Annotated in this window: 97 protein-coding genes, 2 tRNA genes and 4 pseudogenes (2 of these 103 cut by a window edge); 51 read left to right on the forward strand and 52 right to left on the reverse strand. The window is 70.6% G+C overall.

The annotated features are described in order from the left end of the window. The 3 genes from AB0C59_RS08900 to AB0C59_RS08910 all read right to left on the reverse strand — a co-directional run. Positions 1–1,043, reverse strand: partial view of a DUF4041 domain-containing protein gene (locus tag AB0C59_RS08900; RefSeq protein WP_363002114.1) — the 5' portion only. Its footprint begins 331 nt before the window's first position; 1,043 of the gene's 1,374 nt are visible here — the first part of the coding sequence; it begins with the start codon at positions 1,041–1,043; the stop codon falls past the left edge of the window. A 1,072-nt stretch (positions 1,044–2,115) separates the two neighbouring features. Continuing rightward, positions 2,116–2,682, reverse strand: a complete 567-nt coding sequence (locus tag AB0C59_RS08905) for a hypothetical protein (protein ID WP_363002116.1) — start codon at positions 2,680–2,682, stop codon at positions 2,116–2,118. Positions 2,683–2,738: 56 nt separating this feature from the next. Next, positions 2,739–4,397, reverse strand: a complete 1,659-nt coding sequence (locus AB0C59_RS08910) for a DEAD/DEAH box helicase family protein (protein WP_351243825.1) — start codon at positions 4,395–4,397, stop codon at positions 2,739–2,741. Positions 4,398–5,871: 1,474 nt separating this feature from the next. Between AB0C59_RS08910 and AB0C59_RS08915 the strand changes: the two are divergent. Then, a pseudogene (locus tag AB0C59_RS08915) lies at positions 5,872–6,042 on the forward strand (hypothetical protein); the annotation flags it as partial. A 223-nt stretch (positions 6,043–6,265) separates the two neighbouring features. Here the strand turns inward: AB0C59_RS08915 and AB0C59_RS08920 are convergent. From AB0C59_RS08920 to aspS, 5 genes and pseudogenes are all read right to left on the reverse strand, one after another. Beyond that, positions 6,266–6,745 (reverse strand): annotated as a pseudogene (locus tag AB0C59_RS08920) (ATP-binding protein); the annotation flags it as partial. Between the two features lie 296 nt (positions 6,746–7,041). Then, complete coding sequence (locus AB0C59_RS08925) at positions 7,042–7,827, reverse strand: very short patch repair endonuclease (RefSeq protein WP_363002118.1); 786 nt, start codon at positions 7,825–7,827, stop codon at positions 7,042–7,044. A 143-nt stretch (positions 7,828–7,970) separates the two neighbouring features. Next, positions 7,971–9,278: a DNA cytosine methyltransferase gene (locus AB0C59_RS08930; RefSeq protein WP_363002120.1), complete on the reverse strand. Its 1,308-nt coding sequence runs from the start codon at positions 9,276–9,278 to the stop codon at positions 7,971–7,973. 201 nt (positions 9,279–9,479) lie between these two features. Beyond that, positions 9,480–10,046: an amino acid transporter gene (locus AB0C59_RS08935; protein WP_351890812.1), complete on the reverse strand. Its 567-nt coding sequence runs from the start codon at positions 10,044–10,046 to the stop codon at positions 9,480–9,482. A 124-nt stretch (positions 10,047–10,170) separates the two neighbouring features. Beyond that, complete coding sequence (gene aspS / locus AB0C59_RS08940) at positions 10,171–11,481, reverse strand: aspartate--tRNA(Asn) ligase (protein ID WP_363002122.1); 1,311 nt, start codon at positions 11,479–11,481, stop codon at positions 10,171–10,173. A 605-nt stretch (positions 11,482–12,086) separates the two neighbouring features. On the opposite strand from aspS, the gene gltX reads away from it, so the two are divergent. Further along, positions 12,087–13,460: a glutamate--tRNA ligase gene (gene gltX, locus AB0C59_RS08945; RefSeq protein ID WP_363002402.1), complete on the forward strand. Its 1,374-nt coding sequence runs from the start codon at positions 12,087–12,089 to the stop codon at positions 13,458–13,460. Positions 13,461–13,467: 7 nt separating this feature from the next. Here gltX and AB0C59_RS08950 read toward each other — a convergent pair whose 3' ends face one another. From AB0C59_RS08950 to AB0C59_RS08990, 9 genes are read right to left on the reverse strand one after another with little or no spacing between them, the layout of a single operon-like run. Then, positions 13,468–14,454 carry a glycosyltransferase gene (locus AB0C59_RS08950; RefSeq protein WP_363002124.1) on the reverse strand — a complete coding sequence of 329 codons (987 nt, stop codon included), beginning with the start codon at positions 14,452–14,454 and terminating at the stop codon, positions 13,468–13,470. Beyond that, the gene (locus AB0C59_RS08955; RefSeq protein ID WP_363002126.1) at positions 14,451–15,065 is read right to left on the reverse strand and encodes an HD domain-containing protein; all 615 of its coding nucleotides are present in this window, start codon (positions 15,063–15,065) and stop codon (positions 14,451–14,453) included. The genes AB0C59_RS08950 and AB0C59_RS08955 overlap by 4 nt, the downstream gene beginning before the upstream one ends. 5 nt (positions 15,066–15,070) lie before the next feature. Then, positions 15,071–16,786, reverse strand: a complete 1,716-nt coding sequence (locus AB0C59_RS08960; RefSeq protein ID WP_363002128.1) for a carbamoyltransferase C-terminal domain-containing protein — start codon at positions 16,784–16,786, stop codon at positions 15,071–15,073. Positions 16,787–16,803: 17 nt separating this feature from the next. Then, a complete protein-coding gene (locus AB0C59_RS08965; RefSeq protein WP_363002130.1) occupies positions 16,804–17,595 on the reverse strand; it encodes a radical SAM protein in 792 nt (263 codons plus the stop codon). Between the two features lie 16 nt (positions 17,596–17,611). Continuing rightward, positions 17,612–18,730 (reverse strand): hypothetical protein, encoded by a 1,119-nt coding sequence (locus AB0C59_RS08970; protein ID WP_363002132.1) that lies wholly within the window; start codon positions 18,728–18,730, stop codon positions 17,612–17,614. Beyond that, positions 18,730–19,839: a GTP 3',8-cyclase MoaA gene (locus tag AB0C59_RS08975; RefSeq protein ID WP_363002134.1), complete on the reverse strand. Its 1,110-nt coding sequence runs from the start codon at positions 19,837–19,839 to the stop codon at positions 18,730–18,732. The genes AB0C59_RS08970 and AB0C59_RS08975 overlap by 1 nt, the downstream gene beginning before the upstream one ends. 3 nt (positions 19,840–19,842) lie before the next feature. Then, a complete protein-coding gene (locus tag AB0C59_RS08980; RefSeq protein WP_363002136.1) occupies positions 19,843–20,841 on the reverse strand; it encodes a D-2-hydroxyacid dehydrogenase in 999 nt (332 codons plus the stop codon). Beyond that, positions 20,838–22,148, reverse strand: coding sequence for a glycosyltransferase family 4 protein (locus tag AB0C59_RS08985; protein ID WP_363002138.1), 1,311 nt, complete (start codon positions 22,146–22,148; stop codon positions 20,838–20,840). The genes AB0C59_RS08980 and AB0C59_RS08985 overlap by 4 nt, the downstream gene beginning before the upstream one ends. A gap of 44 nt (positions 22,149–22,192) precedes the next feature. Continuing rightward, complete coding sequence (locus AB0C59_RS08990; RefSeq protein WP_363002140.1) at positions 22,193–22,717, reverse strand: ATP-binding protein; 525 nt, start codon at positions 22,715–22,717, stop codon at positions 22,193–22,195. A 203-nt stretch (positions 22,718–22,920) separates the two neighbouring features. Here AB0C59_RS08990 and AB0C59_RS08995 point away from each other — a divergent pair, with 203 nt between their 5' ends. Together AB0C59_RS08995 and AB0C59_RS09000 are read left to right on the forward strand one after the other, a co-directional pair. Then, entirely contained in the window at positions 22,921–24,366 is a 1,446-nt protein-coding gene (locus AB0C59_RS08995; protein ID WP_127432674.1) for a carph-isopro domain-containing protein, read from the forward strand. A 10-nt stretch (positions 24,367–24,376) separates the two neighbouring features. Continuing rightward, positions 24,377–25,330 carry an FAD-dependent oxidoreductase gene (locus AB0C59_RS09000; RefSeq protein WP_363002142.1) on the forward strand — a complete coding sequence of 318 codons (954 nt, stop codon included), beginning with the start codon at positions 24,377–24,379 and terminating at the stop codon, positions 25,328–25,330. Between the two features lie 48 nt (positions 25,331–25,378). Here AB0C59_RS09000 and AB0C59_RS09005 read toward each other — a convergent pair whose 3' ends face one another. Next, positions 25,379–26,083, reverse strand: coding sequence for a nucleotidyltransferase domain-containing protein (locus tag AB0C59_RS09005; RefSeq protein WP_363002144.1), 705 nt, complete (start codon positions 26,081–26,083; stop codon positions 25,379–25,381). A gap of 193 nt (positions 26,084–26,276) precedes the next feature. On the opposite strand from AB0C59_RS09005, the gene AB0C59_RS09010 reads away from it, so the two are divergent. Continuing rightward, a complete protein-coding gene (locus AB0C59_RS09010) occupies positions 26,277–26,630 on the forward strand; it encodes a DUF317 domain-containing protein (protein WP_363002146.1) in 354 nt (117 codons plus the stop codon). Positions 26,631–26,800: 170 nt separating this feature from the next. Then, entirely contained in the window at positions 26,801–27,622 is an 822-nt protein-coding gene (locus tag AB0C59_RS09015; protein WP_363002148.1) for a DUF317 domain-containing protein, read from the forward strand. A gap of 91 nt (positions 27,623–27,713) precedes the next feature. Here the strand turns inward: AB0C59_RS09015 and AB0C59_RS09020 are convergent, their stop codons facing one another. The 6 genes from AB0C59_RS09020 to AB0C59_RS09045 all read right to left on the reverse strand — a co-directional run bounded on the left by AB0C59_RS09020 (position 27,714) and on the right by AB0C59_RS09045 (position 33,969). Then, a complete protein-coding gene (locus AB0C59_RS09020) occupies positions 27,714–28,100 on the reverse strand; it encodes a hypothetical protein (protein ID WP_363002150.1) in 387 nt (128 codons plus the stop codon). A 310-nt stretch (positions 28,101–28,410) separates the two neighbouring features. Next, a complete protein-coding gene (locus AB0C59_RS09025) occupies positions 28,411–30,147 on the reverse strand; it encodes a relaxase/mobilization nuclease domain-containing protein (protein ID WP_363002152.1) in 1,737 nt (578 codons plus the stop codon). Beyond that, a complete protein-coding gene (gene mobC / locus AB0C59_RS09030) occupies positions 30,144–30,635 on the reverse strand; it encodes a plasmid mobilization relaxosome protein MobC (RefSeq protein WP_363002404.1) in 492 nt (163 codons plus the stop codon). The genes AB0C59_RS09025 and mobC overlap by 4 nt, the downstream gene beginning before the upstream one ends. A 182-nt stretch (positions 30,636–30,817) precedes the next feature. Continuing rightward, positions 30,818–32,149: a hypothetical protein gene (locus AB0C59_RS09035; RefSeq protein ID WP_363002154.1), complete on the reverse strand. Its 1,332-nt coding sequence runs from the start codon at positions 32,147–32,149 to the stop codon at positions 30,818–30,820. A gap of 189 nt (positions 32,150–32,338) precedes the next feature. Further along, positions 32,339–33,040, reverse strand: a complete 702-nt coding sequence (locus AB0C59_RS09040; protein ID WP_363002406.1) for an ATP-binding protein — start codon at positions 33,038–33,040, stop codon at positions 32,339–32,341. Next, on the reverse strand, positions 33,037–33,969 hold the full coding sequence (locus AB0C59_RS09045; RefSeq protein WP_363002156.1) for a hypothetical protein: 933 nt from the start codon (positions 33,967–33,969) through the stop codon (positions 33,037–33,039). Before AB0C59_RS09045 ends, AB0C59_RS09040 begins: the two co-directional genes overlap by 4 nt. Positions 33,970–34,482: 513 nt before the next feature. On the opposite strand from AB0C59_RS09045, the gene AB0C59_RS09050 reads away from it, so the two are divergent. From AB0C59_RS09050 to AB0C59_RS09065, 4 genes are all read left to right on the forward strand, one after another. Beyond that, positions 34,483–34,740, forward strand: a complete 258-nt coding sequence (locus AB0C59_RS09050) for a helix-turn-helix transcriptional regulator (RefSeq protein ID WP_142218651.1) — start codon at positions 34,483–34,485, stop codon at positions 34,738–34,740. Between the two features lie 46 nt (positions 34,741–34,786). Beyond that, positions 34,787–35,167: a helix-turn-helix domain-containing protein gene (locus AB0C59_RS09055; RefSeq protein WP_363002158.1), complete on the forward strand. Its 381-nt coding sequence runs from the start codon at positions 34,787–34,789 to the stop codon at positions 35,165–35,167. Positions 35,168–35,218: 51 nt separating this feature from the next. After that, a complete protein-coding gene (locus AB0C59_RS09060) occupies positions 35,219–36,748 on the forward strand; it encodes a LacI family DNA-binding transcriptional regulator (protein WP_363002160.1) in 1,530 nt (509 codons plus the stop codon). A 156-nt stretch (positions 36,749–36,904) separates the two neighbouring features. Beyond that, the gene (locus AB0C59_RS09065) at positions 36,905–37,747 is read left to right on the forward strand and encodes a PE-PGRS family protein (protein WP_363002162.1); all 843 of its coding nucleotides are present in this window, start codon (positions 36,905–36,907) and stop codon (positions 37,745–37,747) included. On the opposite strand, the gene AB0C59_RS09070 is transcribed toward AB0C59_RS09065, so the two are convergent. From AB0C59_RS09070 to AB0C59_RS09085, 4 genes are all read right to left on the reverse strand, one after another. Then, entirely contained in the window at positions 37,677–38,939 is a 1,263-nt protein-coding gene (locus AB0C59_RS09070; RefSeq protein ID WP_363002164.1) for a hypothetical protein, read from the reverse strand. The genes AB0C59_RS09065 and AB0C59_RS09070 overlap by 71 nt on opposite strands. A gap of 609 nt (positions 38,940–39,548) precedes the next feature. Next, positions 39,549–39,622 (reverse strand) — tRNA-Pro (locus AB0C59_RS09075). A 47-nt stretch (positions 39,623–39,669) separates the two neighbouring features. Continuing rightward, positions 39,670–40,440, reverse strand: a complete 771-nt coding sequence (locus tag AB0C59_RS09080; protein WP_363002166.1) for a Pr6Pr family membrane protein — start codon at positions 40,438–40,440, stop codon at positions 39,670–39,672. Positions 40,441–40,561: 121 nt separating this feature from the next. After that, positions 40,562–41,491, reverse strand: a complete 930-nt coding sequence (locus AB0C59_RS09085) for a metallophosphoesterase (RefSeq protein ID WP_363002168.1) — start codon at positions 41,489–41,491, stop codon at positions 40,562–40,564. A gap of 110 nt (positions 41,492–41,601) precedes the next feature. On the opposite strand from AB0C59_RS09085, the gene AB0C59_RS09090 reads away from it, so the two are divergent. Further along, positions 41,602–42,069 carry a GatB/YqeY domain-containing protein gene (locus AB0C59_RS09090; protein WP_363002170.1) on the forward strand — a complete coding sequence of 156 codons (468 nt, stop codon included), beginning with the start codon at positions 41,602–41,604 and terminating at the stop codon, positions 42,067–42,069. Between the two features lie 122 nt (positions 42,070–42,191). On the opposite strand, the gene AB0C59_RS09095 is transcribed toward AB0C59_RS09090, so the two are convergent. Then, positions 42,192–44,501 carry a transglycosylase domain-containing protein gene (locus tag AB0C59_RS09095; RefSeq protein WP_363002172.1) on the reverse strand — a complete coding sequence of 770 codons (2,310 nt, stop codon included), beginning with the start codon at positions 44,499–44,501 and terminating at the stop codon, positions 42,192–42,194. 509 nt (positions 44,502–45,010) lie between these two features. Between AB0C59_RS09095 and AB0C59_RS09100 the strand changes: the two genes are divergently transcribed. Further along, positions 45,011–45,349, forward strand: a complete 339-nt coding sequence (locus AB0C59_RS09100; RefSeq protein ID WP_363002174.1) for a WhiB family transcriptional regulator — start codon at positions 45,011–45,013, stop codon at positions 45,347–45,349. Positions 45,350–45,524: 175 nt separating this feature from the next. Here AB0C59_RS09100 and AB0C59_RS09105 read toward each other — a convergent pair whose 3' ends face one another. Beyond that, entirely contained in the window at positions 45,525–46,976 is a 1,452-nt protein-coding gene (locus tag AB0C59_RS09105) for an ArsA family ATPase (RefSeq protein ID WP_363002176.1), read from the reverse strand. Then, a complete protein-coding gene (locus AB0C59_RS09110; protein WP_363002178.1) occupies positions 46,973–47,950 on the reverse strand; it encodes an ArsA-related P-loop ATPase in 978 nt (325 codons plus the stop codon). The genes AB0C59_RS09105 and AB0C59_RS09110 overlap by 4 nt, the downstream gene beginning before the upstream one ends. A gap of 138 nt (positions 47,951–48,088) precedes the next feature. On the opposite strand from AB0C59_RS09110, the gene AB0C59_RS09115 reads away from it, so the two are divergent. From AB0C59_RS09115 to AB0C59_RS09130, 4 genes are all read left to right on the forward strand, one after another. Continuing rightward, positions 48,089–48,250 carry a DUF4177 domain-containing protein gene (locus AB0C59_RS09115; protein WP_010986011.1) on the forward strand — a complete coding sequence of 54 codons (162 nt, stop codon included), beginning with the start codon at positions 48,089–48,091 and terminating at the stop codon, positions 48,248–48,250. Beyond that, positions 48,247–48,714 carry a RidA family protein gene (locus AB0C59_RS09120; RefSeq protein WP_363002180.1) on the forward strand — a complete coding sequence of 156 codons (468 nt, stop codon included), beginning with the start codon at positions 48,247–48,249 and terminating at the stop codon, positions 48,712–48,714. Before AB0C59_RS09115 ends, AB0C59_RS09120 begins: the two co-directional genes overlap by 4 nt. A 331-nt stretch (positions 48,715–49,045) precedes the next feature. Further along, positions 49,046–49,915, forward strand: a complete 870-nt coding sequence (locus tag AB0C59_RS09125; protein ID WP_363002182.1) for an NUDIX hydrolase — start codon at positions 49,046–49,048, stop codon at positions 49,913–49,915. Further along, positions 49,912–50,742, forward strand: coding sequence for an MBL fold metallo-hydrolase (locus AB0C59_RS09130; protein ID WP_363002184.1), 831 nt, complete (start codon positions 49,912–49,914; stop codon positions 50,740–50,742). Before AB0C59_RS09125 ends, AB0C59_RS09130 begins: the two co-directional genes overlap by 4 nt. Before the next feature lie 305 nt (positions 50,743–51,047). Here AB0C59_RS09130 and AB0C59_RS09135 read toward each other — a convergent pair whose 3' ends face one another. After that, the gene (locus tag AB0C59_RS09135; protein ID WP_359401992.1) at positions 51,048–51,722 is read right to left on the reverse strand and encodes a Crp/Fnr family transcriptional regulator; all 675 of its coding nucleotides are present in this window, start codon (positions 51,720–51,722) and stop codon (positions 51,048–51,050) included. 251 nt (positions 51,723–51,973) lie between these two features. On the opposite strand from AB0C59_RS09135, the gene nth reads away from it, so the two are divergent. The 3 genes from nth (at position 51,974) to AB0C59_RS09150 (ending at position 55,328) form a co-directional block, all read left to right on the forward strand. Continuing rightward, positions 51,974–53,050: an endonuclease III gene (gene nth / locus AB0C59_RS09140; RefSeq protein WP_363002408.1), complete on the forward strand. Its 1,077-nt coding sequence runs from the start codon at positions 51,974–51,976 to the stop codon at positions 53,048–53,050. A 193-nt stretch (positions 53,051–53,243) separates the two neighbouring features. Next, positions 53,244–53,936, forward strand: coding sequence for a CoA pyrophosphatase (locus tag AB0C59_RS09145; protein WP_363002186.1), 693 nt, complete (start codon positions 53,244–53,246; stop codon positions 53,934–53,936). A 180-nt stretch (positions 53,937–54,116) separates the two neighbouring features. Beyond that, entirely contained in the window at positions 54,117–55,328 is a 1,212-nt protein-coding gene (locus AB0C59_RS09150) for a MarP family serine protease (protein WP_363002188.1), read from the forward strand. A 27-nt stretch (positions 55,329–55,355) separates the two neighbouring features. Here the strand turns inward: AB0C59_RS09150 and AB0C59_RS09155 are convergent, their stop codons facing one another. The 6 genes from AB0C59_RS09155 to AB0C59_RS09180 form a co-directional block, all read right to left on the reverse strand. Beyond that, on the reverse strand, positions 55,356–55,535 hold the full coding sequence (locus AB0C59_RS09155) for a hypothetical protein (RefSeq protein ID WP_363002190.1): 180 nt from the start codon (positions 55,533–55,535) through the stop codon (positions 55,356–55,358). Between the two features lie 169 nt (positions 55,536–55,704). After that, positions 55,705–56,643: an alpha/beta hydrolase gene (locus AB0C59_RS09160; RefSeq protein WP_363002192.1), complete on the reverse strand. Its 939-nt coding sequence runs from the start codon at positions 56,641–56,643 to the stop codon at positions 55,705–55,707. Then, positions 56,640–57,119 carry a phage holin family protein gene (locus AB0C59_RS09165; protein ID WP_363002193.1) on the reverse strand — a complete coding sequence of 160 codons (480 nt, stop codon included), beginning with the start codon at positions 57,117–57,119 and terminating at the stop codon, positions 56,640–56,642. Before AB0C59_RS09165 ends, AB0C59_RS09160 begins: the two co-directional genes overlap by 4 nt. 96 nt (positions 57,120–57,215) lie before the next feature. Continuing rightward, on the reverse strand, positions 57,216–58,673 hold the full coding sequence (gene nhaA, locus AB0C59_RS09170) for a Na+/H+ antiporter NhaA (protein ID WP_363002195.1): 1,458 nt from the start codon (positions 58,671–58,673) through the stop codon (positions 57,216–57,218). A gap of 256 nt (positions 58,674–58,929) precedes the next feature. Then, positions 58,930–60,927, reverse strand: coding sequence for an acetate--CoA ligase (acs, locus tag AB0C59_RS09175; RefSeq protein WP_363002197.1), 1,998 nt, complete (start codon positions 60,925–60,927; stop codon positions 58,930–58,932). A 189-nt stretch (positions 60,928–61,116) separates the two neighbouring features. Then, complete coding sequence (locus AB0C59_RS09180; RefSeq protein ID WP_363002199.1) at positions 61,117–63,498, reverse strand: SulP family inorganic anion transporter; 2,382 nt, start codon at positions 63,496–63,498, stop codon at positions 61,117–61,119. A gap of 339 nt (positions 63,499–63,837) precedes the next feature. Between AB0C59_RS09180 and AB0C59_RS09185 the strand changes: the two genes are divergently transcribed. After that, positions 63,838–65,115: a hypothetical protein gene (locus tag AB0C59_RS09185; RefSeq protein WP_363002201.1), complete on the forward strand. Its 1,278-nt coding sequence runs from the start codon at positions 63,838–63,840 to the stop codon at positions 65,113–65,115. A gap of 100 nt (positions 65,116–65,215) precedes the next feature. Here AB0C59_RS09185 and AB0C59_RS09190 read toward each other — a convergent pair whose 3' ends face one another. Next, on the reverse strand, positions 65,216–66,196 hold the full coding sequence (locus tag AB0C59_RS09190; protein ID WP_363002203.1) for an ATP-binding protein: 981 nt from the start codon (positions 66,194–66,196) through the stop codon (positions 65,216–65,218). 101 nt (positions 66,197–66,297) lie between these two features. On the opposite strand from AB0C59_RS09190, the gene AB0C59_RS09195 reads away from it, so the two are divergent. Next, positions 66,298–67,122: an oxidoreductase gene (locus AB0C59_RS09195; protein WP_363002205.1), complete on the forward strand. Its 825-nt coding sequence runs from the start codon at positions 66,298–66,300 to the stop codon at positions 67,120–67,122. 428 nt (positions 67,123–67,550) lie between these two features. Here the strand turns inward: AB0C59_RS09195 and AB0C59_RS09200 are convergent, their stop codons facing one another. Beyond that, entirely contained in the window at positions 67,551–68,375 is an 825-nt protein-coding gene (locus AB0C59_RS09200; protein WP_363002207.1) for an HAD family hydrolase, read from the reverse strand. A gap of 600 nt (positions 68,376–68,975) precedes the next feature. Between AB0C59_RS09200 and ssd the strand changes: the two genes are divergently transcribed. The 7 genes and pseudogenes from ssd to AB0C59_RS09235 form a co-directional block, all read left to right on the forward strand. Then, a complete protein-coding gene (ssd, locus tag AB0C59_RS09205; protein WP_363002209.1) occupies positions 68,976–70,067 on the forward strand; it encodes a septum site-determining protein Ssd in 1,092 nt (363 codons plus the stop codon). A gap of 225 nt (positions 70,068–70,292) precedes the next feature. Further along, entirely contained in the window at positions 70,293–71,456 is a 1,164-nt protein-coding gene (locus AB0C59_RS09210) for a TadA family conjugal transfer-associated ATPase (protein WP_363002410.1), read from the forward strand. A 14-nt stretch (positions 71,457–71,470) separates the two neighbouring features. After that, entirely contained in the window at positions 71,471–72,322 is an 852-nt protein-coding gene (locus AB0C59_RS09215) for a type II secretion system F family protein (RefSeq protein WP_363002412.1), read from the forward strand. Then, complete coding sequence (locus AB0C59_RS09220) at positions 72,319–73,155, forward strand: type II secretion system F family protein (protein ID WP_363002211.1); 837 nt, start codon at positions 72,319–72,321, stop codon at positions 73,153–73,155. Before AB0C59_RS09215 ends, AB0C59_RS09220 begins: the two co-directional genes overlap by 4 nt. Positions 73,156–73,389: 234 nt before the next feature. Continuing rightward, complete coding sequence (locus tag AB0C59_RS09225) at positions 73,390–73,581, forward strand: DUF4244 domain-containing protein (protein WP_363002414.1); 192 nt, start codon at positions 73,390–73,392, stop codon at positions 73,579–73,581. Between the two features lie 76 nt (positions 73,582–73,657). Further along, positions 73,658–73,987, forward strand: coding sequence for a TadE family type IV pilus minor pilin (locus AB0C59_RS09230; protein ID WP_363002213.1), 330 nt, complete (start codon positions 73,658–73,660; stop codon positions 73,985–73,987). Further along, positions 73,984–74,259: pseudogene (locus tag AB0C59_RS09235) on the forward strand (Rv3654c family TadE-like protein); the annotation flags it as partial. The gene AB0C59_RS09230 and the pseudogene AB0C59_RS09235, both read left to right, overlap by 4 nt. A gap of 132 nt (positions 74,260–74,391) precedes the next feature. On the opposite strand, the gene AB0C59_RS09240 reads toward AB0C59_RS09235, so the two are convergent. Continuing rightward, positions 74,392–76,887: a DEAD/DEAH box helicase gene (locus tag AB0C59_RS09240; protein WP_363002215.1), complete on the reverse strand. Its 2,496-nt coding sequence runs from the start codon at positions 76,885–76,887 to the stop codon at positions 74,392–74,394. 77 nt (positions 76,888–76,964) lie between these two features. Here AB0C59_RS09240 and bldG point away from each other — a divergent pair, with 77 nt between their 5' ends. The 11 genes and pseudogenes from bldG (at position 76,965) to AB0C59_RS09295 (ending at position 94,958) form a co-directional block, all read left to right on the forward strand. After that, the gene (gene bldG / locus AB0C59_RS09245; protein WP_363002217.1) at positions 76,965–77,306 is read left to right on the forward strand and encodes an anti-sigma factor antagonist BldG; all 342 of its coding nucleotides are present in this window, start codon (positions 76,965–76,967) and stop codon (positions 77,304–77,306) included. A 103-nt stretch (positions 77,307–77,409) separates the two neighbouring features. Then, a complete protein-coding gene (locus AB0C59_RS09250; protein WP_363002219.1) occupies positions 77,410–77,850 on the forward strand; it encodes an ATP-binding protein in 441 nt (146 codons plus the stop codon). A gap of 429 nt (positions 77,851–78,279) precedes the next feature. Further along, positions 78,280–80,682 carry a sodium-translocating pyrophosphatase gene (locus AB0C59_RS09255; protein WP_363002221.1) on the forward strand — a complete coding sequence of 801 codons (2,403 nt, stop codon included), beginning with the start codon at positions 78,280–78,282 and terminating at the stop codon, positions 80,680–80,682. A 230-nt stretch (positions 80,683–80,912) separates the two neighbouring features. Further along, positions 80,913–81,569: a small secreted protein gene (locus tag AB0C59_RS09260; protein WP_363002223.1), complete on the forward strand. Its 657-nt coding sequence runs from the start codon at positions 80,913–80,915 to the stop codon at positions 81,567–81,569. 195 nt (positions 81,570–81,764) lie between these two features. Beyond that, positions 81,765–83,309 (forward strand): class I SAM-dependent methyltransferase, encoded by a 1,545-nt coding sequence (locus tag AB0C59_RS09265; protein WP_363002225.1) that lies wholly within the window; start codon positions 81,765–81,767, stop codon positions 83,307–83,309. A gap of 723 nt (positions 83,310–84,032) precedes the next feature. Then, entirely contained in the window at positions 84,033–86,876 is a 2,844-nt protein-coding gene (gene topA / locus AB0C59_RS09270) for a type I DNA topoisomerase (RefSeq protein ID WP_363002227.1), read from the forward strand. Positions 86,877–87,142: 266 nt separating this feature from the next. Further along, on the forward strand, positions 87,143–90,484 hold the full coding sequence (gene tmk / locus AB0C59_RS09275) for a dTMP kinase (RefSeq protein ID WP_363002229.1): 3,342 nt from the start codon (positions 87,143–87,145) through the stop codon (positions 90,482–90,484). A gap of 202 nt (positions 90,485–90,686) precedes the next feature. Next, entirely contained in the window at positions 90,687–91,892 is a 1,206-nt protein-coding gene (locus tag AB0C59_RS09280) for a DNA polymerase III subunit delta' (RefSeq protein ID WP_363002231.1), read from the forward strand. 117 nt (positions 91,893–92,009) lie between these two features. Then, entirely contained in the window at positions 92,010–93,608 is a 1,599-nt protein-coding gene (locus AB0C59_RS09285) for an alpha/beta hydrolase (RefSeq protein ID WP_363002233.1), read from the forward strand. A gap of 95 nt (positions 93,609–93,703) precedes the next feature. After that, positions 93,704–93,777 (forward strand) — tRNA-Thr (locus tag AB0C59_RS09290). Between the two features lie 290 nt (positions 93,778–94,067). After that, a pseudogene (locus AB0C59_RS09295) lies at positions 94,068–94,958 on the forward strand (hypothetical protein). A gap of 71 nt (positions 94,959–95,029) precedes the next feature. Here the strand turns inward: AB0C59_RS09295 and AB0C59_RS09300 are convergent. After that, entirely contained in the window at positions 95,030–95,443 is a 414-nt protein-coding gene (locus AB0C59_RS09300; protein ID WP_363002235.1) for an NUDIX hydrolase, read from the reverse strand. Positions 95,444–95,641: 198 nt separating this feature from the next. Between AB0C59_RS09300 and AB0C59_RS09305 the strand changes: the two genes are divergently transcribed. Further along, positions 95,642–96,172, forward strand: coding sequence for a TetR family transcriptional regulator (locus tag AB0C59_RS09305; protein ID WP_363002237.1), 531 nt, complete (start codon positions 95,642–95,644; stop codon positions 96,170–96,172). 94 nt (positions 96,173–96,266) lie between these two features. Here the strand turns inward: AB0C59_RS09305 and AB0C59_RS09310 are convergent, their stop codons facing one another. Next, positions 96,267–96,407 (reverse strand): hypothetical protein, encoded by a 141-nt coding sequence (locus AB0C59_RS09310; RefSeq protein ID WP_363002239.1) that lies wholly within the window; start codon positions 96,405–96,407, stop codon positions 96,267–96,269. Positions 96,408–96,441: 34 nt separating this feature from the next. On the opposite strand from AB0C59_RS09310, the gene AB0C59_RS09315 reads away from it, so the two are divergent. Further along, positions 96,442–97,197, forward strand: a complete 756-nt coding sequence (locus AB0C59_RS09315) for an alpha/beta hydrolase (protein WP_363002241.1) — start codon at positions 96,442–96,444, stop codon at positions 97,195–97,197. 83 nt (positions 97,198–97,280) lie between these two features. Here AB0C59_RS09315 and AB0C59_RS09320 read toward each other — a convergent pair whose 3' ends face one another. Continuing rightward, positions 97,281–97,868, reverse strand: coding sequence for a class IV adenylate cyclase (locus AB0C59_RS09320; protein WP_363002243.1), 588 nt, complete (start codon positions 97,866–97,868; stop codon positions 97,281–97,283). Positions 97,869–98,224: 356 nt separating this feature from the next. Here AB0C59_RS09320 and AB0C59_RS09325 point away from each other — a divergent pair, with 356 nt between their 5' ends. From AB0C59_RS09325 to AB0C59_RS09340, 4 genes are all read left to right on the forward strand, one after another. Then, positions 98,225–98,740 (forward strand): hypothetical protein, encoded by a 516-nt coding sequence (locus AB0C59_RS09325; protein WP_363002245.1) that lies wholly within the window; start codon positions 98,225–98,227, stop codon positions 98,738–98,740. 4 nt (positions 98,741–98,744) lie between these two features. Further along, positions 98,745–99,767, forward strand: a complete 1,023-nt coding sequence (locus AB0C59_RS09330; RefSeq protein WP_363002247.1) for a peptidase — start codon at positions 98,745–98,747, stop codon at positions 99,765–99,767. A 232-nt stretch (positions 99,768–99,999) separates the two neighbouring features. Next, a complete protein-coding gene (locus AB0C59_RS09335) occupies positions 100,000–100,659 on the forward strand; it encodes a hypothetical protein (RefSeq protein ID WP_363002249.1) in 660 nt (219 codons plus the stop codon). Between the two features lie 105 nt (positions 100,660–100,764). Next, positions 100,765–101,169, forward strand: a complete 405-nt coding sequence (locus AB0C59_RS09340; RefSeq protein WP_363002251.1) for a VOC family protein — start codon at positions 100,765–100,767, stop codon at positions 101,167–101,169. A 47-nt stretch (positions 101,170–101,216) separates the two neighbouring features. On the opposite strand, the gene AB0C59_RS09345 is transcribed toward AB0C59_RS09340, so the two are convergent. Then, entirely contained in the window at positions 101,217–101,993 is a 777-nt protein-coding gene (locus AB0C59_RS09345) for an RNA methyltransferase (RefSeq protein WP_363002253.1), read from the reverse strand. A 320-nt stretch (positions 101,994–102,313) separates the two neighbouring features. On the opposite strand from AB0C59_RS09345, the gene AB0C59_RS09350 reads away from it, so the two are divergent. Next, on the forward strand, positions 102,314–103,237 hold the full coding sequence (locus tag AB0C59_RS09350; protein WP_363002255.1) for a glycosyltransferase: 924 nt from the start codon (positions 102,314–102,316) through the stop codon (positions 103,235–103,237). A gap of 398 nt (positions 103,238–103,635) precedes the next feature. Here the strand turns inward: AB0C59_RS09350 and AB0C59_RS09355 are convergent, their stop codons facing one another. After that, on the reverse strand, positions 103,636–105,357 hold the full coding sequence (locus AB0C59_RS09355) for a bifunctional 3'-5' exonuclease/DNA polymerase (protein WP_363002257.1): 1,722 nt from the start codon (positions 105,355–105,357) through the stop codon (positions 103,636–103,638). 73 nt (positions 105,358–105,430) lie between these two features. Next, positions 105,431–106,177, reverse strand: a complete 747-nt coding sequence (locus AB0C59_RS09360) for a Clp protease N-terminal domain-containing protein (protein ID WP_363002259.1) — start codon at positions 106,175–106,177, stop codon at positions 105,431–105,433. An 87-nt stretch (positions 106,178–106,264) separates the two neighbouring features. Between AB0C59_RS09360 and AB0C59_RS09365 the strand changes: the two genes are divergently transcribed. After that, a complete protein-coding gene (locus AB0C59_RS09365; protein ID WP_363002261.1) occupies positions 106,265–107,398 on the forward strand; it encodes a DUF2786 domain-containing protein in 1,134 nt (377 codons plus the stop codon). Between the two features lie 37 nt (positions 107,399–107,435). Here the strand turns inward: AB0C59_RS09365 and AB0C59_RS09370 are convergent, their stop codons facing one another. Together AB0C59_RS09370 and AB0C59_RS09375 are read right to left on the reverse strand one after the other, a co-directional pair. Continuing rightward, the gene (locus AB0C59_RS09370; protein WP_363002263.1) at positions 107,436–107,969 is read right to left on the reverse strand and encodes a DUF4232 domain-containing protein; all 534 of its coding nucleotides are present in this window, start codon (positions 107,967–107,969) and stop codon (positions 107,436–107,438) included. Between the two features lie 190 nt (positions 107,970–108,159). Then, entirely contained in the window at positions 108,160–108,693 is a 534-nt protein-coding gene (locus AB0C59_RS09375; protein WP_363002265.1) for a hypothetical protein, read from the reverse strand. A 455-nt stretch (positions 108,694–109,148) separates the two neighbouring features. On the opposite strand from AB0C59_RS09375, the gene AB0C59_RS09380 reads away from it, so the two are divergent. Continuing rightward, positions 109,149–109,406 carry a DUF397 domain-containing protein gene (locus AB0C59_RS09380; protein WP_363002267.1) on the forward strand — a complete coding sequence of 86 codons (258 nt, stop codon included), beginning with the start codon at positions 109,149–109,151 and terminating at the stop codon, positions 109,404–109,406. A 105-nt stretch (positions 109,407–109,511) separates the two neighbouring features. Here the strand turns inward: AB0C59_RS09380 and AB0C59_RS09385 are convergent, their stop codons facing one another. Continuing rightward, complete coding sequence (locus tag AB0C59_RS09385; RefSeq protein WP_363002269.1) at positions 109,512–110,003, reverse strand: ATP-binding protein; 492 nt, start codon at positions 110,001–110,003, stop codon at positions 109,512–109,514. Positions 110,004–110,324: 321 nt separating this feature from the next. Here AB0C59_RS09385 and AB0C59_RS09390 point away from each other — a divergent pair, with 321 nt between their 5' ends. From AB0C59_RS09390 to AB0C59_RS09400, 3 genes are all read left to right on the forward strand, one after another. Then, positions 110,325–111,161: a helix-turn-helix transcriptional regulator gene (locus tag AB0C59_RS09390; protein WP_363002416.1), complete on the forward strand. Its 837-nt coding sequence runs from the start codon at positions 110,325–110,327 to the stop codon at positions 111,159–111,161. A gap of 163 nt (positions 111,162–111,324) precedes the next feature. Then, positions 111,325–112,785: an aldehyde dehydrogenase family protein gene (locus AB0C59_RS09395; protein ID WP_363002271.1), complete on the forward strand. Its 1,461-nt coding sequence runs from the start codon at positions 111,325–111,327 to the stop codon at positions 112,783–112,785. 161 nt (positions 112,786–112,946) lie between these two features. Next, complete coding sequence (locus tag AB0C59_RS09400; protein ID WP_363002273.1) at positions 112,947–113,495, forward strand: DinB family protein; 549 nt, start codon at positions 112,947–112,949, stop codon at positions 113,493–113,495. A gap of 94 nt (positions 113,496–113,589) precedes the next feature. Here the strand turns inward: AB0C59_RS09400 and AB0C59_RS09405 are convergent, their stop codons facing one another. Together AB0C59_RS09405 and AB0C59_RS09410 are read right to left on the reverse strand one after the other, a co-directional pair. Continuing rightward, a complete protein-coding gene (locus AB0C59_RS09405; RefSeq protein ID WP_363002275.1) occupies positions 113,590–115,002 on the reverse strand; it encodes a glutamate decarboxylase in 1,413 nt (470 codons plus the stop codon). 51 nt (positions 115,003–115,053) lie between these two features. Continuing rightward, positions 115,054–115,343 carry the 3' portion of an ion channel protein gene (locus tag AB0C59_RS09410; protein ID WP_363002277.1) on the reverse strand. It continues 997 nt past the right edge of the window, so 290 of the gene's 1,287 nt are visible here — the last part of the coding sequence; its start codon lies off the right edge, out of view; it ends in the stop codon at positions 115,054–115,056.

The raw sequence follows: 115,343 nt of genomic DNA on the forward strand, positions 1-115,343 counted from the left end.
TCGAGCCTACGCGTCATGCCGATCTTCACGATACGATCGCCAAAGGCGCCGATGTTCGAGATGACGTACACATAGCCGGCGCGGACGTTCGCCGCGCGGGACTCGACATCCTGCAGAGCATTCTCGATCTCGGCCAGTTTGGCCTCCATCTCCGCCACACCCGCCTCGTCACCGCGTTCGCGCAGGCGGTCAAGTGCTGACTGGTAGTGACCGAGTTCCTTGTTCAGCTTCTCGCGCTGCCGGTCGAGTTCCCGCTGGACCGCTGCCTCCTCACGCTCCCGGGCGCGTACCTCGCGCTGGGCCTCCTTTTCCTCTTCCTTCTTCTGCAGGAAGTCGGCGGTGAGTTCCAACTCCCGCACCCGTGCGCTGTGATATTCGTCGGCGATCCGAATGCGCATCGTGGCACCCAGCTTGGCGATCGTCTCGCGGCTCTTATAGAGCCTGTCCACGAGGGAACTCAGCCGATGCGGCCGCATGGACCGTACGGCGTAGTCGGCTTCGGCGTTGTAGGCGCGCAGCATGAGCTTGGAGAAGTCGCGGACCATTTTCTGGCCCTCGCGTTTGGAACCGTTGACCGTCCAGTCCGTGGCTGCCTGGACGGCGCGGCCAGCACGGGCGAGCGCCTTGATCTCGTTCTGCAGTGTGTCGAGCTTGCTGCGGTAGGCGATCGCGTCGTGCAGCGCATGCCGGTAGGCATAGATTCCGGCCTCCTGCAGCATGGCGGTCTCGTCGGCGTTGACGATCCGGCCGTGCAGTTCAGCAAGCCGTCGCTCGGCGTCGAAGACATCCTTGCGGTGCCGGTCGGCTTCCTTGCGGACCCGCTCGGTCTCCTTTGCCGTACGGCGCGCGTCGCCGAGAATCTCTTTTGCCGTCTCACGCGCGTCCTTGAGGATCGCCTCGGCCTCCTCGACAGCTTCGGCGGATGCCTTCTCACGTAGTGCGGCCGCCTCCGCCTCGACCTGCCGTACGAGGCCCGCGACTCGCGCGGCATCCAGCCCTTGTGTCCTTTCGATCCACGCCCGCAACTCTTCGGCCTCGGGCACAGTGGCCGGACGCCGACGCCCGAACAGCCCGCCCTTCCGAGGGGCCGGCACCGCCGTTGCGCTCCCGGGAGCAGCCGCAGTTGGCACCGTAGAGCCTGTGGCAGGACCGGCGGCGAGCGCGGCGGCGGCAGAGTCGGCCTCAGGAACCCACAACTGCCATCCCTTCGGCATTCGGGGCCACGAAGGGTCGGGCCGCCAGTCCGGCGGCGGCATCCATCCTGCGGGTGGCACAGGCCAACCCGGCGGCGGATTGAAACGGTAAGTGCTCATTCCCCACCCCTCGCCCCTGTGGCTCCCCAGCACAGGACGCCGGATAATTCCGGCAAACATAGAGCGGCATTTTCTCGCTGATCAGCCACCAGATCAGCCGCACACTCCACCTCGTGATCATATTGTGACTATGCGTGATGGCCTGCTGGGGGAGAGGGCCGAGTTCCGGGTGGTACGCGACGAGGAATCCGACCGGTGAACTTGTCGACGAGTTACTGAGCCTCGTGCGAGGAGGGAGCGCCGTCGGGACTGATGCGGGCTTGGGGGACAGGTTGACCTGCCCCATGTCCTGGGCTCCAGTTCTGGTAGCTGGCTGACGCTCCTTCACGGAGGGCTGGCAGTCAGGCCTCCTCTCTGTCCAGCGGACTTCCGAGCGCGTGCCATCGCGCTTGTCCAGGCCGGAAAGCAGGCCAAGCAGATCGCGGTCGAGTTCGGCATCCATTCCGATCCAGACCGGCGCCGTGGTCATGGACGGGATCTTCGGCGCTGAGCGACGGCGGTCGTAGTCACTCGGGAATCGATAGTCACGCACTTAGACACACAGCAACGTCAGAGGGCCCTCACCTTGCCGGTGAGGGCCCTCTGACCTGCTACTTAGCTGTCGGGGTGGCGGGATTTGAACCCACGACCTCTTCGTCCCGAATGAGGTTCGGTTGCGTAGCCTGCCAGCTTCGATGGTGTTTCCGCAGGTCGGAGGGGTGGGCTCGGTTGGCGTCGCATGGCCTGGAACGGGCTCGGGGAGCGGATCGGCTCCCAGATGGCTCCCAGGTCGGGCACCTGTTGTGGGGCGACGAGGAGCTGGTTACCGATCGGGAAGCAGGTCGGGGTTATCGATCATGCTGCGGTGTAGGTGGTCCAGGTCGACACCGCAGTGGTTCGCCAGCCGCACGTGACGTTCACGCGCGCGCTGAGGGATCGTCTCGCCGTCCCTGGTGGTGATCACGATGCCGGGACGGGTGGGTGAGTCGATGGCCTCGTTCAGCACGGCCCAGATGAGGTCCTTCAAGACCCCCGCCTTGCCCCAGCAGATGTAACGCTTGACGTTGCCGTCTGTGGCAAGGCAGTGATTGGGCTTGCCCTCCACCGAGTCCGGCACCACTGACCAACCGGGTCCGCAGAAGAAGTGGACAATCTCGTCCGCCCCGCGAAAACGACGGCGGACGTACGGGACGAAGTTGCCGATACCCTCCTGAGCTCGGGCGTACTCCTTCATCGGTACGTCCTTGATCCACACACGGACGTCCTGGTCGCTGGCGAACTTCCGGAGCTCCCCGCCAATTCCCGGGTCATCGAACCAGCGGCGGTACTGAGCGGTCTTCCCGGGATTGCTCAGGAACTCCCAATCCAGCTCGTCGGCGGTGCGGTACATGCTGAGGAGGATGCGACGGCGAAGAGCTTCCGGAAGGTTGAGCTGGGGCAAGGCGGCTACTCCAAGGTGGCGAGGGCGGACGGGAACTGCAGGCGGTGCTCGTCGTACGCGGTTTCGAGACTGGCCGCGTCCTTGATCCACTCTTCCATAAGGGTCGCAACCCGTTGGTCGTTGAACTCAATCTGTGATGGGGCGACTTGGTCCAGGACTTCGAGCTCGCCACCCTCCAGACTCCGCTTGATGTTGAGGGCCGCCGCGATCCGGCGTAGATCGCTGACGAAGTCGAGTACCGTCACGCGCTCCTTGCCCTCCCGGAGTCGGAGCCCCCTCCCCAGCTGCTGGACGAAGATCCGCCGAGAGTGAGTCACTCGGGCGAAGCAGAGGATGTTGACGTCGGGGACGTCCACACCCTCATTGAGGATGTCCACTGAGGTGAGGATGGGGACCTCGCCGCTACGGAAGGCTAGGAGCCGGCTCTGCCTCTCGCGTTTGGCCAGGCCGGCGTGCAGGGCCAAAGCGCCGGACCACAACGGGGTGCGACGCAGTAGTTCGGCCAGTCGCTCGGCGTGCTCGACCGTGCGGCAGAACACGATGGCTCGAGGATTGGCGGTGGCCGCCCATGCGGCAGCCAGCTCGTCTCGGATGGACTCGTCCCGCTGTGGCAGGAAGAGGCGAGCGTTGAGGTCGGCCAGGCCGTACTCGTGCTCGCTCGCCGCTTTGACGACATCCCAGTCGACGTTGTCGACGAACAACCGATAGTCCACTTGGGCCAGGTAACCCCGACGCATTCCCTCCTCGATGCCGAGCGTGAAGCTCGCGGGCCCGAAATGGTGGCTGATGTCATGCGAGTCCCCTCGCCACGGAGTGGCCGTGACCCCGAACTGCCTCGCGGTAGAGAGCACTTCGAGCAGCTCGTCGTACTGTCCGTCCTCGCCGACGTGGTGGGCTTCGTCAACCATGACAAGTGCCGGCCGGTAACCGAAGCGGGCAGCCGGCAGAGCGGAGCCCACTGTGGCGCAGGTCACTCCGGATAGGTCGTCCGGGCGGGTGTCCCCAGTAAGGAGACGGGTGGGGATTTCTTTGGGCAGGTGTCGCCAGAGGGCGCGCTCCAATTGATGGACAAGATCCTTGGCGTGAGCGACAACGAGAACCTGATCCGTGGGGTGGCGGCGGAGGTGCGCCGCGATGACCTCGCCGCCGACCACGGTCTTGCCGAGACCCGTCGCCAGGATGAGCAGGGCGCGTCCGTGTGAGTCCAGGTCCTTGTCCAGGGCCCAAAGCGCTTCGGCCTGGTAGGGGCGAGGCGTCACCTCTCCGAAGCGGGGCGGGATCCCCTTGAAACTGCGGGCGAGGTGACCGCCCTCCCAGAGATGGATGCTGGGACGGATGCGCGATAGAACGTCGACCCGGCGCCGGGCCTCTGAGCTGAAGCGGCTGTTGGTCACGACGACGGCCTGATGCGCACTGTAGTGGTCACGCGCGTTGTCGACCTCGTCCACGGCGTCAGCGCCGACGACCCCTCGTCGCTTCCACTTGCACTGGAAGACCCATAGTTCTCCCCGTCGACGAGCGAGGACATCGCCACCCTCGTCACCGGAGCCATCGATAACGGCTACGTCCGTGAAACCCAGATGCCACAGGAGCCGCTCGACACGCCTAGGGAACTGCAGCGGTCCGGCGTCGAGAAGGGGGGCCGGGTCCAGGAAGCTGTGCATCGCCTCTCCGATCCTCAGCTGTCGTCCGCGAGATCGCGGGCGATCAGGCGGCAGCTGACGCGAATGCGCCCCAGCTCCTCAGGAGTGACCTTCGGCCGGTGCTGCGCGAGGAGCGCCAGATCACTCAGGGGGTTCATCAAGCGTTCCACCATCAAGTCGCGCGCGTCCGAAGCCGACAGCGCGGCATAGGAGCGCCGGAAGACCTTCCCGTCCATAAAGGGGGCTGGCGACTCGCTGATGACACGTAGGACGGCGCTGGCGGGGGCGAACCGGATGAAGTCCCCATTGTTGACAGCCTCGTTCCAGTCGAGCCCGGGCTCCGACTCCAAGGCGAAACGCTCCTCAGCGGCTTCCCTCTCGTCCGCGCGTAGTTGCAGCCAGTGAACTGCCGGCGTCTCCGCGATCACCGGGACCATCAGGGTGCGGATCCGCTCCAGCAGCCGCTCGGCCTCGTCGGCCATCGCTGTCGGTGTGAGGCGAGGGCTGGAAGAGCGCTCCTTGAACAGGAGCAGCAACTGCGACAGCGGCGTCGAGTTGTCGTTCTGCCGGACACGCATGTACTCGGCTGCCTCCAGCAGCGCAATGTCACGCATGTCCGCTCCATGCTCACGATAGAGCGGGTGATCGGAGTCGACGAAGACCTCCAGCTGCGGGGAGCGCAGCATGATGGCGAAGGCCGGGGTCTCCTGCTCCTTGGCATTGGTGAGTCGATGGTCCCGCACAGCCCAGACTCTCAGCTCGATCCGACCCATCTCGGGAATCAGGTACTCGCCCGCGAGGTCGGGGAACTGGTCCGCGCTGTCGCGATAACGCTGCAGCCGTTGTTCGAAGGTCTCTACTGGTGCCGGATCGTCGGCCGGCGGGACGTCCTCAGTCTTGGGGACTTCCTGGTCATCGTCCTCCTCGCCAGGCGATACGGGCCCGAGGCCGGGCAGGAGTTCGTCGGTGCCGCTGTCCGAGTCGGCCCCGGGGTCGTCCTTGTGCGGGTGATCGTGGCTGTAGGCCGCCTCGTACCAGATCTCGTCGCTCTGGTAGTCGGGGTGGTCATCGCGATACAGCTTCGCCCACTGGACGGTCTTCTCGTGAATGGCTTCCTTGCCGTTTCCGGGTACCAAGTAGTTCAGGCCGGGGTCCTGGCGGCGGAAGCCCGAGTACAGGAGCGCCAGCGGACTCTCGTTCTCCGGGAGCTGGCGTCGCTTGGCGATCTCCGGACGCAGCGGGCTCTCCCCACGAATGGCCCGCAGCACCTGGTGCCACTCGGCAGTCTCGAACTCGAAAGCAGTCTTCTGGTAGTTCGGGGTGACGTGGTCGCAGTGAATCTCACCGACGATGCGCCCTGTCGCCGCTTTGGAGTCGATGGGGTACTCAAGTTCCGGCTCGCCGAGGCCGTCCTCGTCGTTCCAGTAGAAGACCCGCTTGTCCTTGAGGAGAATCTTCCGGCCGTTGCGCAGGAAGTCGATGCCATAGTCCGTGCGGTGCACGTAGCGCTGGATTCCGAGCCAGCCCCAGATACGGCGGGAACGAACCTCAAGCCGGTCCTGCTCACACTCGCGGCAGCGATCAACGTCGAGCGGGTTCCAGTACCCGCAGGCCATGCATGCCTTCTTGTCCGAGAGGGGGACGTCTATGCGCTGAACGGCGCTGATCTCTACGCCTCGCCGTGTGACGGTGCGCTTCTCGTCCCAGATACAGGGCTTCCTGGGCGGCAGCTTCTTGCCATTGATCGTCAGCCGGAAGCCCCGTGCCGTCAGGAGGTAGCTGTACACGTCACCCAGCTTCTCCCTGATCACCTTGAGGGCGTTGGGACGACGAAGCGCCTCGAACTGCTCACCCTTGAGGTCGCTGATGGTGATGACAGTCCCGTGCTCAGAGGGGTTGGCCTTGGGCACCTGGCGGTACGGAGCTTGGTACGCGGCCGACGCCTCGATCTGCGGAAGATCAAGCGTGACCTCGGTCCAGAAGGAGTCTCCGGAACGCCCCGTGCGGACGACGGTCTTGCGACCGAGGCGGGCGGTCGCGATGTTGAAGCCCATGCCGAACAGGCCGAGCGCGCCGTGCCGACCGTTTCCGCTCCAGCCAGCGCTGATCGCTTTACGCACCTCGTCGAGACTCATGCCTCGGCCGTTGTCCTGGACGGCCACCTCAGCCGCAGACCGGGAGTCCTGCGCGGTCGGCAGAGAGATGCTCACGGTGGGCCTCTCGCCTCCCGTCTCGGGCGAGGACTGGAACACGTCGAAGGCGTTGTCCACGAGTTCGGCCAGGCACTGCCAGGCCGCGAACTCGATGTCGCCCAGGACGCCGAGGATGCGGGGATGCGGCATCACGTTGATGTACTGGCCTTCAGACATGCGTCGTCGCTCCCCGGGTGCCGTGTACCGCGTCGTGCTTGGTGAAGTGCGTTTGACCGGCGGGGTTTGAGGTTCGCGTTGCCCGCGACTCGCCCCCCGAGATACCTCGCGTCAGCATGCGTTTACTCTACTGACGCCCACTGACAATCAGTTCGGGATCCGCAGGATCGGCCCTCACACCAGCGGCGATGCATCGCCGACGATCCTTCCTGACGCATGCCAGACTGGTTCTCATGATCCGAGAGCCCGCCGAGGTAGTCATCGATGAGAACGGTCGGGTCGAGCTGCCCATGGGGCTACTGGCTGAGGCCGGCCTTGGTTGCGGCAGCCGTCTGCTCGCCTATAGCGCGGGCGACGGCCGCATCATGCTGCGTCGCGCTGAGGACGCCATCGCCGACCTCCTGGGAGAGGGAGACCTGTGAGGCGCGCGTCTTGGGAGCCCTGACGCGTCGCCGGGCTCTCACAAGAGCGATGATCTTGTCGGCCGCCTCCGACGGATCCTCGTGTTCCCAGACTCGCACAGGCAGCCACCCCGACTGCTCCAACAGACGGTTGGTCTCGGAATCCCTCGCGCGGTTCCCCTCGATCTTCTCTCGCCAGAACTCCTCGTTCGTGCCTGGCCACCGGCAATGATCCGGGCATCCGTGCCAAAAGCATCCATCCACAAACACGGCCACCCTCACGCCGGGGAAGGCGACGTCAGCGGTTCGCCGCACGCTAGGCATAGGGCGATGCGACACGCGGTATCGCACTCCCCGCTCGTGCAGGTGTTTGCGTAGGAGCTTCTCCGGAGTCGTGTCACGCGAGCGATTACCCCGCATGGAGGCGCGAACCGAGCGGCTCGCCGCCCAGGAGGACGCCGGCGTTTCTTCCTGGGGCAGTACGTGACCGCGCTCGATGGCCCTGCGCCAAGCCTCGGCGAGGTTCTCGCGACGGGTCTCGTTCTCGACCTCCCCGAGGTAGATCGGCTTGCGGGTAGACCCCTTGTCGGACCAGCGCAAATAGGCGCGGATGCGTCGGGTCTTGGTCAACACTTTCAGCTCGACGGAGGCGCGCGCCCGGCGCCCGTCACCCAGGTCCACCCAGCGTCGGTCAGGTCCGCCAGCGGCTTTGTCCTGCTCCGCCGTGGCTTGGGCCCTTGTCCTGCCGGGTCGCCCTTTCCATGCCCTCGCGGGTGGTTGCTTGTCTTTCCAACGACCCTGGTGGGGGGGTGCCTTCACGGAGGTCACCTCGTGCTCCGCGCGTTGTCCAGGGCGTTGGCCACCGCCTTCGCGAAGAACTCGCCCAACAGGACGGGAACGGCGTTCCCGAGCTGCCGCATCTGCTCTCCCCGCGGGCCCTCCAGTACCCAACTGTCAGGGAAGGTCATCACGCGAGCCGTCTCTCGTACGGTCATGTACCGATGCTTGTACCTCCATCCACCCGGAACGGAAGCGTCGCGAACGCGATCATCGGTCAGCATCACCGATTCCCCGCCCGGTACTCCGTGGACACCCGCCTTCACCGTCTTCGCCGGGCGGTCCAGCTCGTTCGGAGTGTGCCCCTTGTAGATACGCGCCCCAGGCCAACCGATGTGGTTCGTCACGCCGCCCAGGCGGTGCTCCTTGCGGTCCAGGTAGCTCCAAAGGTCCTGAGGGAGCGGCGGCTCGCCCTCCAGTCCGGCGAGGGCGTCACGGAAAGTCCGCCACGGGAGGCGGGAAGCCTCCTCCGTGTCGAACGCGACCTGCTTGGGGAGACCGGCCATGACGCGCTCACGCACGTGGTCGGGAACCGCGTGGCCGCGAATCTCACGGTGCCGCTCCCAGTAATCGCCCTTCCGCATGGAGTGGACCAGAGCCGCGTAGGAGTGCGTGGGCCTCACGCTCCGTTTGAACTCCTCGACGTCCACGCCGAGATCTCGACGAAACGCGACGATGATCACCCGGTTCCTGATCTGCGGTACGCCATAGTCGGCCGCGTTGACGGTCGTGGCCACCACGTCGTAGAGCTCGTGGCCCCCGGACGGATCGGAGGAGCGGCCGTCTCTCAAACCAGCGTCGTAGGAGCGCAGGAGAGCGTCGTGCTCCTGCCACGTGCTGTCCGGGTCGCGCTTCAGGTAGGGGTAAGACAACTCCCGCAGGATGTACTGGAAGTAGGGCTCGAAGGACTTACGTCGAAGCCCGACGACGTTCTCGCAGATGACGGCCTTCGGCTGAATCTCGCGGACGGCCCGGAACATCTCCGGGAACATGTTTCGCTTGTCCTCGTCCCCCTTGGCGATGCCCCCCAAGCTGAACGGCTGACATGGCGGCCCGCCGGCCAAGACATCCACCTTGCCGCACAGGTAGTTCATGTCGAGCGTGCGGACGTCGCCCTTGACGAGGGGCACGGGCCCACCTGGATCGGGGATCCACTCCTCATCTCCCCGCTCCTTGGCGCCGTTGGCCTCAAGCGTCTCGCAGGCGCGTGTGGCGACCTCGCTGTAGAGGAGCGGCCTAAACCCCGCTCGCCCGACGGCCATGGCCAGGCCGCCACCGCCGGCGAACAGCTCCACCGCCGTACGGTCAGGAGATCGTTCTTCTTGCTGCTCAGACATTGTAAAACCATACCGCGGAGTAGGTCCCTCTGGGAAGCCAAGTGCACTGATTCACCATGCGAGTCAAGAGCGCATGGACGTGTACGAGGCAACCTGGACGGTGCGTCGGAGCGAGCCTGGCTCAGGCAGTTAGGGCATTGGCGCAGGACGGCTGGCCTTTCACGTTCGGTCTGCGGACAAGAGGCGCTTCCTCCAGGGATGGGCTGGGACGGTCATCGCGATCGAATCCGCCAGCCAGACGCGTTGCGACTCGTCCAGTAGTGGCAATACCGCTTCGAAGTCAGTCTCGTCCTTGGCCCGCGTGGCCTTGGCCTTGTAAAAGAGCTGGACCTCGGGCGCAAGGTACGGGATTCCGGTCGGGCTCCTCCGCCCCACTCGGCCGAGCGGAAGTCGGACCCCTGGGTTGCGCCGCGAGACCCAATGGGCGCCCTCGGCCTCGTCCAGCATGAGTTGCACCGACCAGGGTGCGTTACGTGTACGTCTACACCAGATGTCGTGGAGGGGATGTTCAAGCGTCTCTCCTAGACGCCAGGGACGTAGGTGCCCCGCGCCAGGCGGGTCCGCAACGTACATGTCCCAGTTGCTCAGCACGTCTCGCACGAGCGCTTGATCGCGACGAAGGACAAGGACGTCGAGGTCACCGTGCGGGCGTAGCTCGCGACCTACGGCGAGCTCGATCGCGTACCCGCCGGCGATCCACCACGGGAAGTCGGCTTCGGCGAACATCACGGCCAGGTCCTCCGGACGAGCCGGCACCCAGCGCCCCAGTTCATGAACACTCACCCGTCCATGCTTTCAGCGAACGAGGCGCTGGGCGGAACATCGCAGGTCGGCAGAATGCGGCGGTTGGCTACGGGGTGAGCCGGTTCGGCCCGCGGAAGAGGAAGGTGGCCTCGCGGATCGACTCCAGGCCGAGCATGACCATCAGTACGCGTCCGAGGCCCATGCCCAGCCCGCCATGCGGCGGGCACCCGTACCGGAACGCGTTCAGGTAGTCCTGCATCGGCTCCCGGCTCATGCCCTTCTCGGCTGCCTGCTTCAGCAACACGTCGTAGCGGTGCTCACGCTGCGCGCCGGTGGTGATCTCCAGCCCCTTCCAGAGCAGGTCGAAGCTCAGGGTCACGCTCGGGTCGTCGGCCGGCCGCATGTGGTAGAAGGGCCGGATGCCCACCGGGTAGTGCGTGACGAACACGAACTCGTGCCCGGTGACCTGCCGGATGTGGGCGCTGATACTCCGCTCGCCCTCCGGGTCCAGGTCCTCCTTGATCCCTTCCGGGTCCCAGCCGCCCTTGCGCAGGATCTCGTGCGCCTCGGCCATGGTGATGCGGGGGAAGGGCGTCGTGGGGACCGTGATCTCCACACCGAACCGCTCGCGGACGGCCTCGCCGTGGGCGTCGGCGACTTTGGCGATGGCGTGGGTGAGCATCTGCTCCTCGAACGCCATGACGTCCTCGACGCCGTCGATCCAGGCGAGCTCGACGTCGACGCCGGTGAACTCGGTGGCGTGCCGGGAGGTGAACGACGGCTCGGCACGGAAGACGGGCCCGATCTCAAAGACCTTCTCGATGCCGGCCGAGATCGCCATCTGCTTGTAGAACTGGGGCGACTGGGCCAGGTAGGCGCTGCGGCCGAAGTAGCCGAGCTCGAAGACCTCCGCTCCGGACTCCGAGGCGGTGCCCATGAGCTTGGGGGTGTGCATCTCCGTGGCGCCCTGCGCGTAGGCGTACTCGCGCAGCCCCTGTTCCAGGGTGGTCTGCACGGCGAACATCAGCTGGGCGGCGGGACGGCGGCGCACGTCCAGGAAGCGCCAGTCCAGCCGGTGCTCGACGCCCGTCTGCTCGTCGATCGGCAGCGGGGTGGCGGCCGGGTTCAGGACCTCGACGGCCTCCGGAACGATCTCCAGGCCGCCTAGCTTGACCTGGGCGGCGTCCGCGACCCGTCCGGTGATCTTGACGGCGGATTCGGGAGTGAGGGCTTGGAGCCGGGCCTCCAGCGGCCCGTCGTCACGCTTGTGGGTCACCTGCACCATGCCGGTTCCGTCGCGTACGACGACGAATTGCATCTTGCTCTGCAGGCGCAGGGTGTTCACCCAGCCGAAGACGGTGACGGTACGGCCGACGTGTTCTCGCAGGTCGGAGACGTGTACGCGGCTTTGGATCATTGCGGTCCTCCGAAGGACATCGTCATGATCCCTTGGGAGTGCGGGCGAGAAGGGCAACTCGCGGTACCACCGCACTTTCACCGCCACCAAGTGGCGGCCTCGTTCTGGCCCGGTGACGGGGGCCGGCCGGCGGGGCATTGGGCCATAAGAGGGGCCGTTCCTCCCCGCGCTCGGGAGGGTCTTCGCCTCGGGGCGCGAGACCGCCTTCCCAGCTGCCGGCGGCTCTCTCTGCTCGCGTGGTCCCTGGCTACTCGTCTCCGTCAACGCGTTGCCCGGAAGAATACGAACACCACGATCGCGTCCGCAATCGAGAATGCGAGGGCAGCGTCGCGGGGCTTTGTATCCGGTGCGACGTCGCACATCTATGCGAGCGTGGAGCGTGGAGTGGCTGCGGTCGAGGTCGGCTGGAGCCGTGGCGAGCGGTCAGCCGACGTAGGGGTACGCACCTGCGGGGGAAGGGGACGGGCGAGGGAAGTACGGGGTCGGCCGAAAAACGTCGGTGCGGAGGTAGGGCGAGTGGTCCGGGGCGTAGGTCCGGCGTCGGTACCCTGGAGCGCATGTCTACTGCCCCGGTTCGCGTTCGTTTCGCCCCGTCCCCGACCGGCATGTTCCATGTCGGTGGTGCACGGTCCGCTCTCTACAACTGGGCGGTGGCGCGACAGTCCGGCGGCAGGTTCGTCCTGCGGATCGAGGACACCGACGCGGCCCGGAACAAGCCGGAGTGGACCGAGGGCATCATCAGCGCGCTCGCGGCGATCGGTATCCATGGCGAGGATGCGGCTTTCGAGGGGCCGTACTTCCAGTCACACAACGCCGACCGGCACCGGGAAGCGGCTCAGCAGCTCTTCGCAGCCGGCCGGGCGTACTACTGCGACTGCACCCGGGAGCAGCTGAAGGAGCGCACGGGGTCGGAGCACCTCGGGTACGACGGGTTCTGCCGGGACCGGGGGCTGGCCTTCGAGGAGGGGCGGGCGCTGCGGTTCCGGACGCCGGACGAGGGGGAGACCGTCGTGGTCGACCTGGTCCGCGGGGAGCCGGCGTTCCCGAACAGCGCGATCGAGGACTTCGTGATCGCCCGTGGTGACGGGTCCCCGGTTTTTCTCATCGCTAACGTCGTGGACGACCTGGACGAGGGAATCACGCAGGTCATCCGAGGCGAGGAGCACCTGTCGAACACGCCGAAGCAGCAGCTGCTGTGGGAGGCGCTCGGTGCCAAGCCGCCTGTGTGGGCGCATCTGCCGGTGATCGTGAACGAGAAGCGGCAGAAGCTGTCCAAGCGCCGGGACAAGGTGGCGCTGGAGGACTACCTCGCCGAGGGCTTCCTGCCCGAGGCGATGGTGAACTACCTCATGCTTCTCGGCTGGGGCCCGGGTGACGACCGGGAGATCAGGCCGTACGAGGAGCTGGAGCAGCTCTTCCGGATTGAGGACGTCAACACCGCGCCGGCCTACTTCGACGTGAAGAAGCTGACGGCGTTCAACGGCGAGTACATCCGCGCCCTGTCACCGGAGCAGTTCGCCGCCGCCTGCGCGCCGTGGCTCGTCGCCCCGTACGCGCCGTGGCGGCCGGAGGCGTTCGACAAGGACGTCTTCGAGGCGGCGGCTTCCCTGGCCCAGACCCGGCTGGCGCTGCTTTCCGAGATCACCAGCTATGTGGACTTCCTGTTCCTCGACGAGCCGGTCGAGGACGAGGCGTCGTGGAACAAGGCGATGAAGGCAGGCGCCAGCGACATCCTGTCGGACGCCCGCGCCGAGCTGGCCGACGTCGCGGACTGGAAGGCGGACGACCTGAAGGCCGTCCTGCTCGCCGTCGGGGAGAAGCACGGGCTGAAGCTGGGCAAGGCCCAGGCGCCCATCCGGGTCGCGGTCACCGGCCGGACGATCGGACTCCCGCTGTTCGAGTCCATGGAGCTGCTCGGCCGGGACCGCGTGCTGGCCCGTCTGGAAGCTGCCAGCAAGAAGCTGGTCGCGCAGGCTTAGCCGCTGGTCAGGCGACCTGCGTCAGGAGGTTGCCCCAGGCGTCGCCGAAGTAGTTCAGGTCGAACCGGGCCAGGGCCTCGTACGCGGCCTTGGCCTCGGTGTGGCGTGTCGCCGCGCGCTGCCGGACCTGTGCCGGGAGGCGGCGGAGGTCCGGGGCCGGCTGGCCAGCCAGCGCGGCGAGGTCGCCCAGGCCGGCCACCGGGCGGATGAGGCAGGGCAGGCCGAGGAGTAAAGCCTCGGCGGCGCAGCGGCTCCAACCCTCCCGCATCTGGGGGAGGAAGACACCGACGTCACAGGCGCGCAGCAGACGCAGGTATCGCTCGCGCTCGACGTCGTAGTGCGCGCTGTCGAGGCCGATGGTGTTGCTGCCGCTGGTGATCACCCGCAGTCCGGGAACGCCAGCCAGGGCCGCCGAGACCTCCTCGGTCCCCTTCCAGTGCACGGCCTTGCCCGCGTAGACGCCGATCACGTCGGGTGGCAGGCCGAACTCGGCGCGGCACTCGGCCCGGTCGTAACCGCGTGCCTGCTCTACTTCGGCCATGTCGAAGGCGTTGTAGATCACCCGTACGTTGCGGACGCCGCGGGCGCGGAGCTGGTCGGCCCAGTACGGGGCGACGCACACCACGGCGGCGCACTGCGGCAGAACGCGGAACAGCCTCTCCCAGAGCATGGCCTCGATGGGGGCGGAGTCGTGTTGGAGCGGTTCGTAGTGGTGCAGGAGGAACACCGTGCGGGCGCGCATCTCGGGTGTGAACAGCAGCAGGCTCAGGTCGTCCCACACGAAGGTGCCGGTGGTGCCGTGCAGCGCCCGTATGGAAGGGGCCAGGCGGGCGAGGTGGCGGAGCTTGCGCCAGCGGCGGACCCGGTAGGTGCGCTTGTGGTCCGGGACGGTGCGCCATTCCACGTCGCCGGCCGTCACCTCGTGGAGCATCCGTAGGTAGACCCGGCCGCCGGTCCGGCCGACCGGCTCCATCGAGTAGACGACCCGTTTCACGGACGTACCTCCTGTATGTGGTGGACGTACTCGGCGTGCAGTCGCGCGTGCATGGTCTCCAGATGGGGGCCGAGGCCGCGGGCGGCGTCGGCGAGGGGGAGGTGGAAATCGCCCAGGGTCTGGAGGAACCGTCGGCGCCGGTCGAGGTTCGGGGACGCGGCGAGGTCTCGGAGGTTGTGCAGGCGGTCGGCGAGCCGGACGAGGAGCTCCTCGGGCGGGAGCGCGGCCTGCTTCGCGCGCCAGCGGGTCTCGTCGCCGACGGACTTCGTGCGCTGTTCGAGGCGGTGGTCGGCCGTCATGGCACGCAGGCGAGCGGTGAACGGGCCGCCGAGGTGATGGACGAGCAGTGCCTCCGACTCAGGGGACACCTCCAAGGCGTCATGGAGGAGAGCGAGGAGGAGGGTCTCGGGGCGCCGGACGCCGATCTCCGTTCGCAGAAGCCTGACGACGGCCAGCGGGTGCTCCAGGTAAGGCGTGCCCTGGTCGCGGGTGTGGCCGTCGTAGACCGTGAGAGCGAGGCCGGCGGCCACGCGGGCGCGGGACTGCTCGTTCAGGCTCCACGTCGCGGTACCGAGCACGGTCAGGACGTGGTCGAGATCGATGGGGTCCATCCGCCTCACCTCGTACGAAGGGACGCGGCACGGGGATCGGGGACGTGGTCGGCGAGCAGCAGGGTGTCCCCGACGGCGAGGGCGTCAAGGCGCAGCTCCACCGTCGCCGCCACGGCTTGCTCAGCGGTCCGCAGGATCGGGGTGCCTTTGCGGTTGAAGGATGTGTTCAGCAGCAGCGGCAGTCTGGTGAGGTCGCGGAACTGCTCAAGGAGGTCGCGCAGGCCCTGGTGGTTGGCGGCGACGGACTGGACGCGGGCGGTGCCGTCGTGGTGGGTGACGGCGGCGATGCGGGCGGCTCGGCACCGTCGGACGGTGGCGACACGGTTCATGAAGGGGTCGCCCGCCGACATGAACCATTCCGTGGCGTGCTCGGCGAGGACGGCCGGCGCGAACGGGCGGTACGCGGCTCGCTTCTTGATCGCGTTGAGTCGGTTCCTCGTTGCGGCGTGACCGGGGTGGGCGAGGATCGAGCGATGACCGAGGGCACGCGGCCCGAATTCGAGCTGTCCCCGCACCCAGCCGACGATGCGGTGCTCGGCGAGCAGCGCCGCCACTGTGGGTGCTAGACCAAGCCCGAGGTGGGACAAGGCGTGGTAGCCGGACGGCACCGTTGCCGTCGGCAGCGCGCCCGGATCGGGGCCCCAGGCCGCGTCGGTCGGCACCGGCAGGCGCTCCTGCCCGAGCTGGTAGTGCCAGCCGTAGAGCGCGGCACCCACGGCTGTGCCGGCGTCGTGCGGGGCCGGTGCGACGAAGAGGGTGTCAAAGCCGCTCTCAGCAGCCAGTCGGCCGTTGAGGTGGGAGTTCAGGGCGCATCCGCCTGAGAACACCAGCGCTGAGGACCTGGTGACTCGTTGCAGGTGACGGGCGATATGGACGACCGATTCGGCGAAGACCTCCTGGACGGCGGCGGCCAGGTCGGCACGCTTGTGTTCCGGTTGTTCCGCGACATTGTCGGCGGTCCAGGCCCGGCCATCGAGCAGCAGCGGTGTGCTGCTGTCCGCCGAACCCCACGGGTGATCGATGCGGATCTCGCCCTCGTCGCCGAGCCGGACCAGTTCGCGGATGTGCGCTCCGTAGCGCTGCGGATCGCCGAAGGCGGCGAGCGCCATCATGCTGCCCTCGGGTTCGTCGCCGGGCGGGATCACTCGCCGGGCGAGGTTCCGGTAGAAGTGCCCGAGGGAGGAGTGGACACGCCGGGGCCCGACCGCGCCCGGCACGACGGCCGGCATGCCCTGGTAAAGGCGGTCGATTCGATCGGGCCACAGGCCGTACCCCGTGATGCGCTCCCGGCCCGGGCCGAAGTCGGCGCCCAGGGAGGAACCGCCGGCGTCGATGACGAGGCCCGCGGCGTGCTCGTGCCCGGAGAGCAGGTAGCCGGAGAGCACGTGGGCCGTGTGGTGGGACAGGAGACGGAGGTGTTCGCCGAGCGGGGCGGGCAGGAGGGCGGCGAGTTCCTCCCGTTCCTCAGCCAGCCACCAGCCGGCCGCGGGGTTGGGGCGCATGGAGGCGGCCCAGACGGCGTCCACGTCCTCCGGTTCGATGCCGGCGGCCTCCAGGCACCACTGGAGCGCGCGGGTCGGGACGGTGAGCGTGCCCTTGCGGGTGGGGTGGTTGTGCTTGACGCCGCTCCAGCGCTCCTCTTCGGCCGCGTAGAGGCGGCCGTCGACGACTAACGCGGCGGCCGTGTCGTGGTGGAAGTTCAGTCCGAGGACTGCGGGCATGGTGGTGTACCTCCCGATCAGACGGTGAGGGCGGGGACGAGTGCGGCGCCGGAGTCGGTGTACTCGTGGCAGCGCAGGCAGAACCGGAAGTGGTGCTTCCGGGGCGCGAACACCTTGGCCGCGAAGTCCTCGTCCCAGATGCTGAACTCGCTGTCGTCCTTCGCCATGGCGTTGAAGCAGCGGTAGCAGGACCCGTCCATCTCGATCATCAGGTGCTGGTCGAGGTAGCGGTCGCAGAGGCCGCGCAGCGCGTTCGCGGGCTGGCCGACATCGACGTGGTGCACGTGGTTGGTGACGTGGATGGCGCCGTACTTCTCGCACAGCGTCCCGAGCTGCGTGAGCCGGGTGGAACTGATGCCCTCCAGGACGCTGTTGACGACCACGGTCTTGCCGGCTTCGCGGAGGCGGGGCACGACGGCGTGCACCTCGTCGTAGTTCCCGTGTTCGTCGTCGCAGCCGATGAGTATCTGGTCGTAGGAGCGGAGGGTCGCGTCCATGATCGGCTGGTTGCGGGCCAGGGTGATGGCGTTCGTGCCCAGGACCATGACCTTGTCCGGCAGCCGCGTGCGGGCGGCGTCGCTGAGCGCCGGGAAGTCCCGGTGCACGGTGGGTTCGCCGCCGTTGATGTGCAGCTGCTGGAAGGGGATGGTCTCCAGCCGGGTCAGGATGGTGGAGAACAGTTCCAGGGGCATGTTCTCGCCCTGGGCGCCGTCGGCGAAAATGCAGAAGTCGCAGTGCCGGTTGCACTTCGTGGTGATCTTGACCTTCGCCGTTTTCAGGGTGCGGGGTACCGGCGCACGCGGGGTCATTGCGAGACTCCTTGGGTCAGAGGTGGACGTCGTCGGGGGTGAAGCTGAGGAAGTCCTGGACGGTGGTCTTCTGCTGGTGCCAGCGCGTGAGGGCTGCGCGCAGGGTGTCGGCGGTGGTGGGTCCGGTGGGGATCAGCGCCGCCATTCGGGCGGCCAGCCGCTGGGCGGCAGTCGCCTCGTTTGCCGCGAGCACGGTCAGCGTTTGCGTGGCGGAGCGGAGTTCCTTCGCCTCCCGCCGGATCAAGTACTCGGTCGCCACACCGGGCGGCGGATCGAGGTAGTACAGCCAGCGGGCGACGCGTACACGGAGCATGCCGACCGTCATCACCCAGTCAGTACGAGCGTGCTCATGCCCCTGGCCGTCTGGGCGGTCCCCGTCAGGAACGCGGCGCATGGCCGCCTCCAGAGCTACATGGGCCGCGCGGAGCAGGTGGCGCGGACCCCGTGGGCGGGCATCGGAGCGGTTCTCTGAGTGCCGGAGGAATAGCTCGGCGTATCCGTCCAGTCCCTCAGGCCGCCACTGGGTGAGGGCCGCCGTCTTTCCGGGGCAGCGGGTACGGGTCGCGAGTGCGGCGGCAGCGAACCAGCACGGGGCGAGGTAGTGCCACGCCACGCAGTGGCGCCGGTACGCGCCGATGTCCTCGACCACGTTGTCCGTGCTGTCCGCGGCCAGCTGGTATCGGCCGCCCATCCGGGCCTGGAGGATTCCCCGGTAGAACCGCTCATCGACCTCGCACCAGGGCGCCATCTGGGCCCGGGACTTCCAGCGCTGGAAGTCCCGCGCGCTGCCGCTGATCAGTGACCAGGTCGCGAGTTCGGGCGCAGAGACGAGTCGCCCGTCCGTCTCGGTCGCGGTGAACGCGAAGCCGGGTGGGTGCTCCAGGAGACGTCGATGGGAGACCTCCCGGTCGACTGCGGCGGCGTGTGCAGCGGCCAGGCGATGGTTCCACTCTTCCCAGTCGGCGGGGGCCTGGGGAAGGAGGACGCGTACGTCGATGTCGGAGTGCGGAGCCAGCAGGTCGGCCGGCTGCCACTTGTGGGTGAGCATCACGGCCCCGACGCCGTGAGCGTCCAGCTCGCGTTCGTACAGAGCGCCGAGCTCCTGGTAGAGAGGCGGCGCGTCGACCACAACCATCACCGCTCCCCGGTGGAGGCGCGGGCGCAGGAGGGGCCGGCCGCTTCCGTGGGGAGGACGGGGAGCAGGGGCAGGACCGGGGTGCCTTCGGGGCGCTCCATCCGGTCCCAGCGTAGGTCGTAGTCGACGTAGTGGAAGCCCTGCCAGGCGTCGTTGGTGTTGCGGTCGAGCATGGCCTGGAAGAGGTGGGCGAAGGCGTCGCCGAGGGTGCCACCGGCGAGGTGGGGCTTCAGGGGGATGTCGCGGTTGTGCAGGATGCAGGGCCGCGCCACTCCGGTGGGCGTGATTTTGATCCGGTTGGCGTCGGAGCAGGTGGCGCAGCTGGAGTTGGAGATGAAGCCGATCGATCCTGCCCACCCGTCGGGACGGAGGTACTGACCGGGGCTGCGGACGCCCAGCTGGTCTCGGGGGACTTCGCCGGCATTCGCGAACCACTCGTGGAGACGGTCGCGGACCTCTGCCTCGGTGACGAACTCGGTGTCGAAGAGCGCCTGGGCGGGGCCGATGTTCTGGAGTTCGATCAGGCGGACGGCGACGGGCAGGTCACGGGCGAGTTCGGCCACGGCGAAGGCGTCGTCCAGGTAGGTGCGCTGAAGAACGCAGTTGATCTTCACTCGCAGGCCGAGGGAGAGGGCGGCGTCGAGGGTGCTCCGGGTGGTGCGCGGGTCGCCACCGCCCATGATCGCGGCGGACCGCGCCGGGTCGAGGCTGTGGAGGCTGAGATTGAGGTAGGTCAGGCCGGCGTCGTGGAGCTGTTCGACGCTCAGCCCCCGGCGCAGGTTGCCGTGGCTGGTCATGCCGATCGCGGCGTCGGGCCCGAGGCCGTCGGCGAGGCCCGCGATGACGTCGAGGATGTCGGCTCGGAGGGTCGGCTCACCGCCGGAGCAGTGCGCCTTCCTGATCTTCCAGGCCCTGGCCTCGGTGGCGATGGCCGCGTAGTCGGAGGCGGTCAGGGGCCGGTCCTTGTGCCCGTAGTCCGGCATGCACCGGGGCTTGCAGAACACGCAGTCCAGGTTGCAGAGCGAGTTCAGGGTGAAGGCCAGGTAGGGGTGGTTGCGGCCTGCGGCGGCGAAGGTGGCAGCCAGGTCGTCGTGGTCTGCGGTGGGCATTGGTCAGCCTCCTACGAGCGGAGAGCGGATGGCGGGCGCCTCGGCCAGGCCGTTGAGGGGCTGGCCCGAGAGATAGCGGTGGAGGTTGTCGGCGAAGAACGCCACCGCCTCGTCCATGTACGCGCGGCAGAACACCGAGCTTTTCGGGGTGAGTACGACCCGGGGGTGGAGCCGTAGCGGATGGCGGGCGGGCAGCGGTTTCGGATCGAACACGTCCAGGGCCGCGCCGCGCAGGTGACCGGTGTCGAGGGAGGCCAGGAGGGCCGACTGGTCGACGGTTGCCGCGCGGCCGAGGTTGAGGAAGAGAGAGCGGGGCTTGCACGCCAAGAAGAGGTTGTGGTCGAAGTAGCGGTCCGTCGCCGGGGTCGCGGGCAGCAGATTGACCACTACGTCGGCGACGGACACCGCCTGGTCCACCGCCGTCGTGTGCACCCACGTGATCCCGCCCTTGGGAGCCGCAGGTGGTGTCCGGCGCACTCCGATGACGTTCATGCCGAAGGTCCGAGCGGCCTGGGCGAGGTGGCGTCCGACGCTGCCGCAGCCGACGATGGTCATCGTCGCCCCCGCCAGGTCGAAGAACTCCTCGGCCAGGTCGTCCTTCCACCAGGCACGGTTCCGCTGGACGCGCTGGCTGGTGAACAGCCCGCGGGAGAAGCCCAGGACCAGGCCCATGGCGTGCTCGGCCATGGGCCTGCCGTGGAAGCCGTACGAGCGGGTCAGGGCCACCCCGACGGAGTGCGCCTCGGCGACGGGCAGATGGTCGGTGCCGGCGGCCGGGGAAGCGATCCACTTCAGATGTGGCGCGGCGAACAGCCACGAGGGCGCGAATCGCCACCCGAAGTAGACGTGTGCGTCGGCCAGCTGGTGCGGCACGGCCTCCTCGGTCGCCCTGCGGAACTCGACGCCGGGGAAGGCGGCGGACAGCGCACGCTCGTGCTCGGAGGACAGCCGCCAGAAGGAGTGCGGGGACTCCAGGCTGATCAGCACCACCGGCTGGTTCATCGCGCGCGGCCCTCCACGGTGGCTGACCGCGCCAGCGCCCAAGGGGCGATGCGGTCCATGACGGAACCGACGCTGGCCTCGTAGTCGTGGCGGGAGCGCACCAGGGTCGCCCCGGCGCTCCGGAGTCGATCGCGTTCTCGGGGCAGGACGGTCAGGGCCCGGTGCAGGGCGGATGCCAGGGATCTGGGGTCGTGCGGTGCGGCCGTGAAGCCGGTCTCGCCGTCGATGACGGTCTGAGCCAGGCCGCCGGCCGTGGTCGCGACCACCGGGCCCGCACCGGCTGCGAACGCCTCCAGGGGTATCCGGCCGAAGGGCTCCTCTCGAGAGGGAACGATGACCGCGCGCAGGGCCGGGCTGTGCAACCAGGCACGGATCGCGGGGGTGAAGCGAGTGATCAGAGTCGCGTCCAGATCGTGCGCGCGGATGTGTGCCGCCAGGTCCTGCTGGTACGAGGAGGGGTGCTTGTGTTCCTCCGAGGTCACGGCAGCCAGCAGCAGGTGAGGAACGGGGACACCGCGTTCCTTCAGCAGGCGCAACGCCTCCAGGAGATCTTCGAAGCCTTTCGTCGGGACTGCGCGGCCCATGGCGAGAAGGAATCCGGCGCGGGCCTTGAAAGGCAGCGGCAGAGCCGTGGTCGGCCTGACCATCTCCTCACGGATCAGTCCGTTCGGGATGCTCACGATGCTCGACCGAGGGACGGCGTAGTTGACGACGAGGTGGCCTCGCATGTGGGAGGAGATAGCCCCGACGCGCGCACCTCGGAGTGTCGCCGCCCGCAGGGCGTCCCGCTCCCAGCGGACGCGGGAGACGTCCTTGGGCCGCGTCAGCGCGGTCGTGGAGCGGGGCACGAGCAGCAGGTCCGTGGTCGGCGACGTGTAGGGCGCGAGCCCGAGGAACGGGATGTCGAGGCCGACGAGGAGGCACCGGCCCGCCCGCGCGGCGATGCGTATGGCCGCCTCGCCCGCCAGGTCGCACAGCTGAACCGAGCCGCGGACCGAGTCCGGCGGCGCGTTGACCTTCGGGATCGTGATGACCTCGGCCGCGGCCTGCCGCAGCATCTGCCGCACCTCGCCGGCCCACCGCTGATCATGCGCTCCCGCGCTCTCGGGCACGTGCGGGGTGATCACCGAGAGGCGGCCTGTCGGCAGGAGCCGGGCCAGTGCCGTGAGGAAGGCGCGGTTGCTGAAGCCGGTGCCAGACTCCGCGCCGTAGAAGCCCTCGTGGAGAGCGACGACGACCCTGGGCTGACGAGCGGCCTCCGGCACAGCCGTGCGTGAGGGTGGGGAAGTCGCGTGGTCGATGCGCACTGTGCGGTGCCTCCTTGGAGGACGGGTTTCTGCAGGCGTGGACATCAGGCGCCGGCGGACGAGGAGCACGGCCTGTGGGTGAGTCGGCACCAGGCACGGGAGCCGCTGGTGCCAGTCGTCAGCGACCAGGCATCGGCCAAGGCATCGACGATGACCAGTCCCCGTCCTGATTCGGCCTGCTCGTCGGGAGCGGTAGGAGAAGCGGGTGCCGGGCGGGAACAGCCGCCGTCGGTGACGGTGATCTCGATCTCCAGGCCGCCGCTGACCAGACTCCTGCGGTCGACGCACAGAACCAACGGAGGACTGCCCGAGACGAAGGCGTTCGTCGCGAGCTCCGACCCGATCAGGCGGGCGTCAGCAAGTACGTCCGTCTCAGTGCCACGCAGCGCCAGCGTCACGGCGCCCCGGGCGACCTCGGCCGCTTCCGGTCCGTACGGCAGATCCGTGATCAGGGTGGTCGTGCCGTCGCCAGCGACGAGCCCGCGTCCGGGGGCGGAGGTTGGTCGTCCGGCGTCACGGTCCAGCACATCGCCCGGTCGGCCTGGGGAGGTGCTCGTGTGCTGTATCAAGGCCCACCTCTTTCTCCGTCGGCTCGGAAGACGGGCGCCTCCGCCGGGATCCAAGAACACAGGAGGGGGACGGTCAGGCAGGACCCGATCAGTGGGTCAACTCGGTCAACTTCCATGCGGCGGTGGTGAATCGTCTGTCCAGGGGCATCACCATGGGGCCCGCGAAGTGATGGACGAACCACGGGAGCGAAGGGTGGTCGCACGTGGCACCGCAGACAGGCGAGCCCAACGTCGTACTGGCGGGGTGCCTCGACGAACTCGGGTGGAGCCCGAAGGCGCTCGCTCGCAAGCTCAACCGGGTCTTCGGCGCGGGGACGGTGGCGGAGTCGGCGCCGTACCACTGGCGGGACGCCGGCTCCCTGCCGCGCTCGCCGTTGCCGATGATGGCCGCCTACGTGCTCTCCCAGGAGCTGGGTAGGAATGTCTCGGTGGCCGAACTGTGGCAGGGCCGTGTGGGCGACTCGTCAGCGCTGGTTCCCGCGGACACGGATCTCGCGCGGCCTTGGACCGCGCAGGGCATGGAGGCGATCGTGGAGGACTGGGTGATGGGAGGGCTTGTCGACCGTCGCCGGTTCCTCGCGATCTCGGGCGCGGGACTCCTCGCGATCGTCGCCCAGTACCTCGACGGCACCGCGGGACGCGGCCAGTACACGCCTCGAATGACGTCGTCGCTCGGCACCGATCCGCTCGTGGACCAGGTCGAGCAGCATCTCCCCATGCTCCAGTTGCTCGATGACGAGCACGGAGGGGCACGTCATCTGCCCTACGTCGGAGCCCAGTTCCGGGCTGTCGGGCTGCTGATTCGCGAAGGCGGCCACCCTCCGGCTGTCGCGAGCCGTCTGATCCGCGCGCTCGCGGAGATCGGCCAGCTGGCCGGCTGGATGGCCTTCGACGCGGCCGACCACGGACTGGCGCAGCGCTACTTCGTCACGGCGCTTCGAGCCGCCCATCAGGTCAATGATCTTCCCCTGTGTGCCCACATCCTGGGCGACCTGTCCTTCCAGGCGGCGAGTCGAGGACACCCCGCGGACGCCATCGCCCTCGGTGAGGCCGCCCGCCGTGCGAGCGACGCCGCCCCGCTGGCCGTCCGGGCGTCCGTCCTGTCCCGGCTCGCCTACGCGTACGCCGCCGCCGGCCGTGACAACGACTTCGCCCACACTCGTGGCGCTGCCCGTGAACTGATCGCAAGCCGGGACGGCCGCCAAGAAGAGCCCCGCTGGATGTACTTCCTCACCGACAACCACCTGGACTGCCAGGCTGGTTACGGCCTCATCCAGATGGGTCGTGCACAGCAGAAGGCGGAGAGCGGAAAGAAGAGCCGTCGCTTCCTCGCCCAGGGGACCGAGATGCTCAGGTCCGGGGCGTACGACGTGCCGCGCGGCGACCCAAGCCAGCGCCGAGCCATGTTCGAGGGAGCCTGGCTGGCCCTGGGACACAGCGCGCACGGGGACCTGGAGGCAGCCTGCGAGATCGGCCAGATCGCCGCCGACCGCCTCGATGTCGTCCGCTCGCCTCGCAGCGCGGCGCTGCTCCACCAACTTGCCGCCGACCTCCGTCGCCGACAGCGCAACCCTCACGTGCGCGGCTTCCTGCCAGCCCTGGAGAACGCCCTCGCCCAACACGCCCCATCGACGCAACCCGGCCGTTAGGGTCAGGTGCATGACCGCAGGGGAGCGCGTTGTCGTTGTCGGGGCTGGGGTGGCTGGACTCACCACGGCCGTCGTTCTCGCCGAGGCCGGGGCTTCGGTGCACGTGATCGCCGAGCAGGTGCCGGGGGTCACGTCGCTGGCGGCCGGGGCGATGTGGGGGCCTTACTTGGTCGAACCGAAGGACAAGGTCGACCAGTGGGGACAACGGTCCCTGGAGATCTTCCGGGAGCTGGCCCAGGACCCGGCGACGGGCGTCCGGCTCACCAGTGGCATCGAGGCATCCCGCACGGCCGAAGCCGCGCCAGACTGGGCCACCACTTTGCCGGGTTTCCGGCCGTGCGAGCGGGCCGAACTACCGGCCGGGTTCACGGCGGGCTACCAGTTCACCGTGCCACTGATCGACATGCCCACCTACCTCGACTACCTCCTGCGCCGACTCCGCGATGCCGGCGGTGTGGTCGAGCAGCGACGGCTGACTTCGCTCTCGGACACCGGCCCGGCTTCGGCGATCGTCAACTGCACGGGCCTCGGGGCACGCGACCTGGTTCCGGACCCTGACCTCCGTCCCATCCGCGGCCAGCACGTCGTCGTCACCAACCCAGGGCTGACCGAGTTCTTCTCCGAGGACACCGGCCTCTCGCCCGATCTGCTGTGCTTCTATCCTCACGGCGACACCGTCGTCCTGGGCGGCACGGCGATCGACGGCGAGGGCGATCTGGCCCCCGACGACAAGGCGGCTGCCGGCATCCTCGCCCGCTGTGCCGAGGTCGAGCCCCGCCTCGCCGAGGCCCGTGTCCTGGAGCACCGGATCGGCGCTCGACCGACCCGCGCCACGGTCCGTGTGGAGAGCGACCGGTGGGAGTACGGCACCGTGGTCGTGCACAACTACGGGCACGGGGGTGCCGGCGTCACGCTGTCGTGGGGGTGCGCCGAGGAGGCTCGGGCGTTGCTCTCCGTCAAGTGATCTGCACGTGGAGGAACAGACGTTGCGACGTCCGCAGCGCGGGATCGCTTAGGGAGTCCCGGCACGCTTGTAGCCGACCCACAACCGGCCGCCGGTCTGCCCGAGCACCTCGTCCACGACGGCCACGAGGGTCTCTACTGTCTCGTCCAGTGCCTCCTGTAGGCCGTGGTGGAGACGTGTGCTGAGCCCTGGCGCGGTCGTCTCAAGACGGCGTGCCAGCCACTTCCCACCGCCGCCCCACGAACCGCCAACGGCCAGTGCCAGTTCACCGGTGCGTCGGACCAGTTCGGTCGCGATGAACAGACGCTCGTTCTGGTCGTTGCTTCCCGCGAGGTCGTCGAGGAGGTCGGTGATCGCGTAGGGGCGGTCGTCGATCTCTTCCGCCGACACCGGTGGTGGTCCGGCGGCGGTCAGCTTCCGGGACTGTGCGGCGAGGTGGGCTCCGAGTCCATCGGTGTCGAAGAGCAGCAGTCCGTCGGCACACATCCACAGCAGCGGTGACCGGCGCTTGCGCAGCTCCCGTTCGACGTAGGCGTGCCAGGTCGCCTCGGTGTGCACGAACATCTCCACTGGCCAGCCGGCGTACTGGAGGCTCGCCCGGTAGGGGGCTGGGGCTCCGTGGAGCAGGACCACGATGTCGAGGTCCGACGTGGCCGTTCGGCGGCCCGTCACGACGCTGCCGCCCAGGAACGCGGTGCGCGCTTCGGGGTGGTGTTCATCTACGACGGCGCGTGCGGCCTCGATCGCATCCATGCGGCAACTATCAGCACTGGCCCCACCGCGCGCACGCCGTTTTCCGCGGCTGGACCGCGAGGTCTCGCGCTCTGCGTCTTTAGTTCGCCGGGGGCAGACAGCAAAGATCCACGAATGACTGGTCAGCGCCGCGAGGGCATGTGAACCTGGACGACCTTCTCGTAAAAACACCAGGTCAGAGAGGTGATTGCCTGTGACTGCGGCACCCCAGGGTCCCGGATTCTCCACCAGCGTCGAGGCCCTGCGGTTGCGTGAGTGGCTGCTCGGGCCGGGCCAGGCCACGCTCGTGATGGATCAGTTCTCCGCCGATGACTTCCACCTGGTCGTCGACGACCGCGCGGACGTGCGCGTCAACTCGAAGGATGGATCCTTCTATCTCGGATGGTTTCCGTCCGGCCGTCCTGGTACCGGCGGCGAGGGGTGGAAGATCGCCGTCACCGGTACGGCCAAGGTGCGCGGCTACCAGATCTCCTTCGACACCGAGACGCCGGCCGATGTCGTCGCTGCCGCAGTCGCGTGCGTGCTGGAGACCTCCCAGCGCGTGTGACACCAAGAGGCTCGACGAGTCGGCGTCCCTGGGGGAACTTGTCGTCTGCCTGGTGAGGGCGAGACGGGGTAGCCCGGCATCTGCCACCCGAGGCCGCCGCGAAGCCGGCCCGGCACCTCTATCCAGTTCTACGCAACGCTGGCGGCATCAAGCCCCCCAGCCCCAGCCCCTTGGAGGCGCACCTGCATCCCGATTTCCCGGTCGATCCACCCGCTCCGGCCTGCGTCCCGTCCGCGTACTGGGTCGGTCCCCGGCATCTGGCCGGTGACGACGGACGCCTGTACGACGCCGTCGCTGACACGCTCGCCGGCCTGGGCTGGACGAGCCTGACGATTGTCCGCGGGCGCCAGGAGCCTGATGAGGCGCCGGAGGACCGTCAGGTCCTGCGCAGCACCGTCCTGCACATCAGCCCCGACTCCCTGCGGTGGGCGCAGTGGGTCCTGCCGGACGAGCCGTTCCACCTGGGGAACCTGCCGATCGCCTGGCAAGTGTCCGCCCGTACGGACCTGCGCAGTCCGCTCGCCCAGTGGTCGGCCTACTTCACCCCAGAGGTCCCGGGGGAGATCCTCGCCGGCTTCCTGGCCGCGCTCGACGCCCGCTATCAGCCCGCCCTGCCGTGCGGTGGCCCCGAGCTGGTCCTCGACGCGGTAACGGCGCACGGATGGCTGCGTGACGTCGACCAGCACGGCACGGGCGCGGTGGATCCGAATTTCGCCTCCCACATCCGCCTCGGCGAGGTGCCGCCCCTCATCCAGGATGGCGACCCACTGGCGCTGGTGGCTGAGGCGGACGAGGCGGCCCTGGCCGGGTGGCAGGCGTGGGCCGAGCCGGTGCTCGGCGCGGGCTACCTGTGGGCGGCTTCCTTCAGCGCCAGCGTGCCGCACGACCTCGTCGCCGCTTTCGCCGACTCCCTCAGCTCCAGCGCACCGGTCCTGCGCCGGGTGCTGCCGGAGAGTACACGCGATCGGCTCCTGTGTGCTCCGGCCGGCTGAGGGCCCGTCCAACGCATGGAAGCCGGGCCTCCCCTCGGGGAGGCCCGGCTTCGTGTACCCGCCGAGTGGGCCGCCGTGGGTGTGCGGCCGGTCAGCTTCCTTCGTACAGGGCGCGGAATTCGAGGGTGTCTTCCGCGGTGACGATCTCGGCCAGGCGTTCGAACTCCGCGTAGTCCTCGTCGGTCATGATGGCGACGGCGTCGCTGACCACGGATCCCTTGGGGAGCTTGGCGAAGTACTTCATGAGCAGGTCGACGAAGGCGTCCTTCATTTCGTCGAGTTCACGCTGCCATTCGTCTTCGAGCTGTATCTGCGCAATCGCGGCGGCCTTTTCCTCCGGGGTGAAGGTGACCAGCAGGTCGCGCTCGGCGCGGGTGAACGGGCGTCCGTCGCGGTGGTAGGGGCGCGTCCGGTCGGGGTGGCTGAGGTCCAACGTGGTGAGGAAGAGGACGACTTCGGGCCGAACGGAGGAGTGCATGGGTGGTTCCTTGTGTGGTGTCGTGAGATCGGTTTGTGCCGGCGAGTGGTTCGGGGATGAGCTGGCAGGTGGTGCTCGGGGCATGACGTGCGGGTGCCTTGGTCAAGGAGGTGTGGGCTGCGAGAACCAGGGGCTCGCGGAAGGGCGGTTGCTGAGCGTGCGCCGGCGGCGGGGATGCCGCGCGCTTGACTGCGGTGGGGACGAGGGTGCCAAGGGCATGTTGGGGGGGCTTCTGGGCACCAATGGTCCGGAGGATCGCCGGTTTGGCCAACCGCCATTCGTCGGCTATGTTTCGGCCGTTTTTCGCTGGTCAGCGCCGTCGGCTGGGGTCGTTCACGGCGCTGGTGGCCGGTTGCGTGACGGGCGCGAGGGGTGCGGTGCGCCGAGTGCCCATCGTGGCCGTTCCGTCGGGGCTTGCGGGTAGGGCCAGCAGGTGGGCAGTGCGGCGCAGGCGCCACACCAGGACGTCGCTGATGGAGTCGGCGGTGTCGAGCTCACGTCGTCGGGCGGCGTCGGCCAGCAGAACGGCCGGGTCGTGGCCGGCCTTCCGGACGTCGTCGAGGGTGGCGGCCAAGGCGGCCCAGCCGGCCTCGGCGCGGATCCGCTCGGCCAGCTCCGGCAGCACTTGCTGGAGCAGGGCGGCGTGTCGTTGCCGAACACGCGGCGCCAGACGCTGGCCTCGCCGCCGCAGGACGGCCATCGGTTGGGCTGCTGCGGTTTCGTAGGCGGCGCGCAGGTGTTCAGCTGCCTGCTGGGCTGCGGCGGCCTGCTGTGCGTGCTCCTTCTTCGAGTGCCAGTTCGCTGCGGCGATGGCGAGGAAGAAGGCCATGTCGATGAGCATGGCGGTGGTGGCGCCGTCTTCACCGCGGCCGAGGGCTGGTCCGCTGTGGACGAGGTCGCGGGCGGCCTGGCGCAGGGCGCGGTCGTGCCCGCGTACAGCCCTCACGTGGGAGCGGCTGGCCCGCTCGAACACGAAGGCCGCCTCGCGCAGCTCCTTGCGGGTGTGGGCGGCGGAGGTCTTGGCCAGCGCGTCCAGGATCTCCCCCGCCGCAGCGATCTGCGCCGCTGCCGTGCCGTCGTCACCCTGGTCGATGATCAGCAGCGCCTGCCAGGTGGCGGCGGTGGCCCGGCGCCGCGCGAACGCGGGACCTGTCACGTCCGGCAGGGCGGGCTGTTCCGGCCCAGAGCCGTCCGCTGAGGCGTCGGCCTGTGCAGGAGGAGCCCAGCGTTCGCGGATGCGGGGCAGGGACAGGTCGGGTGCGAGCGTGGAGCCCGCGTAGTACACCGGCTCCTTCTCGCTGTTGCGGTCGTCGGGCAGGGCGACCTTGTAGCCGAGCAGGTCACCTGAGGGCGCGACGCGTTTGCGGATCAGCAGACCGGCGGCGGCCAGCCGGTCGAAGAACTCATCCTCGCTCGTCGCGCCGGCCACCGCACGCCGTACGGTCTCCCGCAGCTCCTCGCGCGCCGGGCGCTCCCTGCCCTGCCGTTCGGCCTTGTGCCGCTCGGCGCTGGTGGTCCGCTTGGCGGCGGTGCCGTCGCCGGGTGCGACCTGGTGCAGGCTGAGTTCCTTTTCGATCAGGCGGCACTCGGCCTGGGCGCGTTTGCCGGAGCGGTGGTGGTTGGGGCGGCGACCGTCCTCGCGGACGAGGGTGGCGATGATGTGGATGTGGTCGTCGGCATGGCGGACGGCTGCCCAGCGGCAGCCGGCGCCATCGCCGGGGTCGATGCCGGTGGCGGCGACCATGCGGCGGGCGATGTCGCCCCACTGCTCGTCGGACAGGATCGGATCGTCAGGTGCGGCGCGCACCGAGCAGTGCCAGACGTGCTTGTCGGGACGCTGGCCCGCGTCGAGCAGGGACAGGGGCTGGTCGAGGAGGTGCTGGAGATCCTTCTTCGTGACCGAGGGGTCGCGGCCGGGGTCGGGGGCCATGCCGTCGAAGGAAGCGACCAGGTGCGGGTCGATGTGCTCCTCGTGGGTGCCCTTGCCGTACAGGTAGTGCAGGAGCCCGAGGGTGTTGCTGCCCTGCTGGTGGATGCGGGGGATCAAGCCGCCTCGCCCTCCTGCCCGTTGGCGACCCTGTCGGCTGCCCGCTGGACCGTCTGTGCTGCACGCTGCAGGTCGGCGAGAACGGCGGCGAAGTGCGGTGCGTCGGCACCCGAGTTGAGGGCCTTGGCGATCTGGTTGACGTTGCTGCCCGCCCAGCCGAGCTGACGGCGCACCCCGAACAGCGCAGTCAGGATGTCCCGCTCGGTGGCGATGGCCGCTGCGGTGCGGGACTGGTCGCGGGCAGCGGCCAGCGCGGAGTGGGCCAGGAACCCGGCCACGCTCATGCCGACGTGGTCGGCGCCGGACTGGATGACGGCGAGTTCCAGCTCGTTGAGGCGGACGCTGTGCGCGGGGCGCTGCTTCTTGTCACGCGGACGCGACTTCCCCTTTTTGGCCTTGCCCTTGCAGCTGGCCTTGCCTGGCTGCAGTCCGCCCTCGGTCGCAGCCTTCCCGTCTGGTGCCCCCTGGTGCCGGACGGGCCCCGCCACCTCCGGGGCGGGGTCGGGTTCGGGCGCTCCCCCTGCGGGGGAGTGTCCGGACCTCCAACTTGCTGTGCTCGGGGCGGGGGTGGTCGGCAGGGATTCCTCATGGGGCATGGGGTCTTCGTGGTGCGGGGTGTGCATGGGGCCTTTCGGTCGGGGTCTGGTTGAGAATTCTGGTGCTGGCGGGCTCAGCGGGGTGGATCGCCGGCTGCGGTTTTGAGCTGGGTTTTGAACTCGCGGACGACTCGTCCGACGCCGTCGCTGGAGACGGTGTAGCCGGCGGCACGCAGAGCGTCCTCGACCCGGTCGCGTCCGACGCTGCCGGTCTCCTCGTAGATGCGGCGAGCGTGCTTGAGGATGACCTCGTCGGAGGCACGGGATCTGCCCGCGTCGCGTTGCTTCCGGGCAGCCGCCTTCCGCTCGCGCCTGCCCGACACGCTGCCCGAGCTGCTGCCCTTGGGCGCCGGGCTTTCTTCGGCTTCTGCCCGTGCGGGCAGCCCGGGCCCCGAGTGGGAGGGCTGCGGGCGGGCAGCCGGAGGCACCTCGTCATCACCCGGGTCTGATGGGTGTGGGCGGGCAGCGTCCTCTGCCCGCGGCTGCGGTTCCCGGCGTGCAGAGCGCGGGCGGCTGTGCCCGGATTCAGGGGCGGGAGACGAGGCCGGGATATGCCAGCGCGGAGGCAGCGTGATGGAGGCGAGGCTGATCGCCTGCTTGCGGGTGGCGAGCTTGCGCAGCAGCAGCTCGTCCTGGAGCGGATCGCCGTCGACGCCGGCCCGCTCCAGGGCCACGTGCAGGCGTTCCGTCAGGCGTCGTTGCCGCCGCTTGCCGCGCTGTCGGTCGGTCATCGACTCGGCACGCAGGATGAGGGCGACGGCTTCGCTCAGCGCGCGGTCGCGGATGAGGCGGGCGGCGTCGGCGTCCTGGTCGGCGATGCCGAGCCGGGCCAGGAGGCGTTCGCGTGCCTGGCGGACGAGGACGGCGGCCAGGCTGCGTGAGGCGGCGTCGGGGGTGCGGTGGCGCAGTTCGATGCCCATGGCCAGGTGCCACAGCATCGCGGCCATGACGGGGCCGACGAAGGCTCGCACGGTGCCGCCGACCAGCCCGGACTCGGCGTAGGCGGGCAGAACCTGGACGGCGGTGATGACCCAGGTGAGGGTGCCGGGCAGGCCGGGGGCCTGCTTCGGGCCGTTGAGGTTCTGCCGGGCCATCAGGGCGGTGGCGAACAGGGCCAGCTCGGCGGCGGCGAACATCGCGACGCGCTCGGCGGTGCCGCCCATGTCGAGGTAGTCGGCGGCGAACCGCCAGTTGGTGTCCGCGCTGTAGGCGGTACAGCCGAGCGCGGCCACGGCCGCGACCGGCACCGCGGCGGTCCCACGCCAGCGGTTGGTGTGATGCGGCCGGCGGCGCTGCTGGCGGATCAGCCACCCGGCGAGCAGGCCGAGCAGTACGGGCGGGATGAGGAGCGCCATGGTCATCACCGGGGAGGTGGCCCAGTCAGGGAGGAGCGGCGTGCCGCTCATCCGTATGGCGAGGGGGACGGGGCTGAGAGGAGGCAGGAGGGGGCTCCAAGGCGTCGAGGATTGAGGGCGAAGGGCGATTCGACGGAGCGCTGAGCAACCGCCTACGCGAGTGGCTGGCGCGGGCAGGGCTGGTGTGAGCGCAGGTGATGCGGCGGGGCCGGTCAGGAGGGCGGGCGCTGAGGCGGCCAGTCAGGTGCCGGGCGCTGTGCGGCGTCGTCGGTCGGGGCCGTCGAGGATGACGCGCTCCGTCATCTCGGCGAGGCGGGAGGCGACGCGGTCACCGAGGGTGACGCGCAGCTGCTCCATCGGAAGGTTGGTGGTGATGAGGGTTGGGAGCATGTGCTCGTACCGGTGGTTGATGAGCCGGTAGGTCAGCTCCTCGGTCCATTCGCTGGTCTTGGCCGCGCCGAGGTCGTCCAGGAACAGCAGCGGGCAGCGCGCCAGGGTCTGCAGGTCACGTTCGGCGTCGTGGCCGGCGCGGGGGCGCAAGCGCGCGTGGAAGTCGGCGGTGGTGGTCGCTTCCCAGCGCAGACGGACCCCTCGGGCGAGCAGGGTGCGGATGGCGCCGTACGCCTGGTACGTCTTGCCCGTGCCCGTGGGGCCGGCGATCAGCAGTGACGGGCCCTCAGCGATGCCCGGCCCGCCGGGGCCGGGGCGTCCGGCGCGGGCGATCTCGTCGGCCCAGGCGGTGAACTTCGGGTGGTCGGCCAGGGCTCGGCGGTAGCGGGCGGGGATCCTGGCGTCGGCGAGTTCCAGCGCGGTGACGGGCTCGGCTTGCCCTTCCTCGACGGCGGCGGTGGCGAGGTCGATGCCGCGACTGGCAAGGATGCCGTTGAGCCGGTCGGCGAGCGGGCCGACCCGGTGGGGCTCGCGGGTGAGGGTGGCGGTCAGAGGTCACCTCCGTAGGCGGCTTCGACGTCGGCGGGGTTTGTCCACGCCCTGTGGACAACCGGCGCGGCGGGAGCCGCGTTCATGGCCTCGTGCACGAGGCTCGGCAGAGTGCTGGGATGCAGGCCCTTGGCGCGGTGCCGTTCCAGGCCGGCCCGGATGTGGGCGGGGGCGATGCCCTCGCCGAGCAGCTTGCGCACCTCGCGAGCGAGATGGCCAAGGACGTCCTTGGGCGGACGGTGTGTGCAAGCGGCGGCGTACTCGGCGATGAGCTCGCTGGCCGAGACGGCGTGGGGTGCGGGGGCGCTCGCGCCCCCCGAAGGGGTATTTCCTAGATCCATGATCCTAGGTCCTAGATCCGGACGCTGAGGCGTCACCGCTCCCTCACCGAGCTCTCCCCGCTGTCTCACGGAGGGCTCACTGAAATCGCCCTGACCTGCTATTTCGTCATCGGTGACCGGATTCACCGCAGGCTCGCGTATTCGCCCGGAGCCCTCACGGAGGGCTCCGTGAGGCTGCGGTGCGGGCTCCGTGACGCTCACTTCCGCAGTCGGCGCCTCGACGCCGGGCGCGGTGCGAGCCTGCGTGTCGTGGTGCGGGCAGGCGGGAAGGCGGCTAGCGCTGGGGCGATTGATCTTCTGATGCTGCCGCCAGGTGACGATGTGCAGGTAGCGCTTGTCGCCCGGGCCCTTGTAGCGGCATATCAGCCCGGCGTCGGCGAGCTGGGCGAGGTCCTGCTCGACAGCGCCAGGCGTGTGTTCCGGGCGCAGTACCCACAGCTGCCCGGCGATGATCGCGGCGTGGTCGCGGTGCCGGCCCTGGTCGTCAGCCTGGGTGAGCAGGCCGAAGAAGGTGCGCTCGGCGGTCAGGGAGACGGCGGCCAGGGACTCGGAGACGAAGGCTTCCGGCTTGATGGTGCGGATTCGTGCCAAGAGGTGGCGGTCCTCACTCGGTGGCCGGTGGGCTGGGTGCCCACGGTTCACCGTCGGTCGGGGGGCGGGTCGGGCGTGAAGGGACGTGGAATGTCTGGCCGTTGACGCGGGAGCGTTGATGGCCGCTCGCGCTTTCCGGGGTGTCGTCAACATAGCCACACCCAGGTCGCGCAAGTCCAGCCCTATCCGGCGCAATCTCTCACGGCAGAAATGCCGCTGGAAATCGAGTCGGCGCGGGCGGTGCGAAAACGGTAGGGCACGATCGGCGGTTGACCAAATAGTTGCCCCGCATCCAGAGCCAGAAGGATCACATCGGGAAGCCGTTGACGTCCTGCGAGTGACGAAGCTACAACACAACACCCCACGTCAGAGAGGGTCTCTGGTGCCGGGTCCCGTTCGGGGATCCGGCCTTGCGCAGCACCCCGACCGCCTCGCTCACCGATTGAGCGCGACGCAACATAGCCGACGATCGGCGGTTATCCAAACCGCCGAATGCACGCTACAAATGGAGCTATGGCAGCACGATCTCTGGAAATAGGACCCGCAGGATTGACGGTGGCCCGCACCATCGAAAACCTCCGCATCGAACGCGGCCTTGGGCAGCGCCAACTCGCAGCCCGCTGCAGCGCTTTGGGTCGCCCTATGTCCAACACGATGCTGTCCCGCATCGAACTCGCCAAGCGGCGATGCGATATCGACGACCTCGTCGCCATCGCCGCAGCCCTACAGGTGTCGCCAGCCGCCCTCCTCCAAGGGCCGGGCGCCGCCTGAGCCGCCCACGCAGCCCTCCCCGACTTCCCGACCAGGAGCCGCCCCCTTGCACCGATCCGCGCCCGCGCCCGTCCCCCACAGGCCGTCCGACGCCCCTCCGCCCCGCCTCTACCGCCCCGAGGAGATCGCCGACACCCTCGGATGCTCGGCCTGGTGGGTCAAGGACCGCGCGCGACGGCACCTGATACCGCACACCCGGGTCGGCCGTGCCTACCGCTTCACCGCCGAGCATCTCGCCGAGATCATCCGCCTCTACGAGCAGCGGCCGGCCCAGCCCGCACCGGCAGCCGCACGGGCGACCGAGCTGTTCTCCGAGCCCGGTACGCAGACCGGCGCCGCGCAACCTCGCCGCCCTGTCGTTGCTCCGGCCACCCGGCTACGAGCCCGCCCACCGCGTCGACAGCAGCAGTACGGCACTGTCGCGTGACCCGATCCAATCTGCCGTAGCCGAGGACAACGAAGAGGGGGACAGCGGAACTTGGGTTTCGCGGAGAAGCGCGGAAACTACTGGCGCGGCCGGTACAAAGTCGCGCCCGGCAAGCACAACACGGTCGTCGACGACAACGGCAAGGCGATCAGGTTCGCCACCAAGGGCGAGGCCCAACGGGCAGCGGCCGAGGCCGAGAACAAGTACCGTCGCGGCGACTGGCGCGACCCGGCCCTCGGCCAGGAGACCTTCGGCGAGTACGCGAACCGCTGGTACGAGGCCCAGGACCTGGCCGCCTCCACCATGCAGAACTACAAGCGCCACATCGAGGAGCATCTCCTCCCCGAGTTCGAGGACAAGGCGCTCGCCGGCATCCTGCGCACGGACGTCGACCTGTGGGAGAAGAAGGAGAAGGCCCTCTATGCCGCTTCCAGCGTCAAGACCTGGCGCTCGACGCTCCACCTGATCTTCGAGGACGCGATCGACGAGGGCCTGATCACGTCCAACCCGGCTGCCCGGCGGCGCGGACGGGGCAAACGCGCCGGCCGCTCCCGAGACCGTGGTCCGGAGAAGGTGGTCACCGACGCGCTCGGCATCCTGCTGACCGCCGAGCGCGCTGCCCTGCTCTCCGGCCGTGACGACGAGTTCGTCGCCGTGGTCCTCAAGGGGTACACCGGCATGCGCTGGGGCGAGATCGTCGGCCTGGAGACCGCGTTCGTCCGCCCGGGAGCCGTCCGCGTCGAGTGGCAGCTGTACGAGCTCGACACGGGGGAGCTGGTGCGCTGCCCGCCGAAGGACGACAGCTACCGCACCATCGACTCGATGGACTGGCTGTCCGCGCTGGTCGCCAACCACATCGCCCGCCCAAGGCCCAAGCCGTGCCCCTGCCACGGCAAGACCTACGTCTTCCGAGGACAGGGCGCGGCCCGGACAGGCGGCCACCAGGGCGCGAAGCTCGTCGACGTCGCCCGTCGTGCCGGCGTCTCGAGCGGCACGGTGTCCAACGTCCTCAACCACCCCGAACGCGTCACCGAGACCACGCGATGGAAGGTCGAGCAGGCCATCACGGACCTCCGGTTCGTCCGGGGCGGCGTCGTACCGGAGCATGCCGCCCACTGGCGCAGGAACGGTTTCGCTACCTGGCTCTTCACACCGGCGGTCTCCGGCTGGTACCCGAAGAAGGCACCACAGGAGCCACGGCCGGTGCCCCTGCTCGGCGAGCCTTGGCCCGGCGTCCCGGCCCGGGGACGGGGTGCGAGTGATCGGGCTGACGCCTGCTGGCTCCCGATAGCCAAGGGGCTCACGCCCCACGGCCTTCGCCACACCCACCGGACGATGATGGAGGACCTGGGCACCGAGAAGGTGCTCATGGACGAACGCATGGGCCACATCGACGGCTCGGTCTCAGCACGCTATGCCCACGTCACTCCAGGCATGCGCAAGCGCCTCATGCAGGGGCTGACCGAGCAGTGGGAGGCAGCACTCGACGCACGTTTGACCATGAGTGCCACGTCACCAGTGCGCGTGCTGAGTGATCTCCTGCGGGCACGCGAGGTGTCACGGGTGCCCGCCAAGTCGTAACAAGCAAAGTGCTGTGCCCTCCGGCGACCACTGCCGGAGGGCACAGCCATATCCCGATGCCTCCGCGAGGCCGCGTCAACTCGGTGTGATTGCCACACTCCAGCAGTTACGACGATTGCCCCGTAACGGGGCCAACGGACCTGGCTCAATAGGTACATGGAGATTGGCGAGCACTGGGCATACCGAGCGAGGCCGAAGGAGCTGGGCAGCCCTGTCAGGCAGGTGGAGATCGTCCGGGTGGGCGGCCGTGGCAGATCTGACTGGGTCCATGTCCGGTTCCTGGAAGGCGATGACGCCGGCCTGCAGGAATGGGTCAGTCCCGGCTGCCTGGTAGCACCCTGGCCAGACGTCGACGCGTTCCGCGCGGATGACGAGGCAGAGCTCAGACTGACCGAGGCGTCACGCCACGTACGGGGCAGTACGGATTTCGAAGCCGCGCGCCTGATCCTCGGGTTCGTCCGGCCGAAGAACAGGCTGCGCCTCCGCCGAGGGGTGGCAGACGCGGGAGTTATGGAACTGAGCCGACTCGACGAGACAGCGCCGCTCATCGGCATGGACGCCACCGCGCTCCGCAGTGACCCGATGGTGCACGAGAACCGTGCCGGCATGTGCCTGGCCGGCTGGCCGGTCACCGAACGCGTCGCCCGTCAGGTAGCGGGCCGCCTCGCCGACGAGATCCTCCCGGAGGTGGACCGCAAGCAGCAGGACATCGAGCAAGAGCGCGCACAGCCCTCCTGGTACTCGTACCGTCGTCGGGACGACCGCAAGTTGGATGCGGAGGCGGCCGTCCTGCGGACCGTCCGGGCGTGGTGCGGCGAGGACAAGGCTGAGCGCTACGACGAGCTGGTCGCACTGCGCGAAGAGGTCATCCGGCTCGGCCAGCTGGTGGAGAAGGCGGTCAAGGCCCTACGTGACCGTGGGCACGGCGTCATCGCCTCCACCATTGAGCGCGACCTTGGCGTCCATATCGCCACCCTTGATCCTGACGTGCGTCGATAGAGCCGCGCCACGGCTCCGGGGTCGGCTTCGGCGGCTCGGGCCGTGCCGCAGGCTGTTCCCTCTCAGGCCGGTGCGGGTGCCAGCCGCCGAGAAAGGGCCGTAGCTGATCTCCCGTCGGCTCCGCGTGGAAGTCGAGAACGGCCAGGCCCCTGCCGTTCATGGTGGGGTCCAGCCGGTCGGCCTCCGCCTTCCCCCAAGCCGACCACTGTCGCAGCCTCTCGGCTTCGACGGCGTCGTCCGATGTGGCGGCGGCTTCGTCCAGAGCGACGCAGAACACCCGGATCTCCCCAGCCACCTTCCACTGCTCCAGGGCTGTGCCGAAGTGCTCCGCCCGTAGGGCGTAAACCGCCTTGATCGAGGCGGCACTGACGGCGGACTCCCACTCCCGCCTCTCGCGCTCCTCCCGCTCCGCCTCCAGACGCCGACGCTCCGCCTCCTGCCGCTCCCGCTCCTCTCGCAGGCGTCGCTGCTCCGCCTCCCGTTCCAGCCGAGCCCGCTCCTGCTCCTCCGCGCGCGCCTTCAGCGCCCGGAACACCGAACCGACCTGCTCCTCCAACGGCTTCTTGGCGGTGTCGGCCCATTCCTTCTTCCAGCCGTAGCTGTGGCCGTAGCCGTAGCCCGAGTGCTGGCTGATCAGCAGTTCCAGCTCGCCGGATGGCTCGAACCTGTGCGCCGGCGTCACCCGCTGCCAGTCGTACGTACGTCGGCCCGGCTGCTTGGGCACGTACCGGACCTGCTTCTGCCGTTCGCGGAAGCCGACCTCGTACGTCCTGCCGTGAACGGTGAGCAGGGGCCTGGGCTGCTTGCGCTTCTTGGACACCGTGATCTCGCCGTGGCGGGCGAGTGCCTGCTCGGCGAGGAGCCGGAGAAGCGAGAGGACTCGCGGCAGGACCTCCTCCGAGATCTCGAAGGCGCTGTGGTCCGCAGCGACAGCGGCGATCACGTCCTCGATATCGCTGATCACCCGGCTGCGCGCCAGCCGGATCCGGTTCCACTCGGTGTCGTCCTCACCCGACACCCTGAGTAGACCGAGGAAGAAGTCCCCTTTCGCCCGGCCGCTGTACTTCAGGTGGTACCCCTCGGGCGCACACTGCCGGGCTGCGTCGAAGGCCCTGCGGTAGCGGGCTCGCTCCTGGTCGCTGGGGTTCGGGATCCGGAGGAACCGCCCAGCCTGCTGTACTTCCGCGATCAAGGCGGCTCCGATTTCCGCCGGCGACGCCTGTGGGGACTTGGCGGTGCGTTGCGGCGCCGGCTTCGTCGTGGACGGAGTCGTATCTTGCTTCTGGGGAGGAGGGGCAGGCCGTGTCCGTTGCTCGGAACCCGCCGACCGCTGCTTGCGAGGCGCCGGTTCCGGCCGGTCTGGGTGATGGCCGTGTTCCAGGTAGAAGCGCCCCGCGTCAGTGATCTCCGCCTGCCACTTCCCATCCTGCTTGGGCATGGTGATCAGACGCCGCTCCTTGAGCGCGCGGGCGGTGAGAGCGAACTCTGGGCTGTCCGACGTGACGGGGTCGGCTCCGTCCCCGATGCGGGTGAGGAGCGCGAGCTGCCGGTCGTTTAACGGAGACCATCGGTGCATGGCGATCGTCGTACCGCCTGTGATCAGCCTCGCACAACCGTAGGGATGACCCTTTCCCAGCGTGAGCGGCAAAGAGCGGGCTGGACGGCGGACGGCCGCTCGCTGGGAGCCACCGGGAGCCGGTTTCTGGAAGTTGGCTCCCAAACGGCTCCCAAAACGGGGCCACAAAGCAAATCAGGCCCGGCGCTGATCTCTCAGCACTGGGCCTGACCTGGTGTTTCTCTGTCGGGGTGGCGGGATTTGAACCCACGACCTCTTCGTCCCGAACGAAGCGCGCTGCCAAGCTGCGCTACACCCCGATGTCGCTGCTGTCGCGGCGACGACGTTTACTTTAGCCCACCGGTGGCTAGAGACGAAATCCGGTTTTCGAGCGGCGGCGGGTGGGGTCCGGCCGGATGTGGTCGAGGGCCACCAGGAGGACGGCCACGGTGAAGAACGCCAGGCCGACGAGGAGGGCGTTGGCGAGGACGCTCCGGTAGCCGAGGCGCTCCACGTCCAGGAAGGGGTAGAGGTAGCGGCCCCCCTTGCCCGGGGGGATCAGTTCGCCGCGTACGAAGGTGAGGGCCAGGTAGGCCATGGGGTACAGCAGCCACAGCTTTGCGTGCCGCAGGGACAGGGGTGCCGGGCGGGTCAGCAGGAGCCAGTCCAGCAGGGCGGCGATCGGCACCAGGGTGTGCATGACCTGGTTGGCGAGCGCGGGCCAGCCCGTGGGGGCGTCGGGGTGGCCGGTCATCGACAGGGTGCCGGGCTCGTTCACCAGGAGCACGTGATACACGAGGGCCGCGATCAGGGTGTAGAAGAGCGTGCCGCCGGTCACCAGCGCGGGCAGCGGGCGGCGGGCTGAGCCGGCTCGCAGGGCCGACAGGGTGAAGACCAGTGCGGCGAGCACGTTCGCCTGGATCGTGAAGAAGGTCAGCACCCGGACCGGGCTGCCGAGGAGCAGGTCGACGGACACCGACGCCCCTGCCGCCGCCGCGACCAGCAGGCGGTAGGTGGCGGCCACGGGACGGTACGCGGGAGCCATCACTGCGGCGGAAGGGACGACGCCCGGCCGCAGCCTCGGACCGCCCGGCACTGCCGGGAGGTCCGGGATCTCCTTGGGTATCGGCGAGGTCATGCCCTCACGCTAAGCGGATGGGGCAGATCGGGCGATATGGGTGGTCCGGGCGGGTTAACGGCGAGGTGGTCGACGGCGGTCGACGGGCGGACGGGTCCTCGCCGGGCGTACTACTTCGTGTTCAGTGCTCCTTGCTCACGAGAGTCAGCAGCGTCGCCTCCGGCGGGCAGGCGAAGCGCACCGGCGTGTAGCGGCTCGTCCCGCAGCCCGCCGACACGTGCAGATACGAGGTCCGCCCCTGCGACGCGTGCCGTGACAGGCCCTTCACCCGGTCCGTGTCCAGGTCGCAGTTGGTGACCAGCGCGCCGTAGAAGGGGATGCAGAGCTGGCCGCCGTGGGTGTGGCCCGCCAGGATCAGCGGATAGCCGTCCGCCGTGAAGGCGTCCAGGCTGCGCAGGTAGGGCGCGTGGACGACGCCCATCGAGAAGTCCGCCGAAGGGGACGGGCCGCCCGCCACGCGCATGTACCGGTCGCGCTTGATGTGCGGGTCGTCCAGGCCCGTCAGCTCGATCTCCAGGCCGTCGATCTTCAGGGATCCCCGGGTGTTCGTCAGGTTGCGCCAGCCCGCCGCGTCGAAGCCGTCCCGCAGGTCCTCCCAGGGGTTGTGGATGGCGTCCTCCACGGGAGGATTGCCGTTCAGTCCGTGACTGCCCCGCACCTTCTCCACCAGGTAGCGCCCGGGGTTGCGCAGCCGGGGGCCGTAGTAGTCGTTGGAGCCGAAGACGTAGGCACCCGGGAACTGCATCAGCGGGCCCAGGGCGTCCAGCACCTCCGGCACGCCCTCCGGGTCGGACAGGTTGTCACCGGTGTTGATCACGAAGTCCGGGCGCAGGCTCGCCAGCGAGCGCAGCCAGCGCTGCTTCTTGCGCTGGCCGCGCACCATGTGGATGTCGGAGACCTGGAGCACCCGCAGCGGGCGCGTCCCCGGCGGCAGCACCGGGACCGTCACCCGGCGCAGTCGGAAGGAACGGACCTCGATCCCGGCCGAGTACAGCAGTCCGGTGGCGGCAACCGCCGTGATTCCCAGGGGTACTCCGTATCGCGCGCGCATACGACCATCGTGTCAGAACAAGAGGACGCCTCCGTTCACCTGTGGACAACCCTGGGGCCGCGGGGAAATACGCGGGCGACCGCCGTGCCGCACCTGTCACAATCAGTGCCATGACCACGCTCAAGTCGAAGCTGCAGGAAGACCTCAACGCCGCGATCAAGGAGCGCGACGAGCTCCGCTCCTCGACGCTCCGGCTGACCCTCGCCGCCATCACCAAGGAGGAGGTCGCGGGCAAGGAGAAGCGCGAACTCTCCGACGAGGAGGTCACCAAGGTGATCACTCGTGAGGCGAAGAAGAGGCGCGAGGCGGCCGACGCGTTCGCCCAGGGCGGGCGCCCCGAGCAGGCCGAGCGGGAGACGGCGGAGGGCGAGCTGCTCGCCGCGTACCTGCCCAAGCAGCTGTCCGACGACGAGCTGCGGCAGATCGTCGGCCAGGCGGTCGAGGAGGCCAGGGCCGCCGGGGCCGAGGGGCCGCGCGCCATGGGCCAGGTCATGAAGATCGTCAACCCGAAGGTGGCCGGCCTCGCGGAGGGCGGCCGGGTCGCCGCCGTGGTCAAGCAGCTCCTCGCGGGCGGCTGACCGGAAGGTCCAGGGCCGGTCCACGGCCGGCCCGTCTGGTCCGTCGTGCATACGGCGATGGGGGCGCCCCTCTTCGGAGGGGCGCCCCCATCGCCGTAGTGCCTGGGCGGCCTGGGTGCGGGCTAGCGGGTCGGGCCGCCGTTCCCGTTCCTGCCGCCGTTCCCGTTGCCTTGGGTCCAGCCCTGCGGGAGGCCGGGCTTGGACGGCGTGCCGCCGTTCGGTGACCCGGCGGTTCCGCCGGCGGTCAGGCCGCCGAGCAGGCCACCCGTGGTCAGGCCGCCATGGCCGCCGCCCTTGCCGGGCTTGCGTCCATGGCCCTTTCCGTCGTCCCAGCCCCCGTCGTCGCCGTAGTCCCCGTCGTTTCGGTGGTCAGGGATGTCGACGTAGTTGAAGTCCTCGACCGGCTGGCCCTGCAGGGCCCCCGACATCATGTCGCGCCAGATCGGGCCCGGTACCTGGCCGCCGTAGACCTTGGCGTAGGAGTTGCCGCCGATGGAGACGTCGATCATCTGCCGCTTGTGCGCCGGATCGCCGACCCAGACGGCACCCGCCATGTTCGGCGTGTATCCGACGAACCAGGCCGCGTAGCGGAAGTCCGTCGTACCGGTCTTGCCGGCGCTGGGTCGGCTGCCGAGACCGGCCTCCGTGCCCGTGCCGTCCTCGACCACGCCCTGCAGGATGGTGTTCATCGTGTCGGCGGTGTCCTGCGACATCGCGCGCGTGCACGTCGACTTCGGGACGGGCAGCGACTTCCTCTGGTTGCCGATGGTCTGCGTGATGGACTCGATGGCGACCGGCGTGCAGTACGTGCCGCGATCCGCGAAGGTGGCGTACGCGCTCGCCATGGTCAGCGGCGACATCTCCTGGGTGCCGAGCGCGATCGAGGGGGCCTGGGCCAACTTCGCCCCGTCTGCGCGGTTCACCCCCATCTTCTTCGCCATGTCGATGACCGGGCAGATGCCGATGTCGTTGATCAGCTGCACGTAGTAGGTGTTGACCGACTTCGCGGTCGCCTCCTTCATGCCGTACGGGCCGCGCTCCGACTCGTCCTCGTTCGTGAGCGTGGTGCCGTCCGTGTTGACCCAGGTCTTGCCGTCGCAGATCGAGACCGGGCTCGGGTACGGCATCTCGTACGGCGACGAGTACTCCTGGGTCGCCGACATGCCGCCTTCGATGGCCGCGGCGGCCACGATCGGCTTGAAGGTCGAACCGGGCTGGTAGCCGGCGCCGCCCCCCATGGACCGGTCCACCGACAGGTTTATCTGCGTCTCGTTCGGGCCGAAGCCGTAGGGACGGGACTGGCCCATGGCCAGGATCTTGCCGGTGCCCGGTTGGACGATGGTCGCGGCCGTGGCCACGTCGTCACTCTTGTAGACGTGTTCCCTGATCGACGTCTGCGCCGATTCCTGCGCCTGCGGGTCCAACGTCGTACGGATGGTCAGGCCGCCCTGGTTCCAGACCTTCGACCGGTCCGCGCGGGTCTTGCCGAAGACCGGGTTGTTCAGGAACACCTCGCGGACGTAGTCGCAGAAGAAGCCCGCGCCCTTCACCGCCGTGATGCAGCCGTTCTTCGGCTGGCTGACGTGCAGTCCCAGATCGGTCTTCTTGGCCTTGTCGGCGTCCGCCTGCGAGACGTCGTGCATGTCGGCCATGCGCTGCAGCACCACGTCGCGCCGCTTCTTGGCCTCTGCCTCGTCGTTCACCGGGTCGTAGCGCGTCGGCGACTGGACCAGGCCCGCGAGCAGCGCGGACTCCTGGAGGTTGAGGTCCTTGGCGTGCTTGGAGAAGTACCGTTCGGCGGCCGCCTCGACGCCGTAGGCCTGCTGACCGAAGAACGTGATGTTCAGATAGTTCTCGAGGATCTTCTTCTTGCCGAGCTTCTCCTCGAGCTGGATGGCGTACTTCAGCTCGCGGACCTTGCGGCCGAGTGTCTGCTGAGTGGCCTGGGCGACCTTGGTCGGGTCGTCGCCGGCCTCCTCCACGAAGTAGTTCTTGACCAGCTGCTGCGTGAGCGTGGAGGCGCCCTGGGCCACGCCGCCGCTCTGCGCGTTCTGGTTCACCGCGCGCAGAACGCCCTTCAGGTCGATCGCCCCGTGCTCGTAGAACCGGGAGTCCTCGATGGCGACGATCGCCTTCTGCATGTACGGCGAGATGTCCTTGAGGTCCACCACGGTGCGGTCACGTGAGTAGACCGAGGCGATCTGGCCGCCCTGGTCGTCCAGGATGGTGGTGCGCTGACTGAGCTGGGGGCTCTGCAGGGTGGACGGTATGTCGTCGAATCCCTGGACCGAGCCCTTCGCGGCGAGCCCGAGCGCTCCGGCGGCGGGCAGCGCGATGCCGGCCATCACCGCCCCCGCGAGCACACTCACGCCGAGGAACTTGGCGGCCTGCTGCACGGGGGACAGTCCCCCGCCCGAGCGCTTCTTTGGCATGAGGGCAGCCTAATCCGTAGTGATGAGCGTTCCGTAGGAGCGGGTGCTTCTCGGAATGTTCGAGTATCGGGCGGTGACCTCGCGAGGAGGTGACGACCGCGACACGAGGTGCCTACGTTCTCATTTCCCGGACAGGCGTGAAGGCGTTGGCCTAAGCTGATCCCACTGTCACAGCCGCAGGGCCACGTATCAAGTACGTCCGGCGACCCCGAATCGTTCGGAGCTTCCCAGGGTTGGTGTGGGATGCGTGCCCGAATCCACCTCATGTGTCAGTGGGCGTCCCTTGTGGCGCAGGTGAAGTGCCCGCGTTCGTCCCTGAAGTCGCACATGTCGCCAGCTCACTCCCCTGGGTGATCTGCCGCTTACCCATAGTCCGTTCGGGCCATTCAAGATTGGGCCCGAAGGGGGTGTTGCGCTGTGCCCGCCTTCCGTAACGTCCTCAACTGGCGGCGGTGAATATGCCGCTGCCGCCGTGGGGGAGCCTCGATTCGGGAGAGGACGGCGCCGGTATGGGCTGGGTAACCGACTGGAGTGCGCAGGCGGCCTGCCGCACTACCGATCCGGATGAACTGTTCGTTCAAGGAGCAGCGCAGAACAGGGCGAAGGCGGTGTGCACCGGATGTCCGGTACGCACGGAGTGCCTGGCCGACGCGCTGGACAACCGCGTCGAGTTCGGCGTGTGGGGAGGGATGACGGAGCGGGAGCGCCGCGCACTGCTCCGGAGGCGGCCCACTGTCACCTCGTGGCGACACCTGCTGGAGACCGCGCGTACGGAGTACGAGCGTGGGGCGGGGCTGCTGCCCCTCGACGAGGAAGAGGCGTACGAGGACTTCGCGGCAGTGGGCTGACATGAGCTGAGCGCGACGAGCGGACGGGCGTGCCACGGCGGAGTGGATGATGCGCTGCCGTGGCGGTGAAGGCAGGCGCCCGCGATCGGGCCTGCCGGGGCGTCCCTCATGGCCTCTCGCGGAGCCCTCGTACGACCTCGTGTCGCGGTGCCCTTCGGCGTGGCCGCGGCCACGCCTACGCCTCGCGGTCCCCGGCCTGCTCAAGGGGCTCGGTTCGCTCGACGGGTTCGGCGTGCTCGGGCTCGGGCCGGGGCATGGGTTCGGTGGCCGCGAGGCGGGTGCCGATGTCGCGCAATCCCGAGAGGTCGTGGACGTCGGCGGGGAGCGCGGCCACCTCCGTCACGGCCACCTCTGGGTGACGTGCGGTGAAGCGGTCGCGCGTGCGCTGCTCGCGGGAGAGCAGTCGCATACGTTCCGCGTGCAGTCTCAGCAGGCCTGCGGTGAGGTGCTCGACGCTTCGGTCCTGGTCCGGGGTGGCGGGGGAGCCTGGGCCGGGGCCAGTCGCTTCGGATGAAGAAGATTCGGAACTGTCGTACGTGTCGGGAGAGTTACGATTTACAGCTTTCCCGGCCCGCTGATCCACAATGCGAGGCTCCTCAAGATTTTCCGCGGCGGCCAGCGCCCGCTCGGCCGACAGGCGGTCCGCGTCGCTGCCGTGCACCCGGTTCAGCACCAGACCCGCCAGCGGCATGTCCTCGGCGGCGAGCCGCTCCACGAAGTAGGCCGCCTCGCGCAGCGCGTCCCGCTCCGGCGCCGCGACCACCAGGAACGCCGTGCCCGGCGCCTGGAGCAGCTTGTACGTCGCGTCCGCGCGGGTGCGGAACCCGCCGAACATGGTGTCCATGGCGGCCACGAACGTCTGTACGTCCTTCAGGAGCTGCCCTCCGAGGACCTTGCCCAGGACCCCCGTCATCATCGACATCCCGACGTTCAGGAACCGCATTCCGGCGCGACCGCCGACCTTCGCCGGCGCCATCAGGACGCGGATCAGCTTCCCGTCCAGGAAGGAGCCCAACCGCTTGGGGGCGTCCAGGAAGTCGAGCGCCGAGCGCGAGGGCGGGGTGTCCACGATGATGAGGTCCCACTCGTCCCGAGCCCTCAGCTGCCCCAGCTTCTCCATCGCCATGTACTCCTGCGTGCCCGCGAAGCCGGCCGAGAGCGACTGGTAGAAGGGATTGCCGAGGATGGCCGCCGCCCGCTCGGGGTCCGCGTGGCCTTCGACGATCTCGTCGAAGGTGCGCTTCATGTCGAGCATCATGGCGTGCAGTTCGCCGCCAGAGCCCTCCTCGATGCCCTTCACCCGGCGCGGGGTGTTGTCGAGCGCGTCGATGCCCATGGACTGGGCGAGCCTGCGGGCCGGGTCGATGGTGAGGACGACGACCTTGCGGCCACGCTCGGCCGCGCGCAGCCCGAGAGCCGCCGCCGTGGTCGTCTTGCCGACACCGCCCGAGCCGCAGCACACGACGATACGGGTCTTCGGATCGTCCAGGAGCGGGTCGATCTCCAGGACGGGCAGGTGCTTCAACGCGCGCGTGCCCGTGCCCCCGATGTCGTGGCCGTCGTGAGGGTGTGCCGTGTCCGGTGCGAAGGTCCTGTCGTCGTGCGTGGAGGTCGGGTCCGAGCTCATGAGATCCCTTGCTGACGCAGTTCCGTGGCCAGTTCGTACAGGCCCGCCAGGTCCATCCCCTCGGCGAGCAGCGGAAGTTCATGGAGCGGCAGCCCCAGGTCGGCGAGCACGGCGCGCTGCTCCCCCTCCAGGGCGAAACGCTCGGCGTATTCACCGGCCTGCCGAAGCAGCGGGTCCACCAGCCGCTCCGCCAGCCCGCCGCGGCGCGCGCCACCGAGCCCCGCGCCCGACAACGCCTTGGCGACCGCCGTACGCGGCACCTCGTACGCGAGGTCCAGCTCCGACCGGGTGAGAACCTCCGGCCGCACCATGTTGACGATGACCCGGCCCACCGGAAGCTTCGCGGCGCGCAGCTCGGCGATCCCGTCCGCCGTCTCCTGGACCGGCATCTCCTCCAGGAGGGTGACCAGGTGCACGGCCGTCTCCTGGGACTTCAGCACCCGCATCACGGCCTGGGCCTGATTGTGTATCGGGCCGATCCTGGCCAGGCCCGCGACCTCGTCGTTCACGTTCAGGAAGCGCGTGATGCGCCCGGTGGGAGGCGCGTCCATCACCACGTAGTCGTACGTGAACCGGCCGTTCCGCTCCTTCCTGCGGACGGCCTCGCACGCCTTCCCGGTCAGCAGCACGTCCCTGAGACCGGGGGCGATGGTGGTGGCGAAGTCGATCGCGCCGAGCTTCTTCAGGGCCCTGCCCGCGCCCCCCAGTTTGTAGAACATCTGGAGGTAGTCCAGCAGGGCGAGCTCGGGATCGATCGCGAGCGCGTAGACCTCGCCGCCGCCCGGCGCGACCGCGATCTTCCGTTCTTCGTAGGGCAGCGCGTCCGTCTCGAAGAGCTGCGCGATGCCCTGTCTGCCCTCGACCTCGACGAGGAGGGTGCGTTTGCCCTCGGTCGCGAGGGCGAGCGCGAGTGATGCGGCGACCGTGGTCTTTCCGGTCCCGCCCTTGCCGCTGACGACCTGGAGCCTGCTCACGTCCACGAGCCTAACCAGTTCCCGCGCGACCCACGCGGGAGGCTGTGGACAACCTGTGCCGCGCTCGGCCTCACGGCACCGCCCGTCGGGCCGTGACCGGCCGCGTGACCTGGCCGCCGCAGCGGCTACAGTCGCCCCATGACCAAGTGGGAATACGCGACTGTGCCGCTGCTCGTCCACGCAACGAAGCAGATTCTGGACACCTGGGGCGAGGACGGCTGGGAGCTCGTCCAGGTCGTGCCCGGGCCGAACAACCCCGAGCAGCTGGTGGCCTACCTGAAGCGGGAGAGGCAGGCATGAGCGCCGTCGAGTCCCGGCTGGCCGAACTGGGCCTGACCCTCCCGGAGGTCGTACCGCCCCTGGCCGCCTACCAGCCGGCCGTGCGGTCCGGCGTGTACGTCTACACCGCGGGCCAGCTCCCGATGGTGGAGGGCAAGCTTCCGGTCACCGGCAAGGTGGGCGCCGAGGTCACCGCGGAGGAGGCGAAGGAACTCGCCCGCACCTGCGCGCTGAACGCGCTCGCCGCGGTCAAGTCCGTGACGGGTGACCTGGACCGCATCGCGCGTGTGGTGAAGGTCGTCGGCTTCGTGGCGTCCGCGTCGGACTTCACCGGACAGCCGGGTGTCATCAACGGCGCCAGCGAGCTGCTGGGCGAGGTCCTCGGCGACAAGGGCGTGCACGCGCGGAGCGCGGTCGGCGTGGCGGTGCTTCCGCTGGACGCGCCGGTCGAGGTGGAGATCCAGGTGGAGCTGACGCAGGCGTAGGCGTGGTTCGTCCGCGAGGGAGCCGCGTGGCGGTCGGCCGTCACGTCCGGAGCCCCGGGGCCGGCTGTTTCGGCTCCCTGGGGCGGCCTCAGGGCGTCGCCGATCGGATCGGCGACGCACGGGCCGGCCATCGGTCGCGTCGCGCACCGGGTAGGCCCCATGGCTTCACCGGCCATGGCTCTACCGACATGGCTCTACCGACCATGACTCTGCCGAACGGCCGGGGCCGGATTCCCGGTCCGGGGCGGATGCCCGGGGAGAGCCCGCCGCCCAGGGCTTTTGATGATCACTGCCCCTCGAACATCCGCCCGCCAGGGGATAGCCTCCGCCCATGGCGAATGGGCAGTGGTTTCCACCGGAGTGGCCAGAGCGGATCCGCGCGCTCGCGGAAGGCACGCTGACCCCGGTGGTCCCGAAACGGGCGGCCACCGTCATGCTCCTGCGGGACACCGACGGCACGCCCGACGTCCACATGCTGCGCAGACGCACCTCCATGGCGTTCGCCGGGGGCGCGTACGCCTACCCGGGTGGCGGAGTCGACCCGCGCGACGACGACCTCAGGATCGGCTGGGCGGGCCCCACGCGCGCGTGGTGGGCTGACCGCCTCGACGTCGACGAGACGTCCGCCCAGGCGATCGTCTGCGCCGCCGTGCGGGAGACGTACGAGGAGGCCGGTGTCCTGCTGGCCGGTCCGACCCCCGAGACGGTCGTCGGGGACACCACCGGAGCGGACTGGGAGGCCGACCGCGCGGCACTGGTCGCCCGCGATCTGTCCTTCGCCGAGTTCCTCGACCGCCGCGGACTGGTCCTGCGCTCCGACCTGCTCGGCGCCTGGACCCGCTGGATCACCCCCGAGTTCGAGCCCCGCCGCTACGACACCTGGTTCTTCGTGGCCGCGCTCCCCGAGGGGCAGCGCACCCGCAACGCCTCCACGGAGGCCGACCGCACGGTCTGGATCAGCCCGGCGCGGGCGGCTGCCTCGTACGACAAGGGCGAGCTGCTGATGATGCCGCCCACCATCGCGACCTTGCGCCAGCTGGCCCCCTACGCCACCGCCGCCGAGGCGCTGACGGCCGCGCCCGGCCGCGATCTCACCCCGGTGCTGGCCACGGCCCGCCTCCAGGACGGCGAGGTCGTCCTGTCCTGGCCGGGGCACGACGAGTTCACCAAGCACATCCCGACAGGGGGAGCGTCCGCATGACCGACGCCGCGGCCCTTCCCGGCCAGCCGCGCGGCGGGGTCCTCTCGGGACCCGCCACCGAGCGCGCCGCCAACGTCCTCGCCCCCAACGCGTCGGCGATGACGCTCGACGGCACCAACACCTGGATCGTCTCCGAGCCGGACTCGGAGCTGGCCGTGGTGATCGACCCCGGCCCGCTCGACGAGGGACATCTGCGCCAGGTGATCGCGACGGCGGAGAAGTCCGGCAAGCGGGTGGCGCTCACGCTGCTCACCCACGGCCATCCCGACCACGCGGAGGGCGCGGCCCGGTTCGCCGGGCTGACCGGCACCAAGGTGCGCGCCCTGGACCCCGCCCTCCGGCTCGGCGACGAGGGCCTCGGACACGGCGACGTGGTCACGGTCGGCGGCCTGGAGCTGCGTGTCGTGCCGACGCCGGGCCACACCGCCGACTCCCTGTGCTTCCATCTCCCGGCCGACCGGGCCGTCCTGACCGGGGACACCGTCCTCGGGCGCGGTACGACCGTCGTGGCCCACCCAGACGGTCGTCTGGGGGACTACCTGGACTCCCTGCGCCGCCTCAGGTCGCTCACGGTGGACGACGGCGTCCACACCGTGCTGCCCGGCCACGGACCCGTGCTCGACGACGCACAGGGCGCCGTCGAGTTCTACCTCGCCCACCGCGCCCACCGACTCGCCCAGGTCGAGACGGCGGTCGAGAACGGACATCGCACGGCGGACGGGATCGTGGCCCATGTGTACGCCGACGTGGACCGCTCGCTGTGGCCCGCGGCCGAACTGTCGGTACGGGCGCAGTTGGAGTACCTGAGCGAGCACGGGCTGATCTGAGCACCCGGGGCGCCGGAGCCTGCGGTCCCCGCCGCGGCGGACAGGGCACCGAACGCGTGGTCGCACACCCGACGGCGGCCGAGAACGCTGTGGCGGTCGCCGTGGCCGTCGCCACCGTGGTGCGGTGCGGCGGGCGGCAGCCGGTCGCGGTGCGTCGTCCGTCGCCCACGGGGTGCGAGTCCGGGGTCGGCGCGGTGTTCGCTCGTACGCACGACGGTGTTCGCGGCCCGCCGCACCCATGGCACCCACCCGCGTGCACAGGAAGAGCCCCACCGCATGGTGGGGCTCTTCCTGTGCACGGGGTGCTACCGGGAGCGCTTAGCGAGCCTCTCGACGTCCAGAAGGATCACGGCGCGCGCCTCCAGGCGCAGCCAGCCGCGGCCGGCGAAGTCCGCCAGCGCCTTGTTGACCGTCTCGCGGGACGCGCCGACCAGCTGGGCCAGCTCCTCCTGCGTGAGGTCGTGCACCACGTGGATGCCTTCCTCGGACTGCACGCCGAACCGCCGCGAGAGGTCCAGCAGCGCCCGCGCAACACGGCCGGGTACGTCGGAGAAGACCAGGTCGGACATCTGGTCGTTGGTCTTGCGCAGGCGCCGGGCGACGGCGCGCAGCAGTGCCGCGGCCACCTCGGGACGCGCGTTCAGCCACGGCTGGAGGTCGCCGTGGCCAAGGCCCAGCAGCTTGACCTCGGTCAGCGCGGTGGCCGTCGCCGTGCGCGGGCCCGGGTCGAACAGCGACAGCTCGCCGATCAGCTCGCCGGGGCCCAGGACCGCGAGCATGTTCTCGCGGCCGTCGGGGGAAGTGCGGTGAAGCTTGACCTTGCCATCCATGACCACGTACAGGCGGTCACCGGGATCGCCCTCGTGGAACAGCGAGTCGCCGCGGGCGAGGGTCACCTCACTCATGGAGGCGCGGAGCTCCGCGGCCTGCTCGTCATCGAGCGCCGCGAAGAGCGGGGCGCGCCGCAGAACGTCGTCCACGAGTTTCTCCTTGTCGACCTGCTCAGGGGATCTTGCTCCCCCGTCATACCAGGGGACCGTGTTCCCCATTTTGCCGGACGGTCCAAACAGTGTGATCTGTCACAAGGATGCCGCACCGGTGTGCCGGGGTACGAGGCAGGGGTCCGATCAGGGCTCGGTCCGCGGGCTCCGGGGCGGATGTCGGTGCCTGGCTTTAGGCTGGCCGGGTGTCCAAAACGCCGGTGGGAGCGCAGGCCGAGGGGGCTGAGCGGATGGTTGTACGGCGCGATTCCGCTGTGGGCGAACACGGCCCCGGCGGCGGAAGGAAAACGGCAAAGGTGGCGAAGGCGGCACCCGAGGGAGCGGCGGGGAATCCGCCCGCTCGAACGCCGGCGGCGACGACGGCGAAGAGGGCGGCAGTGACGAAAGCGGCGGCGACGAGGAATGCGGTGACGGTGAAGAGGGCGGCTGCGAAGAAGAAGGCGGCGCCCGAGAAGCCCGCCGCCAAGTCCGCCGAGGCCGTCGAGAAGGCGCCTGCGAAGAAGGCCGCCAAGGCCGCCGCAAAGCCCTTCGGCGCCGAGTCGCGCACCGCCCTCGTCCGCCGGGCCCGGCGTATCGACCGTGAGCTTGCCGAGGTGTATCCGTACGCCCATCCGGAACTCGACTTCGAGAACCCCTTCCAGCTGATCGTCGCCACCGTCCTGTCCGCGCAGACGACCGACCTGCGGGTGAACCAGACGACCCCGGCGCTCTTCGCCAGGTACCCGACCCCCGAGGACCTCGCCGCGGCCAACCCGGAGGAGGTCGAGGAGATCCTGCGCCCGACCGGCTTCTTCCGGGCCAAGACCAAGTCGGTGATCGGCCTCTCCAAGGCCTTGGTGGAGCGGTTCGCGGGCGAGGTGCCCGGCACCGTGGAGGATCTGGTCACCCTGCCCGGGGTCGGCCGCAAGACCGCCTTCGTGGTGATGGGCAACGCCTTCGGACGCCCGGGGATCACCGTCGACACCCACTTCCAGCGCCTTGTCCGCCGCTGGCAGTGGACCGACGAGACGGACCCGGAGAAGATCGAGGCGGCCGTCGGCGCGCTCTTCCCGAAGAGCGACTGGACGATGCTGTCGCACCATGTGATCTTCCACGGCCGCCGGATGTGCCACGCCCGCAAACCGGCCTGCGGCGCCTGCCCGATCGCCCCGCTCTGCCCGGCGTACGGCGAGGGAGAGACCGATCCCGAGAAGGCCAGGAAGCTCCTGAAGTACGAGAAGGGCGGACTCCCCGGGCAGCGGCTCAAGCCGCCGCAGGCCTACCTGGACGCGGGCGGCATCCCGGCGCCGCCGCTGGGGGCCGGATGAGGGGCCGCGGGAGGAGCCGCGTGAGGGGACGGGGCGGGGCCGCCGTGTCCGTCGTCGTGCCCGCCGGGACCGCGTCCGCGCCCTCCGGCACGGCACACCCGCACGAGGGACGTGCGGAACGATCCGGGACCCCGCGGGCGTTGGGATCGACAGAACGGGGGTGTCGATGACACACGCGAGCGATACGGACCGCATGAGCGGCCCTGGCACCGAGGGCGGGCGGCTGCCGCTGAGCAAGGAAGGCCTCCCGGACTGGCTCGACCCGGTCGTACGGGCCGTGGAGACGGTCGAGCCGCTTCAACTCAGCCGCTTCCTGCCGCCCGAGGACGGCGGGGGCCGCCAGTCGGCCGTCCTGATCCTGTTCGGCGAGGGCGAGCGGGGGCCCGAGCTGCTGCTGATGGAGCGCGCCGGTTCACTGCGCTCGCACGCCGGGCAGCCCTCCTTTCCGGGCGGTGCCCTGGACCCGGAGGACGGCGACCCTCGAACCGACGGGCCCCTGCGGGCAGCCCTGCGCGAGGCGGAGGAGGAGACCGGGCTCGACCCGAGCGGCGTGCAGCTGTTCGGCGTGCTCCCGAGGCTCTACATCCCGGTCAGCGGCTTCGTCGTGACCCCCGTCCTCGGCTGGTGGCGCCGCAGAAGCCCGGTGGGCGTCGTCGACCCGAACGAGACGGCGCGGGTGTTCACCGTCCCCGTGGCCGATCTCACGGACCCGGCGAACCGGGCGACGGCCGTGCATCCACGTGGATTCCGGGGCCCGGCATTCCTGGTCGAATCGGCCCTTGTGTGGGGTTTCACGGCCGGAGTCATCGACCGTCTCGTGCACTACGCCGGCTGGGAGCGCCCCTGGGACCGTGACAAGCAGGTCCCGCTCGACTGGCACGCATGACAGGGTTGCCCCCGTGCTCAGTGTTCCCGGGGGATCCCATGCCCCATTGCCGCCGCGTGACGGGCCGAACCACCGCCCGGACGAGGACGACCGCACACCGGACGGCCGGAGCACGGCCGACCCCGGCGCGGTCGGCCGGAACCTGGTCGACCGGAACGTGAAGAGGCGAGGCTCGAAGCGGTGAACGTGCTGGACATCCTGTTGCTGGTCGCCGCCGTGTGGTTCGCGATCGTCGGCTACCGCCAGGGCTTCGTGGTGGGCATCCTGTCGGTCGTCGGGTTCCTGACCGGGGGCCTCGTCGCGGTCTACCTGCTGCCCCTCCTGTGGGACCGTGCGACGGGCGGCCGCAAGGTGGACACGACCGTCGCGATCGTCGGCGTCGCCGTGGTGATCGTCTGCGCCTCCGTCGGCCAGGCCCTGACCACCCACCTCGGGAACAAGCTGCGCCGGTACATCACCTGGTCCCCGGCCCGCGCCCTGGACGCCACCGGAGGCGCCCTCGTCAACGTCGTGGCGATGCTGCTGGTCGCCTGGCTGCTCGGCGCGGCGTTCGCCGGTACGACGATCCCGACGCTCGGCAAGGAGGTCCGTGGCTCCAAGGTCCTCCAGGGCATCTCCACCGCCCTGCCCGGACAGGCCCGTACGCACGCGGACGCGTGGTTCTCGGACTTCTACGCCGTCCTCGCGCAGAACGGCTTCCCCCAGGTCTTCAGCCCCTTCTCCAACGAACCCATCACCGAGGTGCGGCCCCCCGACCCGGCCCTGGCCAGGAGCGCGGTCGCCCTCCGCGCGCAGCGGTCCATCGTCAAGGTCGTGGGCACCGCGCCGAGCTGCGGCAAGGTGCTCGAAGGTACCGGCTTCGTCTTCGGCGACCGTCGTGTGATGACCAACGCGCACGTGGTGGGCGGTGTCGACGAGCCCACGGTCCAGATAGGGGGGGAAGGCAGGAAGTACGACGCCAAGGTCGTCCTCTACGACTGGCGCCGCGACATCGCCGTACTCGACGTACCGGACCTCGACGCGCCGGCGCTGCGCTTCACGCCCACGCAGGCGCCCAGCGGTGCCGGCGCGATCGTCGCGGGCTTCCCGCAGAACGGCTCCTACAACGTCCAGCCCGCGCGGATCCGCGGCCAGATCGCGGCCAACGGCCCGGACATCTACCACCGGGGCACCGTCCACCGCGACGTGTACTCGCTGTACGCGATCGTGCGCCAGGGGAATTCCGGAGGCCCGCTGCTCACGCCGCAGGGCACCGTCTACGGGGTCGTCTTCGCCAAGTCCCTCGACGACGCCGACACCGGGTACGCGCTGACCGCGGACGAGATCCAGGAGGACATCACCAAGGGCCGTACGGCGAACCAGCAGGTGGACAGCGACAACTGCGCCCTGTGATCCGGGGAGCCCCCGCGGTCGGTGGAGTCAGTCGCGCTGGTGACGCAGACGGACCGAGACCCAGCGGGCCCGGCGGCGCAGGATGTGCGGAATGCCCATCTGAGGATCTGTGCCCGCCAGCTGCGGGGTGCCCCCGTGGTGGGAGCTCGGCACGCCGGCCGAACGGCGGGTGCGTGCTGCGTCACTGAAGTCGTGCGTCCAGCCCATACCCCGACGTCTGCCCCCGGCCCAAGGTCGATAACCGCCCTCGTACCGCCCAATTGGCGTATGCGGCGGGCATGTGGCCGTTCGAGGAACAGATGTTCCCATCCGAGTGTGTGGTGTGTTCGCGTGGTCACCGAACGAGGTCGGTGACCGCCGTGTGCCGCGGACGGCCTCAGCGGTCCGGTTCGGGGTCCGTGAGCCAGTTGACGAGTTCGGAGGAGAACGCCATCGGGTCCTCCTCGTGCGGGAAGTGCCCCAGCCCGTCGAACAGCCGCCAGCGGTACGGCGCCTCCACGTACTCGCCGGACCCGGCGGCGCTCCTCGTGCGCATCACGGGATCCAGAGACCCGTGCAGATGCAGGGTCGGGACACGGACCGGCCGTTTCATCCGCCGGTTGAACTGGATGCCGTCGGGCCGGGCCAGAGAGCGCACCATCCAGCGGTACGGCTCGATCGAGCAGTGCGCCGTCGACGGGATGCACATGGCGCGCCGGTACGTCTCGACGGCGTCGTCGTCCGGCAGCCTGGGCCCCGACCAGTCCCGGATGAGCCGCCCGACCAGGGCGCCGTCGTCGGCGGTGAGCCTGCGCTCGGGCAGCCACGGCCGCTGGAAGCCCCAGATGTAGGAGCCTGCGGCGGTCTGCCGTACGTCGCCGAGCATCGCCGAACGCCAGCGCCGGGGGTGCGGCATCGACGTGACGACGAGTCGGCGCACCAGCTTGGGGCGCATGGCCGCCGCCGTCCAGGCCAGGTATCCGCCCAGATCGTGGCCGACGAGCGCGGCGTCCGGTTCGCCGAGGGACCGTACGACCCCGGTGATGTCGAGCGCCAGGTTGGCGGGGTCGTACCCCCGCGGAGTGCGGTCGCTGCCGCCGACCCCGCGCAGATCCATCGCGACGGCCCTGAAGCCCGCGTCGGCGAGGGCGACCATCTGATGCCGCCACGCCCACCAGAACTGCGGGAAGCCGTGCAGCAGCAGCACCAGGGGCCCGTCGCCCAGTTCCGCGATGTGGAAGCGCGCGCCGTTGGCCGCGACGTCCCGGTGCGTCCAGGGTCCGTCGATCCGTACGGCCGAGGGGGGTTGCGCCGAAGGGGTGGCGGGGTCCGTCATGAGGTCGAGCGTGCCACAGCCTCGACCACGGTGTCGGCCGGGGTGGACGGGCGCGGGTGCGGCTTGGCGTGCTGGAGGACGCTCGCGCTCTCCTTCATCGAGGCCGCCACCTTCTGCGGGCCCTTGCCCTTCTTGGCCTTCTTCGCCATCGTCACGCCGACCAGCGCGAGCAGCCCGGCGACCAGCACATTGGCCGCGAAGGACAGCACGAAGCAGATGGCCATGTTCCACCCGGTCCATGTCCGGATGCCGTACGCCAGCGCGAAGTTCAACATGGGCAGGGAGAACAGCAGTACGGCGCCGGCCGCCGTGAACGCGCCGCCGCTCGTCGCCCCGCGCTTGACGTCCCGCTTGAGCTGAGCCTTCGCCAGCGCGATCTCGTCGTGCACCAGTGCGGACAAGTCGGTCGTCGCCGAGGCGAACAACTGGCCGATGCTGCGTTCGGCGCCGACCGGGCTGCCGTCGGGTGCGCTCATCGCGGTCTCCCTGCTTTCTGCTGCGTATGTCTGCGTAAGCGGCTCTTGTGGGGCATGCGCTCCACGAACGCCGCGGAGTGGTGCGGATGTGTCAGATCATGCCGGACGGCCGTTCTCCTCGCTTGCCCCGCCCGGTACTTCGGCAACCACGCCGGCGCCGTCCTCGTCCCGGCCCTCGGCGTGCGCCGCCTTCAGCGCGGCCAGCCGGCGGTGCTCGGCTGCCTTGCGCTCCAGGATCTCAGCCATGCGCAGGTGGTACGCCGGATCGTCCTGCGCGTAGACGTCCGGGACGCCGTCCAGGTCGTCGTCGCGCTCCTCGTCGGTGCACAGGGCCCGATACCGGGCGTTGCGGATCTTGAGCAGAACGGTGGCGCAGGTCGCCGCGATCAGCGAGCCGACGAGTACGGCGGCCTTGACCTCGTCGGTGAGCACGGCGTCGTCCTTGAACGCGAGTTCGCCGATGAGCAGGGAGACGGTGAAGCCGATCCCGGCCAGGGCCGCGACGGCGAACACATCCGCCCAGGCGAGCTCCTCGCTCAGCGAGGCCCTGGTGAAGCGGGCCGTCAGCCAGGTGCCACCGAGGATGCCGGTCGCCTTGCCGACGACCAGGCCGAGCACGACACCGAGCGTCTCGGGCTTGGTGAACACGTCCCCGAGCGCTCCACCCGAGACCACGACACCCGCGCTGAACAGGGCGAACAGCGGTACCGCCAGTCCTGCTGACAGCGGCCGTACGAGGTGCTCGATGTGCTCGCCGGGGGAGTGCTCCTCGCCTTCGTGGCGGTGACAGCGCAGCATCAGGCCCATGGCCACGCCGGCGATGGTGGCGTGGACCCCGCTGTTGTACATCAGGCCCCAGATGACGAGCGCCAGCGGAACGTACACGTACCAGCCCCGTACGCCCTTGCGCAGCAGCACCCAGAACACGGCGAGAGCGGCGACGGCGCCGCCGAGGGCCGCGAAGTCGAGGTCGGACGTGAAGAAGACGGCGATGATCAGGATCGCGAACAGGTCGTCGACGACGGCCAGGGTGAGCAGGAACGCGCGCAGGGCGGAGGGCAGGGAGGTGCCGATGACCGCGAGCACCGCGAGCGCGAAGGCGATGTCGGTGGCCGTGGGCACCGCCCAGCCGATGAGGGAGCCGCCGCCGGCGGCGTTGGTGACGGCGTAGACGGCGGCGGGCACGGCCATGCCGCAGAGCGCGGCGACGACGGGGAGCGCGGCGGCACGAGGGTCCCGCAGCTCTCCCGCGACCAGTTCACGCTTGAGTTCGATCCCGGCGACGAAGAAGAAGACCGCGAGGAGTCCGTCGGCGGCCCAGTGCTGGACGGACAGCTGGAGGCCCAGGGCGGCGGGACCGAAGTGGTACTGGCCGACGGCCCGGTAGCTGTCGGACAGTGCGGGGATGTTCGCCCAGAGCAGCGCCGCGACCGCGCCGAGCAGGAGCAGCACACCGCCGACGGTCTCGGTGCGCAACGCGTTCGCGACGAAGGCTCGCTCGGGCAGGGAGAGGCGACCGAGGAACGTACGGGTGCGAGTGCGGGGCACGGCCACGGCGGAGACCTCCGGGTCGGTACGACGGACTGACGACCGCCCCGAGGCTTTGTGCAGGCTCGCGAACGGCTTGCCGACCAGACTTCCCGGCACACCTTGAGCTGACCATTTTACCTGATCATTGCGATCGGGTTCCGCGCGTGTGTGATCAGGTTCCGCGTGTCTGCGGTCGGGGCTCGTGCGAGCGGGGTGCGGCGGGGGTGCCCGGCCTGGAGCCGAGTACCCCCGCCGAGGGTCAGGAGCGCGAGCGGGGCGCTCAGTCCTCGCTGGGCGCCGCGGGCAGCTTCGCCTGGATCAGGTCCATCACCGCCGAGTCCGTCAGCGTCGTGACGTCCCCGAGCTGGCGGTTCTCCGCGACGTCGCGCAGCAGGCGCCGCATGATCTTTCCGGACCGCGTCTTGGGCAGCTCCGCCACGGGAAGGATCCGCTTGGGCTTGGCGATCGGGCCCAGTGTCGCGCCGACGTGGTCGCGCAGCTCGGCGACCAGGGTCTCGTCCTCCGACGCCGTGCCCCTGAGGATCACGAACGCCACGATCGCCTGCCCCGTGGTCTCGTCCGCGGCGCCCACGACCGCGGCTTCGGCGACCGCGGGATGCGACACCAGCGCCGACTCGACCTCCGTGGTGGAGATGTTGTGCCCGGACACGAGCATCACGTCGTCGACGCGCCCGAGCAGCCAGATGTCGCCGTCGTCGTCCCTCTTGGCGCCGTCCCCGGCGAAGTACTTGCCCTGGAACCGCGACCAGTAGGTGTCGAGGAACCGCTGGTCGTCGCCCCAGATGGTGCGCAGCATCGAGGGCCACGGCTCGGTGAGCACGAGGTAGCCGCCCCCGCCGTTGGCCACCTCGTGGCCCTCGTCGTCCACGACGGTCGCGCCGATGCCCGGCAGGGGACGCTGCGCCGAGCCGGGCTTGGCCTCGGTGACGCCCGGAAGCGGCGAGATCATCATCGCGCCGGTCTCGGTCTGCCACCAGGTGTCCACGATCGGCGTGCGGTCGGCTCCGATGTTCTTCCGGTACCAGATCCACGCCTCGGGGTTGATCGGCTCACCCACGGACCCGAGAACGCGCAGGCTGCTCAGGTCGAACTTGGCGGGGATGTCGTCACCCCACTTCATGAACGTGCGGATGGCCGTCGGCGCGGTGTACAGGATGGTGACCCCGTACTTCTGCACGATCTCCCAGAAGCGCCCCTGGTGCGGGGTGTCGGGCGTGCCCTCGTACATGACCTGGGTCGCGCCGTTCGCCAGAGGCCCGTAGACGATGTAGGAGTGGCCGGTGACCCAGCCGATGTCCGCCGTGCACCAGTACACGTCGGTCTCGGGCTTGAGGTCGAAGACGGCGTGGTGGGTGTACGACGTCTGCGTCAGATAGCCGCCGGAGGTGTGCAGAATGCCCTTCGGCTTCCCCGTGGTACCGGACGTGTACAGGATGAACAGCGGGTGCTCCGCGTCGAAGGCCTCGGGCGTGTGCTCGGCCGACTGCCGGTCCACGATCTCGTGCCACCACACGTCGCGGCCCTCGGTCCAGGCGACGTCCTGGCCCGTGCGACGCACGACGAGCACATGCGCCACGCTGTCCACGCGCTCGACCGCGTCGTCCACGGCGGGCTTCAGAGCGGACGGCTTGCCGCGCCGGTGACCGCCGTCGGAGGTGATGACCACCTTGGCGTCGGCGTCCTGGATGCGGGTGGCGAGGGCGTCTGCCGAGAAACCACCGAAGACGACGGAGTGCGCCGCGCCGATGCGGGCGCAGGCCAGCATCGCGACGGCGGCCTCGGGGATCATCGGCAGATAGACCGCGACCCGGTCGCCCTTCTGGACCCCGAGTTCGAGCAGGGCGTTCGCGGCCTTGGAGACCTCGTCCTTGAGCTCGGCGTAGGTGATGGCGCGGCTGTCGCCGGGCTCGCCCTCGAAGTGGATGGCGACCCGGTCGCCGTGACCCGCCTCGACGTGTCGGTCGACGCAGTTGTAGGCGACATTGAGCTTGCCGTCCTTGAACCACTTGGCGAAGGGCGGGTTGGACCAGTCGAGGGTCTCGGCCGGTTCCACGGCCCAGGTCAGCCGCTGGGCCTGCTCGGCCCAGAAGCCCAGCCTGTCAGCCTTGGCCTGTTCGTACGCCTCCGCCGTGACGTTGGCGCCCGCGGCCAGGTCGGCCGGCGGTGCGAACCTGCGCTCTTCCTTCAACAGGTTGGCCAGGCTTTCGTTGCTCACGACATCTCCCTTTCCCGGGGTGTCCGTTGTGTCCCAGCCCACAGCTCATCAGACCTGGGGGCTTGATGACAAGGGTCGCCCGATTATTGGTTTAGACCTGTCGTGGCAGCCTCGCGGCCTGGGGTGTCGTCGGACCCCGACCCCGGCGATGGTGCCGGCCGGGGTCCTCCGAGGTCGCGGCGGAGAGCGGGGCTCGCCGCCGCGGGTCGTGCGCAGTGCGCCGTCGGGAGGTCAGGCCGGACTCGGCAACTCCCCGCTCACCTCCACACGCTCGAAGACGGAGTCCTCACCGGGGCGGCCGAGCAGATACGCCTGTGCCTCACCGACGTGGAAGTACATCCCGTGCAGTTCGAGTGCGCCGGCCCCGAGCGCCCGCGCCACCGACTCGTGCTCCCGCAGATGCTCCAGCTGCTGGACCACGTTCGTCAGGCACAACTGCTCGACCGCGTCGGCGGGCTCCCGGTCGGCGATACGGGGCCGCGCCCGCTCGTCGCCGGTCAGCCGCTCGAGGCCGGGCCGACCGTGTCTCAGCCACCGGTCCAGCGGCGTCCGCCCGGTCCCGGTCCCGGAGCCGATCAGGGCCTGCATCGCGCCGCACCCGGAATGCCCGCACACGGTGATGGACCGTACTTCCAGCACGTCCACCGCGTACTGGATGGCCGCGGCCACCGAGTCGTCCCCGCTCTCCGCGCCGGGCAGCGGCACGAGGTTGCCGACATTGCGGACGACGAAGAGGTCGCCGGGACCACTGGAGGTGATCATCGACGTGACGAGCCGCGAGTCGGCGCAGGTCAGGAAGAGCTGCGACGGTTGCTGCCCCTCTCGTGCCAGTCTGGCCAGTTCACCGCGTACCAGGGGGGCGGTGTTCCGCTGGAAGGCGCTGATGCCTCGCGCGAGTCGGCCGCCGGCCGCCGGCTCGTCCGCGAGGCTGCCCGGATGCTCCTCGGGCGGCCCGGCGGGCGGGCCTTCGCACTGGTGGTTGCGCCACGGCGTCCACGGACGGCAGCGGCATGCGGAGGACTCCGCGGGCGTGCCGTCCTGCGTGGACGCCTGCGCGGACTCCAGTGACGGCAGGGAGATTCTGGTGCCGGACCTGCCGGTGAAGTGCACGCTGCCGCCGCGCGCGAGATGGGTGCGCTGCCAGTCCTGGAGGGCCTCGTAGGCGGCGTGGTCCATGAACGACCCGTCGAGCTCCACCACGGCCTCCGCCCCCGCCGGCACCGGGTGCAGTGCCCGGCTGAGCCGTGGCACGGCCAGGAACGTCAACTGCCCGCGCACGCGTACGTGGTGAACTCCGTTTCTCTCCTCGTGCGTGATGCGGGTGCGGGCGAGGCGGTGCATGGCGACGGCGACGGCGGCGGCGACGCCGAGGGCGACCCCCTGGAGGACGCCCAGGAAGACCACGCCGAGCGTGGTGAGCGCGTACACCAGCACCTCTCGATGGCGTGTCACCGTGCGGATGTGGTGCAGGGACACCATCTGGATGCCGACGGCCATCACCAGGGCCGCGAGCGAGGCGAGGGGGATCAGCTCGAGCACCGGGACCATCAGCAGCGCGGCCACCACCACCCAGACGCCGTGCAGAACCGTGGAGTTCCTGCTGACCGCACCCGACTGGACATTCGCGGAGCTGCGGACGGCGACGCCCGCGATGGGCAGTCCGCCGAGCGCCCCCGAGACGATGTTCCCGGCGCCCTGCCCGAGCAGCTCGCGGTCCAGGTGGGAACGGCCGAGGTGCGGATGGCGCCCGGCAGCCAGTTTGTCGACTGCGACGGCGCCGAGCAGCGACTGCACGCTGCACACCAGCGTGATGGTGAGGACGGCGGCGGCGATGCCGAGCGCCGGGCCCTCGGGCAGGCCGACCAGCGCGTGACTGCGCCAGGACGGCAGCTCGACCTTGGGCAGGGAGAGCCGGGCGAACCAGGCCGTGGCGGTGGCCCCGGCGACGGCGACCAGCGCGGCGGGTACCCGCCGCAGGGTGTGGCCGACCCGTCCGGGGAGCCGCGGCCAGAGCAGCAGCAGGGCCAGCGTCAGCACGCTCACGGACGCGGCGGCCGGCGTCAGGCGGGCCAACTGGGCGGGCAGCGCACGGAGATTGTCGAGCACTTCGCTCTGCGGGGTCCCGCCGAGCACGATGTGCAGCTGGGCGACGGCGATGGTGACACCGATCCCGGCGAGCATGCCGTGCACGATCGCGGGGCTGACGGCGAGCGCTGCGCGCGCCACGCGCAGACAGCCCAGGCCCAGTTGGGCGAGACCCGCGAGGACGGTGATGGCGCAGGTCGTACGCCATCCGTAGCGGTGGATGAGGTCGGCGGTCACGACGGTGAGCCCCGCGGCGGGACCGCTGACCTGGAGCGGGCTGCCACCGAGCCGACCCGTCACGATGCCGCCGACGGCCGCGGCCACGAGTCCGGCCTGGAGCGGTGCGCCCGTGGCCAGCGCGATGGCGAGGGACAGGGGGAGGGCGATCAGGAAGACCGCGATGGAGGCCGACAGGTCGGCGCCCGCCACGCGGAAGCGGCGGGGTGGGGTCGGTGGGGGGCTGTGGGGAGGGTGGACGCGTTCGGTGCGCGTCGGATCGGTGGTGCGAGTGGGGACGCAGGCGGGCATGGTTCCCGTCTCCTCCGGTGCGGCGGTCGCGGTCGCGGTTCTTGTGGTCCCGGTGGGACCCGGGACGGGCGCGGCCGTGGAACACGGCGTGAGCGCCGGAATGCCAACAGTCAGTAAATGAATCGTAATGCCAGGTAAAGGAACTGTATTCGTTGTCGGGGCAAACAGGGCGAGGAATCACCCAGTGGAATGAATGCCTCACCTCATCGGCTTGTCATACAAATTTCTTCGCCGTCCCGTGCCACCTTGACCGGACCGCAGCGGGCCGCGTGCCTGCCCCGCGGTACCGCAGAGCACCCGTTCGACTCGGCCCCGACCGAAGGAAGAAGGTGGGCCAGGATGGCCGCCATCCGCAGGAGCGCAGTCCGCGTGGCGCTGGCCGTGACCTGTGCCGCCGCGCTGGCCGGGTGCTGGATCGGCGCGACCCGCACCGAGCGCGGCACGACAAAGCCCTCAGGTGCCCCCGCCCCGGCGCGCGGAAGCACGGTCCGCCTGATCGGCGACGGGTCCACCTCCTACACCGGCGCCCAGCCTCATCTGCCCCGGCCCGACCGCCTGGAGCCGGGCCGCAAGCCCCCTCAGTTCGTGGTCTTCTCCTGGGACGGCGCCGGCGAGGACGGCCACAGGCTCTTCTCCTACTTCCGCAAAGTCGCCAGGTCCAACAACGCGTCCATGACGTTCTTCCTCAGCGGCCTGGATCTGCTGCCCGAGGGCAAGCGCGGCCTGTACAAGCCGCCGCGGCACTCGCCGGGCAGTTCGGGCGCCGGGTTCAACGACGTGACCGGTGTCCGGAGCACCGTCGAGCAACTGCGACTCGCCTGGCTGGAGGGCAACGAGATCGGGACCCACTTCAACGGTCACTTCTGCGACAGCGAGAACGGCGTGAGCCAATGGTCCACCGACGAGTGGAAGAAGGAGATCGCCCAGGCGAAGTCCTTCGTGAAGTCCTGGAAGACCAACTCCGGTCTGAAAGCGGACCCCTCGCTTCCCTTCGACTACGACAAGGAGCTCATCGGCGGGCGCGCCCCCTGTCTGGAGGGGCGGCAGAACCTCCTTCAGGCAGCCCAGCAACTGGGCTTCCGCTATGACACCTCGGGCGTGGGCGAGCAGGTCTGGCCGGACAAGAAGGACGGCGTGTGGGATCTGTCGATGCAGCACGTGCCCTTTCCCGGGGGCGACGGCGAGCGGGTCTCCATGGACTACGACTTCAAGGCGGCCCAGTCCGGCGCCGAGACCCAGGGCGACCCCGACAAATACGCGCAGTGGGGCGACCAGATGCGGGACGGACTCCTCCAGGGCTTCCAGCGGGCCTATGACGGAAACCGTGCGCCGATGGTGATCGGCAACCACTTCGAGTCCTGGAACGGCGGCACCTACATGCGTGCGGTCGAAGAGGTGATCGAGCGGATCTGCACCCTGCCCGACGTGCGCTGTGTCTCCTTCCACCAGCTCGCGGACTGGCTGGACACGCAGGATCCCGACGTCCTCGACAGGCTGCGCACCCTCAAGGTCGGCCAGGCTCCGGCGAAGGGCTGGAGATCCTTCCTCGGCGACCCGACCCCGGGTCCTGTCCCGGTGCCGAAGCGCCCCGAGGGGGCGCCGCCGGTCAGGCGCTAGTCGCGCTGTCCGGGCAGGTTGGTGACACGCCGCGGGAGGAAGGCGCACCGGTGCCGCCGGGTGCGGACGCCTCGGGCGCCCGAAGTCGTGCGTTGATCGCTCACACGACGGCCGCCATGCCCTCGCCCAGCACGTAGCCCGGGTCGACCTGAGTCGCCAGGTCGGTGCCGGTGCGCTCGTTGCCCCAGCCGGCCGCGTTCTTCAGGTGGAAGTGGACCATCTGGCGCGTGTAGCGCTCCCAGTCGCGCAGTTCGTGGGTGGCGTCGGCGGCAGCCTGAAGGGTGTGCAGGGACCGGCGGTTGTCCGTCTCCAGGAGCTCGAACCGGGGTGGGCGGCCCTTTTCCATGGAGCGGACCCAGTTCGAGTGTCCGACCGTCACCAACAGGTCGTCGCCGACCTCCGTGTGCAGGAAGTCGAGGTCGTCGGGTCCCTGCACCTTGTTGCCGACGACCTTCAGCGTGATCCCGAAGTCGCGGGCGTACTCCTTGTACTGCCGGTAGACGGAGATCCCCTTCCGGGTCGGCTCGGCGACGAGGAACGTGATGTCGAAGCGGGTGAACATCCCGGAGGCGAACGAGTCCGAGCCCGCGGTCATGTCGACCACCACGTACTCGTCGCGCCCGTCGACCAGATGATTCAGGCACAGCTCCACCGCTCCCGTCTTGGAGTGGTAGCAGGCGACCCCCAGGTCGGCGTCCGTGAAGGGGCCGGTGACCATCAAACGGACGGTGCCGCCGTCGAGTTCCACGGGGCGTGCGCAGGCGTCGTAGACCGGGTTGTGCTCCCGCACCCGCAGCAGCCGCGAGCCCTCGCCCGGCGGCGTGGTCTTGATCATCGTCTCGGCGGAGGCGATCCGCGGGTTGCTGCCCCGCAGATAGTCCTTGATCAGCGGAAGTCGTTCGCCCATGGCGGGCAGCGCCCCGGCCTCGGCCTCCTCGAGCCCGAGCGCCGCCGCCAGATGCTGGTTGATGTCGGCGTCCACGGCGATCACCGGCGCGCCGGTGGCGGCGAGATGGCGGACGAACAGGGAGGACAGGGTCGTCTTGCCGCTGCCGCCCTTCCCGACGAAAGCAATTTTCATGTTCACCAAGAGTAGTCTCTTCACTGCTCTGTGTGGCAGGCGTGCGTGAAGAAGACCACTCCTTCGAAGGAGGGGGCGCGGGGGTGCGTAGTGTCGTACTCATGAGTACGACAGGTGCGAACGCCGATCCGCTCGCCGTCCTGAGCACGCTGCCCACGGTGGCCGAGTCGGTGGAGGCCGTGCGCAAGGCCGTGGACCGGGTCTACGGGCATCGGATCATGCGGCGCCGCAGCAACGAGATCACGTCCGAGGCGGCCCTGCGAGCCGCCCGGGGTTCGGCCGCGCTGGCCGGTGCCGACTGGGCCTTGGAGGAGGTGCGTCGGCGCACGGACTTCAGTGGGGACGACGAGGCGCGCACGGTCGGCGCCGCCCTGCGGCTGAGCGCCGAGGCGGGTCAACTGCTCTCCATCTGGCGGCAGTCGCCGCTGAGGGTCCTGGCCCGGCTCCACCTCGTGGCCGCCGCGGGCTCCGGCGATCGCGTGGGGCGCCCGAGGCAGGAGGGCGAGCCGGTCGACGAACCACTCGTGGAGCTGCCCCTCCCCGGTGCGGCCGAGGTCTCCGGCCGGCTGGAAGGCCTCTCCCAGCTGATCGTCGCCGGCAGTTCGGCGCCCGCCCTGGTGACCGCGGCCGTCGTGCACGGCGAGTTGCTCGCCCTGCGTCCCTTCGGCTCGCACAACGGCCTGGTGGCGCGTGCGGCCCAGCGCATCGTGCTCGTGGGCAGCGGTCTCGACCCGAAGGCGGTCTGCCCCGCGGACGTCGGACACGCGGAGCTGGGTCGCGCGGCCTACGTCGCCGCTCTCGACGGCTATGCGTCGGGCACTCCGGAAGGCATGGCGGCGTGGATCGCGCACTGCGGGACCGCGGTCGGGCTGGGTGCCCGGGAGTCGACCGCGGTCTGCGAGGCACTGCAGCGCGGCGCGGCGTAGCCGGACGACGTGCTACCCGCAACTGAAGGACGGCCTCGCGTCGGAGCCTTCACGGTGCGGGGCTCCACATGGTTGCGGCGGTACGAGGAGTCGTACCGCCGCTGGCATGCTCGCCGGGTTACCAAGCGTCCTCGTTGTGTCGCCCATCAGGTCGGGAACTTTTGCCCGTCACCTGGTGCGGCTGGCCCGTAATCGACGGGTCGACGTCGCGTGGGTGCCCAGTGTTCATGCTCGGTCCGTGGGGCCAACTGCGTTGATTAAAGGTGATCCTTCCGGATGTTCCTTTGGTCTCGCGGGCCGTTAATCCCTTTTCTACTCCAGCCCCGGGCCGAGCGGAACCCCCACATGCGGTTCTTTACTTTTACCTTCAAAGGGGTGCGAATCGGGCGGCCGGTGGCGGCCGTCGCTCGACCCTCGGCCGTGGCGGGTCACATGGCCGACGCGCGCCGGCGGTTGGCGTACCAGACGAGCCCGGCCGTCGCCGCGGCGGCGCCTATGGCGGCCATCGCGAGCAGGGCCGGGCGGGGCGGCACCGGCAGACGCTGCTTGAGTCGCACGGGACGGTGGAAGTCCAGGACCGGCCAGTCGCGGGCGAGCGCCTCGCGGCGCAGGGTCCGGTCCGGGTTCACGGCGTGCGGATGGCCGACCGACTCCAGCATGGGCAGGTCGGTCGCCGAGTCGCTGTAGGCGAAGCAGCGCGCGAGGTCGTACCCCTCCGACTCCGCCAGCTCCTTGATCGCCTCGGCCTTGGTCGGCCCGTAGGCGTAGTACCCCACTTCTCCCGTGAAGCAGCCGTCGTCGCCCACGACCATCCGGGTGGCGATCACGCGGTCCGCGCCGAGGAGTTCGCCGATCGGCTCGACCACTTCGGCGCCCGAGGTGGACACGATCACCACGTCGCGCCCCGCGGTGTGATGCTCCTCGATGAGCGACGCGGCCTCGTCGTAGATGATCGGATCGATCAGGTCGTGCAGTGTCTCGGCGACCAGTTCTTTGACCTGTTCGACGTTCCAGCCGCGGCACATCGCGGACAGCTGCTCGCGCATCCGCTCCATCTGATCGTGGTCCGCGCCGCCTGCGAGGAACACGAACTGGACATACGCGGTCCGCAACGCGGTCCTGCGGTTGATCAGTCCGCCTTGGTAGAAGGACTTGCTGAAGGTGAGTGTGCTCGACTTCGCAATGACCGTCTTGTCCAGGTCAAAGAAGGCCGCTGTGCGAGGCAAGGAGTGGTTTTCCACGATGCTGAGCATAGGCGCCCGCCATTCGGCGTAAGGTGTGGCGCGTGGGTTTGCCTGAGAGGGCTCTCGGGTACACCATGGAAGTCACGGATCGTTCGCGACCGTGCTAACCCGGCCCGACTCCTCCCCCCCCGAGTCGGCCGTGGGGACGACCCCCGCTCTCCCCCCCGGCGGGGGTCGTCGCATGTCCGGGTGGGTTTTTCCTGATCTCCAGGCGCTCGTGAGGCCCTCTGGCCGCCTCGCGGGCGCCGTTTTGGTGCGCCCTCGGGTCGTCGCTCTCCGTAGTTGAGGTGCTGCGCTGTGGAAGCTGCCCGAGCTTTCGCCCGTTTGGGCGGTGGCGATATTCACAGGCGTCGCGATGTCCACAGTTTTCGACCAAGATCCACATGATTTCCGAGATCGCCCCACCGTGATTCCAACGCGTCCTGCCGACGGCGAGTTCACGTCAGGTTCCGTTTGCCGGACGCGTATGGCCGGTTCGTATCGGCCGTTCATATGGAGACCGGTTGCCGGTTCTTCACACGAGCGGGAACAGCGGGGCCGCAGCGAGCCTGCACCGCGGGTCACGCAAGAGCGTGAAGAACGCGAAGAGCAGCGAAGGGGCTGGAGATCGTGGCGGGAGCCATCACGTACGACGGCCCGTCCGTCGCCGAGGGGCGGCGGACGGGCCCACTGATCGTCACCGAGGACGCGGAGCTCCTCGACGACCTGCTGCGCCTGTGCGCGGCGGCGGGAGCCAGACCCGAGGTCCATCCCGCGGCGCCGCAGCGCCGGGGCAGCTGGGAGGCCGCGCCGCTCGTCCTCGTCGGAGACGACGCGGCCCGGCGCGTGCGGTCGGCCACGCGTCGAGGCGGAGTGGTGCTGGTCGGACGGGACCAGGACGATCCCGGTGTCTGGCGGCGCGCGGTGGAGATCGGCGCCGATCATGTCCTGCTGCTGCCGGAAGGCGAGCAGTGGCTCATCGACCGCATCGCCGACGTGGTCGAAGGGGTCAGGCGGCCCGCGCTCACCGTGGGCGTGATCGGCGGCCGGGGCGGCGCCGGCGCTTCCACACTCGCGTGCGCCCTCGCCGTCACCTCCGCGCGAGAGGGGCGGCGCACCCTGCTCGTGGACGCGGATCCCCTGGGCGGCGGTCTCGACGTACTGCTCGGTGGCGAGAGCACCGAAGGGCTTCGCTGGCCGGCGTTCGCCGCCTCCCGGGGCAGGGTCGGCGGCGGCGCGCTGGAGGAGTCCCTGCCCGAGCTGCACGCGCTGCGCGTGCTCAGCTGGGACCGCGGGGACACCGTGGCCATCCCGCCCCAGGCGGTCCGTGCCGTTCTCGCCGCGGGCCGCAGACGCGGTGGCGCGGTCGTGGTCGACCTCCCGCGGCGCGTGGACGAGGGGGTCGCGGAGGTCCTGGCACAGGTGGACCTCGGGGTCATGGTGGTTACCGCCGAACTGCGCGCCGTGGCGGCCGCACGGCGCGTCGCCTCGGCCGTCGGCATGGTCCTCGGAGATCTGCGGGTCGCGGTGCGCGGGCCGTTCGTCCACGGACTCGACGCCCGGGAGGTGGCACATCTGATGGGGCTGCCGCTGGTCGGCGAAGTGCCCTCGGAGACGACTCCGGCCGACGGGTCCGTGCCGCCCGGAGGCGCCGCGCGCGCACCACTGGCCCGGTTCTGCTCGGCCTTCTGGGGGCGGGCTTTCGACGGGGCGGGTGAGTGACGGATGAGCGGCGGCTGGAATACGGCGACGAGCCATGGGCCGAAGGCGGAGCCCCGTACGAGGTCGGGGGCGGCTGCGAGGCCGACGTCGGAGCCGTACGGGCGGGCGGGTGCGGAGAGAGGGCCGGATCCGGTCGGGAGGCCGGTCACGATCGGGCGGTCGGCCGCGGCCGTGGGGCCGGAGCACGCGACGGGTTCCGGATTTGGCTCCGACGGGCGAACGCGTCTGCTGGACGGAGTGCGCGAATGGCTGGCCGAGAGCGGGGCCGAACCGACACCGGCGCGCGTGGCGCAGGCTCTGCGGGAGCAGGGACGGGTGCTGGGCGACGCGGAAGTGCTGGGTGCGGCGCGGCAGCTGCGTTCCGAGCTGGTCGGCAGCGGCCCGCTGGAACCGCTGCTCGCCGACCCGTCCGTCACGGACGTCCTGGTGTCCGCGCCCGACCGGGTGTGGGTGGACCGGGGCGGCGGCCTCGAGTTGACGGCGGTGTCCTTCCCGGACGCGGCAGCCGTACGGCGACTCGCGCAGCGGCTGGCGGCCGTGGCCGGACGACGGCTGGACGACGCCCGGCCATGGGCTGATGCCCGACTGCCGGACGGCACCCGGCTGCACGCGGTCCTGCCCCCGGTCGCCGTCGGATGCACCTGCTTGTCCTTGCGCGTGGTACGTCCACGGGCGTTCACCCTGCACGAGCTGATGGCGGCGGGGACGGTGCCACCGGGCGGTGACCGCGTCCTGCGGGCCCTGATCGCCTCCCGGCTCTCCTTCGTGATCAGCGGCGGCACCGGCACGGGCAAGACCACACTGCTGAGCGCCCTGCTGGGCGTGGTGGGTCCCGCGGAGCGGATCGTGCTGGCGGAGGACTCGGCGGAGCTGCGGCCCGATCACCCGCACGTGGTGCGCCTCGAGGGACGGCCCGCGAACCAGGAGGGCGTGGGCCTCGTGGAGCTCCAGGACCTGGTGCGGCAGGCGCTGCGCATGAGACCCGATCGCCTTGTGGTCGGTGAGGTGCGCGGGCCCGAGGTGGTGTCGCTGCTGGCCGCCCTCAACACGGGTCACGAGGGCGGGTGCGGGACCCTCCACGCGAACGCGGCGGCCCAGGTGCCCGCACGGCTGGAGGCGCTCGGCACGGCGGCCGGCCTCGACCGCGCGGCGCTGCACAGCCAGTTGTCCGCCGCGCTGTCGGTCGTCCTGCATCTGGTGCGCGACCGCAGGGGACGGCGCCGGATCGCGGAGGTCCATGTGCTGGAACGGGACACGTCGGGGCTCGTGGTGACCGTACCCGCGCTCCGCTGGGGGCTCGAGGCGTTCACACGGGAGCGGGGGTGGGAGCGGCTGAGGGAGCTGCTTCGGGCGGGCGACGACGCGGGCGACGGGGGTGAGGTGCCGTGACGGGTTTCGGACGGATGCCCGAAGGTGTGGGGCTCGCCTGCGCCGGTGCGGCGGCTTGGATGACGTGCGGCTCGAGAGCGGGGCTGCGCCGAGCCCGGCGGCTGCTGGCGGGCGGAGGGACGGCGGAACGCCCGGGCTCTCGGCCCTGGGACCGTGTGCGCGGGTGGACGCGTCGGTTGTCCGCCCGGTGGCCCCTGTGGGCGCCGGTCGCCGTGGGCGCGCTGATCGCGCTGCTCTCGGCGTCCGTCCTGCCCTTGCCGGCCGGGATCGCGGGGGTTCCTCTGCTGCGCCGGGTACGCATGGCGCAGGCGGAGCGGCGGGCACGGGACGAGCGGGACGCGGCGGTGATCGCGCTGTGCGCGACCCTCGCCGGAGAGGTGCGCGCGGGACGCCAGCCGGGCGAGGCGCTGCTGCGAGCGGCACGCGAGTCGGCGGGACTGGGGCAGGCGCAGGCGGCCGTACTGGCGGCGGCGCGCTTCGGGGGCGATGTGCCGAGCGCTCTCCTTCAAGCGGCGCGACGACCGGGCGTCGAGGGACTGTCGGGGCTCGCAGCGTGCTGGCGAGTGGCCGTGGACCGGGGCGCCGGCCTCGCGGCCGGGCTCGAGCGGCTGGAAGCGGCCCTGCGTGCCGATCGCGACCAGCGCGCCGATCTGCAGGCCCAGTTGGCGGGCTCCCGGTCCACCGCCGTCCTGCTCGCGGGACTGCCGGTTCTCGGTCTTCTGCTGGGCACCGCGCTCGGGGCTCACCCGCTGCGGGTGCTGTTGCACAGCGGCCCGGGACTCGCCTGTCTGGGGATCGGGGGCGCGTTGGAGGGGGCCGGGGTGTGGTGGGCCATGCGGATTGTGCGAGGGGCGGAGGCGGCATGAGCGAGGAAGTTGTCCACAGGCTGGGGATGCTCTGCGCGGTGCTGGCGCTGTGGTGGGCAGGCTCGGAGCTCGCCCACGCGCGACGCGAGCGGAGGGCACGGAGCCGGTTGGGAACCGTACTGGAGCGGCGTGACGGGCCACCGACACGGGGCCTCCCCCGACTCGTCGGACGGTGGGCCGGGGAACACGGCGGCACGTGGCTCGGTGCCCGGGGCAGGAACGCCGTGCACGCGTGGCTTTTGGCCGGTGGGGCTCTGTGCGCCGGCTGGGTGCTGCTCGGCGGGTGGGGCGGGGCGGCAGCCGGACTGGTCGTCGGGCTCGGCGTCGCACGATGGCGGGACCGGCAGGTGCGAGGCCGGCTCATGGAGGAGTACGACCCAACCGAGGCGGCCCGGCAACTGCCCCTGGCCGCGGATCTGCTGGCGGCCTGCGTCGCGGCGGGCGCGAGTCCCGTGGCCGCCGCCCAGGCGGTTGGCGAGGCCCTGCAGGGACCGGTGGGCGCGCGGCTGGCACGGGGCGCCGCGGAGATACGGCTCGGGGCCGAACCGGCCGAGGCCTGGCAGCGGCTCGGCGCACTTCCCGGCGCCGCGGCGCTGGCACGACTCCTGGAGCGTGCGGGGGATTCCGGTGTCCCCGCGGCCGCACAGGTCGGACGCCTCGCGGCGGAGGCCCGGGCGGAGTGGAGCCGGGCGGCGACGGCGCGGGCACGACGTGCGGGGGTGATGGTCACCGTCCCGGTGGGCCTGTGTTTCCTGCCCGCCTTCATCGCGATCGGCGTGCTTCCCGTGGTGATCGGGCTCGCGGGCGGACTGCTGGGCGGAGGTGGTGGATGACAGCACGCGAACCGCGCAGGTCGCACGAGAGGTGCGAGAGCGCGGGTGCCGGGGCGCACGTCCCGGACGCGAACAGGCGAACAGGCAAAGACGCGAAGAAGCACCGACAGACCAGATCAGCCAAGCGAACAGACCAGACCGGATCAGCGGACAGATCAATGGATCGTGAACCTCACGGGGGCAGGTATGAGCGGGAAAGCAGTGGTACGGGCAGGAGCGGGACGTGTCAGGACCATGGGGCGCGCGGCGATGCGCCGTGTGCGGGCGCTGGTGCGCGTGGACCGCGGCATGGTCACGTCCGAGTACGCGGTGGGGATCATCGCAGCCGTGGCCTTCGCGGCGGTGCTCTACAAGGTGCTGACGAGCGGGCAGGTCAGCGCGGAGTTGCAGAGCATCGTGAAACGGGCGCTCGATGTGCACATGTGACGGGATGACGGGTCCCGGAGAGGAAGGGCGGCCCTCTGATGTGGGATGGCGCGGCCGCGACCGGGACCGCGGGTTCGTGACGGCGGAGACCGCGGTCGCCCTTCCCGCCCTGGTGCTCTTCGCCATGGGCCTCGTCTGGGCCCTGCTGGCCGTGTCCACGCAGCTCCAGTGCGCGGACGCGGCCAGGACGGGAGCCCGCGCGGCGGCCCGGCAGGAGCCCGCGGCAGTGGTCCAGGACATGGTCCGGCAGGCCGCGCCCCACGGGGCGCGGGTGGCGGTGAGCCGGCAAGGCGATCTGGTGCGGGTGACGGTCGCCGCCCGTCCACCCGGCCCGGCCTCGCTGTCGCTGCAACTGCACGGTGAGGCGGTGGCGATGGCGGAGGACACGGTGGGGGTGGCTCCATGACGCGGCGGCGCCAGGCTGACGACCGGGGTTCGGCGACGGTCTGGGCCGTCTGCGCCATCGGCGCCCTGTGTGCCGTGTTCGGGGTTCTGCTGGCCCAGGGAGAGGCCGTGCTGGCTCGTCATCGGGCAGCCGCGGCGGCGGACCTGGCGGCGCTCGCCGCCGCCGATCTCCGGACGGCTGGAGAGGTCGTGGCCTGCCGCGGCGCGGGACGCGTGGCAGCGGCCCAGGGCGGCAGGCTCGTGCGGTGTGCGGTCGTGGGGGAGCTGTCCGATGTCACGGCCGCCTGGGGTTCCGGGCTGTTCGCCGCCGAGGTCAGGGCGAGAGCGGGGCCGGCCCGGCCGACGGCGCCCGAGGGCCCCGCGGTGCCCTCGCTTCCGACGGGGCCCCGGAACCCCGGAGCGCCCTCACTCCCGTCCCGGGTGCGCGCCGGGCGCCCCGACCGGGGCCTCTTCGCCGGGCGCTCCCCGCAGGAGCACGGTGAGCAGCCGCACGGCCCCCCTCTTGTGCAGCGGGTCGTTGCCGTTGCCGCACTTGGGGGACTGGATGCAGGACGGACAGCCCGCCTCGCACTCGCAGGACGCGATGGCCTGACGGGTGGCGGCGAGCCAGGCGCGGGCCGTGTGGAAGGCCCGCTCCGCGAAGCCCGCGCCGCCCGGATGACCGTCGTACACGAAGACGGTGGGAAGCAGGGTGTCCGGGTGCAGCGGCACGGAGACGCCCCCGATGTCCCAGCGGTCGCAGGTGGCGAAGAGAGGCAGCATGCCGATGGAGGCGTGCTCGGCGGCGTGCAGGGCGCCGCCGAGGATCTCCGGGCTGATCCGGGCCTGGTCGAGCTGGTCCTCGGTGACCGTCCACCACACCGCGCGCGTGCGCAGGGTGCGGGGCGGAAGGTCCAGCTTCGTCTCGCCCAGGACCTCACCCGTGATCAGGCGCCGCCGCAGGAAGGAGACGACCTGGTTGGTGACCTCGACGGAGCCGTAGCAGAGCCGGCCCTCGCCCCAGGGGATCTCGGTGTCCGTCTCCAGGACGGAGATGGCGGTCGTGTCCCGGGCGACCGTCGCGTAGGGCGGGTTCGCCTCCTCGACCAGGGCGACGGAGTCCTCCAGGTCGAGTGCGCGCACCAGATAGGTGCGTCCTTGGTGCAGATGGACGGCGCCCTCGTGGACCGACGTGTGCGCGGCGGACGCGTCGACCGTGCCGAGCAACCGGCCGGTGCCGGCCTCGACGACCTGGACGGGGCGTCCGCCCTGCCCGCGGATGTCCGCGAGGTCGGCGGCCCGCTCCCGGCGTGTCCAGTGCCAGGTATTCGTCCTGCGGCGCAGCAGCTTCGCTGCCTCCAGCTGCGGCAGGAGATCCGTGCAGGCGGGCCCGAACAGCTCGAGGTCCTCCTCGGTCAGCGGCAGCTCGGCCGCCGCCGCGCACAGGTGCGGGGCCAGGACGTAGGGGTTGTCGGGATCGAGCACGGTGGATTCCACGGGCCGGTCGAAGAGCGCCTCGGGGTGGTGGACGAGGAAGGTGTCCAACGGGTCGTCCCGGGCGATCAGTACCGCGAGGGCACCCTGCCCGGCGCGCCCGGCGCGGCCCGCCTGCTGCCACAGGGAGGCTCGTGTGCCCGGATAGCCGGCGATGAGGACGGCGTCCAGCCCCGACACGTCCACACCGAGTTCGAGGGCGGTGGTGGCGGCGAGACCGAGCAGCTCCCCGGAGTGCAGCGCGCGTTCCAGGGCGCGGCGCTCCTCGGGAAGATAACCGCCGCGGTAGGCGGCCACACGCCGGGCCAGGGAGCGGTCGACCTCGGCCAGGCGCTCCTGGGCGATCACGGAGATCAGTTCGGCGCCGCGGCGGGAGCGGACGAACGCGACCGAGCGGACGCCCTGCACGGTCAGGTCGGTCAGCAGGTCGGCGGTCTCGGCGGTGGCGGTACGCCGTACGGGCGCGCCCTTCTCGCCGTGCAGATCGGTGAGAGGGGGCTCCCACAGGGCGAAGACCAGCTCGCCGCGCGGTGAGGCGTCGTCGGCGACCTCGACGACGGGCAGACCGGTGAGACGGCGTGCCGCCACCGAGGGCTCGGCGGCGGTCGCCGAGGCCAGCAGGAAGACGGGGGAGGCGCCGTACCGGGCGCACAGGCGGCGCAGCCTGCGCAGCACCTGGGCGACATGGGAGCCGAAGACGCCCCGGTAGGTGTGGCACTCGTCGATGACGACGTACCTCAGGGCGCGCAGAAAGGAGGACCAGCGGGGGTGCGAGGGCAATACGCCGCGGTGCAGCATGTCGGGGTTGGTGAGGACGTAGTTGGCGTACTGGCGCACCCATTCGCGTTCTTCCGGCGGTGTGTCGCCGTCGTACACGGCGGGGCGGATCGCCGTGCCCAGGGGCTGTGAGAGTTCCTTCACGGAACGGCACTGATCCGCTGCGAGGGCCTTGGTCGGGGCCAGGTAGAGGGCGGTGGCACCGCGTCCGTTCGGGGCCTCGGAGCCGTCCAGCAGGCCCGAGAGCACCGGCGTGAGGTAGGCCAGCGACTTGCCCGAGGCCGTGCCCGTGGCCACGATCACCGAGTCGCCGTCCAGGGCGTGTTCGGCGGCGAGTGCCTGGTGGGCCCAGGGATGCTCGATGCCCGCCGCCCGCACGGCGGCGATCACCTCGGCGCGGATCCGTTCGGGCCAGACGGCATGGCGGCCCGGTCGCGGGGGCAAGTGCTCCGTATGAGTGATGCGCGCAGCCCGGCTCGGTCCCGAGGCGAGCCGGTCCAGCACCGTGCCCGGCGAGAGGCGGGACACGGGGTCCGTCGGGGGCCGATCGGATCGGTGATTCTTGGCCATTGGCACCGAGTGTGTCACTGGCGTGACGGACAATGGGCTGAAGGCGTCGTGCACGCCTGCCGGTAAGTGATTGAATGCCATCGCGGCTGGCGAACCGTCCTGGGCTCTGCCGAGATGTCCCGAGGGCGACCGCTCGATAGCAAGGTGCTGGAGGATCCGTGGACCTGTCCTTGTCGACCCGTACCGTCGGCGATCGTACGGTCGTCGAAGTCGGTGGCGAAATCGACGTATATACCGCGCCCAAGCTGCGTGAGCAGCTGGTCGAGCTGGTCAACGACGGGAATTTCCACCTCGTCGTCGACATGGAGGGTGTCGACTTCCTCGACTCCACCGGGCTCGGCGTGCTGGTGGGCGGCTTGAAGCGTGTCCGGGCCCATGAGGGCTCCCTGCGCCTGGTGTGCAACCAGGAGCGCATTCTCAAGATCTTCCGCATCACCGGTCTCACCAAGGTGTTCCCGATTCACACCTCGGTCGAGGAAGCGGTAGCGGCCAACGACTGACCCGGTCCGGGGCCCTGGGCCCCGGACCGGCAGAAGTAAGCGGGGGACCGGTCTTGCACGGCCCGGTCCCCTGACCGCACGCCCGAAGTTCCGAGGGGGACGCATGGCCACCGTTGAACTCCTCTTCAGCGCGCTGCCCGAGCATGTCAGGACCGCCCGACTGGTGGCGGCCGCGGTGGCGCGCAGGGCTGGAGTGGAGGAGGCCGTACTCGACGAGCTCAGGCTCGCCGTGGGCGAGGCCTGTACCCGGGCCGTCGGACTGCACCAGAGCAACGGCATCTCGGCGCCGGTGCGGGTGCTGCTGACCGAGGAGGAGAAGCAGTTCTCCATCGAGGTCGGTGACGAGGCGCCGCACGCGGTGCCTGGTGAGAGTGCGCCGGGTGCCACCGGCGCCGGCGAGAAGGATGCGGAGGCCGAGGAGGACGAAATGGGCCTCGCGGTCATCAGCGGTCTCGTCGACGACGTCGAGGTCACCGCCGGACAGTCCGGCGGGCAGATCAGGATGAGCTGGCCGACACTGCCGCCCGCCACGCTCCCTGCCTGATCTCCTCGGGGCCCTGCTGCCCTGCGGCTGTGCGAGTACCTCTCGGAGGATGTGAAGGGCCCTGCCTCGTGCGGGGCCCTTTCCTTGTGCCGCCGACCGCCGACCGCCGACCGCCGACCGCCGACCGCCGACCGGTCCGTACGCCGCACTCCGTCGCCGCACGCCAGCCACGTCGCCACCCCCGTCGCCCCCACCTGCGCGGACGGATTCGTGAATTACTTCACGATCAATCGGGCGATCATTTGATCAAGAAGTAATCCAGTCAATGGTTTTGAGGCATTAGCTCTTTCGGGTTCAGTGGCGCACGTGCGATCTTTACCTGAAGAGCATGTGAAGGCCAATTCCGTTTACCGCGCTCTGTTTTGATCAGGTTCAGATCCCTAGAATCCGTCCACATCTTGAGCTCAGCCCAAGCGTCAAGGAGGACGAATGGCGGGGCTTTCTACCCCTCAGCAGTTTGATCACCCCACCTCTCTCGCAGCCGCAGTACTGACCGACAGCAACCGCCTGATCGTGGTGGTCATCGGTGCTGTCGCCCTGGCGGCCCTTGTGGTCGCCGGGATCCTGGTGCGCCAGGTGCTCGCGGCGGGCGAGGGAACCGACAGCATGAAGAAGATCGCGGCGGCGGTCCAGGAAGGCGCGAACGCCTATCTGGCCCGGCAGCTACGGACCCTCGGCGTATTCGCCGTGGTCGTGTTCTTCCTGCTGTTGCTGTTGCCCGCGGACGACTGGAGTCAGCGCGCCGGACGATCGGTGTTCTTCCTGATCGGCGCGGTGTTCTCGGCGGCCACCGGCTATATCGGCATGTGGCTCGCCGTGCGAAGCAATGTGCGGGTCGCCGCAGCGGCACGCGAGGCGACCCCGGCGAAGGGTGAGGCGGAAAAGGACCTCACCACTGTTTCGCACAAGGCAATGAAGATCGCGTTCCGCACGGGCGGCGTCGTAGGCATGTTCACGGTGGGGCTCGGCCTGCTGGGCGCCTCCTGCGTAGTGCTGGTGTACGCGGCGGACGCGCCGAAGGTCCTGGAGGGCTTCGGCCTGGGCGCGGCGCTCATCGCCATGTTCATGCGTGTCGGAGGCGGCATCTTCACCAAGGCCGCCGACGTCGGCGCCGACCTGGTCGGCAAGGTCGAGCAGGGCATTCCGGAGGACGATCCGCGCAATGCCGCGACCATCGCCGACAATGTGGGCGACAACGTCGGCGACTGCGCGGGCATGGCGGCCGACCTCTTCGAGTCGTACGCCGTGACGCTGGTCGCCGCGCTGATCCTCGGCAAGGCTGCCTTCGGCAACTCGGGCCTGGCGTTTCCGCTGATCGTGCCGGCCATCGGCGTCGTGACCGCGATGATCGGCATCTTCGCCGTGGCGCCGCGCCGCTCCGACCGCAGCGGCATGTCCGCGATCAACCGGGGCTTCTTCATCTCCGCGGTGATCTCGCTGGCCCTGGTCGCGGTGGCCGTCTACACCTATCTGCCGTCGACGTACGCCGGTCTCAAGGGCATCTCCGACGCGGCCGTCCGCGCCAAGGACGGGGACCCGCGGATCCTCGCGCTGGTCGCGGTGGCCATCGGCATCGTGCTCGCCGCCGTGATCCAGCAGCTCACCGGCTATTTCACCGAGACCACCCGGCGCCCGGTGCGGGACATCGGCAAGACCTCGCTGACGGGCCCCGCCACGGTGGTGCTCGCCGGTATCTCCGTCGGTCTGGAATCGGCCGTCTACACCGCGCTGCTGATCGGGCTCGCCGTGTACGGAGCGTTCCTGCTCGGCGGTACGTCGATCATGCTCGCGCTGTTCGCGGTGGCGCTGGCCGGCACGGGTCTGCTCACCACGGTCGGCGTCATCGTCGCCATGGACACCTTCGGTCCGGTCTCCGACAACGCGCAGGGCATCGCCGAGATGTCCGGTGACGTCGAGGGCGCCGGCGCCCGGGTGCTCACCGACCTGGACGCGGTGGGCAACACCACCAAGGCGATCACCAAGGGCATCGCCATCGCCACCGCCGTCCTCGCCGCCTCGGCGCTGTTCGGCTCGTACCGCGACGCGATCACCACCGCGGCGCAGGACGTGGGCGAGAAGGTGGGCGACGGCGGGCCGATGAGTCTGGTCATGGACATCTCCCAGCCCAACAACCTGGTCGGCCTCATCGTGGGCGCGGCGGTCGTCTTCCTCTTCTCGGGGCTGGCGATCAACGCGGTGTCGCGGTCGGCGGGGGCGGTGGTCTACGAGGTGCGCCGGCAGTTCCGTGAGAAGCCGGGGATCATGAATTTCACGGAGACACCGGAGTACGGCAAGGTCGTCGACATCTGCACCAAGGACGCCCTGAGGGAGCTGGCCACCCCGGGTCTGCTCGCCGTGTTGGCGCCCATCGCCCTGGGCTTCACGCTCGGCGTCGGCGCGCTCGGCGCCTATCTCGCGGGGGCGATCGGCACCGGCACGTTGATGGCGGTCTTCCTCGCCAACTCCGGTGGTGCCTGGGACAACGCCAAGAAGCTCGTCGAGGACGGCCACCACGGCGGCAAGGGCAGTGAGGCACATGCCGCGACGGTGATCGGCGACACCGTCGGTGACCCCTTCAAGGACACGGCGGGCCCGGCGATCAACCCGCTGCTGAAGGTGATGAACCTGGTGTCGCTGCTCATCGCGCCCGCGGTGATCAAGTTCTCGTACGGCAGCGACAAGAGCCTGGCCGTGCGGATCGTGATCGCGGTGCTCGCGATCGCCGTGATCGTGTTCTCGGTGTACGTGTCCAAGCGGCGCGGTATCGCCGTGGGTGACGAAGACAACGCCGAGCGGGTGTCCAAGTCCGCTGATCCGGCGGTGGTTTCGTAGCCGGTTCCCCGGCACCCGCTGATCCGCCAGGTCAGGCACGGATCGAAGGGCGGGCGCGCGGCAGCTCGCAGAGCGCCGCGCGCCCGCCCTTTCCGCGTGCGTGTCCGTGCCCGCATCGCTCTTCGTGACCCTTGTCTCTCTTGGTGTAAATGCATGCGAATGCCACCAAAAGGGAAAGGTGGTGCTCGGGTGTCGCCCGGTCGCCGTGTATGTTCCGGGGCCGAAGAGCCATGGAAGGGACCGATCCGGTGAACAAGAAGCTCGGAGCCGCACTGTCGGGCGGTGCGGTACTGGTACTGGCGCTGTCGGGATGCAGCAGCAGCGACAAGGGCAGCTCCGCCGAGGACAAGCTGGGCCCGTGGGCCAAGCAGGTCTGCGTCGCCATGCAGCCGCAGACCGAGAAGATCAAGGCCGCCAGCGCCGCCATCGGGAACGAGACGTCGCAGGACACCCCGCCGGAGCGCGTCCAGAAGGCCGACGCGCAGGCGTTCCAGGACATGTCCGACGCGTACAAGGCGATCGGCACGGCTGTCCAGAAGGCGGGGACTCCTGAGGTCGAGGGCGGCGCGACCCGCCAGAAGAACGTGGTGGCGGGGCTCAACGGCGTCTCCGCGTCCTTCGTGGACCTGAAGAAGCAGGTGAACGCGCTCGACACCAAGGACCAGACGAAGTTCGCCGCGGGCCTCAACGACCTCTCGGCGCAGTACACCAAGGTGGTCGGCCGCGCGCGGGACGTCCTGAACGAGCTCCAGGCAGGCGACGTCGGCAAGGCGATGACGCAGCAGGAGAGCTGCAAGCCCGCTCCGGCCTCCGCCACCCCCTCTGCCGCGCCCTCCGCCGGTCAGTCCTCGCCCGCTCCGTCCGCCACGGCGTCCAAGAGCGGCTGAACCGCCACCGCGTCCACGGTCGGCCGACCCGCGTCGCACCCCAGGTCGGTCGGCCGGCGTCGCGCCCGGGATCGGCCGGCCGAGGCCGTGCCCGAGGTCGGCTGACCGGCGCCGTGTCCGAGCCGGGCGACCCGGCGCCGTGTCCAGTGCCGTCGGATCGGCGCGTCGAACGCGTGCCCGCGCCACAATGGGGGCGTGAGTAACTCCAGTGCGGGCACGCTGCCCTCCACCGACCGTACCGACGTCACCGCGCGGCTGCGCGAGGCCCTGCTCGCGGCCTCCTTCACCGCCGACGGGCTCCTCGACCTGCTCGGGGCACCGGCGTACGCGGCGCTCGCGCGGAGCGAGACCGTGCCCGCGCTCCGGGCGACACGCGGCGACACGCCGCTGGAGACGCTCGTACGACTGTTCCTCCTGCAACAGCCCGTGCCGCACGCGCGCGTGACGGATGTCCTGCCCGTCGACGCGTGCGTGGAGGCCGGCTGGCTGCTGCGCACCGGCGGGGACGAACTCGCCGCGACCGTGGACGTACGGCCGTACGGGGGACCGGAGGGCGAGGACTGGTTCATCGTCTCCGACCTGGGCTGCGCGGTCGGCGGTGCCGGCGGTGTCTCCGGTCGCGGCGGCACCGCGGACGCGGAGGTGGTCCTCGGCGTCGGCGGCGCCTCCACCACGCTCGCCGGGATCACCGTGCGGACCCCCGTCGCCGCCGCCCTCGACCTCGGCACGGGCTCCGGCATCCAGGCACTGCATGCCGCCCGGCACGCCACCCGCGTGACCGCGACGGACGTCAACCCGCGTGCCCTGCACATCACCGCGCTCACCCTCGCCCTGTCCGGGGCGCCGGCCGCGGATCTGCGCCAGGGTTCACTCTTCGAGCCGATCCGGGACGACGAGTCGTACGACCTGATCGTCTCCAACCCGCCCTTCGTCATCTCGCCCGGCGCGCGGCTCACCTACCGCGACGGCGGAATGGGCGGGGACGATCTGTGCCGCACGCTCGTCCAGCAGTCGGGGGAGCGGCTGAACGAGGGCGGGTTCGCGCAGTTCCTCGCCAACTGGCAGCACGTGGAGGGGGAGGACTGGCAGGACCGGCTGCGTTCCTGGGTGCCGCGCGGCTGTGACGCCTGGATCGTGCAGCGCGAGGTCCAGGACGTGACGCAGTACGCCGAGTTGTGGCTGCGGGACGCGGGCGATCACCGCGGTGGATCGGCCGACTACCAGGCGCGGTACGACGCGTGGCTCGACGAGTTCGAGGAGCGCAAGGTGCGGGCGGTCGGCTTCGGCTGGATCGCGATGCGCAGGACGGACGCCGCGGAGCCGTCCATCACGGTCGAGGAGTGGCCGCACCCGGTCGAACAGCCGCTCGGGGACACGGTGCGTGCCCACTTCGACCGGGTCGACTACCTCCGGGCGCACGACGACGCGTCCCTGCTCGCCGGGCACTTCACCCTCGCCGCCGAGGTCGTCCAGGAGCAGGTCGGGCTGCCGGGCGCCGAGGACCCGGAGCATGTCGTGCTGCGCCAGAACCGCGGCATGCGCAGGGCCACCAGGGTGGACACCGTCGGCGCGGGCTTCGCCGGGGTCTGCGACGGCACGCTGAGCGCGGGACGGATCCTCGACGCGATCGCCCAGCTGGTCGGCGAGGACCCCGTGGCGCTGCGCGATCGGACACCGGCGCAGATCAGGCTGCTGGTCGAACAGGGCTTCCTGGAGCCCGCGCGGCCGCGAGGCGCGTGACGGGCGGACAGCGGACCGGCGGACCGGAGGAGGAGCGGAGGGGCGGACGGCAGACGGGCGCCCGGGCAGGTAGGAGGCCCGGCTCGCCTCGGACGCCTCGGACGCCCCGGACGAGGCGGACTAGCCGGACGAGCCGGGCAACAGTGGCGTGTCGGCTACAGGAAGGGAATCCGGTCAACAACGCGACGACAGCCGTGCCCGCCGCTGTCGCTGAAGCTGTGGCCGTCGCCATGCCCGTCGCCGTGCTCGCGGCCGCCGAGTCCCTCACGGCCGTCGACCCCCTCGCCGCGGGACGGGCGTGCCCCTGCCACGAGGGGCGTGGCCCGTGGCGAGAGGCCGTGCCCGACGCCCGGGAACGCATGATCCGTGTCGGGAAGGGTGTGAACCGTGTCGCATCCGCCATCCCCGACGGCCTCGCCCGACGATCCGCCCCCGCCGCCACGGCAGGGTGCCTCGTCCGCCGGTGAGAGCACGCTTGACGCCCTGACGCCGCCCGGCCCCCGGTAACCGGGAGGTCACCCTCCGGATGGGCCTCGGATGGCCGCTCACCACTCCGGGCGGCAGGAATGCCGGTAGTCGGGTTACCGTTCGAGTGGCCGTTGCGGGCTTTTCCCGTTTGACACGGGGGCGGGATGTACCGTCACACTCCGCAGCGTCACCATGACCTGACCCCGGGGCCAAGGCTCAGGGAGAGGCCCCAGTCGACCGGAGAGAAGAGCGAAGTTGTCCCCGACCAGCGAGACCGCAGAGGGCGGCCGCCGACTCGTCATCGTCGAGTCGCCTGCCAAGGCGAAGACGATCAAGGGCTACCTCGGCCCCGGCTACATCGTCGAGGCGAGCGTCGGGCACATCCGCGACCTTCCGAACGGCGCCGCGGAGGTGCCCGAGAAGTACACCGGTGAGGTGCGGCGCCTCGGCGTCGACGTCGAGCACGACTTCCAGCCGATCTACGTCGTCAACGCGGACAAGAAGGCTCAGGTCAAGAAGCTCAAGGATCTGCTGCGCGAGTCCGACGAACTCTTCCTCGCCACCGATGAGGACCGCGAGGGCGAGGCCATCGCCTGGCACCTCCAGGAGGTGCTGAAGCCGAAGGTCCCGGTCAAGCGGATGGTGTTCCACGAGATCACCAAGGACGCGATCCAGCAGGCCGTACGCAACCCCCGCGAGCTGAACCAGAAGCTGGTCGACGCCCAGGAGACCCGCCGCATCCTCGACCGCCTCTACGGCTACGAGGTCTCGCCCGTGCTGTGGAAGAAGGTCATGCCGCGGCTGTCGGCGGGCCGCGTCCAGTCCGTGGCGACCCGGCTCGTCGTGGAGCGGGAGCGGGAGCGCATCGCGTTCCGCTCCGCCTCGTACTGGGACCTGACCGGCACCTTCGCCACGGGCCGCGCCGGCGACGCCTCCGACCCGTCGTCGCTGGTGGCGCGGCTCACGAACGTCGACGGCAAGCGCGTCGCGCAGGGCCGTGACTTCGACTCCCTCGGACAGCTGAAGAGCGCCAACACGCTCCACCTCGACGAGCAGAACGCCCGCGCGCTCGCCGCCGCCCTGGAGAACACCCGGTTCTCGGTGCGCTCGGTCGAGTCCAAGCCCTACCGGCGTTCGCCCTACGCGCCCTTCCGTACGACGACGATGCAGCAGGAGGCCAGCCGCAAGCTCGGCTTCGGCGCGAAGGCCACCATGCAGGTCGCGCAGAAGCTGTACGAGAACGGCTTCATCACGTACATGCGTACGGACTCCACGACCCTGTCGGACACGGCGATCTCCGCCGCCCGTGCCCAGGTCACCCAGCTGTACGGCGCGAACTACCTCCCCGAGAAGCCGCGCACCTACGCCGGCAAGGTCAAGAACGCCCAGGAGGCGCACGAGGCGATCCGGCCCTCGGGTGACCGCTTCCGCACCCCCGCCGAGACCGGGCTGACCGGCGACCAGTTCAGGCTGTACGAGCTGATCTGGATGCGGACGGTCGCGTCCCAGATGAAGGACGCCACCGGTAACTCCGTCACGGTCAAGATCGCCGGTACGGCGGCCGACGGACGGGACGCCGAGTTCAGCGCGTCCGGCAAGACCATCACCTTCCACGGCTTCCTGAAGGCGTACGTCGAGGGCGCCGACGACCCGAACGCCGAGCTCGACGACCGCGAGCGCCGGCTGCCGCAGGTCGGCGAGGGCGACGCGCTGAGCGCCGAGGAGATCACCGCCGACGGTCACGCGACCAAGCCGCCGGCCCGCTACACCGAGGCGTCGCTGGTCAAGGAGCTCGAAGAGCGCGAGATCGGCCGCCCGTCGACGTACGCGTCGATCATCGGCACGATCCTCGACCGCGGCTATGTCTTCAAGAAGGGCACCGCCCTGGTGCCGTCCTTCCTGTCCTTCGCCGTGGTCAACCTCCTGGAGAAGCACTTCGGCCGACTGGTCGACTACGACTTCACCGCCAAGATGGAGGACGACCTCGACCGCATCGCCCGCGGCGAGGCCAGGGCGGTGCCGTGGCTGAAGCGCTTCTACTTCGGCGAGGGCACCGGCGAGGGCGGCGCCGCGGACGCCGGGAACGGCGACGGGGACCACCTCGGCGGCCTCAAGGAACTGGTGACCGACCTGGGCGCGATCGACGCGCGCGAGGTGTCGTCGTTCCCCGTGGGCAACGACATCGTGCTGCGGGTCGGCCGCTACGGCCCGTACATCGAGCGCGGCGAGAAGGACACCGAGCAGCACCAGCGCGCCGACATCCCCGACGACATGGCGCCGGACGAGCTGTCCGTGGATCTGGCCGAGGAACTCCTCGCCAAGCCCAGCGGCGAGCGCGCGCTGGGCACCGACCCGGACACGCAGCGGCCGATCGTCGCCAAGGACGGCCGCTACGGGCCGTACGTCACGGAGATCCTCCCCGAGGGCACGCCGAAGACGGGCAAGAACGCCGTCAAGCCGCGCACGGCCTCGCTGTTCAAGTCGATGACCCTGGACACGGTGACCCTCGAGGACGCGCTGCAGCTGATGTCCCTGCCGCGTGTCGTCGGCGCGGACGCGGAAGGCGTGGAGATCACCGCGCAGAACGGCCGCTACGGCCCGTATCTGAAGAAGGGCACGGACTCGCGTTCGCTGCAGTCCGAGGATCAGCTCTTCACGATCACGCTGGAGGAGGCGCTGGCGATCTACGCCCAGCCCAAGCAGCGTGGCCGCGCCGCCGCCAAGCCGCCGCTGAAGGAGCTGGGCGAGGACCCGGTCAGCCAGAAGCCGGTCGTCGTCAAGGACGGGCGCTTCGGACCGTACGTCACCGATGGCGAGACCAACGCGACGCTCCGCTCCGATGACAGCGTCGAGACGATCACGCCCGAACGCGGCTTCGAACTGCTCGCGGAGAAGCGTGCCAAGGGGCCCGCCAAGAAGACGGCGAAGAAGACCGTCACCAAGAAGGCCGCGGCAAAGAAGGCACCGGCCAAGAAGACGGCGACGGCCGCCAAGAAGACGACGGCCAAGAAGACGACCGCGGCGAAGAAGACCGCCACGGCGAAGAAGACGGCCGCCGCGAAGACGGCGTCACCGGCCGCGGACGCGGGCGAGAGCTGAGGCTCGGCAGCAGCCGCGGTGTCCGGGAGCACCCGGGCGCCCCGGGGCCCCAGGTCCCGGGTACGGGGATTTCGTGACGGTCCCGTGGCCGGGGCGCGAGGGTCCCGTGCGGCCTCCGTGGTCGGCTCCACCGGCGCCACGCCCGGCCCGTGAACGCTTCACGATCACTTTGCGAAGTCGCACGCCCCTCCCTCACCTCGAGGGAGGGGCGTGCGCGTGTTCGGACGCCGCCGCGTGCTGTCGGTGGCTGCCGATAGGCTGAACGCATGACGCGAGCCGAGCAGCCAACGGCCCACACCCCGGCCCCCGACGAAGCCCTGGTCGCGGACTCCCGCGAACGAGCCGTCCGCGCCCTGCTGCGCGAGCCGCAGCTGAAGCGCCTGTGGAGCGCGCAGCTCGTGGGGAGCGCAGGCGATTTCCTTGCCCTGCTGGTCCTGGTGGCATTGACCCTCCAGGCAGCCATCGCCGAGGGCTCCTTCGGCGGCGGCTATCGCGGCGTGGCCTTCGCCGTCGCGGCCGTCTTCGGCGCGAGGATCCTCGCCACCCTGCTCTTCGGGGCCGTCCTGCTCGGCCCCCTGGGCGCACTGACATCCCAGGAGGGGCCGCTCGACCGCCGCTGGACCATGACGGTCGCGGACGGCCTGCGAGCGATCCTGCTGATCGTCGCCCCCCTCTGGATCGACTGGGTCCCGACCGGCGCACTCGCCTATCTGCTGGTCACCGCGTTCGTGACCGGTGTCGCCGAGCGCTTGTGGACGGTGTGCCGTGAGAGCGCGGCGCCCGCCCTGCTGCCCGCACCGCCCCTGGAGGGCGCGACGGTACGGCCGCTCCCGGACCACATGGACGCCCTGCGACGCCTGTCGCTGCGTACGGGATTCGCGGCGGTGCCCCTGGCCGCGGCCGGACTCGTCGCGGTATCGCTGGTGAACAACCTGCTGGGCACCGGCATCGCCTGGTTCGACCAGCACCAGGTGGCCCTGGCCTCGTATGTCGCGGCCGGACTCTTCGCGGCCTCCCTGTCGGTGGTCACCTCGCTCGAACTTCCCGCCACCCGCACGCCCCGCGCGCGCTCCCCGCTGGAGGGCCTGCGCCGGACCAGGACGGGTGCGGCCGCCGGCAAGGGCCGCACGGGAGCCATCCCGCTGCTGGTGCTCGCCTGCGCCGCCGTGGCCGGGGCGGTCTCGGGGGCCGTCGCGGTCTCCGTGCTCCAGGCCAAGGACCTGGGCGGTGGCCCGGTGCTGTTCGGCCTGCTCGTCCTGGCGCTGGCCGGCGGTGTCGCGGCCGGTATCCGTACGGCGCCCCGCATGCTGCCGTCGCTGTCGCGGCGTCGACTGCTCGCGCTGGCGATCGCCTTCACCGGGGTCGCGCTGCTGGCCGCGGGCCTGGTCCCGGACGTCACCAGCGTCCTGCTGATCACGGCGCTCGCGGGCATCGGCGCGGGAGTCGCCGCCAACACCGGGCACACCCTGCTGGACCAGGAGACCGAGGACCACCTGCGGCTGCGCACGACCGAGCATCTCCACGCGGTCGTACGGGTCGTCGTGGCCCTCGGCGCGCTGCTGGCGCCGGTGGTCGCCGGCGGCATCGGGCCGCACCGGCTGGAGAACGGCAGGTTCGTGTTCGCGCACGGAGGCGCCGCCTTCACGCTGATGCTGATGGGCGCGCTGCTGCTGCCCGTCGCGGCGCTGGTGCTCGCCAAGGTCGACGACCGGTCGGGCGTGCCGCTGCGGCACGATCTGCGCGACGCCCTGCGCGGCGGCGACGACCCGCTGCCGGTGTCCACGGCGAACGGATTCTTCATCGCGCTGGAAGGCGGCGACGGCGCCGGGAAGTCCACCCAGGCCGAGGCACTGGCCGAGTGGATCCGGAACAAGGGACACGAGGTCGTCCTGACGCGTGAGCCGGGCGCCACACCGGTCGGCAAGCGCCTGCGGTCGATCCTGCTCGACGTCTCCAGCGCCGGTCTGTCGCACCGCGCCGAGGCCCTGCTCTACGCGGCGGACCGCGCGGAGCACGTGGACACGGTCGTGCGCCCGGCCCTGGAGCGCGGCGCGGTGGTGATCTCGGACCGGTACATCGACTCCTCGGTCGCCTACCAGGGCGCGGGCCGCGATCTGTCCCCGACCGAGATCGCCCGCATCAACCGGTGGGCCACGGGCGGCCTCGTACCGCATCTGACGGTTCTGCTGGACGTGGCGCCGGAGACCGCGCGCGAGCGGTTCACGGAGGCGCCCGACCGGCTGGAGTCCGAGCCGGCCGAGTTCCACACGCGCGTACGGTCCGGGTTCCTCACCCTGGCCGCCGCCGACCCCGGGCGCTATCTGATCGTCGACGCGGGTCAGGAGCCCGAGACGGTCACGACCGCCGTCCGGCACCGGCTCGACCAGGTGCTGCCGCTGTCCGAGGCCGAGGTGAAGGCCCAGGAGGAGGCGCGCAGGAAGGCCGAGGAGGAGGCCCGGCGCAAGGCCGAGGAGGAAGCCGCGCGCAAGGCCGAGGAGGAGCGGCTGGAGCGCGAGCGGCAGGAGCAGCTCGCCAAGCTGCGCGCCGAGGAGGAGGAGCGCAAGCGGCGCGAGCTGGAGGAGGCCCAGCGTCGCGAGGCCGAGCGGCAGGCGGAGGAGGCCCGCCGGCGGACCGAGGAAGCCCATCGGCGTGCCGAGGAGGAGCGCGCGCGGCTGCTCGCCGAGGAGCAGGCGCGCGCCGCCGAGGAGACCCGGCGCAAGGCCGACGAGGAACGCCGGCGCAAGCAGGCCGAGGAGGAGGCCCGGCTGCGGGCCGAGGCCGAGGCGGCCCGTCTGGACAAGCAGCGCAAGGCCGAGGAGGCGTTGCTGCGGGCGGAGGACGCGCGCCGCAGCGCCGCCGAGGCGGCGGCCTCGGCGGCCCGGGCCGCCGCCGCCACCGCGTCGGCGTCCGTCGCCGGCGGCGGTTCGGGCCGGCCGCAGACTGCTTCCGCACCGGGTTCGAGGAACGGGGAGGGCACGGGGAGCACCGGCCCGGATCCCCGGGACTCGCGCAGCCCGCGGGACACCCGGGGTGCCCGAGGTCCCCGGGACCTCCCGGACAGCGAGATCACCGTCCCCACCCCGCTCGCGCACCCGGCGGACACGGCCGGTGCGGCGGACGACACCGCCGTGCTGCGGCCCGTGCGGGACGAGGAGAGCGACGGGGAGACCACGGCGACGCTGCCGAAGCCGCCCGAGCCCGAGGGCGCGGCGGACGAGACGGCGGTACTGCGCCGGTCGGAGCCGGGTGCCGCGGACGAGACCGCGGTCCTGCCGCCGGTGCGCGACACCCGTGCCGCGGACGAGACGGCCGTCCTGCCGCCGGTGCGCGACACGGGCGCCGATCGCTCGGCGGACCGGGTACCCCCCGGCTACTTCCGCGACGAGCGGCCCGCGGCCCGGCGGTCCGACGGGGACGAGGACCGCACGCGCGAGCTGCCCCAGATGGACGCGGAGGGCCGACCGCAGAGCCGCCCGCGTTCCGACTGGGCGGAGGAGACCCCGCTGGACGACCTCCCGACGCTGGCGGACGAACTGCTCGGCTCCCGGGACGAGGCGGGCTGGGACGAGGACTGGAACGACGACCGGGGACGCCGCCGGGGCCGTTGAGCCCCCGGTGTCCGGGAGTCCGCGAACCGCGGATCCCCACGGGCACGGGCGGGGCGGGGCGCGCGGACACCGCCCGCCCCGCCCCGCCCACGTTCTTGCCCGCGTTGTCAGTGGTGCCCCGCACAATGGATCGCGGTAGGACGACAGGGCCGCAGGGCGCCGTGGAGAAGCACGGCGGATACGACGGAAGGGCGGGTGTCCCGTGACGGTGTGGGACGACCTGGTGGGCCAGGAGAAGGTGAGCGAGCAGCTCGACGCGGCCGCCCGTGACGCCGATGCCCTGGTCACCGCGGCAGCCTCGGGCGCCGCGCCGCCCGAGGCGTCGAAGATGACGCATGCCTGGCTCTTCACGGGCCCGCCCGGCGCGGGGCGTACGCAGACGGCGCGCGCGTTCGCCGCGGCGCTGCAGTGCGTCAGCCCCGACCGCGCGCTCGGCGGTTCCCCCGGCTGCGGGTTCTGCGACGGCTGCCACACCGCCCTGGTGGGCACGCACGCGGACGTGACCACGGTCGCCGCCGTCGGCACGCAGATCCTGGCCGACGACATGCGTGACACGGTCCGCAAGTCGTTCACCTCACCGGCCAACGGCCGCTGGCAGGTGATCCTGGTCGAGGATGCCGAACGGCTGAACGAGAAGTCGGCCAACGCGGTCCTCAAGGCGGTCGAGGAGCCCGCTCCCCGCACGGTGTGGCTGCTGTGCGCGCCGTCCCTCGAGGATGTCCTGCCCACCATCCGCTCCCGCTGCCGCCACCTGAACCTCCGGACACCGTCCGTGGAGGCGGTCGCCGACATGCTCGTGCGGCGCGACGGCATCGAGCCGGTGACCGCCGCGGCCGCCGCCCGCGCCACCCAGGGCCATGTCGACCGCGCCCGACGGCTGGCGACGGACGAGCGCGCCCGCGCCCGCCGTGCAGCCGTGCTGAAGCTCCCGCTGCGGGTCGACGACATCGGCGGCTGCCTCAGAGTCGCCCAGGAACTGGTCGACGCGGCGACGGAGGACTCCAAGCAGCTCGCGGAGGAGATCGACGTCAAGGAGACCGAGGAGCTGAAGGCGGCGCTCGGCGCGGCGCAGGGAGGCCGGATGCCCCGTGGCACGGCGGGCGTGATGAAGGACCTGGAGGACAGGCAGAAGCGCCGCAGAACGCGCACGCAACGCGACAGTCTCGACCAGGCGCTCACCGATCTCACCGGCTTCTACCGCGACGTGCTCGCGCTCCAGCTCGGTTCCCGCGTGGCCCTTGCCAACACGGACACGGAGGACGCCCTGGAGCGTCTGTCGCGGGGGAGCACCCCCGAGTCCACCCTCCGCCGTATCGAGGCGATCGCCGCGTGCCGGGACGCCCTGGACCGCAATGTGGCGCCGCTGCTGGCGGTGGAGGCGATGACGATGGCGCTGCGGACGGGGTGACGCGGACCGGCTCGCCCACCGCCGGGTACAACAGGCGGCGGATTGACGCTGTCACTCGTACGAGGCGCCCGCGCCACCTTTCGTGATCGTGCGGTCGCCCAGGGTTACGCTCGCAAGATGCACATCAGGCGCCTCAGCGGACCGTCCCGCCCCCTGCCCTCCCCACTCCGCCCTCGGACCATGACGCGGACGGGCGGCGCGCTGCTGGCCGCCGCCGCGTTGCTCGTCTCGGCCTGCTCGGCGGGAAGTTCGGCGACATCGGCCGCGATGGCGCTGCCGGGGTCCGCCGCGCAGCGCGTGCCGGCCTCCTACTACGCGCAGAGGCTGACCTGGCACGGCTGCCAGGTCACCGGCTTCGAGTGCGCGACGATGAAGGCACCCCGCGACTACGCCGATCCGGGCGCGGGAGACGTCTCGCTCGCCGTGGCCCGCAAGAAGGCCACGAGCCCGGGCAAGAGGCTGGGCTCGCTGCTGGTGAACCCGGGAGGACCGGGCGGTTCGGCGGTCGACTACCTGGAGAAGTACGCCGGGACCGGCTACCCGGCCGAGCTGCGCGCCCGCTACGACATGGTCGCCGTGGACCCGCGCGGAGTGGCCCGCAGCGAGCCGGTCGAATGCCTGGACGGGCCCCGGATGGACTCGTTCACGCAGACGGACGTCACGCCCGACGACCAGCGGGAGACGGACCGACTGGTCGACGCGTACCGGCACTTCGCGGAGGGCTGCGGCCAGCACTCCGCGAACCTGCTGCGCCATGTCTCCACGGTCGAGGCGGCCCGCGACATGGACATCCTGCGGGCGGTACTGGGCGACCGGAAGCTGACCTACGTGGGGGCGTCGTACGGCACGTTCCTCGGGGCGACCTACGCGGACCTCTTCCCGCGACGGGTGGGTCGTCTGGTGCTGGACGGCGCCATGGACCCGTCGCTGTCCGCCCTGAGCCTCAACGAGGGGCAGACGGCCGGCTTCGAGACGGCGTTCCAGTCCTTCGCGAGGGACTGCGTCCGGCAGACGGGCTGCCCCCTCGGCGGCCGCGGCACCTCGCCCGCGAAGGTGGGCGTCAACCTCAAGGCGTTCTTCAGGAAACTGGACAGGTCCCCCCTCGCGACCGGCGACCCCAAGGGCCGCAGGCTCGGCGAGGCACTGGCCACGACCGGGGTGATCGCCGCGATGTACGACCAGACGGCCTGGCCCCGACTCCGGCAGGCGCTGACCCTGGCCATGAGCAAGCGCGACGGCGCCGGACTGCTGGCCCTGTCGGACAGCTACTACGAGCGCGACGCGAGCGGTAAGTACTCCAACCTGATGTTCGCGAACGCCGCCGTGAACTGCGTGGACCTCCCCCCGTCGTTCTCGACCCCGGAGGAGGTGAAGAGGGCGCTGCCGGCGTTCGAGAAGCTGTCCCCGGTGTTCGGGAAGGGCCTGGCATGGTCCGCGCTGAGCTGCGCGTACTGGCCGGTGCGGGCGACGGGTCACGCCCACCGCATCGCGGCGAACGGCGCCGCCCCGATCGTGGTGGTCGGCACGACCCGCGACCCGGCCACCCCCTACCCCTGGGCGCGTTCCCTGGCCTCCCAGCTCTCCTCGGGCCGACTCCTGACCTACGACGGCGACGGCCACACGGCGTTCGGTCGAGGCAGCAAGTGCATCGACACGGCCATCGACACCTACCTGCTGCGCGGGACACCCCCGGCGAAGGGAAAGCGCTGCTCATAGGCTCGCGAGCCGCTCCACGGGGGCGTGGTCGGAGCACCCCCGGAAACTGTGTAGACTTACCGACGTTGCTGGTCGCACCATAGTGCGATCAGCGCGCCGCCTTAGCTCAGATGGCCAGAGCAACGCACTCGTAATGCGTAGGTCTCGGGTTCGAATCCCGAAGGCGGCTCAGCCGAAACCCCAGGCCGGATTCATTCCGACCTGGGGTTTTTTGTTGCTCGGGGCCCGACCCGGCAATTGGCTGGGGTGCGTGACTTTGTGTGCGTGAGCGGAGCTGCTCAGAGACCTGCTTGTGGAGACCACGCCTCCGGCGCGAGCGATAGCCGGGCGCCACCCGTTGCGGCAGCGGGCTCCCTCGCTCCAGAGACTGCTGGGCGGCAGCCGGCTGGAGGATGCGCGCTGCTTGTTCGATTTATCGCTGGCGCTTTATAGGCCGCCCTGCGCTGCTGCGGTCGGGCTATGACGCTCACGGAGCCCGCCGGTAATGCGGTCGATCTGCGAGTGCAGCCGGTCGACAGGAATCTTGATCAGGTCGAGCGATCACTCCAGACACGGCTCGACCGGGACGCAGTGGTGCGCAAGCGTCGTTCCGTGGGTGCACGAACTGATCGAGACACCTGGGTGCGTATCGAGCGCCGACTCGTGGACAAGATCAGCGAACAGGGATGGAACGGCACCGAACGCGCTGCTCGCCTCGTAGGCGTCGTGCAGCCCAAGTGGCGAGCGGGCCTGGTGTGGCAGGACGCGGACGAGCCGGTCATGTGGCGTGCCGACGAGACGGAGCTCCTCCCCGGTCACCCCATCGGTACCGCCGTGCTGAGCGAAGACCCCGAACTCCCGGACGGATGATGGCGCGCGTTCAGTTCCTCGCTGGACGCTCTCGCCGCACAGCGGACGAGCCGCGTGGCCTCACCGGACTCCGAGACCATCACGCAGGCCCTCGTCGCCGAGACCATCCACACTGCGTTTCCCTGCTCCTTCGACACCACCGTTGAGCAGTGTGTGCCGGCCCATGCGGACCTGAACTGGGCCAACATGAGCGCGCCGACGTTCTCCCTCTTCGATTGGGAGGACTGGGGGAACGCGCCTCTCGGGTTGGATTCCGCGTCGCTGTGGGTGAGTTCGCTTGTCGTCCCGGCTCTTGCAGAGCGCGTGCTGCGGGAGCGGCGCGCAGATTTCGCGAGCCGGGACGGCAAGCTGATGACGCTCTTCGTGTGCTCGAAGATCCTTGGCCCGAACGCTCACCCGCAGGACCCCCGGCTGGAGCCTGCGCAGCGAATGGCGGAGCAGATCGTTCAGAGCTGCCCCGGTCTGATGGAGGCAGGGAACCCTCAAGAGCGTCAGGCTTGATGGGGCGACAAGACTGACCCAGGTGAAGTCTGGGCAACCTCTCGTACTTCCCGACCATGGTTGAGGCTTGTCTACGAAGACAGGGCGTCGTCCAGGTACTCCTGTACCGGTTCGGACAACCCGTACGGCACGTACTCAGGGATGTCGCCGGGGGCGACCCAGGCAAGCTCGGCCAGCTCCTCAGCGTCGGCGACGTGAGCTGTACCGCCCAGCACCTGGCAAGCGGTGTACGACATGAGGCGGCCCGTCTTGGGGTGGACGCGCTCACCGAGCAGTTTGACCGCCTCCACGGTCAGCCCTGTCTCCTCCTGGGTCTCCCGTACTGCGGCGGACTCACGCTCCTCGCCGGCCTCGACCTCGCCGGCAGGGAACTGCCAGGAGAGCTGTCCCTCACTCACCCGGCGGCGGACCATGAGAACACGGCCTTCGTGAACGACGATGGCGGCGGCGATGCCCGGCCGCTCGTCCGTGGTCTGCTGCGTCACGTCTGCTCCTCCAGGGCGGCCAGGATGGCTGGGAAGATCGTATCGACGGAGATGAAGCGAGGCACCGCGCTTCTGGGCACCCACATCACGTCGACGTTCTCCGCTGTGTCGCTGTTCGTAGCTTCGCCGGCCAGGTACTCGCAGAGGAAGTACTCGCACAGGACGCCGGTCGCGGGGTGCAGGCGGTTCCCGAGATGCTTGCGTACCGCGCAGTGGACCCCCGTCTCGTCCAACGTCTCACGAACTTTCTCCGGCAAGGAAGACCTCATCCTCGCCTACCTGGCCCAGGCCGACCGGGCGATCCGCGGGCAGGTGGACGCCGCGGCCCGCGCGAGCGGGCGGGCGGCGGCCGACCGGGTCCGGGATGTCGGTCGGTCCATCGTCGAAGGCATCCGGCACCCCGGGTTCCGGGGATGCGCGTTCCTCAACGCGGCGGCCGAGTACCCCGACCCCGCCCACCCCGTCCACCTGGCGGTGCTCGCTCACCGGCGGTGGTTCCTGGACACCGTCACCGACCTGCTGGCGCAGACGAGCCACGCGCCCGCCGACGCCGCCGGCCGACAGTTCGTCATGCTCAGGGACGGTGCGATGGCGGCAGGCTGCCTCTTCGATCCGCAGCTCATCTCCGAGACGTTCCTGGACGGCGTCGAGGGAATCCTGCGGGCACGGACCGCACCTGGGTCCGCGTCGGACCCGGCCGTCCCTCCCGCTGCCCGGACGACCGCCTGAGGGTGCCGATGCCGTGCCCGCAGCGTGCCCTCCAGCAGCGTGCCGCGGTCCGGGGCGACGGCGGACGGGCCCGCCTCCTGGCATCCATGTGACATCAACTGCAGACGTCGGCCGGCCGCAGGAGTTCCAGCGGAGTGACGACACCGATCTCGCGCAGGAGACCGACCGGCTGGCGGCGGTCTCCGTCGCCTTCGCCCGTTCCCCCGTCGTCCAGACGGCTGTCACACTCCCTCATGTCCGCCATCCCTAACGGCCCGAGGAGCCCCTCCTTGCACATCACAGTCAGCCGCGACGTGCCCTACCTGAGCGGCGGCGCCGACCCACGGACGCTCGACGTCTACCGGCCGAGCCTGCCCGGTCCGCGTCCCACCGTGCTGCTGTGGCACGGCAGCGGCCGCGACGAGAAGCACGTCATGGCTCCGCTCGCCGACGCCGCGGCCGCCCTCGGCGTGACCGTCGTGGTCCCCGACTGGCGCCCCGACGCGAGTGACCGCGGCCGCGGCGACCTGCTCGGCTCCCTCCGTTATGTCCGCGAACACGCCGCTCTCCTGGAGACCAGTGGCCTGGTGCTGGCGGGCTGGTCGGCCGGCGCCGGTGCCGCCGTCGCCCTCGCGCTGACGTCCGAGGTTCCCGACGGCGGCCATCCGTCGGCTGTCGTCGGCATCGCCGGCCGTTACGACGTGCCGTCCCGCTCGACCGGCACCCCGCCGCTGACCAGCATCGGCAACGCGCCGGACCGCCCCGCCGTGCCCATCGGCCTCGTTCACGGCAGCGCCGACACCCTCATCCCCGTCGGCCACGCGACCGAGTTCCTGGCCGCCCTCCACCGTGCCGGCCACCCGGCCCGGCTCGACACGCTCGACACCGACCACGCCGGCGTCGTGATGACCGAGTACGACCCCGCCGCAGGCTTCTGCGTACCCGCCGTCTCCCCTCGGGTCCAGGATGCGGGCCACCGGACAGCCCGCATCCTGGCGCAGGCCGCCGCTGCCGCCGCACCAGGCGCTCCGGCCACCACGCCTTAAGGCCTCACCCACGCGCGGCAGGGCGTCCTTCGGCAGGCGGGAACTTAGTCGGCTTGTGGACCCCTGTGCGTTCGCCTCCGTGATCAAAGGGCCTGGGTCGCAGGTGAAGCGTCCTCCTGCTTCGCGCTGGTGGAGAACAGGAGGGTGGGTTCGGCGAGGATGTCGCGGCCGGACTCACTCTTGTAGATCTCGTCGACGCTGCCGAACCGGGCCTCGGAGTAGTCGAGGTCCAGCAGCGCGGCGGCGTGCCGCACCGACGCCTCGTCCGGTCCCTCGATCTCCAGGAAGGTCGGAAGGCCGGGCCAGGTGTCGAAGTCGAAGGCGACCTCGCCCAGGCGCCACTCCTCGCGGTAGTTCTCCTGGTAGCGCACCTCGGTGAGGCCGACCCGGCGCAGGATGTCGGCCATCGCGTCCAGGTCGGTGACCTCGGTCTCGATCTCCTTGGTGCCGTTGATCGCCGTGGCGTCGGTGACCTGCTTGAGCGTGAGCGTCGAGCGGGTGCCCTCGTCACGCAGGCGGATCCAGGCTCCGCTGTCCAGGGAGTCGTTCTCGAAGATCTTGCGGGTGAGGAGCGTGCGGGGGAACGCCTGGACGGCGCCGAGGGCGATCAGTTCGGCCTGGAGGCCAGCAGCATCGACGGCCAGGAACTTCGCCTCGTACTCGTGCTTCATGGGTCCCTCTCTCGACGGGCGTCATGAACTCCGCACCGAACACACCGCCGGGCGAGCCAGGCGCTGCATGCGGTCGACGAACTCGGCCAGCGGGCGGCGGTGGTTGGCACTGTAGTGCCACGGGCAGCTCGTCCGGACTGCCTCGCACTGCGGGCCCAGGGGTCTGGCGGTCCGAGGGGGCGGCGAGGCAAGGCTGGGCTCAACCCCCGCTGGAATGTGGTCATTCGTATGGCGGAGTGCGGCGCGCGTCGGCTTGTGTGGACGGCCCGCACCCGATTGTCTGCCTCACGCCAACCCAGCTTGTCCGCTGCCGGCCAGCATGTTCCCTGGTGGGCGCGGCTACTTCGGGAGTTTCCGTGCGCGCACGAAGCCTGTCTGTCGCGGCCGCAGCCGCCGCTCTCGTCCTGGTCCCGTCGGGCCTCGCCGGCGCGGCGGACGACCCCGCCACCACGGTCACGTACACCGTCACGTCCGGCGCGTTGACCCTTTCGGCACCGGTCAGTGCCGTCCTCGGCTCGGGAGCGCCCGGCACCACGATCAGTGGCGCGCTCGGTCCCGTGACCGTCACCGACGACCGCGCCCTCGCCTCGGCCTCCTGGTCGGTCACCGCGGCGGAGACGGACTTCACGAACGGTCCTTCCACGATCCCCGCCACCGACGCCGCCTACGACCCCGGGTCGATCACCACGACCGGCACCATCACCGCCACCGGAACGCCCGTGACGCTGAGCAACTCCCCTCAGGTGGTGGTCACCGGGAGCAGCGGTGTCGGCGACAACACCGCGACCTGGAACCCGACCGTCTCCGTCAGCGTGCCCCCCAGCGCCGTCAGCGGGAACTACACCGGAACGCTGACCCAGTCAGTTGCCTGACGTGATGAAGAGTGCGCGCCGGTACGGGGTTCTGCTGTCGGTGCTGGCCTTCGTGCAGGCGGCCGCGGTGATGCCGGCGGAGGGGCACGGGGCGCCCGGGGCGTCGTCCCACCCGCCCACGGGCAGGGCCATCGGCATCAGGCTGCTCGACGCTCCGGAAAGCCGCCGTGCCGATCCCAGGGCACAGGCCTACATCGTCGACCACCTCGCGCCCGGCTCGACCATCGAGCGGCGGGTGGAGGTCACCAACGAGTCGTCCACACCGATGCACGTCGACGTCTACGCCGCGGCGGCCACCATCGCCAAGGGCAGGTTCACCTTCGCGCCGCAGCGCACCCCCAACGAGCTGACCGGCTGGACGTCACCCGCCACGGCGGACCTCGAGTTGGCGGCCTCCGAAAGGGCACAGGTGCGCACCACCATCCGCGTGCCCAGGGACGCCTCCGCCGGGGAGCGGTACGGAGTCGTCTGGGCGCAGACGGGCACCGGCACGGACCACTCGCACAATCTGGCCATGCTGAGCCGGGTGGGCGTCCGCATGTACATCGACGTGGGTCCCGGGGGTGAGCCACCCTCGGACTTCAGGATCGAGCGGCTCTACACCGCCCGGGCCCGCGACGGGCGGGGAGAGCTCCGTGCCCGGATCCGCAACACGGGGCGCCGCGCACTGGACATCAGCGGGGCACTCTCCCTCTCCGACGGGCCGGCCGGACTGCGCACCGGACCGTTCCCGGCCAGGACGGGCACCACCCTGGCACCGGGCGACCTCGCCGAGGCGGTCGTCCCGCTGGACGCACGGCTGCCGAACGGCCCCTGGAGCGTGGCGCTCACCCTCAGAAGCGGCCTGGTCGAGCGCACCAGGCGCGCCACCGTCACCTTCCCGACGACGACCGGTAGCGCCGGAACCGTCGCCGCGCCCGCCGCCCGGCAAGGACACGTGCCCACCCTGGTGATCGCCGGGCTCTCGGTCCTCGTCCTCGCCGGTCTGTGCCTTCCGCTCGCCACGTTCCTCCGGCGCCGCCGGTGACCACCATCGAGCCCCGTTTCCGCGGCCGACCGATCGTCATGCCCCCTTCCCACGGGCGCCCTCCTCGCCGGGACTCCGACCTCGGCGCACCACGCGCCCACCCGCTTCGCTTATCGACCCTCAGTGATCTGAATGTCACGATGAGTGTTCACTGTTTGTTGTCGACGGTTGGGAAGCGGACATGTCGCTGTTCACTTACGGGAGAGGGCGGGCTCGGACGACGTGGGCGGCCATGACGGCCAGGCTGGCCGTCATGGCGATCGTCGTGGCCACGGCCTCGACCGCCACGGCCCAGCGCGCCCACGTCGATGACGGGACGGCTCCGGTCGGCCACACCTTCACCGCCGCCGGCCTCACCGAACCCCGCGGCACCGCCACCGCCGACCCTGGCCCTGGCGGCACCGCCGGCACCGGCCTCTCCTTCACGGTCGTGCCGGTCGCCCACCCTTCCCTGACCATCGCCAAGAGGCACACGGGGACCTTCACCCGAGGTGAGGACGGCGTCTACGTCGTCACCGTGGGCAATGCCGCCGCGGCCGGCCCCACCCATGGCACCAGGGTCACCGTCCGCGACATCCTCCCCGCAGGACTTCGGGCCGACAGGATCACCGGCAAGGGATGGCGCTGCGCTCTGGCCACCCGTACCTGTACGCGCGACGACGTCCTGCCCGCCGGGCACAGCTACCCGCCCATCACCCTGAAGGTCGACGTCTCCTGCGACGCCCGTGCACGGGTCACCAACATCGCTACCGTCACCGGAGGCGGTGACACGACCACCCACACGGCCACCGACACCACCACGATCAAGCGCTCTGAGGATCGCAAGCACCACAAGCACGACCGCGACGGCCACGACGGGCGCCACGACCGCTGCGATCGCCACAGGCACTGACGCGCCGAGGGGCTTCCGTTCCGTCAACCGGCTCGCCCGACGGGGGAATCGGTGGGCATGGCGGGGCGTTCAGACGACACTGGTCAAGATCTCTGGGGGGCCGACATGTCCGATGTGCCCGTGGTTCGTGAACTCCGGCTGGTGGTCACGGCGGCCGACTACGACGCGGCGCTGCACTTCTACCGCGACGTCCTCGGGCTGCCCGAACGCGGCGCGTTCTCCTCTCCCGACGGGCGGGTCACCATCCTGGAGGCCGGGCGTGCCACCTTGGAGCTGGCCGATCCCCAGCACGCCGCCTTCATCGACGACGTCGAGGTCGGGCGGCGCGTGGCCGGGCAGGTACGGGTCGCCTTCCAGGTGGACGACTCCGCGGCCGCCACGGCGAGGCTCGCCGCCGCCGGGGCCGAGGTGGTCACCGAGCCCACCCGCACGCCGTGGAACTCCCTGAACTCACGGCTGGAGGCGCCGGGCGCCCTTCAGCTGACCCTCTTCACCGAACTCGACGGGTAGCGCCCTCGCCGGTGCGGATGCCGGCCCGGTCGCGCGGCACGCGGTTCTCAGTGCCGGCGGGCGGCCATGCGCTGGCGTACGGCCTCGTAGGTGAAGAGGGCGGCCGACACCGCGATGTTGAGGGAGTCCACCTTGCCGAACATCGGGATCTTCGCCGTGGTGTGACGGCCCGTGAGCCACTGGTCCGACAGGCCGTACTTCTCGCTGCCCATCAGGATCGCCGTCGGCCCGGTCATGTCGACGTCCGCCATCAGGACGTCGGTGTCGGGGGTGGTGGCGACGACGTTCACCCCGTGCTCGTCCAGCCAGCGCATGAGGTCTCCGGAGTCGGCCGAGGCGATCGGCACGGCGAACACGGTGCCCTTGCTGGCCCGGATCACATTCGGGTTGCCCCAGTCGGTCACGGGGTTGGCGGAGATCACGGCGGTCACCCCGGCCGCGTCGGCGGTGCGCAGCACCGAGCCCAGGTTGCCCGGCTTCTCGACGCTCTCGCAGATGACGAAGAGGGAGTGGGCGTCGACCTCGATGCGGGAGAGGTCGGTCTCGATGTCCGGTACGACGGCGAGCCAGCCGTCCGGGCCCTCGCGGTAGGCGGCCTTGTCGAAGGCCTGCCGGCTGAGGCTGAACAGGTCGGCGCCGCGCTCGGCCGCACGGGCGGCGACCTCGCGCGGGTCGGCGTCGCCGGTCAGGGCGGGGCAGAAGTACAGCTCACGGGGGCGGACGCCGGCGCGCAGCGCGAGGTCCAGTTCCTCATACCCCTCGACCAGGGTCACTCCGGAGCTCTGCCGGTACCGCCTGCGGCGGAGGGCGGCGAGTTCCTTCACATGAGGGTTGCTCGGGCTGGAGATTTCCTTGGGTGAACCAACCCGGGGGATGGACGGCATCGGCGGTGGGAATCACGGCGCCCTTCCGGCACCGATCCTCCGCCCCCTTTCTCGTGTTTCCTGTGCTTGTGTGCACTGCGCGCGATCGTGGCCAGGGTACCGGACGGCCCGTCGCGGCCCCGGTCCCGCGCCCGCCGCGCTCGTGGGGGGGAGATGGGGGGAGGTGTCGCGAAAATCCTCCGGTGCGGAGAGAACCAGCGGCCACCAGGCGTCCTCTTAGTGAACGGCTAGCATCGCCAGCACAGTCGAGGCCGGATGGGGTGGGTGTTGTCGTGTCGCAGACGAAGGGGGATCCGGGACCCCGCGTCGCGGTCGCCGTCGTGACCATGGGCAACCGTCCCGCCGAGGTGGACGCCCTGCTGCTGTCCGTCGCCAAGCAGGACCTCGCCCCCTCCCGCATCGTGATCGTCGGCAACGGCTGCCCCCTGCCGGAGTTCGCCGAGCGCCTGGGGCTGCCCGGCGAGGTGACCTGCCTGGAGGTCGAGGAGAACCTCGGCTGCCCGGGCGGCCGCAATGTGGCGCTGGCCCGGCTGCGTGAGTTCGCCGACGTGGACGTCGTGGTCGAACTGGACGACGACGGGCTCCTCGTCGACGCCGACGTGCTGCGCCGGGTCCGGGACCTGTACGCCGCCGACCCGGCCCTCGGCATCGTCGGGTTCCGCATCGCGGACGAGCACGGTGAGACCCAGCGCCGGCATGTGCCCCGGGTCGGATCCGCCGACCCGATGCGCGGGGGCCCGGTGACCGGGTTCCTGGGCGGCGGGCACGCGCTGTCCATGGCCATGCTGGCCCAGACCGGCGACTGGCCCGCGGAGTTCTTCTTCGCGCACGAGGAGACGGATCTGGCCTGGCGGGCCGTCGACGCCGGCTGGACCGTGCTGTACGCGCCCGAACTGCTGCTCCAGCACCCGAAGACCTCGCCCGCGCGGCACGCCATCTACTACCGGGTGACGGCGCGGAACCGGGTCTGGCTGGTGCGGCGCCGTCTGCCGCTGCCCCTGATCCCCGTCCACCTCGGGGTGTGGATCGCCGTCACCCTCCTGCGGACCCGCTCGGTGGGTGGGCTCAAGGCCTGGTTCGGCGGGTTCACGGAAGGGCTGCGCACCTCGGGCGGCCCACGTCGCCCCATGCGCTGGCGCACGGTCTGGCGCCTCACCCGACTCGGCCGTCCCCCCGTCATCTAAGGGCTGTCCCGCAATCCCCGGCGGGCGCGCGACGACAGCTACGGCACCTCGCCGCGTTGTCGGATCACCCGCATACATCCAGTATGCGGACGACCCTCCGCCTTGCGATGCACCGCATCCGACGCCGCGCGCTGATCCGCCGGGGATCACGGGACAGCCCTTGGGCGTCGTCCAGTGCCGCGGCGCCTGGTTCCTGGTGCGGCACGGCATCGCGTAGCTCTGGTGCGGCTCGGGAGTCCCGCGTACGGCTCACTTCGGGCTCGCGAAGCCCGACGGCGTCCTTTCGGGCTGCCTCGCGCCGGGCCCGGAGCACCTCAGCCGCGCCGCTGGTCGCCCGTCGCCGTGGCTCCGCCATGACGGCCGCCGTTGCGTCGGGGCGGCACCGGACCCGGGCCGTCTCACTTGGCGTCCGCGTAGCACTCCACCACGGCTGTCGTGAACGGAATCCGCACCGGTGACTCGCCGAACGTCAGCCGCATCGCCAGCGCGGAGGCCTCCTCGATGGCCGCGACCACCGTGTCCGCCTCCTCGGCGGGGCAGTGCACGATCACCTCGTCGTGCTGGAAGAAGACCAGCTCCGCGGCCAGGCCCGCGCAGGCGCGGCGCAGCCCGGCGAGCAGCAGCAGGGCCCAGTCGGCGGCGCTGCCCTGGACGACGAAGTTGCGCGCGAAGCGGCCCCGGGCGCGGGAGTTGGTGGAGGCGTATCCCGGCATCCACGGCGAGGGCTCCCCGCTGGTGTCCGGAAGGCCGCCGTCGCGGGGTGCGTCGTCCTGGGCGCCCTGCGGGAGGCCCGCTTCCTCGGTCGCGTCGTCGGACGTGCCGGCGGCGGGCGGCGATGTGCGGCCGAGCCAGGTGCGCACCAGCCGGCCCTCCTCGCCCGCCCGGGCGGCGTCGTCCACGTACGCGACGGCGCGGGGGAAGCGGCGGCGCAGCGCGGCGAGGTTCTTCAGGCCGTCACCCGAGGTCTGGCCGTAGATCGCGCCCAGTACGGCGAGTTTGGCCTGGGCGCGGTCGCCGGAGAAGGCCCGGTCGGACACCGACTGGTAGAGGTCGGCCTCGCGCCCGGCGACCTCCATGAACGCCGGGTCGCGTGAGATCGCCGCGAGGACGCGGGGTTCCATCTGGGCGGCGTCGGCCACCACCAGCCGCCAACCGGGGTCGGCGACCACCGCGCGCCGGATGATCCTGGGTATCTGCAGGGCGCCTCCGCCGTTGGTGACCCAGCGCCCGGTGACGGTGCCGCCCGGCAGGTACTCGGGCCGGAAGCGGCCCTCGCGCACCCAGTCCTGGAGCCAGGACCAGCCGTGGGCGACCCAGATGCGGTACAGCCTCTTGTACTCCAGCAGGGGCCGCACGGCGGGGTGGTCGACGGACTCGATCTCCCAGCGGCGGGTGGACCGCACCCGGATGCCCACCTGCGCGAAGGCCTTGACGACATCCGCGGGCAGGTCGGGGCGCACCCGGCGGCCGAAGGCGGCCGACACCTCCTCGGCCAGCTCGGCCAGGCGCCGTGGCTCACCGCCGCCCGGGTACCGCTCGCCGAGCAGGTCACGCAGCAGCTCGCGGTGGACGTCCGCGCTCCACGGCAGGCCCGCGCGGTTCATCTCGGCGGCCACCAGCATGCCCGCCGACTCGGCCGCGGTGAGCAGGCGCATCCGGTCCGGGTGCGCGGCCGCCTCGTGCCGGCGCTGCTGGTCCGCGTACACCTCGACGAGGTCGTGGAGGGGGACCTGGACGGGGCTCGGTTCGAACAGGGAGGACTGGGAGCCGGGATCCGCGGAGCGGGCCGGCGGGTCGGGCGGCACGGGGCCGCCGCGCAGCCGGGCCAGCGCCGCGGCGGCCGACCGGGGCTCGCCGAGGCGGCCCTCATGGCCGAGGAGAAGGATCTCGGCGGCCTCGACGTCGTAGCACCGCTCCACTCGCACCCCCGTGGCGAGCAGGCGCGGCTGGACGTCGGCGGTGGACCGCCACACCCACCGGGTGACCTCGGGCCGTGTCCGCACGGCTTCGCCGAGATCCCTCTCCCTGATCACGGGCCCCGCGAGCAGCCCGTCCGGGCCGAGGGCGGCGACGTCCACGCCGCCGTCCTCGGCCGGAGCGAGAGCCCAGCGCCCGGTCATTTCGTGATTGTGGCAGGGGGGTCTGACAACGCCCGTGACCTGCGGGTCAGTCCGCCGGGTCGGTCCGTCGGGGTCACTGCTTCTCCGTGCCGGGCCCGCCCTGGAGCGACGCGTGGATCGCGGCGAGTTCCTCGAGGACCCGCTCCTCGGTCGCCGCCTTGTCGAGGCCCACCCCGGTCAGCGGGCCCCGGCCGTTCTCCAGCTCGACGAGCGCGAGGAGGATGTGCTCGGTGCCGATGTGCTGGTGGCCCAGGCGCAGCGCCTCCCGGAAGGTGAGTTCGAGGGCCTTCTTCGCGGTCGGCGCGTAGGGGACGAGTTCCGGGGGGTTCTCGGCGCGCGGCGGGAGGACCGCGGTCGCGCTCTCGCGCACGGCGTCCAGTGGGACGCCCTGGGCGACGATCGCCCTGGCCGCGAGCGCCTCCGGTTCGGTGAGCAGCCCCAGTACGAGGTGGGCGGGGACGGTCTCGGCGCTGCCGCCGGTCTTCGCCGCGTGGTGCGCGGCCATGACCACGGCGCGGGCGCGCGGGGTGTAGCGGGTGAACCCCTGGCCGGGGTCGAGGTCGGCGGACTCCTTGGGCACGAACCGCTTCTGGGCCGCCTGCCTGGTGACGCCCATGCTCCTGCCGATGTCGGTCCAGGAGGCGCCCGACCGCCGCGCCTGGTCCACGAAGTGGCCGATCAGGTGGTCGGCCACGTCGCCGAGGTGCTCCCCGGCGAGCACCGCGTCCTGGAGTTGGTCGAGTGCGCCGGTGTGGACCTTCTTGACGGCCGCGATGAGGTCGTCGAGACGCAGACTCGCGGCGATGGGGTTCTCCGTCATGCCGTCAACCATAGGTTGACACCCGGGAAGCGTCAACCCTTGGTTGACGTGCGGGTGTCCGGGGTTCCGCATGTCACGATCGGAGGCGTGAGTACGACGAGCACGGTGGACCGCGCCTTCGGGGCCGCCCTCTACGACGAGACCGACACGGCGCTGGACACCGGAGCCTCGCTGCTGGCCGCCGATGCCGGGGCCGACGCCGAAGTCGCCCGACGCGGGGAGCAGTTCGTCGCAGCCATGTGGCGGCGCGGCTGGCAGCCCGCCGACGTCGTACGCGTCGTGCGCCGGGAACTGGACGACCCGCATGTGCGGCTCGTGTCCGCGCTGATCGTCCGCGAGGCGGGGGACCGACCGACCGCCGGCCCGCGCTGGGCCGCCCAGCTCGCGGAACTCGACCCGCGCCCCCCGCACGTCCCCGACCGCTTCTCGTACGCCACGGCCGTCCTCGAGCTGTACCGCCTGCTCCTGCGGCTGCCGGCCCTCGAACCCCTGGACGCGCCGGAGGGCCCCGCCGCCTCGCGCGAGCCGGAGTCCCGCATGCTGACCCGCATCCGGGCCCTGCTCGCCAAGGCGGAGGCGACCGGGTACCCCGAGGAGGCGGAGGCGCTCAGCGCCAAGGCCCAGGAGCTGATGGCCAGGCACAGCATCGACGAGGCGCTGCTCGCCGCCCGTACCCATGCGCGGGACGTGCCCGGCGCCTGCCGGATAGGAGTCGACCCGCCCTACGAGACGGCCAAGGCGGTGCTCCTGGACGCGGTGGCGTCCGCGAACCGGTGCCGGTCCGTGTGGCACGAGTCGCTGGGCTTCTCCACGGTCATCGGGTTCGAGGCCGACCTGGAGGCCGTCGAACTCCTCCACACCTCGCTCCTCGTGCAGGCCACCACCGCCCTGACGAAGGCGGAGGCGGCGCAGCGCAAGGGGGGCAGGAAGCGCACGAAGACCTTCAAGCAGTCGTTCCTCGCCGCGTACGCCCACCGCGTCGGCGACCGGCTCAGGGCCGCCGCCCAGGCGCAGGTCGCGCAGAGCGGAGAGGGGTCGGGCGAGGCGGATCTGCTGCCGGTGCTCGCGGCCCGGGACGTCGCTGTCGCGGACCGTACGGAGAGCATGTTCCCGCACACGGTCACCACCCGGATGCGTGCGGTCGGCGACGTGGACGGATGGGAACAGGGTGCCGCCGCGGCGGACCGGGCGCAGGTCGCGGGACGGCCCCGGCTCCCCTGAACCGGGAGCCGGTTCCGCGCGCCCGGCCGGGGGCGGGTCAGTCGCCCGCGACCTGGACGGGGCTCACCGAGGCGTCCGGCTCGCTCGGGGTCTTCAGCGCCACATCGCCGTACGACCACGGGTAGCTCTGCGCGGAGCCCGCACCCGGGACGCCGATCTTCACGGTCCTCATCGCGGCGCTGAGCGAACCGCCGTCCCCGCGCACGTACGTGAGGGTGAAGGTCGCCGTCTCGTCCTTCTGCAGGGTGACCTTCTGCGGGTTGGCGCCCTTGAGGTCGGCGACCGACCGGCTGGACTTCCCGTCGCTCAGCTCGACGTCCGGGTAGCCCTCGAAGGAGCAGGCGTGGCTGTCGCGGTTGGTGAGGGTCACCGGGACGTTGCCGGTGTCGCCGGCCGTCGTGGCGGCGTTGCCGGGGCCGACCTTGACGGCGAGGTGGCAGGTGGCGGCCTTCGCGCCGCCCGTCGTGCCGCCACCACCGGTGCCGTCACCCCCGGCGCCGTCGTCGCAGGCGGTCAGGGCGAGGGCCGCGACGAGAGCGGCGGCGGCGAGGGGGACGTGAAGCGAGCGCATGGGGTCCTCTGGGGCGATCCGTCGAGACGATGTGCATGGATCATCACGCAGGCGCCCCGCGACGTGTCGTGCGCCCCCCGGTACGCTCTGCGCGCCGGGGACTTGGGGTCCCGTGGTCCAGCGCCCCGCACCCGTGCCCCCGGCTCAGGAGTCCAGCCGCCGCGTCCTCGGCCGAGCGCCGCGTCCTCGGCTAGGAGCCCAGGCCCGCCGTCGGGAGCCCGCTGGGCATCTGGCCGCCCTCGGCCTTGCGGTAGGTCTCCGCGCCGAGGCCGCCGCCGCCCTGCCAGGTCACCTTCATGCTGGTGGCGTTCACGGAGTCGACCATGCCCGTGCCGCGCTTCCTGCCGGCCCCGCCGCCGCCCCTGCAGTCGAGGTGGATCATCCGCATGCCCGCCTCGTCGCCCGCGGTCCCGTTGCAGACGGTGCCGTCGGACGAGAACAGTCCGGCCTGCTTCCCGGTGATCACCAGGGCCACGTACCTGCCCTCGGACGTGGCCAGCCAGCTGCCCTCCAGCTTCCCGGCCTTGCTTCCCGCCGTGCCGGTGCCGCCGCCGGCGTCCCCCGCGGAGGCGGAGGAGCCCGAGGAGGCGGAGGTGTCCGGTGTGTCCGAACCGCCCCCCGCGGATCCGCCGCAGCCGGTCAGCGCGGTCGCGAGCGCGGTCGTGAGCCCCGCGGCGGCCAGAGCGGTGCGCGCTCGCCGGCGCGCGACCTGGGTCCTTGTCACTGAAGCCTCCCGGGGTTGCTGATGAGGATGCGGGGCGGTCGCTGCAAGCTACCAGGGCCGTTTGTGCGCGTCGGTGAGATGTTTCACGTGCGGGCCGCCCGAGCGGTTCGGGCGGTCGGCACGGGAACAGGAAGGCGGCGGTACACGTCTGTCCCTGTGGGGCCGGACGCCCGGCCGTGTCCCTGCCCATGTCTGCGGTCATGTCCCTGGTCAGGGCGCTGATCGGCCCCTGGCCGGACGCGGGATCGCGGCCGGGGGGCCGTGTGGTCGCAGCCGTGGCTGTAGCCGCGGGAGCACGCGCCGTGCACGTGCATTTGCTCATGCATCTGCATGTGAACGGAGCTATGATCCGGGGAAGTTGACCACCGCATCGGGGGCCGCGCCGGCACCGTCGGCGACGCCGGCCGCACAGGCCGCATCGGCACACCAGCCACTGCACCATCGGGGAGCGATCTGTGGACCACGACGTGTACGACATGGACGACGTCCACAACGGCATGGCCGCGACAGGGCTGAGCGGAGCGGCCTGGCAGAAGAGCCGGCACAGCAACTCACAGGGCTCGTGCGTGGAGTTCGCGCGCCTGCCCGGGGGAGAGGTCGCGGTCCGCAACTCGCGCTTCCCCGAAGGGCCCGCCCTGGTCTACACCCGGGCGGAGATCGAGGCGATGCTGCTCGGCATCAAGGACGGCGAGTTCGACCACCTGATCGTCTAGGGATCGCCCGGAACAGCTCGCGCCCTGGACGGCGGAGTCCGCGTCGCCCCCGCGGTTCGGGGGCGACGCGCGTAGATCCAGGACGATGGAAATCACCCCGGGGTATCACTCCGTGACCGCCCGCGGGGCCGGCAGCCGGAACAGCGCCCAGACCACCTTGCCGTCGAGCGCGCCGGCCAGCGGGTGCCAGCCCCAGCCGTCGGCGAAGGAGTCGACCAGGAACAGCCCCCGGCCGGACTCCGCCGAGTAGTCCTCCGAGTCACCCGCGACCGGTCCGTCATGGCTGGGGTCGCGCACGGCGCACACCAGGCGTGAGGTCCAGCGCAGCAGGTGCAGCCGCACGGGCGTCTCCTGCTCGCCCGCGCGCCCGCCCAGGGCGGAGGGCAGCGCGTGGCGCAGTGCGTTGGTGACCAGTTCGGAGACCACGAGGCAGACGTCGTCGAAACGCTCGCCCACGTCCCAGCCGCCCAGTGTCGCGCGGGTGAACTGGCGTGCCTCACGCACCGCTTCGAGGTGGGAGGGCAGAGCGCAGGACGCGGCCCCGGACACGGCGGTGGGGTCGAGCGGCGGAAGTCCCTGCCGTAAGGGCTCGACCATGGTCGATCCATTCGTCCCCATGCGAGGCACTCCCGGGTGTTCGCGGTCGTGGGCATGCAGCGGTGGCGCGGGACCATGGTTTCGGATGAGCCAGGCAGATGCAAGGGCAGATGCACGTGCACGCGCCGGAATTGACGCTCCCCTACCGCTTTCTGCTTGTTTCTTCCGCAACTTTCTTACGCCAAGTCCGGCCCCCGTGGCCGCTTTCCGTTTCTGTAACCGCACGAGTACTGCTCGAAGTGATTTAGTGGCAGACTGCGCTGCCTGGAAGGACAGTCGGGGAGGCTGACGAACGTGAGCGCTGGAGACTCGAGCGGATCGGTGGTGCGGCGCATTCTGCTGGGATCCCATCTCAGGCGCCTGCGCGAGTCGAGGGGCATCACCAGAGAGCAGGCCGGCTACTCGATCCGCGCCTCCGAGTCGAAGATCAGCCGCATGGAGTTGGGACGGGTGAGCTTCAAGACACGTGATGTCGATGACCTGTTGACCCTGTACGGGATCACCGACGAGGCCGAACGAACGTCGCTGCTCTCCCTGGCCAAGGAGGCGAACGTCGCCGGGTGGTGGCACAGCTACTCGGACGTCCTGCCCAACTGGTTCCCCACCTACGTGGGGCTCGAGGGCGCGGCGCATCTGATCAAGTCGTACGAAGTCCAGTTCGTGCACGGGCTGTTGCAGACCGAGGCGTACGCGCGCACGGTCGTCGCCCGGGGCATGAGGGGAGCGGGCGCCGCGGACGTCGAGCGGCGCGTCGCGCTGCGGCTGGAGCGGCAGAAGTACCTCTTCTCGGACAACGCCCCCGAGTTCCAGGTCGTCCTGGACGAGGCGGCCCTGCGGCGCGCCTACGGCGACCGCGAGGTGATGCGCGGTCAGCTCCAGCACCTGATCGAGGTCTCCGAGCGCCCCAACGTGCGGCTCCAGGTCATGCCGTTCAGCTACGGCGGGCACTCCGGCGAGAGCGGCGCCTTCACCATCCTGAGCTTCTCGGAGTCGGACCTGTCCGACGTGGTCTACATGGAGCAGCTCACCAGCGCGCTGTATCTGGACAAGCGGGAGGACGTCACCCAGTACGAGTCCGCGATGAAGGAGTTGCAGCACGACAGCCTCGGCCCGGACGAGAGCCGTGATCTGCTGCGAGGGCTGCTCCAGCTCTCCTGACGGGCCAGGTGCCACGCCGCGCGCACCCGCATCCTGGGCACCTGGCGCCCGTCCCGCGTCGCCGGTATCGACCGATGTCCTCCAACTCTCCTTAAACACACGTACGATGACGTGTGATCAGACCGTGATGTGACGTGATCGGCTGCAAGGATGGAAGGTGCGCATGTCGTCCTGGTTCACCGATCTGGCTCGGCAGTACATCGGCGGTGAGTGGCGCACCGGCACCGGCTCCTGGGACATCATCGACTTCGACCCGTACGACGGGGAGAAGCTGGCGGCGATCACGATAGCCACGTCCGGTGAGGTGGACGAGGCGTACCGGGCGGCTCAGGGGGCCCAGCGGGAATGGGCCGCGACCGGCCCCGACGAGCGGCGCGCGGTGTTCGCGAAGGCCCTCGAGGTGATCGAGGGTCGCGAGGCCGAGATCACCGACGCGATCACCGCCGAACTGGGCGGCACCCGCCCGCGGGCCGCCTTCGAGCTGAGGCTGGCCGAGGAGTTCCTGCGCGAGTCGCTTCGGATGGTGCCGGACCCCGAGGGCAGGCCCCTGCCGTCGTCCGCCGACGGCGCCGAGGACCGCCTCTACCGGCTGCCCGTGGGGGTCGTCGGGGTGGTCAGCCCGTTCACCCTCCCGTTCCTGCTGGCGATCGCGTCCGTCGCCCCGGCGCTGGCCCTGGGCAACGGCGTCGTCCTCAAGCCGCACCAGAACGCCCCGGTCACGGGGGGCTCCCTGGTCGCCAGGATCTTCGAGGAGGCGGGCCTGCCGGGCGGCCTGCTGAACGTCGTCATCACCGACATAGCCGAGATAGGCGACGCCTTCATCGAGCATCCCGTCCCGTCCGTGATCTCCTTCACCGGCTCCGACGAGACCGGCCGGCACGTCGCCACCGTCTGCGCCGCGCACTCCAAGCGCTGCGTCCTGGAGACGGGCGGCCCCGGCTCCCTCGTGGTCCTGGACGACGCCGACGTCGACCATGCCGTCGAGGCCGCCGTCCTGAGCCGCTTCCTGGACCACGGGCAGGTCCGCGCGAGTGCGGGCCGCATCCTGGTGCACCGCTCGCTGGAGGCGGAGTTCACCGCGAAGTTCGTCACCAGGGTCAGGTCCCTCAAGGTCGGCGACCCGCGCGACCCCGGGACCGACATCGGCCCGCTGGTCAACTCCTCCCAGGCGGAGGAGGTCTCGGCCGTCGTGGAGCAGGCACTGGCCGAGGGCGCGACGGCCCTGGTCCGGGGCACGACCACGGGCAATCTCGTCGGCCCCTCCGTCCTGACCGGCCTTCCCGCCGACTCGGCCCTCCTGCGGCGGGACGTCTTCGGGCCGGTCGCCCTCCTCGTCCCGTTCGACACGGAGGAGGAGGCCGTACGGCTCGTCAACGGCACCCCGCACCGTGCCAGGGGCGCCGTGCACACCGGCGACGTCGGGCGGGGCGTCGACTTCGCCCGGCGGATCGACTCCGGCACGGTCCACGTGAACGACGGCACCGCCCACGAGGAGCCGCTGCTCCGCCTCGGCGACCAGAAGCTCTCGGGGGTCGGCCGGGTGGGCGGCGAGTCGACCGTGGACGCCTTCACCACCATGAAGTGGGTCTCGATCCGGCACGGCCGCGACGACTCCTCCCGCTGATCCCCCCGACGCCTGATCCCTCCCGCGCTTGATCCCTCCGGCGCCCTGGGCCGCTTCGTCCCTCGACATTCCCCATTGAGGACACGAGCTGTCCTCAATGGCTCCTAACGTCGGTGTCAGGCGGGGACGGACCCGTCGGGGACGACGAAAGGCGGACGGTCATGGTCACTCATGTGCGAGCCGAGGCCGAGGGCGACGAGCGCGGGGCGCTGCTCTCCTTCCTCGAGGAGCAGCGCGGCGGCATCCGGCGGGCGCTGCTCGGGCTGACGGAGGAACAGGCGGTCTCCCGCCCGAGCGCCAGCGAACTCTCCCTGGGCGGGCTGCTCAAGCACGCCGCCGAGGTCGAGCAGAGCTGGATCGCGCGGGCCAAGGGCGAACCGCCCGCGATCGAGCGGAACGAGGCGAACTGGCACGAGTGCTTCGCGCTCATGGGCGACGAGACCGTCCAGTCCCAGCTCGACCACTGGCGGAAGGTGGCCGACGAGACGGAGGCGTTCATCCGCGCGGTGCCGAGCCTCGACGACACCTTCGCCCTGCCGGACGCCCCCTGGTTCCCGCCGGACGAGCGGGTCTCGATGCGCTGGGTGATGCTCCATCTGATCCGCGAGACGGCCCGGCACGCGGGCCACGCGGACATCATCCGGGAGTCCCTGGACGGAAGGACGGCCTTCGAACTGGTCGCCGCGGAGCGAGGCGCTTCCCAGGGCTGACCGGGCGGCGGGCCGCACGTCCGCCCGACACGGAGTCGCCCCGCCGGCAGCGGGGCGACACCGGGACCGGCGTCCAGGGGCGCCCGTACGGGACTCAGTGGTGGAAGCTCGTCGCCTTCTGCTTGTCACGGGTCAGCGGATGCGGTTGGCGCCGCAGCAGCGGCAGCGCGCGGCACAGGTCCTCCAGGAACAGTTCGGCCAGGTCCGCCGAGAAGCCGTTGCGGCACACCACCCGCAGCACGGCCAGGTCCTCGCGGTTGGGCGGGAAGGTGTACGCGGGCACCAGCCAGCCGAACTCGCGCAGCCGCCGCGAGACGTCGAAGACGTCGTACTTCTCGACGTGGTCCGCGGTGGTGAACGCGAAGACGGGCAGCTCGTCGCCGCGGGTGAGGAGCCGGAAGTCGCCCATCTCCTCCACCTTCGCAGCGAGCCCCCGCGCCACGTTCCGCGTGGTCTGCTGGACCGCCCGGTAGCCGTCATGGCCCAGCCGCAGAAACGTGTAGTACTGGGCGACGACCTGGGCGCCGGGCCGGGAGAAGTTGAGCGCGAAGGTCGGCATCTCGCCGCCCAGGTAGTTGACGCGGAAGACGAGTTCGTCGGGCAGTGCCTGCTTGTCCCGCCACAGCGCCCATCCCACCCCGGGGTAGACCAGGCCGTACTTGTGCCCCGAGGTGTTGATCGACGCGACCCGGGGCAGCCGGAAGTCCCACACCAGGTCCTTGTCGAGGAAGGGCGCGATCATGCCCCCGGACGCGCCGTCCACGTGGACGGGGACGTCCAGGCCCGTGCGCTCCTGGAGCGCGTCCAGGGCGGTGCACAGGTCGGCGATCGGCTCGTAGGACCCGTCGAAGGTGGAGCCGAGGATGCCGATCACGCCGATGGTGTTCTCGTCGCACAGCTCGGCGGCCGCCTGCGGATCCAGGTGGAACCGGTCGCCCTCCATGGGTACCTGGCGCGCCTCGACCTCCCAGAAGTTGCAGAACTTCTCCCAGCAGACCTGCACGTTCACGCCCATGACCAGGTTGGGGCGGGCCTGGCTGGAGGGGTAGCGGTCCGCGTTGCGCAGGGCCCAGCGGCGCTTCAACGCCATCCCGGCGAGCATGCACGCCTCACTCGAACCGGTGGTAGAGCAGCCCACGGTGTTCTCCGGGTCCGGGGCGTTCCACAGGGTGGCGAGCATGGCCACGCAGCGGCGCTCCAGCTCCGCGGTGCGCGGGTACTCGTCCTTGTCGATCATGTTCTTGTCGCAGCACTCCCCCATCAGCCGGGTGGCCTGCTCCTCCATCCACGTGGTGACGAAGGTGGCGAGGTTGAGCCGTGAGTTCCCGTCCAGCATCAGCTCGTCGTGGACCAGCTGGTAGGCGACCGACGGCGGCATCGGTCCCGCCGGGAGCCGGTGCTTGGGCGGCGCCTCGGTCATCTCCACGACCGGGTTCGCCTCCCCGAAGAAGGGGTTCATCGACATGGGGCGCTCGTCGGGCTTCTGCGAGCCGGTGTGGAGCGGCATGGTGTCTCGTCTCCTCGCGTCGGTGGTGGGCGGCTCGGCGGGGCCACCGGCTCACTGAACCGGCGTCCCGTCCTGCCTCAGCTGCATCTGGGGCCGTCCCGTGACCAGGAGCCAGGCGGGCAGGGACGCGATGCAGAGCAGGGCCAGGATCTGGGGCGAGGGGGCCAGCAGGGCCGCCGTGAACAGGCTGAGCCAGCCGGCCCGGGTCACCGCGAGGAGCACGCCCAGCACCCCGGCGGCCACTCCCAGCGCCGGGTGCACGCTGGGGTAGGCGGCGTGCGCGCACAGCCCGAGCGCGGCGCCGACGAACACGGAGGGGAAGATCCGGCCGCCCCGGAATC

Source organism: Streptomyces sp. NPDC048664 (assembly GCF_040650555.1).
In the GTDB taxonomy this organism is placed as follows: Bacteria; Actinomycetota; Actinomycetes; order Streptomycetales; family Streptomycetaceae; genus Streptomyces.

Excerpts from the sequence above, each read along its gene's own strand:
- AB0C59_RS08905 (WP_363002116.1), bottom strand. The coding sequence starts at position 2,682 with ATGTACCGCACCGCCGACGAGCTGGATTGGGAGTTCCTGAGCAATCCC.
- AB0C59_RS08910 (WP_351243825.1), bottom strand. The coding sequence starts at position 4,397 with ATGCACAGCTTCCTGGACCCGGCCCCCCTTCTCGACGCCGGACCGCTG.
- AB0C59_RS08935 (WP_351890812.1), bottom strand. The coding sequence starts at position 10,046 with ATGTTCGCCGAAGCCGACTTCCCGTGGTGGATCGCCGGCGGGTACGCG.
- aspS (WP_363002122.1), bottom strand. The coding sequence starts at position 11,481 with ATGATCCAAAGCCGCGTACACGTCTCCGACCTGCGAGAACACGTCGGC.
- gltX (WP_363002402.1), top strand. The coding sequence starts at position 12,087 with ATGTTCCATGTCGGTGGTGCACGGTCCGCTCTCTACAACTGGGCGGTG.
- AB0C59_RS08955 (WP_363002126.1), bottom strand. The coding sequence starts at position 15,065 with ATGGACCCCATCGATCTCGACCACGTCCTGACCGTGCTCGGTACCGCG.
- AB0C59_RS08960 (WP_363002128.1), bottom strand. The coding sequence starts at position 16,786 with ATGCCCGCAGTCCTCGGACTGAACTTCCACCACGACACGGCCGCCGCG.
- AB0C59_RS08965 (WP_363002130.1), bottom strand. The coding sequence starts at position 17,595 with ATGACCCCGCGTGCGCCGGTACCCCGCACCCTGAAAACGGCGAAGGTC.
- AB0C59_RS08970 (WP_363002132.1), bottom strand. The coding sequence starts at position 18,730 with ATGGTTGTGGTCGACGCGCCGCCTCTCTACCAGGAGCTCGGCGCTCTG.
- AB0C59_RS08975 (WP_363002134.1), bottom strand. The coding sequence starts at position 19,839 with ATGCCCACCGCAGACCACGACGACCTGGCTGCCACCTTCGCCGCCGCA.
- AB0C59_RS08980 (WP_363002136.1), bottom strand. The coding sequence starts at position 20,841 with ATGAACCAGCCGGTGGTGCTGATCAGCCTGGAGTCCCCGCACTCCTTC.
- AB0C59_RS09000 (WP_363002142.1), top strand. The coding sequence starts at position 24,377 with ATGACCGCAGGGGAGCGCGTTGTCGTTGTCGGGGCTGGGGTGGCTGGA.
- AB0C59_RS09005 (WP_363002144.1), bottom strand. The coding sequence starts at position 26,083 with ATGGATGCGATCGAGGCCGCACGCGCCGTCGTAGATGAACACCACCCC.
- AB0C59_RS09020 (WP_363002150.1), bottom strand. The coding sequence starts at position 28,100 with ATGCACTCCTCCGTTCGGCCCGAAGTCGTCCTCTTCCTCACCACGTTG.
- AB0C59_RS09035 (WP_363002154.1), bottom strand. The coding sequence starts at position 32,149 with ATGAGCGGCACGCCGCTCCTCCCTGACTGGGCCACCTCCCCGGTGATG.
- AB0C59_RS09050 (WP_142218651.1), top strand. The coding sequence starts at position 34,483 with ATGGCAGCACGATCTCTGGAAATAGGACCCGCAGGATTGACGGTGGCC.
- AB0C59_RS09065 (WP_363002162.1), top strand. The coding sequence starts at position 36,905 with ATGGAGATTGGCGAGCACTGGGCATACCGAGCGAGGCCGAAGGAGCTG.
- AB0C59_RS09080 (WP_363002166.1), bottom strand. The coding sequence starts at position 40,440 with ATGACCTCGCCGATACCCAAGGAGATCCCGGACCTCCCGGCAGTGCCG.
- AB0C59_RS09085 (WP_363002168.1), bottom strand. The coding sequence starts at position 41,491 with ATGCGCGCGCGATACGGAGTACCCCTGGGAATCACGGCGGTTGCCGCC.
- AB0C59_RS09090 (WP_363002170.1), top strand. The coding sequence starts at position 41,602 with ATGACCACGCTCAAGTCGAAGCTGCAGGAAGACCTCAACGCCGCGATC.
- AB0C59_RS09095 (WP_363002172.1), bottom strand. The coding sequence starts at position 44,501 with ATGCCAAAGAAGCGCTCGGGCGGGGGACTGTCCCCCGTGCAGCAGGCC.
- AB0C59_RS09100 (WP_363002174.1), top strand. The coding sequence starts at position 45,011 with ATGGGCTGGGTAACCGACTGGAGTGCGCAGGCGGCCTGCCGCACTACC.
- AB0C59_RS09105 (WP_363002176.1), bottom strand. The coding sequence starts at position 46,976 with ATGAGCTCGGACCCGACCTCCACGCACGACGACAGGACCTTCGCACCG.
- AB0C59_RS09115 (WP_010986011.1), top strand. The coding sequence starts at position 48,089 with ATGACCAAGTGGGAATACGCGACTGTGCCGCTGCTCGTCCACGCAACG.
- AB0C59_RS09120 (WP_363002180.1), top strand. The coding sequence starts at position 48,247 with ATGAGCGCCGTCGAGTCCCGGCTGGCCGAACTGGGCCTGACCCTCCCG.
- AB0C59_RS09125 (WP_363002182.1), top strand. The coding sequence starts at position 49,046 with ATGGCGAATGGGCAGTGGTTTCCACCGGAGTGGCCAGAGCGGATCCGC.
- AB0C59_RS09130 (WP_363002184.1), top strand. The coding sequence starts at position 49,912 with ATGACCGACGCCGCGGCCCTTCCCGGCCAGCCGCGCGGCGGGGTCCTC.
- nth (WP_363002408.1), top strand. The coding sequence starts at position 51,974 with ATGGTTGTACGGCGCGATTCCGCTGTGGGCGAACACGGCCCCGGCGGC.
- AB0C59_RS09145 (WP_363002186.1), top strand. The coding sequence starts at position 53,244 with ATGAGCGGCCCTGGCACCGAGGGCGGGCGGCTGCCGCTGAGCAAGGAA.
- AB0C59_RS09155 (WP_363002190.1), bottom strand. The coding sequence starts at position 55,535 with ATGGGCTGGACGCACGACTTCAGTGACGCAGCACGCACCCGCCGTTCG.
- AB0C59_RS09160 (WP_363002192.1), bottom strand. The coding sequence starts at position 56,643 with ATGACGGACCCCGCCACCCCTTCGGCGCAACCCCCCTCGGCCGTACGG.
- AB0C59_RS09165 (WP_363002193.1), bottom strand. The coding sequence starts at position 57,119 with ATGAGCGCACCCGACGGCAGCCCGGTCGGCGCCGAACGCAGCATCGGC.
- AB0C59_RS09180 (WP_363002199.1), bottom strand. The coding sequence starts at position 63,498 with ATGCCCGCCTGCGTCCCCACTCGCACCACCGATCCGACGCGCACCGAA.
- AB0C59_RS09185 (WP_363002201.1), top strand. The coding sequence starts at position 63,838 with ATGGCCGCCATCCGCAGGAGCGCAGTCCGCGTGGCGCTGGCCGTGACC.
- AB0C59_RS09190 (WP_363002203.1), bottom strand. The coding sequence starts at position 66,196 with ATGAAAATTGCTTTCGTCGGGAAGGGCGGCAGCGGCAAGACGACCCTG.
- AB0C59_RS09195 (WP_363002205.1), top strand. The coding sequence starts at position 66,298 with ATGAGTACGACAGGTGCGAACGCCGATCCGCTCGCCGTCCTGAGCACG.
- AB0C59_RS09200 (WP_363002207.1), bottom strand. The coding sequence starts at position 68,375 with ATGCTCAGCATCGTGGAAAACCACTCCTTGCCTCGCACAGCGGCCTTC.
- AB0C59_RS09215 (WP_363002412.1), top strand. The coding sequence starts at position 71,471 with ATGCCCGAAGGTGTGGGGCTCGCCTGCGCCGGTGCGGCGGCTTGGATG.
- AB0C59_RS09220 (WP_363002211.1), top strand. The coding sequence starts at position 72,319 with ATGAGCGAGGAAGTTGTCCACAGGCTGGGGATGCTCTGCGCGGTGCTG.
- AB0C59_RS09225 (WP_363002414.1), top strand. The coding sequence starts at position 73,390 with ATGGGGCGCGCGGCGATGCGCCGTGTGCGGGCGCTGGTGCGCGTGGAC.
- AB0C59_RS09240 (WP_363002215.1), bottom strand. The coding sequence starts at position 76,887 with ATGGCATTCAATCACTTACCGGCAGGCGTGCACGACGCCTTCAGCCCA.
- AB0C59_RS09250 (WP_363002219.1), top strand. The coding sequence starts at position 77,410 with ATGGCCACCGTTGAACTCCTCTTCAGCGCGCTGCCCGAGCATGTCAGG.
- AB0C59_RS09255 (WP_363002221.1), top strand. The coding sequence starts at position 78,280 with ATGGCGGGGCTTTCTACCCCTCAGCAGTTTGATCACCCCACCTCTCTC.
- AB0C59_RS09260 (WP_363002223.1), top strand. The coding sequence starts at position 80,913 with ATGGAAGGGACCGATCCGGTGAACAAGAAGCTCGGAGCCGCACTGTCG.
- tmk (WP_363002229.1), top strand. The coding sequence starts at position 87,143 with ATGACGCGAGCCGAGCAGCCAACGGCCCACACCCCGGCCCCCGACGAA.
- AB0C59_RS09285 (WP_363002233.1), top strand. The coding sequence starts at position 92,010 with ATGCACATCAGGCGCCTCAGCGGACCGTCCCGCCCCCTGCCCTCCCCA.
- AB0C59_RS09310 (WP_363002239.1), bottom strand. The coding sequence starts at position 96,407 with ATGAGGGAGTGTGACAGCCGTCTGGACGACGGGGGAACGGGCGAAGGC.
- AB0C59_RS09320 (WP_363002243.1), bottom strand. The coding sequence starts at position 97,868 with ATGAAGCACGAGTACGAGGCGAAGTTCCTGGCCGTCGATGCTGCTGGC.
- AB0C59_RS09330 (WP_363002247.1), top strand. The coding sequence starts at position 98,745 with ATGAAGAGTGCGCGCCGGTACGGGGTTCTGCTGTCGGTGCTGGCCTTC.
- AB0C59_RS09335 (WP_363002249.1), top strand. The coding sequence starts at position 100,000 with ATGACGGCCAGGCTGGCCGTCATGGCGATCGTCGTGGCCACGGCCTCG.
- AB0C59_RS09340 (WP_363002251.1), top strand. The coding sequence starts at position 100,765 with ATGTCCGATGTGCCCGTGGTTCGTGAACTCCGGCTGGTGGTCACGGCG.
- AB0C59_RS09355 (WP_363002257.1), bottom strand. The coding sequence starts at position 105,357 with ATGACCGGGCGCTGGGCTCTCGCTCCGGCCGAGGACGGCGGCGTGGAC.
- AB0C59_RS09360 (WP_363002259.1), bottom strand. The coding sequence starts at position 106,177 with ATGACGGAGAACCCCATCGCCGCGAGTCTGCGTCTCGACGACCTCATC.
- AB0C59_RS09370 (WP_363002263.1), bottom strand. The coding sequence starts at position 107,969 with ATGCGCTCGCTTCACGTCCCCCTCGCCGCCGCCGCTCTCGTCGCGGCC.
- AB0C59_RS09385 (WP_363002269.1), bottom strand. The coding sequence starts at position 110,003 with ATGGTCGAGCCCTTACGGCAGGGACTTCCGCCGCTCGACCCCACCGCC.
- AB0C59_RS09395 (WP_363002271.1), top strand. The coding sequence starts at position 111,325 with ATGTCGTCCTGGTTCACCGATCTGGCTCGGCAGTACATCGGCGGTGAG.
- AB0C59_RS09400 (WP_363002273.1), top strand. The coding sequence starts at position 112,947 with ATGGTCACTCATGTGCGAGCCGAGGCCGAGGGCGACGAGCGCGGGGCG.
- AB0C59_RS09405 (WP_363002275.1), bottom strand. The coding sequence starts at position 115,002 with ATGCCGCTCCACACCGGCTCGCAGAAGCCCGACGAGCGCCCCATGTCG.